We start from the raw sequence: 102,448 nt of genomic DNA, 5'->3' as shown, positions 1-102,448 counted from the left end.
CGGTCGGCCAGGCGCGGCACCGCTCGATCTCGGTGATCGAGTCGGGCTCCTCGCCACTCGGGAGGACCGCTCCGCCCAGAACGACTCGTCGTCGCTGGGCAGGATCACTGCACCGCTGTGCCTCCAGGTGGGGTCGCTCAACTGCCAGTACTCATGGCTGTCCAACGCCTCGATGATGAGCCCGATCTCGTCACTGGTCAGCGGAACCTCATGGCGGTCCGGGTGAGGCATGGCATGCTCTCGAGTCTCGGTCCATTGCGCCAGCGTTGGGCCAGAATCGGGGGATGGAGGGCCAGGGGGCGGACGAGCTACAGCCGGGGCTGTACGACACCCTCCTCAGCCAGGAGCTGATCGAACAGATTGGCGAGCTCGACGCGAGGCGGTTGCGGGCCAAGCTCGATGAGATCGAGCCGGCCGAGCTACCGGACCGCATCGCCGAGATCATCGCCGAGTGGGTCCGGGATGCGGTCCGCGCCGCATCGCCGGCGGACCGCCACGACACCGCAGTTGCGTTGGCCACCGAGGTGTTGGATCTCCTGATCGATCGCCACGGTGCGGATGACGGGTCAGGTTCGCGCCTCGGCCCGGAGCTGCAGCGCCTCCTCGCCGTCGAGCCGTTGGCACCAACCGGCGAGCCCTGACCATCCGCGCCCGCTCACGCCGCTGCGAGACACGGTGCTGATGACGAACGCCCGCGATCAGCCGACGGTCGGCCGGAGATCGTGGCGGAGATCGAGTCCGCCGATCGGATCGATCTCGTGCTGGCCTTCATCCGGTGGACCGGCGTGCGATCTGTTGCCTGCGCTCCGCCGGCACACCGATGCCGGCAAGCCGTTGCGGGTGATCACCACCACCTACACCGGGAGCACCGAGCTGCAAGCGTTGCAGGCCCTGGCCGACGTCGGCGCCGAGGTGAAGGTCTCGTACGACACGGCCAGTACTCGGCTCCATGCCAAGGCGTGGTGCTTTCACCGGGCCACCGGGTTCTCGACGGTGTACATCGGATCGTCCAACCTGACGTTCTCGGCGCAGGTCACGGGACGCGAGTGGAATGTCCGGGCATCCGAGCGCCGCAATCCCGACCTGATCGAGGGCTTCGACCGGGTCTTCGAGACCTACTGGGCCGATCCCCACTTCGAGCCCTTCGACGCCGCCCAGTTCGCCGACGCGACGGCGAGGGAAGTCGACGACTCCATCGCCACGCCGTTCACCATCGAGCCGTACCCCTTCCAGCGACAGATCCTCGAACAGCTCGAGGTCGAGCGCCGCCGAGGCCGACATCACAACCTGGTCGTCGCGGCGACCGGCACGGGCAAGACCGTGGTCGCCGCGCTCGACTACCGCCAGCTCCGCGGCCGGCTCGACCGGTCAAGGCTGTTGTTCGTCGCGCACCGCAAGGAGATCCTCGAGACGTCCCGAACCACGTTCCGCCACGTGCTCCAGGATGGAAGCCTCGGGGAGCTCTGGGTCGGTGGCGAGAAGCCGCAGCACTGGGAGCACGTCTTCGCCTCGATCCAGTCGCTGTCGGCCGGTGACCTGGAGGCGCTCGACCCCGAGCAGTTCGACGTGGTGATCGTCGACGAGTTCCACCACGCCGCCGCCACCACCTACACGACGCTCCTCGACCACCTCCGCCCGGCCCACCTTCTGGGGCTGACCGCAACACCGGAGCGCACGGACTCTCTCGACATCCTCCGGTGGTTCGACGGTCGCATGGCGGTCGAACTGCGGTTGTGGGATGCGCTGGAGCAGGACCTGCTGTCGCCGTTCCACTACTACGGCATCCATGACGGCACCGACCTCCGCCGCATCACCTGGCGACGAGGACGCGGCTACGACGCCACGGAGCTGACCAACGTGTACACCGGCGACGACCTGTGGGTTGGCAAGGTGCTCGCCGCGGTGCGCGAGAAGGTGGGCGACCCCCAGCGCATGCGGGCCCTCGGCTTCGGGGTGAGCATTGCCCACTGCGAGTTCCTCGCCAATCGCTTCAACCGAGCTGGCATCACGTCTCGTGCCGTGTCCGCCAACAGTCCCGCCAGCGAACGTGACGATGCCTTGCGGGCGCTGGCGTCGGGCGATGTTCAGATCCTGTTCTCGGTCGACCTGTTCAACGAGGGCATCGACGTTCCCGCTGTCGACGCGGTGCTCATGCTCCGGCCGACCGAGAGCGCGACGGTGTTCCTCCAACAGCTGGGTCGTGGCCTGCGGCGGAGCCACGGCAAGGACGTACTCACGGTCCTCGACTTCGTTGGCCACCAGACGAAGTCGTTCCGCTTCGACCTTCGCTACCGCCGGATGCTCGGCCGAACCCGTCGAGAAATCGAGCGCGATGTTGCCGAGGACTTCCCCTACCTCCCCGCCGGTTGCCAGGTGAAGCTCGATCCTGTCGCCAAGACGATCGTGCTCGACAACATCCGCACCGCCCTTCCCACCCGGTGGCCCGAGCGGGTGCGAGAGCTGCGAGAGCTCGGCGACGTATCGCTCCCCACCTATCTCCACGAGACGGGCCTCGAACGCGACGACGTCTACCAGGGCGGCCATTCCTTCACCGAGATGCGCCGAGCCGCCGGCGTCCTCGAGACCCCCTGCAGCGGATGGCGAAGATCGCCTCGGCCGTGGACTCGCACGCCTGCTGCACGTGGACGACCTCGACCGCATCGAGACCTACACCGCGCTTCTCGGCACGCACGAGCCGATCTCGGGACAGGACATCGAAGAGCGCCAAGCCCGCCAACTCCACGGCCTGCTGCTAACGCTGCTCGGTCCGAAGAAGGGCGAGTTCACCTCCGTCGACGAAGCCACCCGACACCTGTGGTCCCACGACGAACTGCGGGCCGAGCTGCGGGAGCTGCTGCCACTCCTCGAGGACCAGGTCACCCACCTCCACGCCCCGCTCGGCCTGCTGCAACCGGTGCCGCTCCAGGTCCATGCCACCTACACCCGCGAGGAGGTGCTCGCGGGATTCGGTGCCTCCACGGTGACGACGCCTCTCCCGCTCCAGACGGGCGTCTACTGGCACGAACCCAGCCAGACCGATCTGTTCTTCATCACCCTCCAGAAGACCGAGAAGCACTACTCCCCGACCACCCGCTACCGCGACTACGCCATCAGCGACCGCTTGTTCCACTGGGAGTCGCAGTCGACCACGGCGACGGCCAGCGCCATGGGCCAGCGGTACATCAACCACGAGGCGAGAGGCACCAACGTGGTGCTGTTGGTCCGGTCCAGCCGCACCGACGTCAGCGGCCGGACTCGCCCCTACTTCTGCGCGGGTCGAGGGCGCTACGTTGACCACCGCTCGGAGCGTCCCATGCAGATCACCTGGGAGCTGCACGAGCCCCTCCCGGGCGACATCTTCAGCGCCTTCCGTGCCGCCGTCGCCTGACGCTGCTCAGGCCCGGTCCGTGGTGACCTTGTGGGAGCCCATGTAGGCGTCGACGGCCAGGTCCAGGAGCAGGTCGGGGTGCTCCGTGTTCACCTGGTCGATGGCCGCCTCCACCACAGCGTTTCCGCAGGTGAGCCCTGGTGTCGGAGGGGGGACTTGAACCCCCACGCCCTTGCGGGCACTAGGCCCTCAACCTAGCGCGTCTGCCTATTCCGCCACTCCGACGTGGCCGTCCGGCCGGAGCCGGGGCGAGGGTGAACTGTAGCGCGCCGACCGCTGGCCACTGCCACCCGCGACGGCCCGCCACGGGGCCTCCGAGCTCACCTCTCCGCTGGCGGCGCCACCGCCACCGACCTGACGTCGAAGGTGCCGTCGATCGCCACGGCGAGACCCGACACCCGGTCGGACGCCACCCCGGCGAGGAGGAACTGGCCGAGGGGCAGCACCGGGAAGACCGCCATCACCTCGCGCTCCACGGCCGAGTACACACCCGCCCGCATGGCCGGATCGGCGGTCGCCCGGGCCCGCGCCAGGCCGTCGTCGACCGACGCCGACGAGAACGCCAGCACGTCGTCGGCCGACCTCGACGAGAACAGCGGCTCCAGGTACGCCTCGGCCGACGGGTAGGCGCCGATCCACCCCAGGCGGAACAGCCCGGCCTCGCCCGAGTCCAGGAACGCGGCGTACTCGTCGGCGGGCCGGGGTCGGAGCACCGCGGTGATCCCCACCGCGCGCAGGTCGTCGGCGATGGCGCCGGCCACAGCCTCCTGGGCCGGCTCGTCCTCGTAGTCGATCGGCACCTCCGGGATCCCTCCGTCCGGGAACGCCTCCGCGAGCAGCGCCTGCGCCCGATCGGGGTCGTAGGCGCACGAACCCCCGCACGGGTCGTCCTCGGAGCCCGGCAGGCCGAGCGGCACCACCCCGGTCATCGGTGCCATCCCGGGCCCGTACACGTCGGCGAGGATCGACTCCCGGTCGACCGCGGCCACGATCGCCTCGCGGAACCGCACGTCGGCGAAGCGGTCGGCGGCCAGGTTGAAGCCGTAGAACACCTCGGCCATCGACAGGGTGAGGATGCCGTCGCCGTAGCGGGCGACGGCGTCGGGCAGACGCTCCGAGCCGACCTGGGCCCAGTCGACCTGGCCGCCGACGAACCCCTCGTACGCCGCGTCGCGGCTCTCGTACTCGACCACGTCGACCTCGTCGACCGACAGGTCGGCGCCCGCCACCGGCGACAGCCGCACCACCCGGCCCGCCCGCTCGGCGACGGCGAGCGGCCCGCTGCCCACCGGCTGCTCGGCCCACGCCTCGGGATCCGCCGTGACCGCGGCCCGCGGCACCACGCCCAGGACCGGGCTGGCCAGCACGTCGGGCAGCTCGGCGAACGGCTCGGCGAGGCGGACGACGAGGGTCCGGTCGTCGGGCACCTCCAGCCCGGCGAGGGTGTCGGCCGAGCCGTCGGCGAACGCGTCGAAGCCGGCCACGGGAGCGAGCGCAGCCGCCACCGGCGAGCCGGGTCCCTGCCGGACGACCCGCTCGATGGTGAACCGGACGTCGTCGGCAGTGATCGGCGTGCCGTCGGAGAAGGTGACCCCCTCCCGCAGCTCGAAGCTGAAGGTGCGCTGGTCGTCCCCGACGTCCCACGCGCCCACCAGCTCCGGCTCGACGCGCCCGGGCGCAGGGGCGTCGAAGAGCCCGTCGAAGAGCAGGTCGGCCAGGATCAGCTCGGTCTGCGAGCCGGTGGACGCCTGCGCCGGATCGAGGGAGGCCGGCAGCTCCAGCCCCAGGCGGAGCACCCCGGCCGCCGGGGGCGGGAGGCCGGCCCCACCGAAGCCGAAGAGGCTCGTGGCTGGCGAGCACGACGAGGCCAGCAGCGCGAGCAGCACGACGAGGCTCGCGACGGCCCCCGGCGAGCCCTGCGTGCAGCGACGGCGGGCCACACCGGGACCGGTCGGCCGGGCGGGCAGCTACTTGAGCTGCAGGCCGAGGCCGATGGTGGCGAAGGAGAAGACGAGGGCCACCACGACCGTGATCCGGTCGAGGTTGCGCTCGACGACGGTGGAGCCGGCTGCCACCGAACCCATGCCGCCGAACATGTCGGACAGGCCGCCGCCCTTGCCGCTGTGGAGCAGCACGAGGACCATGAGCAGCAGCGCGGCGGGCACCTGGAAGATGACCAGGATCACGGTGAGCACGGGCGAACGCTCCCTGAGGGGTGGCAGCGGGTGACTCCGCAGCGTACCAGCACGCCCACGCGGGCTCAGATCACCTCGGCGATCTCCGGGAAGTGGCACGCCACGGCGTGCCCCTCGCCCCGATCCACGAGGACCGGCTCCTCGTCGGCGCACACGTCCTGCGCCTTCCAGCACCGCGTGCGGAAGCGGCAGCCCGAGGGCGGGTCGACCGGGCTGGGGACGTCGCCCGTGAGCACGATGCGACGCCGCTCGCGCTCCTTGCGGGGGTCGGGCACCGGCACCGCCGACAGCAGCGCCTGCGTGTAGGGGTGCTGGGGCTCGCGATACACCTGGTCCCTCGTCCCGATCTCGCCGATCTTGCCGAGGTACATCACCGCCACCCGGTCGGAGATGTGCCGCACCACCGACAGGTCGTGGGCCACGAACAGGTACGCCAGCTCGAGGCGCTCCTGCAGCTCCTCGAGCAGGTTCACCACGCCGGCCTGCACCGACACGTCCAGGGCCGACACCGGCTCGTCGAGCACGATCGCCTTGGGATCGAGGGCGAGGGCCCGGGCGATGCCGATGCGCTGGCGCTGGCCGCCCGAGAACTCGTGGGGGTAGCGGTTGCCGTGCTCGGGGTTCAGGCCGACCAGCCGGAGCAGCTCGGCCACCCGCTCCTTGCCCTCGCCACGGCGGCCGTAGGTGCCGTGGATGCGCATCGGCTCGCCGACGATCTCGTTGACGGGCAGGCGCGGGTTCAGGGAGGCGTACGGGTCCTGGAACACGATCTGCAGGTGCCGACGCACCTTGCGCATCTGGGGGCGCGGCAGGTCGACGAGCGACTGGCCCTCGAAGACCACGTCACCCGACGTGGGGCGGACCAGCTGCAGGATCGAGCGGCCGGCGGTGGACTTGCCGCACCCCGACTCCCCCACCAGGCCGAGCGTCTCCCCGGGGAAGAGCTCGAACGACACGCCGCACACCGCGTGCACGTCGCCGACCGACCGGTTGCCGAGGAAGCCGCCCCGGATCGGGAAGTGCTTCACCAGGTCGCGCACGACGAGGATCGGCTGGCCCCTCCCCTCGGCGTCGGGGGGGACGGACGGGGTGTCGGCGAGCGCAGGAGCGTCGCTCACCAGATCGGGCCCTGCTCGTTCTCGGACAGGGTGGCGCCCTCGGGGTCGGCGGTGATGAGCGGGATGTGCGTGGCCTCGAACTCGTCGACGGTGCCTTCGGGCAGGACGAGGTCGCTGCCGTCGCCACCGAAGAGCGGCTCGTCCCCCGTCTCGCCGGCCACGTCCTCCCACTTGTGGCACGCGGCCAGGTGCTCGTCCTCGTCGGTCGGCCGCAGGTGGGGCTCCACCTCCAGGCACGTGACGTCGGCCAGCGGGCACCGGGGCGAGAAGGGGCAGCCGGCCGGCAGGTTGATGAGCGAGGGCGGCGCGCCGGGGATGGGCGTGAGGCGCAGCCCCTCGGTGTCGAGCCGGGGCAGCGAGTCGAGCAGCCCGGCGGTGTAGGGCATCCGGGGCGAGTAGTACACGCTGTCGACGGTGCCCGACTCCACCAGCTTGCCCGCGTACATCACCAGCACCCGGTCGGCCATGCCGGCCACCACACCGAGGTCGTGGGTGATGAGCAGCACCGCCACGCCGGTGCGCTCCTTCACCTCGAGCAGCGTCTCCAGCACCTGGGCCTGCACGGTGACGTCGAGCGCCGTGGTGGGCTCGTCGGCGATGAGCACCTCGGGGTCGTTGGCCATCGCCATCGCGATCATGGCCCGCTGGCGCATGCCTCCCGAGAACTCGTGGGGGTACAGGCCGGCCCGCTTGGACGGCTCCGGGATGCCCACCGTGTCGAGCATCTGCACGGCCCGCTCCCACGCCTCGCCCTTGCTCACGGGGTTGTGGGCCCGGATGGCCTCGGCCACCTGAGCCCCCACCTTGTGCACGGGGTTCAGCGACGTCATGGGGTCCTGGAACACCATGGCGATGGTCTTGCCCCGATACGCGTTGAGGTCGTTGGGCTTCATGCCCACCAGGTCCTGGCCCTGGAGCCGTGCCGAGCCGCCGATGCGAGCCGAGCGAGGGAGCAACCCCATGAGGGCCAGGCACGAGACCGACTTGCCGGATCCCGACTCGCCGACGATGCCGACCACCTCGCCCTTGCCGAGGGTGTAGGAGACGCCGCGCACGGCCCGCACCAGGCCGTCGTCGGTCGGGAAGTCGACGGTGAGGTCACGCACGTCGAGCAGCGGGGCCGACGCCGGCTGCGGTGCGGCCAGGGCCGTCACGCCCGGACCCGTGTCTGCTTCGGGTCGAAGGCGTCGCGGAGCCCGTCACCGATGAAGTTGATGCACAGCACGATCATGATGATGAACAGGCCCGGGAAGTAGAAGAGCCACGGGCGTGTCTGCGCACTCGTCTGCCCCTCGGACACCAGCAGGCCGAGCGACGTGTCGGGTGCCTTGATGCCGAGCCCCAGGTAGGACAGCGCCGTCTCGATGAGGATCGCGGCCGCCATCGTCAGCGTGGCGGCCACGATGATCGAGCCGACCACGTTGGGGAGGATGTGCCGGAAGATGATCCGCCGGTCGCTGGCACCCGCGGCTCTGGCGGCCTCCACGAACTCCTTCTCGCGCAACGACAGGATCTCGGCTCGCACGATGCGCGCCAAGGTCGTCCACGACAGGACGGCGATCACGAGCGCGAGGCTGAACCAGTTGCCGCTCTGGGTCACCTTGTTGGAGAGCACGGCCAGGACCGCGAGGATCGGGATCGTCAGCACCAGGTCGATGAAGCGCATGAGGATCGAGTCGGTCTTGCCCCCGAAGTAGCCCGCGACGGCACCGAGCACCACGCCGATCACGGTGGAGAACAGCGCCACCAGCAGCATGATCTGCACCGACTTCTGGGCCCCCCGGAGCACCTGGGCGAACACGTCCTTGTTGGCGCTGGTGCCCATGGGGTGCTCCCACGACGGACCCTGGCTGATGTCCTCCACCGGGATGATGTCGTCGTAGCCGTACGTCCAGAACCGGCCGCCCACCAGCGACAGCAGCACGAGCAGGATCAGCACGACCAGGCTGGCGATGGCCAGGCGGTGGTGCAGGAAGCGGCGGAGCACCATCCGCCACTCGCTGCGCGCCTCGACCGTGAACTCGCGCTCGGGCCCGGCCGAATCGGCCGGAGCCGGGGCGGCGCCGCCGGTCGCTGCGAGCTCGGCACCCCCGTCGGCCGGCGGCGCCGGCGGCTCGTAGACGATCTCAGCCAAGGCGGATCCTCGGGTCGAGCCACGCGTAGGCGACGTCGGCGAGCAGGTTGAACACGACCACCACGAACGCGGTGATCAGCAGCCAGGCCAGCACCACGTTCACGTCGAACGAGAGCACGCCGTCGATGAGGAGCGTGCCCATGCCGTTCCAGCCGAACACGCGCTCGGTCACGATGGCTCCGCCGATCACGGCACCGAAGTCGAGGGCCACCACCGTCGTGACCGGGATGAGGGCGTTGCGGAGCCCGTGGCGGACGACGACCCGCCGACGGGGGATGCCCTTGGCCGCCGCGGTTCGCACGTAGTCGCTGTTCATCACGTCGAGCATGGAGGCCCGGGTGAAGCGGCTGTACGCGGCGAAGCTGATGAGGATCAGGGTGAGGGCCGGAAGGACCATGTGGCCGGCCACGTCCCAGAACCGTTCGATGCCGGAACCCTCGAAGTTGGGGGTCTCCTGGCCGATCGTGCCGATCCAGCGGCTGAAGCCGAGCCCCTCGAGCACGTTGTTGAGCCGGATGGCCACGAACTCCTTCAGCAGCGCCGCCAACCAGAACACCGGCAGGGAGAAGAAGAGGAACGACGCGAACGTGGCCGAGTAGTCGAACAGCGAGTACTGGCGCAGCGCGCTGATCACCCCCACGATCAGGGCGATCACCACGGCCACGAACAGCGAGAACACCACGAGCCGCAGCGTGACCCCGAGGCTGCGCACGAGCTGGGGGCCGACCTCCTGGCCCTTGTTGTCGACGCCCAGATCGCCGCGGACGACGTCACCCAGCCAGATGGCGTAGCGCGCCAGGACGGGCTCGTCGAGGTGCAGCTCGATCTCGCGCGCCCGGATCTGCTCGGGGCTGATGCGGGGGTTGACACGCAGGTCCTGCAGGGGATCGCCGCTGTTGGCCACCAGCAGGAACACGATGAAGGACGACACGAACAGGAGCGGGATCGCGCCGAGCAGACGCCGGAGTACGAACTTCGACACTGGGCCCTACCGCTCCTCTCGGGGCCGGGGTCGGGGTCGGGGTCGAGGTCGAGGTCGAGGTCGGTCCCGGGAGGGTGGAGCGCCCCCCCGGGACCGAGCCGACCTGACGGCTACTGGGCGATCGACCAGGTGAAGGAGTTCCAGCTCGGGCCGAGGTAGCCGTTGTACTCGACGTTCTCGACCGTCTCCCGCCAGGCCAGGAACTCGGGCACCTGGAACATGGCGATCGTGGGCACGTCATCCCAGAGGAGCTGGTCGACCTGGTTCATCAGGTCGGCGCGGGTCGCCTCGTCCAGCTCGGCATCAGCCTGCGCCAGCAGGGCGTCGACCTCCGGGTTGGAGTAGCTGCCGAAGTTCTGGCCGCCGTCGGTCACGTAGATCGACGTGTTGGCCGACAGCACGGTGCCGCCGGTCCAGCCGAACAGGGCCAGATCGAAGTTGCCCTCGTCGAGGAACAAGAAGTCGGGCTGCGGGGCGAACACGATCTCGATCCCGGCCTCCTTCAGCTGCGCCTGGATCAGCTCAGCCGTCTGCTGGCGGCGGGGGTTGGGATCGCGCCACGTGACGCGGAACGACGCCCGCTGGCCGTCCTTGGCGTACACGCCGTCGGCGCCCAGGGCGTAGCCGGCCTGCTCCATCAGGGCCTTGGCCGCCTCGATGTCCTGCTCGCCGTACTCGGCCTCGCCGTTGGGCTCGTAGTTCGCGCTCGACGGCATGAAGATCCGGTTGTTGAGCACCTGGGCGTCGGGGCTGAACTGCCCGGGCAGGCGCGTGACGATCTCCTGGCGGTTGATCGCCTTGGCGATGGCCTGGCGCACCTCGGTGACGGCCAGCTGCGGGTTCTCGAGGTTGAAGTCGACGTGCTCCCAGAAGGTGCCGAAGCCGACGGTGGAGGCCACGCCGGCGATGCCCTCGGTCTGCTGGACGAGGTCGATCTGGGCCTGCGGGAAGATCACGTCGGCCTCGCCGTTCTCCAGCGCTGCCGGCTGCTGGGCGGCGTCGGTGATCCACGGGACGACGATCTCGTCGACGACCGGCGTCTTCTCGCCCCAGTACTCCGTGTTGCGCTCGATGGTCATGCTCTCGCCGACCACGTAGTCGGTGACCGTGAACGGCCCGCCCGACACGAACGCCGACAGGTCGGGAAGCGCCTCGACCTTGAAGCCGGTGTTCCAGCCGACCGCCGGGTCGCCGCCACCCACCTCGGTGAAGTAGTGGGAGGGGAAGACGTAGTCGAACACCGCCTTCCAGTCGGCGAACGGCTCGGAGTACACGACGGTGACGGTCTTGCCGTCGTCGGAGCCGGTGACGCTCTCCATCAGCTCGTAGCCGGTGGACGACGCGAAGTCGTACAGCGGTAGGGGCTCACCCGTGTCGGGGTCGACCTCGGTCGACGTGGCCTGGCCGTTCATGGCCGTCCACATGAAGATGAAGTCGTCGGCCGTGATGGGCGTGCCGTCGGACCACGTGGCGTCGGGGTCGATGGTGTAGACGACGGTCTGCGGGTCCTCGCTGGTGAGCTCCACGCTCGTGACCAGGTCGTTGTTGGGTTCGAGGACGCCGTCGGGCTGGGCCCACACCACGCCGGGCCACACCCACTGCATCACGTACTGGGTCCACGCCGCGTTGTCGGCCGCCGTCAGCCAGTTGAGGCTGGTGGGCTCCTGCTCACCGCCGAACAGCACGGTGCCGCCGGCCGCCGCCTCGGACGTGGCGGTGGTCTCCTCGGTGCCCGACGTGGTGGTGCCGCCCTCACCCCCGTCGTCGTCGTCACCGCCGCACGCGGCGGCCACGAGGCTCAGGCCGAGGAGCACGGCGAGGAGCTGGACGAGCAGTCTGGACCTTGTTCTCACGTCGAGGACCTCCCGAGGGCTGGACGTGGCGTGATGCGCAACCCGCCGGTTACCCGGCGGTAACCCGCGGACCGTACCAGAGCCACCTGTCGGGGCCCCTCGACGCTCCGTCGGGACGGACGGCCTCACCGACGGTGGAGCCGGTACTGCACGATGTGGGCGAACTCGTCCGGATCGAGGCTGGCCCCGCCCACGAGGGCGCCGTCGATGTCGGGCTGGGCCATCAGGTCGGCGCTGTTGCCGCCCTTGACCGAACCTCCGTACTGGATGCGAACGGACTCGGCAGCGGCCTGCCCGGCCAGCTCCCCCACCAGCCGGCGGATCTGCGCGCACACCGTCTGGGCGTCGTCGGGCGTGGCGGTCCGGCCGGTGCCGATCGCCCAGATCGGCTCGTACGCGATGACCATCGAGCCGACCTGCTCGGTCGTGAGCCCGGCGAGCCCGGCCCGCACCTGACCGTCGACCTTGGCCTCGGTGCCGCCAGCCTCTCGCTCGGCGAGGGTCTCCCCGACGCACACGATCGGCGTCATGCCGGCGGCGAAGACCGCCTCGGCCTTCTTGTTCACCATCTCGTCGGTCTCACCGAACAGCTCGCGCCGCTCGGAGTGGCCCACGATCACGTAGACCACCCCCAGCTTGGCGAGCATGCCGGGGGCCACCTCGCCGGTGAAGGCGCCCTTCTCCTCCCAGTGGCAGTTCTGGGCGCCCAGCACGATGGGGATCCGATCTGCCTCGCGCACGGTCTGCACGGAGCGCAGGTCGGTGAACGGGGGGTGCACCGACACGTCGACGGCGGCGTAGTCGTCCTTGGTCAGCGCGTACGCCAGCTTCTGGACCGTCTGGATGGCCTCGAAGTGGTTGAGGTGCATCTTCCAGTTGCCGCTGATGAGCGGCTTGCGGCTAGCGGGCATTCGGTGCCTCCCGGAGGGCGGCCAGGCCGGGCAGGTCGCCCAGCTCGAGCAGCTCGAGCGAGGCTCCCCCGCCCGTGGAAACCCAGTCGACCTGGTCGGCCAGGCCGAAGTGGGCCAGGGCGGCGGCGCTGTCGCCGCCCCCCACGACCGTGAACGCCGAGGTCTCGGCCACTGCGTCGGCCACCGCTCGGGTGCCGGCCGCGAAGCGCGGGTCCTCGAACACGCCCATGGGGCCGTTCCAGAACACGGTGCGGGCCGCGGCGACCACGTCGGAGAAGGCCGCGGCCGAGCCGGGCCCGATGTCGAGGCCCCTCCAGCCGGCCGGCAGGTCGGTGCCGAACGTGCGGACCTCGCCGCCGGCGGCCGGGTCGCCGATCTCGCCGCCGGGCCCGAGGGCAACGATGTCCTCGGGCAGGTGGATCGGGGTGCCCGAGCCCAGGAAGCCCCTGCACGCCTCGACCTGGTCGGCCTCGAGCAGGGAGTCGCCGATGCTGTGGCCGCGCGCGGCCAGGAACGTGAAGCACATGCCGCCGCCGATGACCAGGGCGTCGGCCACGCCCAGCAGGGCCTCGATCACGCCCAGCTTGTCGCTCACCTTGGCCCCGCCCAGCACCACCACGAACGCGCGGCGCGGGTCGTTGCGCATGCCGAGCAGGACCTCGGCCTCGCGGGCCAGCAGCCGCCCGGCCGCACTGGGCAGGAACTGGGGTGGCCCCACGATCGAGGCGTGCGAGCGGTGCGACGACCCGAAGGCGTCGTTGACGTAGGCGTCCTGGCCGGCGATCAGCTCCTGCACGAACGCCGGGTCGTTGCCGGTCTCGCCGGGGTCGAAGCGCAGGTTCTCGAGCAGCTCGACGCCGGGTGCGAGCTCGGCGAGCCGAGCCCGCACCGGAGCCATCGAGTACTTCGGGTCGGGCGCGCCCTTGGGCCGGCCCAGGTGGCTGCACGCGGTGACCGTCGCACCCTGCTCCTGCAGCCACTGGATCGTGGGGAGGGCCGAGCGGATGCGGAGGTCGTCGGTGATGACGCCGTCCTTCAGCGGCACGTTGAAGTCGGCCCGGAGCAGCACGCGCCTGCCCGCCAGCGGCGGGAGGTCTTCGAGGGTGGGGACGCTCACTTGTTGGCGGCACCCACGATGAGGGACAGGTCGACGAGCCGGTTCGAGTAGCCCCACTCGTTGTCGTACCAGCCCAGCACCTTCACCAGGTTGCCGAGCGACATGGTGAGGTCGCTGTCGAAGGTGCACGACGCCGGCGAGCCGACGATGTCGGACGACACCAGCGGCTCCTCGGAGTACACCAGCACCTTGGCCAGCCGGCCCGACGAGGCCGCGGCCTTGAACGCGGCGTTGACCTCCTCGGCGCTGGCCTCGACCTTCAGCAGGCCCACGAAGTCGGTGATGGAGCCGTCGGCGACGGGCACCCGCAGGGCCGTGCCGTCGAGCTTGCCCTTCATGGCCTCCATGACGAGCCCCGTCGCCCTGGCCGCGCCCGTGGACGTGGGCGTGATGTTCAGCGCCGCGGCCCTTGCCCGGCGCAGGTCCGAGTGGGGCCCGTCGACCAGGCTCTGGTCGCCGGTGTAGGCGTGCACCGTGGTCATCAGGCCCTTCTCGACGCCGAAGGCGTCGTCGAGCACCTTGATCATCGGCACGAAGCAGTTGGTCGTGCAGGAGGCGTTCGACACGACCTTCTGGACGGCCGGGTCGAAGGTGTCCTCGTTCACCCCCACCACGAAGGTGGCGTCGGCGCCGGTGCAGGGAGCCGAGACGATCACGAACGGGGCGCCGGCCTCCAGGTGGGCAGCCGCCTTGTCACGGCTGGTGAAGATGCCGGTGGACTCGACCACCACGTCGACGCCCAGCTCGCCCCACGGGAGCTCCTTGGGGTCGCGGACGGCCGTGATCTTCAGCACGTCGTCGCCGATCTTGATGCCGCCGTCGACCACCTCGACCTCGTAGGGGAAGTCGCCCATCACGGAGTCACGCTTGAGCAGGTGGGCCATCACCTCCAGCGACCCGAGGTCGTTCGCCGCGACGAAGTCGATGTCGGCGCCCTGCTTCTTGGCTGCCCGAAGGAAGTTGCGGCCGATGCGGCCGAACCCGTTGATGCCCACGCGGATGCCCATGTCGCTGCCTGCCTCCTCAGATACGGCTGCACGGCGCCGGCCGGCCAGGCGTGGGGGCGGCCCCCACCCCTGCCGCGGCTCGCCGCTCGCCCCCATCCGATCAGACCGGGCCCGGCCGGTTCCAGTCCCGAGGGTCCCCTTCTGCGGGCCGAACGGCCCTACCCGGCCTACTTGTCGACGTCTCGGTGGATGACGACGGGGTCGACACCCGCTCGGCGGAGGCGGCGGGACACCTCCTCGGCGATCGCCACGCTGCGGTGGTGGCCGCCGGTGCACCCGAAGGCGATCGACAGGTACGTCTTGCCCTCCTTCACGAACTCGGGGAGGAGGGGCACGAGGAGCGCCTCGAGGTGGTCGAGGAAGTCGGAGGTGGCCGGCTGGCCGAGCACGAAGTCGCGCACCGGGGCGTCCAGGCCCGTGAGGGGGCGCAGCGCCTCCACCCAGTGCGGGTTGGGGAGGAACCGGCAGTCGAACACCAGGTCGACGTCGAGCGGGAGTCCGTGCTTGAACCCGAACGACGACACGGTCGTCTGCATCCCGGCCGCCGGCAGGCCGGACCCGAACAGCTCGACGATCCTGGTCCGCAGCTGGTGCACGTTGAGGTCGCTGGTGTCGACGACCACGTCGGCGACCTCCTTGACCGGCTCGAGCAGCAGCCGCTCGGCCTCGATGGCGTCGTGGAGGCTCTCGCCCTCGAGCAGCGGGTGCCGCCGCCGGGACGTGGTGTACCGGCGCACCAGGGTGTCGGTGGCGGCCTCGAGGAACAGGATCCGCAGGCTGGCGCCCGTGGCCCGGAGGGCCTCGAGGGCCGGCATCACCTCGTGGTGGTAGGGGCCGGTGCCCACCACCAGGGCGACCTGCTGCATGCTCGAGCCGGGGCCCCGAGCCAGCTCGGCCACCTTCGGGATGAGCGAGGGCGGCAGGTTGTCGACGACGAACCAGCCGAGGTCCTCGAGGTAGTCGGCGGCCAGGGACCGCCCCGCACCCGACAGGCCGGTGATCACGATGAACTCGCTCATCCGCTCACCGCCGCTCAGGCTACCCGTGACCCTCGCCGTGACCGGATCATCCGGGCAGCCGCTCGGCGCGCACGAACAGGAGCCTGGGGACCGTGGCCGCCAGCGGGTACTCCGGAGCCCGGGCCAGGAACCCGGGCGGTGGCGCCGGCTCCTCCATCCGCCGGATGACGAGTCCGGCGGCCGACATGGCGTTCACGTAACGGGACAGCGGCCGGTGGGTGAACGGGATCAGCACGCCCTTCTCGACCTCCTCCAGCGAGCGGTCCTCGACCAGGTAGGGGCCGATCCGCCAGTACTGCTCGGGCGGGTCGAGCACGTGGTCGTCGATCCAGCCGCTGTCGGGCGTCTGCAGCAGCGGGTGGTTCAGGAAGAGGAGGAAGCGCCCGCCCGGCCGGAGCACGCGGCCCACCTCCGACAGGGCCTGGTCGACGTCGTCGACGTGCTCGAACACCAGGCACGCCACCACCGCGTCGAAGGTGGCGCCGGGGAACGGGAGGGCGGCGGCCCCGGCCCGGGCGTAGGCGGGCCCGCCGCCCCGGCGAGCCGCCTCTCCCACCTGGGCCCAGGTGGGGTCGATGCCGATGACCCGGTGGGCCCCGCCGCGCACGGCCAGCCGGGCCACCTGGCCCTCGCCGGTGCCCACGTCGAGCACGTCGCCGGCCCCCGCGAGGTGCTCGACGGCCAGCGGGAGGATCTGCTCCTCGTACTCCGGGTCGGCGCCCTCGGTGAAGCCCTCCTGCCACCAGCGGGCGTTGTCCTCCCACAGGTCGTCAGCCATCGCCGGAGAGCGTGCCACGGCGCGTCCAGATCCTCGCGTCACCGGGCCCGCCGATGGGGCGCGACCCGCCGAACGCGGCATCGGCCGCGGCGACCAGGTCGGGGTCGAGCGCGGGGTGGACGACGACGAGGGTGTCGCACCGGCTGAGCTGCGACGGACGCGTGACCGCCTCGAAGCGATCCGTGTACGCGAGGAGCGGGGGGACGCTGAGGTCGAGAGCGCAGACCCGGAGACCGGCGTCGGCGTCAGCGTCGATGACCCCGGCAACCTCGGGGTAGGGGTGGGGAGAGGCGGCCCACTCCGGCGCCAACGACCACGACGACAACGCAGCCGCGACGACGACCGCGGCAGCCATGGCCGGCGCCCGCGCGACGCAGATGGCCACGAGCACGGCGACGGCAGGGACGAGCCAGACGAAGAACCTCGGGGCGAGATCGGTGTTCGCAGCCAGCCACGGAACGGCAACGGCGGCGACCAGCCACACGGTCATCCACCGGAACACCGACGACGGTGTGGCCCGGCGGACCAGAACCGCTCCCCACATCGCAGCGACGCCGACCAGGACGGCTGAGACGGTGGTCCCCCCGAGCAGCTCGCGTGCCAGGTCGAAGGGGAAGTCGGGCTGGAAGCGGCGACCGCGGCCGGCCATGGCGTCGACCATCCCCCCGAAGATGGCCAGGTACGCGACACCGCCGAGCACGATGGCGGCCGCCCACCGCCTCACCCACGCGGGACGCAGCCCTCCACGGGCGAGGACGAGGACCACGTGCCCGCTCAGGGGTACGAGCGCGTACAGGTGGGTGGCGATCGCGATCGCTGACGCAGCCACGTAGAGCAGCTCCGCGGACCGGCGCGAGCTCGCCTTCGGGTCGAGCAGCCGCTGGAGCGTCATGGTCGAGACCACGATCGCCAGGGTCATGAGGCTGTAGCCGCGCACGGCGCGCGACAGCTCGGCGAACACCGGGTTGGTGGCGACCACGGCCGCGGCGCACGCTCCGGCGAGCCCGCCCCACCTGCGGGCGCAGTGCGCTGCGATCAGGCCGACCGTCACGGCACCGAAGGCGATGGGGAGCGCCCGGAGGACCGCTTCCTCCGTCGTGCCGGTGAGCCGCACCACACCGTTCACGAGCAGCGAGAAGAGCGGGTGGTTGTTGAACGCTCGCTGCGTGCGAACGGCGTCGAGCAGCGAGCCCGTTCGTACGAAGAACCCGACGGTCTCCGCGCTGTCGTAGTCGAGCGCTCGACCGGCCCCGAGCACGTAGAAGGCCGCGGTGAGGACGCCGGAGGTCGCCCCGACGAGCCTCGGGTCGCGCCAACCCCGAGCCTGCGACGATCCGACCGCCTTCACGCGCGTGGCGCGTGGAGCTTCTCGTAGAGCGTGTCCGCGACAGCGTCGGGGAGCCAGGGGAGGGCCTGCAGCTCATCGAGCGAGGCCCGCTTCACGGCGTTCACGCCGCCGAGCTCCTTCACGAGCCGCTTCTTGCGGGCCGGGCCCAGGCCCGGCACGTCGTCGAGGGCGCTCCTCGTCATCCGCTTGCCGCGGAGCTCCCGGTGGAAGCCGATGGCGAAGCGGTGCGCCTCGTCGCGGATCCGCTGCAGCAGGTAGAGGGCCTCGGACTGCCTCGGGATCACCACCGGCTCGGACCGCCCCGGCACGAACAGCTCCTCGAAGCGCTTGGCCAGCGCCGCCACGGGGATCTCCCCGTCGAGGCCGAGCTCCTCCAGCACCCGAACGGCCACGCCCAGCTGGCCCCTGCCACCGTCGACGAGCAGCAGCTGCGGGGGGTACGAGAAGCGCCCCGGGCGTGCGTCCGCCGGTCGCTGGCGCTCGCTGAGGTAGGCGGTGAGGCGCCGGGTGAGCACCTCCTCCATGGCGGCGAAGTCGTCGTTGCCGGCCACGTCGCGCACCTTGAAGCGGCGGTAGTCGACCTTCTTCGGGAGCCCGTCCTCGACGACGACCATGGAGCCGACGTAGTCGGTGCCCTGCAGGTGGCTCATGTCGAAGCACTCGATCCGCAGCGGCGCCTCGGGCAGCCCCAGGTGATCCTGGAGCTCGTTGAGCGCCCGGGCCCGGCTGTTGTGGTCGGCCGCCCGGCGGAGCCGGTGCCGCACGAACTCCTCCTTGGCGTTGCGGGTGACGGTCTCGTGGAGCTCGCGCTTGTCGCCCCGCTGCGGCACGCGCACCTGGACCCGCGAGCCCCGCAGCATGCCGAGCCACTCCTCGTACAGCGCGGGATCGTCGGGCAGGTGCGGGACCAGCACCTGCTTGGGCACCCCCGACGCCGGTTCGTCGCCGTAGAGGCCCTCCAGCACGTTGGCCACGAGGCCGGCGGCGTCGAGGTCCTCCACCTTGTCCACCACGAACCCCTTGCGACCCACGACCCGGCCACGCCGAACGAAGAACACCTGCACCGCGGCCTCGAGCTCGTCGTCGGCGATGCCGATCACGTCGAGGTCCTCGCTGCGCTCGGCCACCATCTGCTGGCGCTCGATGGCCTTCTGCACCGCAGCCAGCCGGTCGCGGACCCGCGCCGCCCGCTCGTATTCGAGCTCGCCGGCCGCCTCGCTCATCTCGCGCTGGAGCCGCTGGACGACCTCGTCCGTCTCGCCGTCGAGGAAGTCGAGCAGCTGGGAGACCAGGGCGCCGTACTGCTCGGGGTCGACTTCGCCCACGCAGGGTCCCGAGCACTTCTCGATGTGGAACAGCAGGCAGGGCCGGCCCAGCCGCTGGTGCGACGCCAGCTTCGAGTCGGAGCAGGTGCGGATGGGGAACGTCCGCAGCAGCAGGTCGAGCGTGTCGCGGATCGCGTAGGCGTGGGCGAAGGGCCCGAAGTACCGGACGCCCTTGCGCTTGCGGCCCCGCATCACCATGGCCCGGGGCCACTCGTCGTCGAGGGTGACCGCCAGGAAGGGGTAGCTCTTGTCGTCCCGCAGCCGCACGTTGAAGCGGGGCCGGTGCTGCTTGATCAGGCTGTACTCGAGCATGAGGGCCTCGACGTCGTTGCGGACCTGGATCCACTCGACGGTCTCGGCCGACGCCACCATCTGGGCCGTGCGGGGGGGCAGGTGGCGGGGGTCCTGGAAGTAGCTCGACAGGCGCTGGCGCAGGCTCTTGGCCTTGCCCACGTAGACCACCCGGCCGGCGGCGTCCTTGAACTGGTACGAGCCGGGGGCGTCGGGGATGGTGCCGGCGGGCGGGCGCTGGATCACCGCGCCAGCCTAGGGAGGGCCCTGCCCCCGCGTTCCGGTGAACGGTGGGTTTACACTTGGGGTGACTGCCGGCCTGGCATCCGGCGACATATCAGCTCCGTGGCCGACATCCCCGTGGAGGGCGACCAGGCTGTCCCCACCGGCCGCGAGCGGAGCTTCCCTCGAGGGGGTCCACAACCCAATGCTGCGGCTGCAAGCCCTGCTGCCCGACGAGTACACCGTCGTGCCGCCCGAAGACCTCGCCACGCGCATCGGCGCGGCCAAGGAGGCGCTGCGCGACCGGCTCTTCGTCCTCGGGCACCACTACCAGCGCCACGAGGTGATGCGCTGGGCCGACGCCCGGGGCGACTCGTTCCGCCTCTCCGTGCTCGCCCAGCAGCACGCCGAGGCCGACTACATCGTGTTCTGCGGCGTGCACTTCATGGCCGAGTCGGCCGACATCCTCACCGGCGACCACCAGCAGGTGATCCTCCCCGACCTGAACGCCGGCTGCTCGATGGCCGACATGGCCGACGTCGACTCCGTCGAGGAGGCGTGGGACGCGCTGTCCGGCGTGGTCGACCTCGACCGGCTCGTGCCCATCACGTACATGAACTCGTCGGCGGCCCTGAAGGCTTTCGTGGGCCGCCACGGCGGGGCGGTGTGCACCAGCACCAACGCCCGGGCCGTGCTCGAGTGGGCGTTGGCCAGGGGCGACAAGGTGCTGTTCTTCCCGGACCAGCACCTGGGCCGCAACACCGCTCTGGCCATGGGCCACGGCCACGAGGCCATGCGCGTGTGGAACCCGAAGCTGGAGCTCGGCGGGCTCACCGAGGCCGACTGCAAGGACGCCACCTTCCTGCTGTGGAAGGGCCACTGCACGGTGCACCAGCGGTTCCGCCCCGAGCACGTCGAGGCCTTCCGGGCCGAGCACCCCGGCGGCATCGTGGTCGCCCACCCCGAGTGCTCCTACGAGGTGTGCCAGCTGGCCGACCAGGTGGGCTCCACCGACTTCATCATCAGGGCCGTCGAGGCCGCGCCGCCGGGCGCGGTGATCGGGGTGGGCACCGAGATCCACCTGGTGCAGCGCCTCGACGACGAGACGCCCGACAAGACGGTGGTGTCGCTCGACCCGCTGATCTGCCCCTGCTCGACGATGTTCCGGATCGACGCCGCCCACCTGTGCTGGGTGCTCGAGAACCTGGTGGAGGGCCGGGTGGTGAACCAGATCACGGTCGACCCGGACACCGCCGAGTGGGCCCGGGTGGCGCTGGAGCGGATGCTGGAGATCACCTGAGCCGCACACGGGCGGGTGCGCGGTGAGTGCCACCGTGATCACCGTCGCGTACCGCACGGACCACCTGGACACGGCCTGGATCCCGGACGACGCCGACGTGATCGTGGTGCACAACGACCGGTGCCTCGATCCGGCGACCGTCACCCACCCTCGCGCCCGGCACCTGGTCAACGCCGACAACGTCGGCTTCGGTGCGGCCGTCAACCGCGCCCTCCCCCTGGTCAGGACCGAGCGCGTGCTGCTGTGCAACCCCGACGCCACCCCCCGGCCGGAGCACTGGCGCGCCCTGGTCGACGAGGCCGGGCCCGGGGAGCTGGTGACCGTGCCCCTCGTCGATCCGACCGGTCGTCCGGAGGCGGTCGTGAGCCGCTACCCGACCCCGCTCTCGATCGTGCTGACGGCGTTCCGGGTCGGCCGGTGGCTCCCGCGCGGCAGCCCGCTCCGGGCGCGACTCGCCCCGCTTCTCGGACCGTGGGGTCGAGCACACGCCCAGGCGCTCAGGGATCCGAGCGGCTCCTGGGAGCTGACAGAGCGGTGGCCGTCGGCTGCCCTCTGCTCGTACCCGACGGACGCGCTGCGCGCCGTCGGCGGCTTCGACCCCGGGTACTTCCTCTACCTCGAGGACACCGACCTGGCCCGGCGGCTCGCCCGGTCCGGGCTGACCCTTTGCGTGCGCGTGGCCCACAGCCCGGCCGCGATCCACCTGGTGGGCGCCTCGAGCGCCGGCCGGCGCGAGCAGCGCCGCACCGCCGATCTGGCCTACGTCCGCTCCACCGAGCGGTACGCCTCGGCGAGCGTCGGGCCGCGGTGGCGAGCGGTCCGGCCGCTGCTCGCGCTGCGCCGGCGCTGGCTGTGCCGATGACCGGGCCGACCGCAGCGCTGCTCGTGCTCGGCCGGGCCAGGGGCCTCGGCGAGGCCGCCCGGGTGCGGTCGTGGGAGGCGATCCTCGGTGCCGCCGGGGTGATCCCCGTCGTCGTGCCCCTGCTGACCGACCATCGCACGCGGCTCCCCCACCTGCCGCTGTCCCAGCTCCGCGACGTCAGCGCCGGGCGCACCACCCCGGAGACCCTGGCATGGTCGCTCCCCTCGCTCCGCCGGCGGCTCGACCGTCTCCAGCCCGACCTGGTGGTCTCGGTGACGAACAGGGCCTTCCACCCCTCGATCGGGGCCTCGGCCCGGTGCGTGGTCCTCGACGCCGTCGATCCGTTGGCCGTGAGCTACGCCCAGCGCGCCCGCTCGGTCCGGAACCCGGCGAGGAAGGCGGTGTTCGGGCTGCTCGGGTGGGCCCACGCCCGCTTCGAGCAACACCCCCAGCCGCAGGTGGTGCGCACCCTGGCCGGCTGGTCCGATGCCGCGGCCGCCGGTGTGCAGTGGCTCCCGAACGTGGTGCAGGCCGAACCGGAGCACGCCGTGGCCGCGGACCACGACCTCGTCTTCTTCGGCAACCTCGGCTACGCGCCGAACGTCGAGGCCGTCGAGCGGCTGGATCGGGCCTGGCCGGCCATCGCCAGGGTGCGGCCCGGGACCACGCTGCTGCTGGCGGGCTCGCACGCGGCCGCCGCGGTGCGGCACGCGGCCCAGCGCCACGGTTGGACGCTGCTCGGCCCGTACGACGACGTCGCCGACGTCTGCGGAAGGGCCCGGATCGCCATCGCCCCGCTGACGTCGGCGGTCGGCATCCAGAACAAGGTCCTCGAGGCCGCCGCCCACGGGTTGGCGCAGATCGTGTCGCCGGCTGCGGCCGGGGGCTTCGCGCCCGGGTTCCCGTTCCACGTGGCGCCCGACGACGCCAGCCTGATCCGCGAGATCGTCGACCTGCTCGACGACGAGGCCGCCCGTGTCGATCTGGCCCAGCGGGCGCGCGCCGCCGTCCGCCAGACCTACACGCCGGAGGCCTGGGCACCCCTGATCACCATGCTCCTGGGCGACGGTCCCGGACCGCTCGGGGCGGCCTGAGCGGAGCCGGGCCTCGGGGACCGGGCCCCGAAGGCAGCACGATCGTCTCCACGGGCACGACGGGAGGGGAGAATAGGTGCCGTGCACCACGCCTCGACCCGTCGCGTCCGGAGCCGTTGAGCTCGGACCGGCCCCCCCTGGGATGGCGCCGGGTGGGGGTGCCGCTCGTCACGCTGCGGATCCTGGGTCAGGCAGCCGAGTTCCTGGCGTTCGTCATCTTCGCTCGAAGGCTCGGGACCACCGAGTTCGGACAGCTCTCCATGGCGTTCTTGGTGTGCCGGTATGCGGGGATGGTGGCCGACTGGGGTGCAGCCGTCAGAGGCGTCCGCGACGTCGCCGGCGACCGGTCCGCCGGCCAGATCGCTGCCCTCCTCAAGCGCCGGTACGCGGTGACGACCGTGCTCACGGGCGCGTACGTCGTCGGCTGCGTCGCTACCGGCTGGCTGAGCCTCGTGCCGGTCGCGATGGTGATCGTCTCCCGGGGCCTGAGCCGCGACTGGCTCGCTCTCGGCCGCCACCTCGGCGGGCGTGCTGGCATGCCAGCTGTGGCGCAAGGAGCAACCGCAGCGCTGCTGGCAACCACCGTCAACAGCCTCGGCTGGGCAGCCATCGTCCTGGCGCTCGCGTACGGGACCAGCACGATGATGTCGTTGGCACTGAACCGCGTGCCAGACCGTCCGCCGTCCGCCGGGGTGAAGGTGGACGCGTGGCTCGTTGTCTCCTTGCTCGCCGACCAGGTCACGCTGTCGAGCGACGTGCTGTTGCTCGGCTTCCTGGCGTCGGCCTCGGAGGCCGGGGTGTACGCCGCGGTCTACAGGATCCCGAACGCCTGGCTGAGCGTCATCGGCCTTGTGGTGCTCTCCCGGCTTCCTTCCGTCACGCACGCCCTCACGCGAGGAGAGGCGACGATCTCGCAGCTCTGGCGGCGGGCGTCACGGCTCGGCGCGCTCATCGCCGTGGTGATCGTTGCGACCATCCCCATCGCCGTCCTGCTCGTCGTGCCCCTGTTCGGCGAGGAGTACGCAGCAGGTCGGGCGCCTCTGGCCATCCTCCTCCTGGCGACGGCCGCCATCGCAGCGGGTTCGTCGCTGCACCCACTGGTCGTGGCCTTGAACGAAGACCGGCGCTTGGCTGCCGCCTCGGTCGGAGTGGCTCTACTGAACGTCAGCGGGAACGTGGCCGTGATCCCCGCTCACGGCATGGTGGGCGCCGCGGTCGTGACGCTCGTGAGCGAGGTCATCCTCGGCTTGGCCTTTGCGGTGATCGTGGGCCGCCGGGCCCGACAGGCCGTGCACCGGTGAGCAGGTTCCTGTTCGTCGGGCACAGCCCGAGAGTCGGTGGCGCCGAGCTCGCGCTGGAGGAGCTGGTCCGCGGGATCGTGGCGGAGGGGCACGAGTGCGTCGTGGCTCTACCAGCGATGGGCCCGATGACGGAGCGCTACCGTCGAGCAGGTGCCCGCGTTGTCACGGCCCGCTTCACCAGCTGGGCAACGCTCCGGCGGTCGATCGCCGCCAGGGCGGCACGGGCCGCCCTGCTTCCCATCGGCATCGCGCACCTCGCCTGGCTGATCCACCAGCTCTCACCCGACGTCATCGTGTCGAACACGGTCGTGACGGGCGCTGGCGCGCCGGCCGCCTGGCTGACCCGGCGACGTCATGTCTGGTTCCTCCACGAGTTCGGTGACCTCGATCACGGCTACCGCTTCGTCCTGGGCGCCCCCCTTTCGTTCGGCCTCATCGGCCGGCTCTCTCACGCCGTCGTCTGCTGCTCTCACGCCGTCGCCGACCGCTTCGCGCCCTACGTCCGCGGAGTCGGGCCAGCCGTCGCCTACTACGCGGTCGAGGGTTCGACAGCCTCGCCCTCGGCCCCACGACGCCGATCACCTGAAGAGCCCGTACGGCTCGTGCTGGTCGGAACGCTGAGCCCGGGCAAGGGCCAGCTCGATGCCATCCGGGCACTCGCCCGACTACGCCAGCACGGTCTGGCTGCGACACTCGACCTCGTCGGGCCCGACACGCCGCCCCACGGGACCGCTCTGCGCTCGGAGGTGCGGCAGCTCGGTCTCCTCGAGGCCGTGAGGTTCGTCGGGCCGGTCGAGGATCCGACGCCGTGGTACGACGGGGCGGATGTCGTGCTCGTCTGCTCGCGCAACGAGGCCTTCGGCCGGGTGACCGTCGAGGCGATGAAACGAGAGCGTCCTGTTGTCGGCGCCGCCTCTGGCGGCACCCTCGAGCTGATCGCCGCATCCGGCGGGGGCTTGGTCTACCCGGCCGGAGACGTCGCCGCCCTGGTGGAAGCCGTCGAAACGGTCGTTGACGACGCCGACCAGGCACTCGCACTCGGGTCCGACGGTCGATCGTGGGCTACGGCGCGCTGCACGCGAGAACGCTACGTCAAGGCCTTCATGGCCGCCGTCGAGGATCTCGGCCCGGGCCCGGAGCGGGCTCACCGGCCTTCACCGCCGAACACGCTGCGGAGGGTGCGGACGAGGATGCGCGCGTCGAACGACAGGCTCTGCCGCCGCAGGTAGAAGAACTCGTACTGCAGCTTCTCCAGCGCGTCGGCCTCGTTGCCGGCGTAGCCGTACTTCACCTGCGCCCACCCGGTGATCCCGGGCCTGACGAGGTGGCGGACCTCGTAGAAGGGCAGCTTCTCCCGCAGCTCGGCCACGTAGCCGGGCTGCTCGGGCCGGGGACCCACCAGCGAGAGGTCGCCCCGGAGCACGTTCACCACCTGGGGGAGCTCGTCGAGGTGCGTGCGGCGCAGGAGGTGCCCGAGACCGGTGATGCGGGGATCGTCCTCGGAGGTCCACTCGTCGACCGGGCCCCCGGCCGCGGGCGCCATCGTCCGGAACTTGACGATGGTGAAGACCCGACCGCCGCGACCCACTCGCTGCTGCCGATACAGGAGCGGGCCGCGGTTCGCGACCAGGTCGCCGACGAACACCAACGGGGTGAGCAGCACCAGGAACACCAGCCCCACCGCGGCGAGGAAGAGGTCGAAGATCCGCTTCACCCGGGCGTAGCGGAGCCGGTGGATCTCGCCGATGTCGAACATGAGCGACACGCGCTCGAGCTCGGACACCGGCAGCTTCCCGAGCCACTCCTCGTAGAACAGGGAGAGGGTGCGCACCCGCAGGCCGCCGGCGTGGAGCTGGGCGGCTTGGGCCACCACGCCCTCGTCGGCCTGGGCCGATCGGCTGAGCACCAACACCGTGGCGCGGGTGGCCTCCGCCCGCTCGGTGAGGGGGCCGACCGGTCCCGACGCCGAGGCCTCCTCGCTGGTCAGCGAGGCCACCAGGTGCGCGGGCCGCTCCGGCGCCAGGTCGAGATCGTCACCCAGGGTCGCGGTGTCGGCGGCGTCGCCGACGAGCAGCACCCGATCGCGCTCCTCGGCCCTCGCCCTCGCCTCGGACGCTGCCCGGGAGCAGAGCGCGAGCCACGGCACGAGCAGCACGGCCGACCCGAACACCACGAAGCGGGGCAGCAGGGCGTCGCCCGTGACCAGCTGGACCACCGAGATCCCGAGCGCGGCCGCGGCGGTGGCGGCCAGCGCGGAGACGAAGGCCGACCGGCCGCTGCGTGGCAGCTCGGGCAGGCCCACCGCGTACGCCGCGACTGCGATGAGCCCCATGTAGGCGATCGACCACGCGAACCGGAACGAGTCGACGTAGTCGTACGGCTCGTCGGCCACGAACCGGCTGTGGACCACGCTCAGCAGCAGGACCACGGCCACGATCCCGCCGACCTGCAGCACGGACGCGAAGCGACGCACGGCTACGGCCCGGCCTCGGGCACGCCCGGCCGGTCGGCCTGGTTCACCACGACCACAGTGTGCTCCCGATCGGCGGGACGGCCGGTGATCTGAGCCTTCCGCTCGCCGACCGCCTGCGCCAGGCAGGATGGAGGTCCCGATGTCCGTGGAGCGTGGCTGATGCCGGTCGAGCGCGATCCTGAGCGCAAGGCACGAGAGCGCGCCTTCCACGATCGGCGGTTCACCAGCGAGACCCGCGACCGCGCTGCCAAGTACTACGCAGTCGATGCCGCCGGTGCCCGGTACCGAGAGATCCTCGCGGCAGTCCCGCCCGGCGCCACGGTCCTCGAGTGCGGGTGCGGGATCGGCAGCATGGCCTTCGAGCTCGCTCGCCGGGGGGTGCGCGTGATCGCCATCGACCTCTCCCCGGTGGCCGTCGGGCAGGTCCGGGCGCGGGCCACGGAGGAGGGGCTCCACATCGACGCTCGGGTGATGGACGCCGAGGCGCTCTCCCTCCCGAGCGGCACGCTGGACGTGGTCATCGGATCCGGCATCCTGCACCACCTCGATCTGCGGAGCGCCTTCGGCGAGGTCGCTCGGGTCCTTCGGCCGACGGGGTGGGCGGTGTTCGTGGAGCCCCTGGGCCACAACCCGGCGATCACCGCCTACCGGCGGCTCACACCGTCGATGCGGACCCCGGACGAGCACCCTCTTCGCCGTGGCGACCTGGCCCTGGCCCAGGAGCGCTTCGGCGACGTGCAGCTCGAGGCGTTCGATCTGCTGGCACTGGCAGGGGTGCCCATCCGCCGGTACCGGGCCGGGCAGGCCGCCATCGCCCGGCTCCACGGTGCCGACCGCTGGCTGTTCGCCAGGTACCCGCGCTCCCGGTACCTGGCGTGGGTGGCGGTACTCGCTCTCCGGCGGCCGCGCCCGGCGTCAGCCTGACGAACCGGTCGGCTACCCGGCCAGGAGCGGACCGAGGAACCGCCCGGTGTGGCTCTCGGGCGTGGCCGCCACCAGCTCGGGCGGGCCCTCCACCACCACCTTGCCGCCCCCGGAGCCGCCCTCGGGCCCCAGGTCGATCAGCCAGTCGGCGGTCTTGACCACGTCGAGGTTGTGCTCGATCACGAGCACCGAGTTGCCCTGGTCGACCAGCCGCGACAGCACCGTGAGGAGCTTGCGGACGTCTTCGAAGTGCAGACCGGTGGTGGGCTCGTCGAGGATGTAGATGGTGTGGTTCGTGGGTCGCTTGGCCAGCTCGCTGGCCAGCTTCACCCGCTGCGCCTCGCCGCCCGACAGGGTGGGGGCCGGCTGGCCCAGGCGCACGTAGCCGAGCCCCACGTCGACCAGCGTCTGCATGTGGCGGGCGATGGGCGGCTGGTTGGAGAAGAACGCCAGCGCCTCCTCGCACGACAGGTCGAGCACCTCGGCGATGTTCTTCCCCTTGAACGCGATGTCGAGGGTGTCGCGGTTGTAGCGGTCGCCCTTGCAGACCTCGCAGGGCACGTACACGTCGGGCAGGAAGTGCATCTCGATCTTGATGGTGCCGTCGCCCGCGCAGGCCTCGCAGCGGCCGCCGCTCACGTTGAACGAGAACCGCCCCGGCAGGTAGCCGCGGATCCGCGCCTCCGGGGTCTGGCTGAAGAGCTTGCGGACGTGGTCGAAGACCCCCGTGTAGGTGGCCGGGTTGGAGCGGGGGGTGCGGCCGATCGGCGACTGGTCGATGTTGATGACCTTGTCGAGGAACTCGACCCCCTCGAGGGCCTTGTGGCGGCCGGGCACGTCCTTCGACCGGTAGATCCGCTGCATGAGGGCCCGGTGGAGGATGTCGGACACGAGGGTGGACTTGCCCGAGCCCGACACGCCGGTGACGCACACGAAGCACCCGAGGGGGATGGCCACGTCGATGTCGCGGAGGTTGTGCTCGCGCGCGCCCCGGACCCACAGCCACTCGTCGCCCGGCTCCCGTCGGGTGGCCGGCACGGGGATCCTGCGCCGCCCCGAGAGGTACTGGCCGGTGACCGAGGCCTTGGCCCGCAGCAGCCCCTTGACCGTGCCCGAGTAGACGACGTCACCGCCGTGCTCGCCGGCCCCGGGCCCGATGTCGACCACGTGATCCGACACCCTGATGGTCTCCTCGTCGTGCTCGACCACCAGCACCGTGTTGCCGAGGTCGCGCAGCCGCACGAGGGTGTCGATGAGGCGGCGGTTGTCGCGCTGGTGGAGGCCGATCGAGGGCTCGTCGAGCACGTACAGCACCCCCACCAGCCCGCTGCCGATCTGGCTGGCCAGGCGGATCCGCTGCGCCTCGCCCCCGGCCAGCGTGCCGGCCGACCGCCCCAGGCTCAGGTAGTCGAGGCCGACGTCGAGCAGGAAGCCCATGCGGGCGTTGATCTCCTTCACCACCCGCTCGGCGATCATGCGGTCGCGCTCGGAGAGGTCGAGGCCGGCCAGGAACTTGGCCGCCTCGCCGATGCTCATCGAGCTCACCTCGAACAGGTTCCTGCCCCCCACGAGCACCGCCAGCGACGCCGGCTTGAGCCGGGCGCCGTCGCAGGCGGGGCAGGGAACCTCCCGCATGTAGCCCTCGATCTGCTCCCGCTGGTGGTCGCTCTCGGCGTCGGCGTGCCGGCGCTGGAGGTACGGCAGGACGCCCTCGTACGAGGTGGAGTAGGTGCGGACCCGCCCGTAGCGGTTGCGGTAGCGGACGGTCACCGACTCCTTCCCCGCTCCGTGCAGGATCACCTGCTGCTGCTTCTTGCCGAGCCGGCCCCAGGGGGCGTCCGGGTCGATGCCGTGCTCCTCGGCCACGGCGGTGAGGAGCCGGGCGAACCACTGGGCGCGGGCTGTCGACCAGGGGGCGATCGCCCCCTCGTTGAGCGACAGGTCGGGGTTGGGCACCACCAGCTCGGGGTCGACCTCGAAGCGCGTGCCGAGGCCGTCGCAGCGCTCGCACGCCCCGTAGGGCGAGTTGAACGAGAAGTTCCGGGGGGCGAGCTCGTCGAAGCTCAGCCCGCAGGTGGGGCAGGCGAGGTGCTGGCTGAACGTGAGGGTCTCCGAGTCGCCGCCGTCGCGGCCCACGATCTCCACCTCGGCGATGCCGTCGGCCAGGCGCAGCGCCGTCTCCAGCGAGTCGGTCAGGCGGCGCTCGATGCCGTCGCGCCGGACCAGCCGGTCGACGACCACCTCCAGGGTGTGCTGCTCGTAGCGCGCCAGGTGGGCGCCGTCCTTGGCCACCTCGGCCAGGTCGCGCACCTCGCCGTCGATGCGGGCCCGGGCGAAGCCCTGCGAGGCGAGGTCGGCGAGGAGCGTGTCGTACTCGCCCTTGCGGCCGCGCACCACCGGCGCGAGCACCTGGAAGCGGGTGCCGTCGGGCAGCTCGAGCACGCGATCGACGATCTGCTGGGGTGTCTGGCGCTCGACCCGGGTGCCGTCGTTCGGGCAGTGGGGCACGCCGATGCGGGCGTAGAGAAGGCGCAGGTAGTCGTAGACCTCGGTGATGGTGCCCACCGTGGATCGGGGGTTGCGCGACGCCGACTTCTGGTCGATGGAGATGGCCGGCGACAGGCCCTCGATGAAGTCGACGTCGGGCTTGTCCATCTGGCCGAGGAACTGCCGGGCGTACGACGACAGCGACTCGACGTAGCGCCGCTGACCCTCGGCGTAGATCGTGTCGAACGCCAGGGACGACTTGCCCGAGCCCGAGAGCCCCGTGAACACGATGAGCTTGTCGCGGGGCAGCTCGATCGAGATGTTCTTCAGGTTGTGCTCGCGGGCGCCGCGGACGACCAGCCGATCCACGGACCGATCCTACCGGCGGCAGGTCGGCCGATGGGGGAACGCCTGTTCGATCAGGGGCGAGATCGGCCCCTCGGGCTCACCGCTCGTAGGTGACCACCAGCAGGTCGTCGCCCTGGTGGTCGACGGTGCGGACACCGCCGCTGCGCCGCCACTCCCCGATGGCGTCCGGGGCCTCGACGGCGTCACCTGCGAGCACCAGCTCGACGCTGGCCACCCCGGACCGTGCGGCCACCGCCAGGGCGTCGGGAAGGGCTTCCTCGCCGTCAGCCGTCAACCATCGCCGCTCGCCGTACCACCACCCCGCCTCCCGGCCCAGGTTGATGTCGGTGGCGACGACGACCCGCCCGTCCGCCACGTCGAGGAGCGCCTCGACGGTGCGGGCCACCTCGCGGGTGCGATCGACGTGCCACGCCAGCCCGTACCAGGTGACCGCGGCCGCCACGGCCAGCAGCGCCACCGCCGGAGCCCGTCGCATGCCGGCGCGGTCGATGGCGTTGGCGCCGACCACCACCAGCAGCGCGCCCGAGACCAGCAGGTAGCGGCCTCCCCACTGGGGGGCCTGCTCACCAGGCCACTGAAGCAGCCAGATGGCCGGCAGCGCGAGCAGACCTCCACCCAGCAGGAGGTGCTCGCGGCTCGTGCGGGCCCCGAACAGGCCGGCCGCCGCCACCGCCGACGCCGGGAGGAGCCCGGGCACGAAGCCCAGCCCCAGCGCGCCCCGCACCACCAGCAGGGCGATCGCCACCCCACCGCCGAGCCAGACGAGGAGGGGGCTGGTGCCCGGGCGGACGGCCCCGAGGGCGAGGCAGAGGATCCCCACCGCGACGACGGCCCCGAGCAGGAGCGAGAGGGGGTGCTCGTTCTGGAAGATGCCGAAGCCCGTCAGCACCGCGTCGCGGAGGCGGGTGGCCACCACCGAGCCGGCCCCCTCCACCAGCCCGCTCGAGCGGGCCGCCCGGCTCCCACCGGGGCCGAGCAGCGACCGCTCGACCAGCTGGCTGGCGGCCAACACGGCCACGCCTCCGGCCACCGCAGCGACCAGCAGGGCCGGCCGGCGCGTCCACCGGCGCCGCTCCTCCGGGATGAAGGCCGCCACGACCACGAGGGAGGCCAGCACCAGCGCCACCTCGGAGCGCAGCACCACGCCGAGCGCGGCGGTGGCCCCGGCGAGCGCGGCGACAGGCACACGGTCCGCCGACAGGGCCAGGGCGACGGCCAGCAGCGCGACCCCGACCGCTGGCGCGTGCTCCCAGAAGTCGGTCGCGTAGAACGCCACCGGCGACGCGAGGCCCGTGACCCAGAAGGCCAGCCGCCCGTCCGACGCAGGGTCGACGAGGCGGGCCAGCCAGCCTGCCGCCACGGCGGCGAGCACCGCTCCCAGGGCCGGCAGCAGGAGGATGGCGCGCGCGCCTCCGATCGCCCACAGGGGACGGGCTGCCTCGACGAGCGGCAGCGACGTGATCTGCACGTAGCGGTCACCCCGGGGCACGGTGTGGCGCAGCGGGTGGTGCACCGCCTCCGGGTCGGCGGCGGCGGCCCAGTAGCCGACGTCCGGTTCCCACGAGTCGCGCTCGCCCATGACGCGCAGCGTGGCCACCTTGCCGCCCACGTCGGAGAACGACGCGGCGCGGGCGTCGCCGAGCCAGCCCACGCCGAGGTACACGGCCAGAAGGACCAGGGGCCCGACCAGCCGCTTCCAGCGCATGCCGTGATCCTCTCGCGGTTCCCGGGCGCGGCTGGGGGACGGGGCTACCCTCCGGCGATGCCACCGCTCCCCTGGCGACGCCTGGTCGTGTGGAGCGTCCTGGGCACGCTCGTCGTCGTGGCCGCCGTGCTGGTCGACCTCCAGCGGACGGGGAGCAACCCGCTCGGCCTGGTGCAGCCGGGCGCGCGGGGGCCTGCGGCCCAGGTCTTCCGAGAGGACTTCCCCGGCACCGAGCTGCTGCGCGGCACCGGCCACGACGGTCAGCAGCTGTACGCCATCGCCCGGTCGCCCATGCACCTCGACGAGGTCAGCGAGCACCTCGACCGGCCGCGCTACCGGCTCCAGCGGCCGCTGTTCCCGCTGCTCGCCTGGGCCCTGCACCCCCAGGGTGGCGGCACCGGGCTGGTGATCGCCCTCTTCGTGGTCGGAACGGCGGCGGTGCTCATCGGTGGTGTGGCCACCGGCGCGCTGGCCGTCACCGTCGGCGGTGGGCCGTGGGCCGCTCTGCTGTTCGCGCTGGTTCCCGGGACCTACGTCGCCCTGCGGATCAGCACCGCCGACGGCCTCGCCCTGGCCCTGGCGATCGCCGCGACCGCGCTGTTCCTGCGCGGTCGCCAGGCCGCGGCCGTGGCGTGCGGTGTGGCCGCGGTGCTCACCAAGGAGTCCGTGCTGGTGGTGCTCGTGGGCGTGGCCCTCGGCCGGCGCGACCGCCGGAGCCTGGCGCTCGTGGCCGTGCCCGCCGCGGTGGCGTGTGCGTGGTGGCTCGCCGTCCGCCTGCTCGTCGAGGCCACCGGTCGCCAGGTGGTGGAGCTCTCCGCGCCGTTCACCGGCCTGTGGGACGCCGTCGTCGGCGGGTGGACGGCGGACGACGCGGCCTTCGCCGCCGCCTTCGCGCTGCTCACGGTCACCGCGGCCGTCGCCGCCCTCGCGACGCGCCGGCCCCGCCACCCCCTGTGGTGGGCCGTCGCCCTGAACGGAGCATTCCTCGTGGTCCTGGGCCCGGACGTCCTCGCCCTGAACCTGAACGGCAGCAGGGCCACCGCGCCGGCCCTGCTGCTGGCGCTGCTGATGCTGGTGACCCCGAGGAACCCGCAGCGACGAACGCTCAGCCCGCCGCCCGCAGCTCTCGCTTCAGGTCCTTGATCTCGTCGCGGAGGCGGGCGGCGTACTCGAAGCGGAGGTCGGCCGCGGCCTGGTGCATCTCCTCCTCGAGGGTCTGCACCAGCCGCACGAGCTCGCCGTGGGGCAGCTCGGCCAGGTCGCTGCGAGCCCTGTCGCGCCGGCGCGAACGCCGGTCCCGGCCCGGCACCGGCGCGGTCTCCGCCGGACGCAGGGTGGCCAGGATGTCGGTGACGGCCTTGCGGATGGTCTGCGGGTCGATGCCGTGCAGGGCGTTGTAGGCCTGCTGCAGCCCGCGCCGGCGATTCGTCTCGGAGATGGCCCGCTGCATCGAATCGGTCACGGCGTCGGCGTACATGATCACCTGACCGTCGACGTTGCGGGCGGCCCGGCCGATGGTCTGGATCAGGGACGTCTCGCTGCGGAGGAAGCCCTCCTTGTCGGCGTCGAGGATGGCGACCAGCGACACCTCGGGCAGGTCCAGCCCCTCTCGGAGCAGGTTGATGCCCACCAGCACGTCGAACTCGCCGAGGCGCAGGTCGCGGAGGATCTCGATGCGTTGGATGGTGTCGACCTCGGAGTGCAGGTACCGCACCCGCACCCCCAGCTCGAGCAGGTAGTCGGTGAGGTCCTCGGCCATCTTCTTGGTGAGGGTGGTGACGAGGACCCGGTCGCCCTTGGCTACCCGCTGGCTGATCTGCTCCAGCAGGTCGTCGATCTGGCCCTTGGTCGGCCTCACCATCACCTCGGGATCGATCAGCCCGGTGGGCCGCACGATCTGCTCGACCACCTGGGCCGAGTGGTCGAGCTCCCACGGGCCGGGGGTGGCCGACAGCAGCACGCACTGGTTCACCCGCTCCAGGAACTCATCGAAGCGCAGCGGGCGGTTGTCGGCCGCCGACGGCAGGCGGAACCCGTGCTCGACGAGAGCGGCCTTGCGGGAGCGATCGCCCTCGTACTGGCCGTGGAGCTGGGGGATCGTGACGTGGCTCTCGTCGACCACGATCAGGAAGTCGTCGGGGAAGTAGTCGAGCAGGGCGTAGGGCGCCTGGCCGGGCTCCCGGCCGTCGATGTGGCGGCTGTAGTTCTCGATGCCGTTGCAGTAGCCGACCTCCTGCATCATCTCGAGGTCGTACTGGGTGCGCATGCGGAGCCGCTGGGCCTCGAGCAGCTTGCCCTGCGCCTCGAACTCGGCGAGGCGCTCCTGCAGCTCGGCCTCGATGCCGACGATGGCCTCGCGCATGCGCTGGTCGCTGGCCACGTAGTGGGTGGCCGGGAAGATGACCACCTCGTCGAGCTCGCGGAGGTGCTCGCCGGTGAGCGGATCGACCACCGAGATGCGCTCGACCTCGTCGCCGAACAGCTCGATCCGCGTGGCGACCTCCTCGTAGGAGGGGTGCACCTCGATGGTGTCGCCCCGCACGCGGAACCGGCCCCGCACCAGGTTGGCGTCGTTGCGCTCGTACTGCAGGTCGACCAGGGAGCGCAGGATCGAGCGCTGGTCGTGCTCGTCCCCCGCCCGCACGACGAGCATCTTGCCCTGGTACTCCTCGGGCGACCCCAGGCCGTAGATGCACGACACCGAGGCCACCACGATCACGTCGCGCCGGGTGAGGAGGGCCGAGGTGGCCGCGTGGCGGAGGCGGTCGATCTCGTCGTTCACCGAGGAGTCCTTCTCGATGTAGGTGTCGCTCGACGGGATGTACGCCTCGGGCTGGTAGTAGTCGTAGTAGGAGACGAAGTACTCCACCCGGTTGTCGGGGAACAGCTCCCGGAACTCGTTGGCGAGCTGCGCGGCCAGCGACTTGTTGGGTGCGATCACGAGGGTGGGCCGCTGGACCCGCTCGATCGTCCAGGCGATGGTGGCGCTCTTGCCGCTGCCGGTGATGCCGAGCAGGGTCTGGAACCGGTCGCCCCGCTCGACCCCGGCGGCGAGAGCCTCGATGGCCTTGGGCTGGTCACCGGCTGGAGCGAACTCGGAGACGACCCGGAACGGAGGCACGGCCCGAGGCTACCGACGGGGTGTGTCACCCACGGGATCAGGGGCGCCGGACGCTGGGTCCGGCCGGGCACGGCGCCACCGGTGCCGCCGGCGGGTCGTCGACCGCCTCGGGCGGCTCGTCGAAGCGGTACAGCAGGATCGAGCCGCCGATCGTCCCGACCGGGCAGTAGGCCCGCAGCCAGGCCAGGTCGTCCCGCAGGTACGCGGTGAGCGCCGAGGCCGACACCGCCAGCCAGCCCTCGACCAGGTCGGGCCGGGCCGGATCGAGCTCGGTGGCTCCCGGGATGTCCTCGATGCCGACGCCGCGAGGCCCGACGAAGGCCACCGTCGGCCGGCGGGTCGCCGACCACTCGGCCAGCCGGCCGAGGTCCTGGCCCCAGTCGAGGTCGGAGTCGGAGATCGCTCGGTAGCCGGGCCGGAAGAGGGGCGAGGTCCAGGCCAGGGCGTGCGGCGACGCGGTCAGGAACAGCGCGGCCTGGCCAACGAGCAGGGCGGCCAGGGCAGCCTGGCCGGCGCGCCAGCGGGCCAGGCGCACCCCGGGGCCGGCGGCCACCAGGGCCAGGGCGAGAACGGGGAGCAGGTACCGGGTCCCGATCGGGCGGGGCTGAGCCACGGTCGCCAGGAGCAGGGCGCCTGCGGGCACGCCGAGGACGAGGGCGGCCCGGCGACGGCGCTCGGGCGGCACGAGGGCCCAGGACCCCAGGCCCGCCGCCAACACCAGCACCGTGGTCGGCGGCAGCTTCACCGCCATCGCGCCGGCCCAGTAGCCGGCCGAGCGGCCCTCGGAGGCGCGGCCGAGCACGTACGACGGCCGCTCGGTCGCGGTGAGCTCGAGGTAGGCGAGCCCGGCGCGGTACTCGAGGGGCCAGGGCACCGACGTGCCGACCCGAGCCAGCAGCGACGCGTCGCGGCCGTCGCGCACGAACCCCTCGAGGACGTCACGGGCCTCGCCCCCGGGTGGAGCCGGCGCCACGACCCGCACCCCCACCCACACCGTCGCCCAGGCCACCCCCAGCACGACCGCCACGGTCAGCGCGGCCCGACGCAGGTCGCGCCGGCCGGCGACCACCACCACCGCCACGACGGCTCCGGCCAGGACGAGGCCGGTGTAGCGCACGAGCAGCGCCGCGCCGACGGCGGCCCCCAGCGACAGGGCCCGCCCCCGGCCGGGGCGCTCGAGCAGCCACGTCAGCGCGAGCACGGCGAGCACGGTGGCGAGAGCGAAGGGCACGTCGGTCGTCGCCAGGTGGCCGTGCCCGAGCACCAGGGGGAGGGTGAGCCACAGCCCGGCCGCGAGCAGCCCCTCCCACCCGCCGAACAGGCGGGCGCCCAGCAGGTAGAGGCTGACGGACGTGCCCGCGGCGAGGAGCACCGGCACGAGACGTGCGAGGAACGTCACCCGGTCGAGCCGGCCCACCTCCTGCTGGGCGTCGACGAAGTCCTCCGTGTACCCGAACCAGTCCGCCTCGTCCCACGACGGCGAGTCGGGCACGACGGGTCGGCCGAGGAGCGCGGGCACGGCCGCCAGGACCTTGGCCGCCGGCGGCTGCTCGGGCACCAGCCGGAGATCGTGACGGGTCAGCGCGGTCACCCCCGAGGCGATGTAGACGGCCTCGTCCACCGTCACCCGGTCGTCGGCCGCCTGCCGCAGCGCGAGGAGCGTGAACGGCACGAGCAGCCCTGCGAGCACCGCGATCACCGCCCGGCGCGTCGGCCCTGTGCACCCGCCCGGCGCGGTCGCCTCCTGGGGCGCGTTCACCCAGGGAGCCGCTGGATCCAGGCCCACACCTCGTCGACGCGTCGGGCGAGCTCGTCGCGGTCTCCTGAGTTGTCGATCACCACGTCGGCCCGGGCCACCCGCTCCTCCCGGCTCGCCTGGTTCGCGATCCGGGCCCGGGCGTCGGCCTCGTCGAAGCCCCGCTGCCCCACCAGCCGGGCGACCGCGACCTCGGGCGCCACGTCGACCACGATCACCCCCGCCATCCCGCTGCGGCCCGACTCCACCAGCAGGGGGATGTCGAGCACGACCACGTGGTCGGTGACGCGCTCGGCCTCGATGCGGCGGGCGATCTCCGCACCGACGGCCGGGTGCACGATGGCGTTCAGATCCGCCAGCGCGGCCGGGTCGCTGAACACGATCGCGGCCAGGGCCGGACGGTCGAGGAGTCCGTCCGGCGCCACCACGCCCGTGCCGAAGCGCTCCACGATGGCCGCGAACACGGGCTCGCCGGGAGCCTGCAGCTGGCGGGTGATGGCGTCGGCGTCGACGATCACCGCGCCCCGCTCGGCCAGCAGGGCCGAGACGGTGCTCTTGCCCGCTCCGATCCCCCCGGTGAGGCCGACCAGCTTCACGATCAGCGGACCGTAGCAGCGAGGGCCGACCACCCCGGATACCCCATCCGAGTGCCCGTCCTCCCCTAGCCTGGTCCCGTCGACCCGGCGCCGCCGGCGTCGCCCGAGATCGAGCACCGGACGTGCACGCCGACCTGAGCTCCCCTGCCACCTCCGAGTCAGGCGCCGCCGGCGCCCCTCTCACGGCCGCGACGGCACCGCCACCAGCGCTCGAGCGGCCGTCGGTCGACCCGTTCCGGCAGCTGGCCGTGGCCATCCGGTGGGGAGCGGTCGCGGTCGGGCTCACGCTGGCCGCCCAGGAGATCTCCGACCAGGAGTGGCCGGTCATCGCCTCCGGCCTGGTGCTGATCGCCTACACGACGTACCGCACCCTCCGCCCCATCCACGCCGTGGGCACGCGCGGGCTGGTCGATGTCCTCCTCGAGGTGGCGATCACCGTCGGCGTCGTCGTCGCGACGGGCTACTGGAGCTCCCCCTTCACCCCCTCGCTCGTCACCGCCGTGATCATCGCGGGGTTCGCCCGCGGCTTCACGCTGGCCGTGGCGATCAGCCTGGTGTCGGCGTTGGCCGTGGCCGTACCCGAGGTGCTGCGGGCCCCCACCGGGGCCGGCGACGTCGCCAGAGAGGCCGCCCAGTGGTCGGTCGTGCTCCTGCTGGTGGCCCTGGTGGCCGGCTGGGCCCGCCGGATCTCGACCGAGTCGGCCCAGCAGCAGTCGCTGGCCATGGATCGCCTCGGTCGGCTCACCGAGGCCAACGCCCTGCTCTACTCGCTCCACCGGGTCGCCCAGACCCTCCCCGCCTCGCTCGACCTCGAGGACGCGCTGGCATCGACCATCAGCAGGCTCCGCGAGCTGTTCGACTTCGACAGCGCGCTGCTCCTCCTCCACGACGACACCGACGACTCGTGGCAGCCGGCCGCCAAGCACAACGTGCGCATCCAGGAGCCCTACCGGGCGGGCACGCTGCCCCCGCCGCTGCAGCGGGCCGTGAGCTCCCCCGGCGCGCTGGCCGAGGCGAACCTGCTGGCACGCGGCGGCCCTGGTGCCGCACCTCGCGCCGAATCGGGCATCTACGCCGCCCTCCGCGCCCGCGGCACGCTGGTGGGCGCGCTCGCGGTGGAGTGCCGCGAACCCGACCGGTTCACCCCGCGCGACCTGGAGCTGCTCGACGGCTTCGTGGCGCCGGCCGCGCTCGCCATCGACAATGCCCGCTGGTTCTCCCGGCTGCGCACGGTCGCGGCCGACGAGGAGCGCTCCCGCATCGCCCGGGATCTCCACGACCGGATCGGGCAGTCGCTCGCCTACCTCGCCTTCGAGCTCGACCGCATCGTGAAGCTGGCCGGCAAGGGGAGCGACGTCGACCAGCCGCTCGGGCGGCTCCGCGAGGACATGCGCGGCGTGATCGGCGAGGTGCGCGACACCCTGTACGACCTCCGGACCGAGGTGTCCGACGAGCAGAGCATGACCGCCACCCTGGAGGCCTATCTGGCCCGCGTGCAGGAGCGCTCCGGCCTCGGGGTGACCTTCCGCTCCGACGAGCAGGCCCGGCTGCCGCTGCTCCAGGAGAAGGAGTTCTGGCGGGTCGCCCAGGAAGCGATCACGAACGTGGAGCGTCACGCCCGCGCCCGGCAGCTGGCCGTCACCTGGGTGTGCGACGGTGACGAGGCCGAGCTGGTGGTGAGCGACGACGGCATCGGCTTCGATCGCCGCACCGCCGGCCGCCTCGACTCCTACGGCCTCCTGGGCATGCGCGAGCGGGCCGCCAGCCTCGGCGCCCGCCTCGACGTCGAGTCGAACCGCGGGTTCGGGACCACCGTGCGATGCCGCCTCGTTTCCCAACGAAGGGACAACCGTTGACGATCAGACTGCTGCTGGCCGACGACCACCGCATGCTCCGGGAGGCCCTGCGGCGCTCGATGGAGGACGAGGGCTTCGAGGTGGTCGGCGAGGCGGGCGACGGCGAAGAGGCGCTGCACCTGGTCGACGAGCTCGGGCCCGACGTGGTGCTGATGGACATCAGCATGCCGGAGCTGAACGGCATCGAGGCCACACGAGACGTCCACGCCCGCCATCCCGGCGTGAAGGTCGTGATGCTGACGATGCACGCCGACCAGGAGCTGCTGGCGCAGGCCATCCGCGCCGGTGCCGTCGGCTACCTCGTGAAGGACTGCTCGGTCGAGGACATCGCGTCGACGATCCGCAGCGCCGCCGCCGGCGAGACCGCGCTGTCACCCGAGCTGGCCGCTTCGATGCTCGACGAGGTCCGCCGCCTCGACCCGCCCGCCGTGCCCGACGAGGAACGGGTGGTCACCAAGCGCGAGGAAGAGGTGCTGCAGCTCATCGCCGACGGGTGCTCGCCCCCGGAGGTGGCCAGCAAGCTCTACATCTCGCAGAAGACCGTGAAGAACCACCTCGCCTCCATCTACGAGAAGCTCGACGCCCGCGACCGGACCCAGGCCGTGCTCCGGGCGGTGCGGATGGGGATCGTGCACCTCGATTGAGCACCCGGGTTGACGAAATGGTCCGAACGTCCTATGGAGTCGCCATCCCTGCCCTCCGATACTGATCGTGCAAGCCCCCGACGGGGGTCCACGCAAGAGTCAGAGACAGGGAGATCCCCGATGCTTACCTCCTTCGATTTCATCGCCACCTGGATGCGGGCCCGCTTCGGCGACACCGAGCGGGGCGCCTCCCTCGTGGAGTACGCGCTGCTGGTCGCCCTCATCGCCGTGGTGTGCATCGCCGCCATCGCACTGCTGGGCAACAACGCCTCCAGCAAGTTCAACTCGGTCGGCAGCTCCATCGGCGGCGCCAGCTGATCCCAGGCTCACCAGAGCGCGACGAGGGAGCGGGTCCCAGGCCCGCTCCCTCGTCGCGTGAATGGGCCGAACGGCCCATGCGGACCGGCGACCGACGTGCCGACACACACGGTGACGCCTGCGGGTTGCAGGCACATCGACGAGGGAGCGATTCGATGATCACATGGGACTTCCTGAGCACATGGGTCCGGGCCCGCTTCGGCGACACCGAGCGGGGCGCCTCCCTCGTGGAGTACGCGCTGCTGGTCGCCCTCATCGCCGTGGTGTGCATCGCCGCCATCGCACTGCTGGGCAACAACGCCTCCAGCAAGTTCGACTCGGTCGGCAGCTCCATCGGTGGCGCCAGCTGATCCCCGCGCCACCACAGCGCGACGAGGGAGCGGACCCCCGGGCCCGCTCCCTCGTCGCGTGAATGAGCCGAATGGCCCATGCGGACGGGGGGCCGACGTGCCGACACCACCCTCGGCGGGACGGGTCGTCGAGGATGGGAGCGGTTCGATGATCACATGGGCGTTCCTGAGCACGTGGGTCCGGGCCCGCTTCGGCGACACCGAGCGGGGCGCCTCCCTCGTGGAGTACGCGTTCCTCGCCGCCCTGATCGCCGTGGTGTGCATCGCCGCGATGGCGCTCCTCGGAGGCGCGACGTCCAGCACGCTCGATGGGGTCGGCAGCTCCGTGGGCAGCGCCAGCTGAGCCACGGCTCAGCGACAGCGCGGCCACACCGGGCGAGCCGATCCGCCGTCGGGCTCGCCCGGTGCGCGTCAGCGCCCTGACGGCACCGCCACGACCCAGTCGTCGTCGGCGTAGGCGATCCGCCACGCCGGGCTCGTCTCGAGGATCGTGGACAGGGGCAGGTCGGCCGGCCACACGACCGCCGTGGTGTCCCAGTCGTCGAGCACCTCCTGCCACCGCTCCCCCCCCTGGTGCAGCACCACCAGGTCGTCGACGACCTCACGCGGGTACATGTCGTAGCGGTCGTCCACGAACACGTTGGCGTCGGCGCCGCGCCGGTACTCGAGGTAGTTGCCCACCAGATCGGGGGTGACCACTCGCTGGTCGGGACCCAGGAGGCCCTCGCCATCGGCCCACGCCAGCGCGGCCACCGGGTACCCGTCGAACCGGAAGGCGGGCGACGACAGGGCAGCCGCCACCGCGACCGCTCCACCTGCCACCAGCGCTACGGCCCCGAGCGTGACCGCGAGGGATCGCCGGGCGGTGCCGATGGTGCCGAGGCCCTTCGCCTGCGGCGCCATCGCCGCCACCAGCACCAGGCTCGCCACCGCGACGTTCCGAGAGCTGATGAGCGCCAGCGGGAGGAACGACGCCAGGACCAGCCCGAGGCACCACGACGGCCGTCGCGTCAGCACCAGCACCGCCGCCGCGACCTGCACGAGGAAGAGGCGCTGCCACCAGCCCGTGAACGTCGGCGCCTGCCACTCGACGACGAACTGCAGGACGTCGCTGCGGCCGAGGAGCTCCACGGGGAACACCAGCAGCCGCGGGCCGAGTGGGTTGACCGCGCCCAGCAACGTGCCCGCGACGGCCCAGCCCAGCGCCCGGGTCCCCCGGGTCTGGCGGAGCGCGTCGAGCCGAAGCAGGTCGCGGGCGGGCCGGCGCGCATCGAACCACCGGCCGAGCGCGACCACCACGATGGCGACAAGCCCGAGGGGGAACGAACCGTGCACGTTGACCCACAGCCAGAACACCGGAACGAGCACCCAGGGCGGCGGGCCGTCGTCGCCGAGCACCACCAGGGTGAGGGCCAGCAGGACGAGCCCGACCAGCAGCGGCCGCTCCGACCACGCGCCCGTGCCCACGGCCAGCACCACGCCGGCCAGAGCGATGCGGCCGAGCAGCTGCTCCGCCGGCCGGGTGAGCCGCCACACCAGCAGGGCCAGCGCCGCCGTGAGGGCACCGGTGAGCAGCTGCAGACCGTGCCCGCCCCACCACCGATCGACCAGCCCGTACACCAGCGACGCCAGCCAGCTCTGCACCACCCACGTCAACCCGGACGCGGTGAACGAGTAGGGGTCGGCGCGCGGGATGCCGCCGTCGAGGATCAGCCGGCCCGTGGCCAGGTGCGTGAGGAAGCTGTTGTCACCCAGGGGCTGCAACCCGATGACGAGGCCCCAGAGGGCGAACGCCAGGCCGACGACCGCTCCGAGGCTCGGATGGACGAGGCGGCGCACGCCCCTGAACCTAGGCCTAGAAGTTCTCCATGATGTTGATCATCGCGGGGCCGAGGGTGATGACGAACAGCGCCGGGAAGATGCAGAACACCATCGGGATCAGCATCTTCACGGGCGCCTTCATGGCCCGCTCCTGCGCCAGCTGGCGGCGCTTGATCCGCATCTCGTCGGCCTGGGTCCGCAGGACCCGGCCGATCGACACGCCGAAGGTGTCGGCCTGCAGGATCGCCAGCACGAACGAGCGCAGCTCGGGCACGTCGACGCGCTGCTCCAGCGCCCGCATGGCGTCTGCCCGGCTGGCGCCTGCCCGCACCTGGCCCAGCATCCGGCGGAACTCGTCGGAGAGCGGCCCCGGCACCGCCGCCACCGTGCGGTCGAGCGCCTGCTCGAAGCCGAGGCCGGCCTCGACGCTGATCACCAGCAGGTCGAGCAGGTCGGGCAGGGCGATGCGGATCGCCATCTGGCGCTCCTCGACGCGCCGGTTCAGGATCGCATCCGGCCCCAGCAGCAGGGCCAGCCCCACGAGCCCGAGCACCGCGAGTCGCAGCATCCCCTCGACCGGCAGGAAGGCCACGATCAGCACGAAGGCCACGGGGATCGCGACCACGGTGAGCACGCGCACCGCGAGGTAGCGGTCGATGTCGTCCTCGCTCACGTGGCCGAGCGACGCGAACTTCTGGCGCACGTTGTCGAGGTAGCCGGTGGGCGTGAAGCGCCGGCCGAAGCTGCCGAGGCCCTTGACCACCGGCACCACCGCCCGCTGACCGATCGGGTCGAGCAGCTCCTGGTCGCGGATGTTCTCGACGTCGTTGGCCGACAGGTTCCGCAGCGAGCTGCGGACCACCGCCTTCTCCTCGGCCTGCGAGAGCAGCATGAACGCGACGAGGGCGATGGCGACCGCGATCCCGATCAGCGCCAGGAGCAGCATCTCAGACCTCGATCTCGATCGTCTTCTTCATCCACCAGAACCCGAAGAACGCGAGCAACACCGAGCCGGCGAGCATCAGCTGACCCAGACGGTTGTCGAACAGCACTTCGATGTACTCGGGGTTGATCACCCACATCACGATGCCGAGGATGACGGGGAGGGCACCGAGGACGATGGCACTGATCCTGCCCTCGGCGGTGAGCGACTTCACGTCGCGACGCAGCCGCTCGCGCTGCACCATCGTGTCGGCCACGGTGAGCAGCAGCTCCGACAGGTTGCCGCCGACCTCGCGCTGGATGCGGATCGCCATCACGGCCCAGGAGAAGTCGGGGCTCTGCATCCGGTCGGCGGCGTCCTCCATGGCGTCCTCGGCGGGGCGGCCGAGCCGGGACTCCACGACGACCCGACGCAGCTCGCGACCCATCGGATCCTCCACCTGCTGCGCCACGGCCTCGATGCCCTGCATCAGGGAGTACCCGGCGCGCAAGGAGCCCGACAGCAGCTGCAGGGTGTCGGGGAGCTGGGACACGAACTTCTTCTGCCGGCGGTTGGCCAGGTAGCCGAGGATCGCGGGTGGGACGAGGGCGAACAGCGCCAGCGCCCCGAGGCCGATCAGCAGGTTGCGGCTGATGACGAGGGCCAGGAGCGTGAGCACCACCACCATGGCCACGTAGAAGAACAGCGCCTCGCCGGCGCGGAGCGGGAGGTCGGCCTTCTCCAGCATCCGCTCGACACGGGTGAGCATCCCCTGCTTCTGGGCGAACTTGGTGGTCAGGTCGACGGCCCGCTTCATGACCGTGGTCTGGGCCAGCGAACCGTCGCCGTCGCCCTCCTCGTCGGGGGCGGTGAAGCCGCCGGCGTAGGGCCGCAGGACGGCCTCGAGGCTCGAGTCGTCGCTGACGACGACCCGCCCGATCACGTAGGCGAGCATCGTGACCGCGATCAGGGCGAGCAGGGCGCCGATCACCTTGCCGGCGGTGCCGCTCAGGAAGCCACCCGCCCCTGGCGCCTTCTCGGCCACCTGCGGGTTGAGGCCGGGGCCCTCGGTGTACGTGCCGGGGTTGACCGAGGCCGACGCCTCGAGATCACCGGCCGACACGAGGAGGTCGAGCCTGCCGGCCGCCGGGTCGCCGGTGTAGACGAGGCGGTACTGGCCCTCGATGGCCGCCTGGAACGTGCGCAGCGCGGGCCCGACGCCGTCGGGGTCGTCGGCCTGGACGTACAGGCCGTTCGAGGCCGACGCCAGGCCGGACAGGGAGCCGCCGTCGAAGCCCGGCAGCGCGATCCCCACGACGAACACGGCGGCCGCCTGCTCGAGCACGCCGCCGCGCACAGAATCGAACGAGAGGGTCGAGCCGTTGTCGGCCGAGCCGGACACGACGACCAGGTTCGGCTGGAGGTCGGGCCGATCGTCGTAGAGGTTCAGGCCCACCTGCACGCCGTCGACCATGGGGCTCGTGCCGGCCGCGACCAGCCCGTCGAGCCCGTCGAGGACGAGGCCGATGTCGTCGGTGAACTCGACCACCACGCGGGGCTCCCCCGACACCGCGACGAGGGCGAACCGCTCGTTCGGCTGGGCGTTGCGCACGTACTCCTCGACCGCGACCTTGGTCGTGTCGAGCGCGGCGTCCTCCTTCATGCCCTCCGAGCTGTCGATCACGAACACGGTGCCCACCGGGGCGCCCAGCTCGGTGAGGCTCGACGCGGACAGATCGGAGGCCTGCACGCCGTTCTGGGACACCTCGAAGTCGCCGGGGCCGGGCGTCGCGTCGATGGCCATCACGTCGATGCCGACCGTGGGGTACTCGCGCGAATCGACGGCGCGGATGACCAGCCGGGCGTCGGCTTGCGCGCCGGCCGGGCGGGCGGCGCCCACCACGGCGCCCAGACACACGGCCAGCGCGACCAGCGCGACCAGGGCGCGGCTGGCGCGGCCGCGCTCCATCACCCGCTCCCCGTCGAGCGGCGGGCGAAGCCCTCGGGCTGGAACACCTCGGGGCCCAGCCGGATGCCGAGGTCGGAGAGCTTCTCGGTGAACTTGGGGCGCACGCCGGTGGCCTTGAGGTGACCCCGGAAGCGACCCTGCTCGTCGACGCCCATGCCGTAGTCGAACAGGAAGATGTCCTGGAGGGTGATGACGTCGCCCTCCATGCCCTGCACCTCGGTGACGTGCGTGATGCGGCGGGTGCCGTCACGGAGCCGCGACAGGTGCACGATCAGGTCGAGGGCCGACGCCATCTGCTCCCGGATGGCCCGAACCGGCAGGTCGAACCCGGCCATCAGCGTCATGGTCTCGATGCGGGCCAGGGTGTCACGCGGGCTGTTGGAGTGGATGGTGGTGATCGAGCCGTCGTGGCCCGTGTTCATCGCCTGGAGCATGTCGAGGGCCTCACCGGCGCGGCACTCGCCGACCACGATGCGGTCGGGGCGCATCCGGAGGGTGTTCCGCACGAGATCGCGGATCGTGACCTCTCCCCTGCCCTCGATGTTCGGCGGGCGGGCCTCGAGCGCCAGCACGTGCTCCTGGTGCAGCTGGAGCTCCTTCGAGTCCTCGACCGTGATGATGCGCTCGTCGGCAGGGATGAACGACGAGAGGACGTTGAGCATCGTGGTCTTGCCGGTGCCCGTACCGCCCGAGACGATGACGTTGAGCCGACCGACCACGCAGGCCTGCAAGAAGCGGGCCGCGTGGGCGTTGATGGTGCCGAACCGGATGAGGTCGTCGATCTGGAACGGATCGCGGGAGAACTTCCGGATCGTGAGGAACGGGCCGCCGATCGCCAGCGGGTGCACCACCGCGTTGACACGGGAGCCGTCGGGGAGGCGGGCGTCCACCATCGGCGTGGACTCGTCGATGCGCCGGCCCACCTGGCCGACGATCTTGTCGATGATGCGGCGGAGGTGCGACTCGTCGATGAAGGAGGCCTCCTCCCTCTCGAGCCGCCCGTGGCGCTCCGTGTACACCGCGTGCGGCCCGTTGACCATCACCTCGGTGATCTCGTCCTCCTTGAGGAGGCGGTCGATCGGGCCGTAGCCGAGGATGTCGTCGGAGACGTCCTGGATGAGCTGGGCCTTGTCGGCGGCCGAGAGGGGCGCCCGCTCCTGGACGAGGGCCGCCTGGAGCTGCTCGTGGACCCTGCGGCGCAGCTCGTCCTCGGACAGGCGGCGGTCGTAGAGGATCGGCCCGAGGGACTCGATGAGATGGTGGTGGATCTTCTGGCGGAGCTCGTCCAGGATCGGGTCACGCCGGCCCGGCCCGGTCGCCCCTGCGCCGGGCTGCGCCTCCTGGAGCCGCTTGTAGAGTGACATGCCGCCCGTCCCTCCCCGGCCTCGGTCAGGCCTTCCGACGCTTCGCGTCGGCAGTCACGAACTGGTCAGCGAGCTGGTCGATGGCCCGGGCGACGCCCGAGCGTGGCGAGTCGAGCACCACCGGCACCCCCTTGTTCACCGACTGCGGCACGGCGACGTCACTGGGGATCAGGCAGTCGATCCGCACGCCCAGCGTCCGTTCGACCTCCCCGACCTCGAGCCGGACCTTCGAGTTGGCCCGGTTGAGGATGGTGGTGAGCTTCGACAGGGGGATGCTGAGCAGCCGCAGGATCCCCAGCCCGATCTTGGAGTTCTTGATGCTCGGGATGTCCATGCCGGTGACGTAGAGGATGTCGTCGCTCACCTCGATGAGGCCGAGGACGATGTCGTCGAGACGAGCCGGGGTGTCGATCACCACGAAGCCCGCCTGCTGGCGCAGCATCGAGACGATCTCCACCATCTGGGCCGCGCTGATCTGATCGGCGAAGGCCGGCTCGAGGGGGGCCGCGAGCACCTGGAGCCCCGACGGATCGTGCTTGGTGAACAGGCTCTGCAGCAGGGCGGGGTCGAGGCGATCGACGGCGTTCACCGCGTCGACGATCGTGTGCTCGGGCGCCAGCTTCAGCATCACGGCGACGTCGCCGAACTGGAGGTCGGCGTCGACCAGCACGACCGGGCGGTCGCTCTTGCGGGCCAGGGCCACGGCCAGGTTCGTGGCGATCACCGTCTTGCCGGTGCCGCCCTTCGTGGACGACACGATGAGCACCCGGCCCTGGCCCTCGGCCGGCTCGGTCGACGCGGGCTGCTCGCCCCGTGGGCCGTACACCGACGGCAGCGTCTGCAGCACCCGTTCGACCGCCGTGGCCAGCTGGATCGGATCGACCGGCGCGGCCAGCACGTCGCGGACACCGGCCCGCAGCGCCTGCTGGAGCAGGTCGGTGGAGAGCTGCGGCGACACGAGGATCGCGCCGATCTCCGGGCGGGCCCGGGTGAGGCGGGAGATCTCGTCGAGGCCCCGAGCGTCGGCGAAGGTCGGGCCGAACACGACGACGAGGGGAGTGCCGGGCGGCAGCCGGTCCTCGAGGGCCTCGATCGAGGCGAACGAGGCGGCCCGGGCCCGCTCCCCCAGCTGCACGGCGAGGCTCGTGCGGAACCGCTGGTCGGCGTCGACGACGGCGACCGAGAAGTCAGCCTGTTCGGTGATGGGAGGAACGGGGTACATCAGCGTCGCCGGCCCCGGGTCACCCGGCGTTGGGGTAGGGCGTGAGCACACCCGGCTGGAACAGGTTGTCACCGTTCACCGGGGGCAGGTCGAGTGGGACGTAGTTCTTGGGCGCGAGGGTCAGGTACAGCAGGCTGCCGGTCACCGCGATGCGCTGTGCCGCGTCGGGGGGCACCGAGAACGTGATGAGGTCGCTGCCGGCGCTCGACTCCTCGGTGCCGGTGCCGAGATCGCCGGTGGTGGTCTGGCCGATGGCCAGGATGTCGACGTTCTGGTACAGGAACTGCGCCGAACCGATCCCACCGGCGGCGCCCTCGGCCGGCGGGCTGACCACGAGCAGGTTCACCTTGTCGCCCGGCACCAGCAGCCCAGCGACACCGCGCACCTGGTCGATCGACACGGTGATGGCGACCTGGTCGACCGGGATGCGCTCGGCGAAGGTCACGAAGGCCGACTGCTGGTCGACGAACATGCCGTCCACGACCACCTGGCCCGGAGAGAGGTCGTACAGCGCCACCTTGCCGCTGAGCACCGCGGTGTCGGTGATGGCGTTGGCCGGGCGGAACTCCTGGGGGATCTCCCCCACGCCGATCAGCTTGTCGGCGACCGCCTGGTCACCCGAGGTGCCCTTCACGATGGGCTCGTCGACGACGAACACCTGCACGCGCCGTGCGTTGTCGTAGGCACGATCCTCGACGCCGTTCACGTAGCTGTAGAGGGCGTAGGCCGCGATCGCCCCGATCAGGACGGCTGCGATCAGAATGAGGGTCCGTCGCGATCCCACTCGCTACCTCGCTCCTCGTGACGCTCCGGTGGCCCGGCACCGCCGACGAGCGTGTCGCGGCGGATCCGGTCGCATCACGGGATCAGCATGGCACCCGTGACGCACGAACCTCCTGTCGGCCGGAGGGCTTCCGACCTGAAGCGTTCCGAGGGCGAAAGCGCGGGTGGGACCGGCGTCAGCCGGCCTCGGGGCCGGCCTCGGCCACCTCGACCTCGGCCGCCACGACCTCCGCCTCGGCAACCTCCGCCTCGGCAACGGCTTCCGCCTCGGCGACGACCTCGGCAACGGCTTCGGCCACGACCTCCGCCTCGGGAACGACCTCCGCCTCGGCAGCGGCTCGCGCCTCGGCCGGGGGACCGCTCGGGGGCTGGCCCTCGGGGAGGCCGCCCTCGCCCGGCTGCTCGCCGTACTGGGCGTAGTACTCGGCCCAGGCCTCGGCCCGCTCTGCATCGTCGGCCACGGCCCCGCCGATGTAGTTGCCCTCGGCGTCGTAGGCGTGCTCGCCGAAGTGCTCCTGGTACTCGGCGGCCACCACGCCGCCCTCGGCCGCCTGCTTGATCGACAGGCTGATGCGCCGGCGCTGCAGGTCGAGGTCGATGATCTTCACCCACAGCTCCTCACCGGGGGTGACCACCTGCTCGGGCAGGTCGACGTGGTGCGCTGACATCTCCGAGATGTGCACGAGCCCCTCGATGCCGTCGCCGACCTGCACGAACGCACCGAACGGGACGAGCTTGGTGACCCGCCCGTACACGAGCTCCCCCACCCGGTGGTTGGTGGCGAACTCCTGCCAGGGGTCCTGCTGGGTGGCCTTCAGCGACAGGCTGATGCGCTCGCGGTCGTGGTCGACCTCGAGCACCTGCACCGTGACCTCGTCGCCCACCTGGACCACGTCGCTCGGGTGGTTGACGTGCTTCCAGGACAGCTCCGACACGTGGACGAGGCCGTCCATGCCGCCGAGATCGACGAAGGCGCCGAAGTTGACGACCGACGACACCACGCCCGTGCGGGTCTCGCCCGGCTTGAGGTTGGCCAGGAAGTCCTCGCGCTGCTCCTTCTGCGTCTCCTCCAGCCACGCCCGGCGCGACAGCACCACGTTGTTGCGGTTCTTGTCGAGCTCGATGATCTTGGCCTGCAGCGTGCGACCCACGTAGGGCTGCAGGTCGCGCACGCGCCGAAGCTCGACCAGCGAGGCGGGCAGGAAGCCCCGGAGACCGATGTCGAGGATCAGGCCACCCTTGACGACCTCGATGACCGGCCCCTCGACGACGCCCTCCTCATCCTTGATCCGCTCGATCGTGCCCCAGGCCCGCTCGTACTGGGCCCGCTTCTTGGACAGGATCAGCCGGCCCTCCTTGTCCTCCTTCTGCAGGACAAGGGCCTCGACGTGGTCGCCGAGCGACACGATCTCACCGGGGTCGACGTCGTTGCGGATCGAGAGCTCGCGCGACGGGATGACCCCCTCCGACTTGTAGCCGATGTCGAGGAGGACCTCGTCCTTGTCGACCTTGACCACGGTGCCTTCGACGATCTGGCCGTCCTCCACGTCGACGAGCGTCTGCTCGACGGCGTCGGCGAAGGACATCTCGAGATCGTCGGCGACGACCTCGCGGAGCACGTAGTCGTCCACGGTGGCCACGGCCGGCACGGCCGCGTCGTCGGTGGGAGTGGTCGGTGAGGCCTGGTCGGACAAGATGAGATCGCCTTTGCTGGGGACGCTGGGTCGTGGGAGGGGTGGCGCCGCTGCTCGTGCCGCCCCGGGCGGGCGTTCCCGACGGGACGAGCCGAACGAGCGGGCATCCACCGACCGCTCGTGGGGCGGTCAGCCGCCCAGGTTACCACCGGGCCTGGTCGCGACGAGCAGGAACTCGGGATGGTCGAGGTCGGGGGGCCGGGGCGCGAAGTCGCCGGGTGCCACCGCCCAGACGGCGTCCACCGCGAGCCCGGCGCGCCGGGCCAGCAACCGCAGCTCCCGGGGGGTGAAGCAGGTGGTCCACAGCTCGCACGGCGCCTCCCGGCCGTCCTCGTCGCGGATCGTGGTCTGCTCGCGGTTCACGCCCGTCGCGGCGTCGAACTCGGAGTCCTCCAGGTACCGCACCTGGAAGTAGGCCGAGAACGCGCTCACGGCCAGCCGGCCGCCGGGCCGCAGGGCCGCCGCCATGGCGTCGAGGGCGACCCCGTCGGCGGTGCCTGCTGCCGGGTCGGCCCCCACCGGGTCGCCAGGGCCACCGAGCAGACCGAACCCCCCCTGGCAGAGCGAGATCACGGCATCGAAGGCGGGGCGCACGGGGAGCGAGACCGCATCGGCACGGACGAAGGCGCAGCCGGCGGGGGCCCCGGCGCACGCGAGGGCCAGGAACCGGTGCGAGATGTCGGCGCCGACGACCCGGATGCCCCGCTCGGCCAGCGCACGTGCATGCCGGCCGGGGCCGCAGCCGACGTCGAGGACGCGGTCGCCCGGCCGGAGCTGCAGGAGCTCGACCAGGGCGTCGACCTCCTGGGCGGTGCCGTACGTGAACGAGTAGCGCAGGTAGGCCCGGCCGAGGTGGTCGGCCAGCGGCTCGAACCAGCGGCGCCGGGCGCCGGGCGCCGCCGCCCCGCCGCCTCCGCCTGTCACGGCTTGGCGTCGGCCCAGTTGGGCCCGAAGGCCAGGTTCACGGCCAGCGGCACGCGCAGGTCGCCGGCACCCTCCATCGTGGCCCGGGTCAGCTCGGCCACGTGGTCGTGCTCGTCGGGCGCCACCTCGACCAGCACCTCGTCGTGCACCTGGAGGATCAGCCGGCTGCGGAGGGCCTCGGCCTCCAGCGCCCGGTCGAGGCGGACGAGCGCCACCTTGAACAGGTCGGCGGCCAGGCCCTGGATCCCCGCGTTCATGGCCTGGCGCTCGCCGGCCTGCCGCACGCGGTGGTTCGACGACTGGAGCTCGGGGATGGGGCGGCGGCGCCCGAAGAGGGTCTCGGTGTAGCCGCGCTGGCGAGCCTCGGCCACGGTGGCGTCCATGTACGCCCGCACCGCCGGGAACGCGACGAAATAGGCATCGAGGATCTCGGCGGCCTCCTCGGTGGGGATGGAGAGGCGCTGGCCCAGGCCGTACGCCTCCATGCCGTATGCGAGCCCGTACGACACCATCTTCGCCTTCGACCGCATGTCGACCGTGACGTCGGCCGGCGCGACGCCGAACACCCGCGACGCGGTGGCCGTGTGGATGTCGGTGCCCGCCTCGAACGCGGCGATGAGCCCGGGGTCCTCGGCCAGGTGGGCGATGCAGCGCAGCTCGATCTGGTTGTAGTCGGCGACGAGGAGCTCGAAGCCGGGCGCCGGCACGAAGGCGCGGCGGAACAGACGCCCCTCCTCGCGGCGGACGGGGATGTTGTGCAGGTTCGGCGCATCGGAGCTCAGCCGCCCCGTGCGGGCCACCGTCTGGTTGAAGGTGGCGTGGATGCGGCCGTCGGGTCCGACCTCGGCGAGGAGCCCCTCGCCGTACGTGGAGCGCAGCTTCTCGACCTCGCGGTAGTCGAGCAGCAGCTGCACGATCGGGTGCTGGTCGCGGAGCCGCTCGAGCGAGGCCGCATCGGTGGAGTACCCCGTCTTCGTCTTCTTCTGCGGCGCCAGGCCCAGACGGTCGAACAGCACCTCCCGCAGCTGCGGTGTGGAGTTCACGTTGAACACCACGCCCGCGGCGTCGTGGATCTCGGCCGTGAGCCGGGCGCACTCGGCGGACAGGCGCTGGCTCAACGCGCGCAGCTCGGCCACGTCGACGCCGACGCCCACCTCCTCCATCCGGGCCAGCACCCGCACCAGCGGGTTCTCGATCCGGTCGTAGAGCCCGCGGACGCCCTGGGCGTCGAGGGCGCCGGTGAGCACCGGCGCCAGGCGGCAGACAGCCAACGCGTCGCGCGCCGCCTCGAGGGCCGCCGACGCGCCGGTGCCCGCCAGGTCGAGCTGGCCCTCCGGAGCCCCGCCCGCCGGCCTGACCATGCCCGTGTAGCGGGGCAGGAGGTCGGCGAGGTCGTAGCGGGCCTCGGCAGGGTCGAGGAGGTAGGCGGCGATGGCGGTGTCGAGGACCAGGCCGGTGACGTCGACCCCGGCGGCGAACAGGCTGCGCATGAGGGGCTTGGCCTGGTGCGCCTCGACGCCCGGGCCGTCCGCCCCCAGGAGCGCCCCCAGGGCTCGGGCCGCCCCACCGAGCACCGCCGAGGGGATCCACGCGACCTCGGCGACCGCGTCGTCGACCACCACGGCGACGCCCTCGAGCGGTGACCGCCCGGGCGGGCCGGCCCACGCCCCGGCCACGGCCACGTGCGGCCCCGTCGCGAGCCGGTCGAGGAGCGCGGCGGCCTCCTCGACCGTCGCCACCTCGACGACCTCCGCCTCGAGCACCTCCCCCCCGCCGGAGGGCGCCACCCCCTCGTCGCCCAGCACCTCCAGCAGGCGGTCGAAGAGGGTCCGGAACTCGAGGAAGTCGAACAGCCGCCGCACCTCGTCGAGGTCGGGCCGGGGCAGCCGCAGCTCGCCGGGCTCGATGTCGAGGGGCACGTCACGCACCAGCACCATCACCCGGGCGTTCTGGCGGACCTCGGCCTCGTGTGCGGCGAGGTTCTGACGGAGCTTGGGTGACAGCTCGTCGAGGTGCTCGAAGACCCCGTCGATCCCGCCGTACTCCCGGATGAGCTTGGCCGCGGTCTTCTCACCCACCCCGGGGACCCCGGGGAGGTTGTCGGACGGGTCGCCCCGCAGCGCCGCGTACTCCGGGTACTGCGCGGGGGTGACACCGGTGCGCTCGGCGATCCCGGCCTCGTCGTAGAGCGCGTAGTCGGAGACCCCGCGACGGTTGTAGAGCACGCGTACGTGCGGATCGCGCACCAGCTGGTAGGTGTCGCGGTCGCCGGTGACGATCAGCACGTCGTCGCCGGCAGCGTCGGCCCGGGTCGCGAGAGTGGCGATGATGTCGTCGGCCTCGAAGCCGGCCACCTCGAGCTGAGGGATGCCGAGGGTCTCGACCACCCGGCGTACGAGCCCCATCTGCTGGCGGAGGATGTCGGGCGCGGCCTCGCGCTGGGCCTTGTACGTGGGCACCGCCTCGTGGCGGAACGTGGGCTCGGGCCGGTCGAACGCGACCACCACGCCGTCGGGCCGGTGGTCGCGGAGCAGGTTCACGAGCATCGACGTGAACCCGAACACCGCGTTGGTCACCTGTCCCGACGCGGTGGCCAGGTCGGCGGGCAGGGCGAAGAAGGCCCGGTAGGTGAGCGAGTTGCCGTCGAGCACGAGGATCGTCGCCACCGCTCAGCCCTCGGGGCCGAGGTCGCCGGCGATGATCTGCTCGGCGACCGACCTCATCGTGACCCGCTGGCGCATCGCCGTCTTCTGGACGAACGAGAAGGCACCGGACTCGTCGAGGCCGTGACGATCCATCAGCAGCCCCTTGGCCCGGTCGACGAGCTTGCGGGTCTCGAGGCGGTCCTCCAGGTCGGCCACCTCACCGGCGAGGGCGACGATCTCGCGGAAGCGCCCCAGCGCGACCTCGATCGCCGGCACGAGCTCGGCCCGCTGGAAGGGCTTCACCAGGTACGCCAGGGCGCCCGCGTCGCGCGCCTGCTCGATCAGGTCGCGCTGGCTGAACGCGGTGAGCACCAGCACGGCGGCGAGGCGCTCGCCCGCGATCTCGCGCGCCGCCGTCAGCCCGTCGACGCCCGGCATCTTCAGGTCGAGGATGACCAGATCGGGCCGGAGGTCGCGGACCAGCCGCACGGCCTCGTCACCCCGGCCCGTCTCCCCCACGACCTCGTAGCCCTCCTCCTCGAGGGTCTCCTTGAGGTCGAGCCGGATGATGGCCTCGTCCTCGGCGATCACGACGCGCACGCTCACTGCGGGACCCCTCGCCGCTCAGCGCCGCTCGGTGACGAGGCGATCGAGCAGCTCGTCCTGGACCCGCTCGAGGCGGGCGAGCGAATCGGCCACCTCGGCCCGCCGGCGGGCCATCGCGTCGGCGTGGCGCTGCGCCTCCTGGTGCTCACGGTCGGCCAGCGGCGTCTCCGAGACCAGCGCCCGCAGCCGGGTGTCGCCGGCGGTGTCGGCCAGCAGGTCGAGCTGCTCCCCGACCACCTCCAGCTCGTCGCGGAGGCGCCGGAGCCGACGGGCGACGTCGGTGAGACGCCGTTCGAGCAGCCATCGGGACACGCGCGCAGTCTAGGACCAGGGCCCCACCCGGCCCCGATACGGTGATTCGGTGACGGCCGACCGCTGGGGCATCGAGGACGGCTACTGGGACGCCGGGGGGACGTGGCACGACGCCGATCCGGCCACCACCGCCGCGCTGCGCGAGGCCGTGGGGTGGGATCCCGCGGCCGAGGGCCCTCCCGAGCCGGAGGAGCCCTGCTGGTTCGTGCGGGCCGGCCACGCCGCTCCGCTCCACGGCCGCGTGCGGCTCGAGCTCGAGGACGGGACCGACCTCACCGCCGCCGGGGACCTCCCCCCCGACCTTCCCCTCGGCTACCACCGGCTCGTGCCACTCGACGGTGCGCCACCGACCCGCCTGGTCGTGACGCCCGGCCGCTGCCACCTGCCCCCCGACCTGCGGGCCTGGGGCTGGGCGGTGCAGCTCTACGCGGCACGGTCCCGCCGGAGCTGGGGGATCGGGGACCTGGCCGACCTGGCCGAGCTCGGGCGGTGGTCGCGCGACCTCGGTGCCCAGGTGCTGATCCTCAACCCGCTGCACGCCGATGCACCGGTGCACCCGCAACAACCCAGCCCGTACTACCCCACGAGCCGGCGCTTCCGGAACGTGCAGTACCTCCGCATCGAGGACGTGCCGGGGGCCGGGGAGGCGGCCGTCGACCTGGACGCGCTGGCGGCCGCCGGCCGGGCCCTGCTCGCCGACCGCCACATCGACCGCGACGCGATCTACCGCCTGAAGCGCACGGCCCTCGACCGCATCTGGGAGACCGCCGGCCCTCGCCGGGGCCGGTCCGAGCCCCGGGCGTTCCGCTCCTACCGGGCCGCCCAGGGCACCGCCCTGCGGCAGTACACGACCTTCTGCGCCATCGCCGAGGTGCACGGCGGCGGGTACCACGGCTGGCCGGCCGAGCTGCAGCGCCCCGACTCGCCGGCCGTCGCCCGCTTCGCACGCGCCCGCGCCGACCGGGTGCGCTTCCACGCGTGGTGCCAGTGGCTCCTCGACGAGCAGCTGGCCCGGGCATCGGCCCACGTGGGCGTGGTGCAGGACCTGGCGGTCGGGTTCGACCCCGGCGGCGCCGATGCCTGGGCCTGGCAGGACCTGCTGGCTCCCGGCGTGTCCGTGGGTGCACCACCGGACGAGTTCAACACCAGGGGGCAGGACTGGGGCCTCCCACCCTTCGTGCCGTGGCGCCTGCGGAACGCCGGCTACCTGCCCTTCATCGAGACCGTCCGGGCCGTGCTCCGCCACGCCGGCGGCATGCGGGTCGACCACGTGATGGGCCTGTTCCGCCTGTACTGGATCCCACCGGGTGGCCGGCCCGCCGACGGCACGTACGTGCGCTACCCGGCCGGCGACCTGCTCGACCTCCTCGCCCTCGAGAGCGAGCGCGCCGGGGCCGTCGTGGTGGGCGAGGATCTCGGGACCGTCGAGGACGAGGTGCGGGCCGAGCTGGCCGGCCGGCACCTCCTCTCGTACCGGCTGGTGTGGTTCGAGCCGGGCCCGCCGGCCACGTACCCCGGCCGAGCCCTGGCCGCCGTCACCACCCACGACCTCCCCACGGTGGCCGGGCTGGTGAGCGGCAGCGACCTGGCCGTGCAGCTCGAGCTCGGCCTCGAACCCAACGTGACCGGCACGACCGCCATGCAGGCCGCCCTGCGGTCGGCGGCCGCGGTGCCCGACGACCGGCCGCTCGACCACGACCTCGACGCCGTCGTGGTGTCGGTGCACCGGCAGCTGGCCGAGAGCCCGCCGGCCATCGTGACCGCCACGCTCGAGGACGTGCTCCGGGTGGAGGAGCGACCGAACCTACCGGGCACGATCGACGAGTGGCCGAACTGGCGCCTGGCCCTCCCCGACGCCATCGAGGACGTGATGGCCGACCCCTTCGTGCTCGAGGTCGCCAGGGCCCTGGACGAGGGGCGGCGCGACCGCTCCGGCGACGGGGCCTGAGCGTCCGATCGGCCCCCGCGTGCGGCTACGGTCGTGCTCGCGAGCGGCGGTGCTGGAACCGGTAGACAGGGCAGGCTCAAACCCTGCTGCCCGCAAGGGCGTGTGGGTTCGAGTCCCACCCGCCGCACCGCGCGCGGGGGGTGCCGTCGCATCGGCGCCGGCACCCCCCGCCACCACGTATCGTCACGGCCGTGGCCGCGGGAGGACGTCACTGGGTCGTGCGCTGGCTCACCCGCATCGCGGTCGTGGCGGCGCTGGCCGGCGCTCTGGCCCAGTACCGCAGGCGGCGCCTGGCCGAGCACGAGCGACGGCTGGGCCTGGGCGGTGGGGAGGCGTCCCCGCGCTGAACCGACGCCGAGGCCTCGAGGGCCGACGGGGCCGTGAAACCTCGCCGCCGGCCGGCGGGTCGGAGGCCCAACGGGTGGAGGAGGTCGTCTGACATGCTGGCGTTCACGTTCCCGGGGCAGGGCTCGCAGCGGCCGGGCATGGGCCTCCCCTGGACCGACCTCGAGTCGTGGGAGCTCGTGGGCGAGGCCTCCGAGGCCGCCGGGCGCGACGTCGCCCAGCTCCTGCTGTCGGCCGACGCCGAGCAGCTCCGCGACACCCGCAACGCCCAGCTGGCCACCTTCGTCCTCAGCCTGGTCGTGCTCGACGCGGTGGAGCGCACGGGTCTGCTCCCCTCCTCGTGCGCGGGGCACAGCCTCGGCGAGTACTCGGCGCTCACCGCCGCCGGTGCGCTCGCGTTCGACGAGGGCGTCCGCCTCGTCGTCGAGCGGGCCGACGCCATGCACGCCGCCGGCGAGGAGCGGCCCGGCACCATGGCCGCCGTGCTCGGCCTCGACGACGACCTGGTCGACGTGGCGTGCCGCCGCGCCGACGGCGAGGTGTGGGTCGCGAACTTCAACGGTCCCGGCCAGGTCGTGATCGCCGGCGACCACGACGACGTGACCCGGGCGGGCGAGGAGGCGCGGGCGCTCGGCGCCAAGCGGGTGATGGCCCTGCCGGTCGCGGGCGCCTTCCACACCCCGTTCATGGCGCCCGCTCGCGACCGGCTGCGCAAGGCGATCGCCGAGACCCGGCCACGCGACACCGAGGTGCCGGTGGTCGCCAACGTCGACGGGCTCGTGCACTCGCTGGGCGCCGAGTGGTGCGGCCTGCTCTCGGCCCAGCTCTGCAGCCCCGTCCGGTGGCGGCAGACCCTCCAGACGCTGGCCGCCATCGGTGCCACCACCTTCGTCGAGCTGGGGCCGGGCGGGGTGCTGACCGGCCTGGCCAAGCGGACCATCCCCGATGCCCTCGCGGTGGCCGTCGCCGGCCCCGACGATCTGGACGCCCTGCTGGAGACCCTCTCGCGCGGCGAACCGGTCCACCTGGCACCGGTCGAGGGCGAGCACCTGTTCACCCTCGAGCGGCTCGTCGTCAGCAGCGCGGCCGGGCTGTTCCGCCCGGTCGACGGGCTCGGCGAGGGGGCCGTGGTGGCGGTGGGCGACCTCGTCGGCCGGGTCGGCGAGCACGAGGTGCGATCGCCCTTCGCGGGCAGGATGCAGGCGCTGGTGGCGGCGGACGGCGAGCGGGTCACGGCCAGCCAGCCGGTGGCCTGGCTGCGCACGGTCCAGGGTTAGCGGTGCGCGGCTGGCACATCACCGGGTGGGGAGCGGCGCTGCCCGACGAGACGGTGACCAACGCCGACCTCGAGGCCCGGCTGGACACCAGCGACGCCTGGATCACCGAGCGGACCGGGATCAGGGAACGGCGGATCGGGGGCACCACCGCCGGCCTGGCGGCCGAGGCCGGACGGGCAGCCATGGCGAGAGCCGGCGTCGGGCCCGGGGACCTCGGGCTGATCGTGCTCTCCACCACCACCCCCGACCAGGCGGTGCCGGCCACGTCGGCCGAGGTGCAGGAGCTGCTGGGCGCCTCGTGCGCGGCGTTCGACATCAACGCCGCCTGCTCCGGCTTCGTCTACGGGCTGGTGGCCGCCCACGGCCTGATCGGCGCCGGCTCCGACCGCGTGCTCCTCATCGGCGCCGATACTCTCAGCCGGATCACCGACTGGGAGGACCGCTCCACGGCCGTGCTGTTCGCCGACGGGGCCGGGGCCGTCGTGCTCGAGGCCGTCGACGGCCCGGGGCAGCTGCTCAGCTGGGACCTCGGTGCCGACGGCACCTGCCGGAGCCTGCTCCAGGCCGACGTGGGCGGCTACATCCAGATGGAGGGCCGCGAGGTGTACCGCCGAGCGGTGACGGTGATGGTCGACTCGGCCCGCCGGTCGATGGAGACGGCCGGGATCGAGGCCGACGACCTCGCCCTCGTCGTGCCCCACCAGGCCAACCAGCGCATCATCGACGCGGCCTGTCAGCGGCTGGGCGTGCCCGCCGATCGAACCGCGTCGGTGCTGCACCGCACCGGCAACACGTCGTCGGCGTCCATCCCGCTGGCCCTCGTCGACGCACTCGACCACGACCGGCTCCACGACGGTGACCTGATCCTGCTGGTGGGCTTCGGGGCCGGCATGACCTGGGCCAGCGCCGTCCTGCGGTGGGGCCGGTGAGCACGCCGACCGCCGGCGGGGGCCGAGTGGTGCTGATCACGGGTGGCTCGCGCGGGATCGGCCTGGCCTGCGCCCGCCGCTTCGCCGCGCAGGGCGACCAGGTGGCGGTCACCTACGTGTCCTCGCCGCCGCCGGCAGACCTCGACGCCCTGGCCCTGCGCTGCGACGTGACCGACCCGGCCCAGGTCGATGCCGCCTTCGGCGCCGTCGAGGAGGAGCTCGGCAAGGTGCAGGTGCTGGTGGCCAACGCCGGTGTCACCCGCGACGGGCTGCTCCTGCGCATGTCCGAGGACGACTTCTCGACCGTGCTCGACACCAACCTGTCCGGCGCCTACCGGGTCGCCCGGCGGGCGGCCTCCGGCATGGTGCGGGCCCGGTGGGGCCGGATGATCTTCGTCTCGTCCGTGGTCGGCATGCTCGGCTCGGCCGGCCAGGTCAACTACGCCGCGGCCAAGGCCGGGTTGGTCGGCCTGGCTCGGTCGATCGCCCGCGAGCTGGCGTCGCGTGGCATCACCGCCAACGTGGTCGCGCCGGGCCCCGTCGAGACCGACATGACCGCCGCCCTCGACGAGCAGCGGCGCGCCGAGCTGGCGGCGGTCGTGCCTCTCGGGCGCTTCGCCCAGCCCCACGAGATCGCCGCCGTCGTCACGTTCCTCGCCTCCGACGAGGCCGGCTACGTGACGGGGGCGCTGTTGCCCGTCGACGGTGGTCTCGGCATGGGACACTGACGGGCCGAGAGCAGAAAGGACGCCCCATGAGCGACAACGCCGTCTTCGAGCGCTTCCGGAAGTGCGCCGTCGAGGTGCTGAACGTCCAGCCCGACCAGATCACCGTCGACGCCCGCTTCGGCGACGATCTCGACGCCGACAGCCTCGACCTGGTCGAGCTGATGATGGCGCTCGAGGAGGAGTTCGGGATCGAGCAGATCCCCGAGGAGGAGCTGGCCGACGTCGGCACGGTCGGCCAGGCCCTCGAGCTCATCCAGTCGAAGCTCTGATGCGACGAGTCGCCATCACCGGCCTCGGCGTGGTGGCGCCCTGTGGCATCGGCACCGGGCCGTTCTGGCACGGCCTGTGCGGGCCGGCGCCCGACGGCGAGCGTCGGGTCTGGGACTTCGACCCCGGGCCGTGGTTCGACCCCAAGGCGGCGCGGCGCACCGACCGCTTCGCCCAGTTCGCGGTGGCCGCCGCCCAGATGGCGATCGACGACGCCGGTGACCCCGGCGCCGACCCGCAGCGAGCCGGGGTCGTCATCGCCACCGGCGTCGGTGGGCTCCACACCATCGAGGAGCAGGTCCTCGTGTACCACCACAAGGGTCCCCGGAGGGTCTCGCCGTTCCTCGTGCCGATGATGATGGCCAACTCCGGCGCGGCCGCCGTCTCCATGCGCTTCGGCTGGCAGGGGCCCTGCGAGACGGTCAGCACGGCCTGCGCGGCCAGCACCCACGCCCTCGGCCACGCCTACCGGCTGATCGCGTACGGCCGGTGCGACGCCATGCTCGCCGGCGGTGCCGAAGCGGCCATGACACCGGTGGGCATCCAGGGGTTCGTGAACATGACCGCCATCTCCACCAGCGGTGTCTCGCGCCCGTTCGACGCACGCCGCGACGGCTTCGTCATCGCCGAGGGCGCCGGCGTCCTCGTGCTCGAGGAGCTCGAGCGGGCGCGCGCCCGCGGCGCCCGCGTCTACGCCGAGCTCCTGGGCGCGGCGAGCAACGCCGACGCCCACCACATCACCGCACCAGCGCCGGGGGGCAGCGGCGCCCTGGCGTGCATGGAGCTGGCGCTGGCCGACGCCGACGTCGCTCCGGGTGAGATCGCGCACGTGAACGCCCACGGCACGTCGACACCGCTCAACGACGCGGCCGAGGCCGAGGCCATCGCCAAGCTGTTCGGGGTGCCCGGCCCGCCGGTCACGTCGATCAAGGGCGTCACCGGACACTCGCTCGGCGCCGCCGGAGCCCTGGAGGCGGTGGCCCTCACCCTGTCGATCGAGCACGGGCTGATCCCGCCCACCGCCGGGTTCGAGGAGCCCGACCCCGAGCTGCGGATCGACGTCGTGCGCGGCGCTCCCCGACCGTGGACGCCCGGCCCGTCGCTGTCGAACTCCTTCGGGTTCGGGGGGCACAACGGGTGCCTGGTGATCGGCCCGGAGGGGCCCTGAGCAGGCGGGCCCCCCGGCGAGGCCGTGGGGCCGGGCTGGCAGGGCTGCTGGCAGCCACCGTCCTGCTTGCCGCGTGCACCGACGGATCCCCCCTGGGGACCGCCGACGCTGCTCCCGCGCCGACCGCGGGCACGGCGGTGCGCGTCCTGGTCATCGGCGACGACCTGGCCGCGGCCACGGGACCGGTCCTCGCCGAGCGCCTCGAGGCCACGGGGCGCGCCCAGGTCCACGTGGAGGCCCGGCCCGGAACCGGCCTGGCGTCCAGCGTCGACTGGCCCGCCCGGCTGGCCCCCACCGTCGACGCCGTGGATCCCGACGTGGTGGTGGCGCAGTTCGGCGGGACCGACTCGCCCCCGTACGCCACCGGCATCGACGGCCTCCCGGCCCCGCCCGGTTCACCGGGCTGGTTCGACCGGTGGGGGCGCGCCACGCGCGCGATCACCGACGTGCTCGCCGAGCGCGGGGTGCTCACGTACTGGGTGACCACCCCGCCGGTCGCCGACCCGGCCGGTGACGAGCGGGCCCAGGCCGTCGACCTCGCCGTCCAGTCCCTCGCGGCCCGCCAGCCCCGCGACGTGCGCACGATCGACGTGCGGGCGGCGGTGGCCGGGCCGGACGGCGGCTTCGCGGCCACCGGCACGAACGCGGACGGCCGGCCCATCGCCCTCCGCGCCGCCGACGGGTACGGCCTCGGCGCCGACGGCGCCGGGCTCGTCGCCGACGTGGTGGCGGCCCGCCTCACCGCGGACTGGTGCCTCGACCCGGCCGTGCCTACCTGCACCCCGCACGTCGGGGACCCGGCCGGCGACCCGTGGGTGGGTGGCCCTCCGGCGGCGGCCGACCCCGTGCACGTGCTGGTGGTGGGCGACTCGATCCTGTGGCAGGCCGCGCCCCGGATCCGGGCGCTGCTGCTCGGCACCGGACGGGCCACGGCCGCCCTCGACGCCCGCCCGGCGACGGGGCTGCTCGGCGACGTCGACTGGCCCTCCCACCTGCAGTCGCTGGTGGACACCCTCGACCCGGACGTGACCGTGGTCCAGTTCATGGGCCAGAACTCCCGGCCCGACCTCACCGGCCCCGACGGCTCGCTGCTCGACCCCACGACGTCGGCGTACGTGGCCGCCTTCGTCGACGAGGCGGCGCGGGTCGTCGACGTGCTGACGAGCCGCGGCGGCCGGGTGGCCTGGGTGCTCGGCCCACCGCTCGGCGTCCCGGCGGTCGACGCCACGCTGCGCGGCATCGGTCTCGGCGTGCTCGGGCTGCCGGCGACGGTCGACGGCCGCCTGGTGCCCGTCGACCTCTACCGGGCCCTCGGCACCGCCGACGGCGCGTTCACCCAGGAGGTGCCCGACGGCTTCGGCGGTCAAGAGGCGATCCGCCTGTACGACGGCGTCCACCTCACCGGCGCCGGCGCGGCCCGAAACGCCCGCGCCGTCGTGGCCGCCCTCGACCGGGCGGGCTGCCTCCGCAGCGGCACGGCCTGCCGCGAGGGAGCCGGCTGACCCGGCCGCCGCATCGCCGGGGCGGTGGCCCGTCAGGGCCCGGCCGGTAGGTCGACCACCACGAACAGCAGGTCGGCCTCGCACGCGGTCTGCCCGCCCACCGAGGCCCGTCCGTGCCCCTTTCCGGCCCGGGCCGAGAGGCGGCCCATGGTGACCTCGAGCTCGAGGGTCTCCCCCGGCACGACCTGGCGGCGGAAGCGGGCCCCGTCGACCCCGCCGAACAGCGGGAGGCGGCCCGCGTAGCGGGGGTCGGCCAGCACGGCCACGCCCCCGAGCTGGGCCATGGCCTCGAGCATGAGCACGCCGGGCAGCGTGGGCCGACCGGGGAAGTGCCCGGCGAAGAAGGGCTCGTCGCCGGTGAGGTGCCACCGCCCTCGGGCCGAGACGCCCGGCTCGAGCTCGGTGACCTCGTCGACGAAGAGGAAGGGCGGGCGGTGGGGCAGGACCGCGCCGGGCCGGGGCAGGCCGGCGGCGCTCACGCCCCCAGCGCCTTCAGCAGCTTCGTCGGCGTGTCCTTGGGGCTGATCTTGGGCCAGGCCTGCTCGACGGCGCCCTCCTCGTCCACCAGGAACGCCGAGCGGATGACCCCCTGGTACGCCTTGCCGTAGAGCTTCTTCTCGCCCCAGGCCCCGTAGGCCTCGGCGACGGCGTGGTCGGGGTCGGACAGCAGCGTGAACCCCAGCCCGTACTTCTCGTCGAAGCGCTTCTGGGCCGCCGGCGGGTCGGGGCTGATGCCGACCACGGCCGTCGTGCCGATGTCCCCCAGCACGTCCCGCAGCCCGCACGCCTGGGTGGTGCACCCGGGCGTGTCGGCCTTCGGATAGAAGTACACCAGCACCTTGCGGCCGGCGAACCCTTCCAGCGACACGGTGTCGCCGTCCTGGTCGGGCAACGAGAACGACGGTGCCTGGTCTCCCACGGCGAGCATGGGCTCGACGCTACCAAGGCCGCCTCGCCGGCTGTCCGGTCAGTCGGCCGGGGCCGGGGGGCGAGGGTGACGGCGCGCCCGGCTGACCAGGGCCACGACCAGCCAGGCCAGGAGCCCCAGCAGGGCGAGGGGGACGGCGTAGCCGAGCACGACGAGGGTGCCGGCGAGCACGGCCAGGGTGCCCCCGACACCCCGCTCGAGGCCGCGGGCGAGCACGCCCGGCTCGTCGTCGACGGGCGGCGGGAGCACCTCCGCACCCGGCTCCACCACCACCACCCGGATGGTGGACAGGTCGGCCGCAGCGCCGAGGGAGGCCTCCTGCGCCTGCAGCTGCTCGATCTCCGTCCGGACCGCAAACAGCTGGTCCTGGATGGTGATGATGTCGCCGACCGAACGGGCCTGCGCGAGGAGGACGCGGTACGCCTCCTCCTCGGCCTGCAGGCTGCGGATCCGGGCACCGAGGTCGACGAGCTGGGCGGTCACGTCGTCACCGCGGACGACGGCCTGCTCGACCGTGCCCAGCGCGGCCAGCTCCCGGCGGGCGGCGTCGAACTCCGACACCGGGACGCGGATCGTCACCTCGCCGGAGGCGCCGCCGGAGGCGCCGTCGGCGATCGCCGTGCTCGACGAGGTGACGAAACCGCCATGACGGGCGGCCACGTCGGCCGCCCGGTCGACCGCGCGCACCGCCTCGCCGTCATCCACCGAGATCCGCAGGTCGGCGGTACGGACCACCCGGGGTCCCTCGACCGGCACGTCGGCCACGCCCGGCCCGGGCGACGTGCTCTCGGCCCCCCCGGCGGCGTCGCCGGCGCCCTCCGGCGAGGGCGGCCCCGGCGCGATCGTGGTGGCGGGGCCCTCGGCGAGGCCCACGTCGCCGGTCGTTCCGCCCTCGGCCGGGACGATCGACCGATCGGCCACCTCGGGGCCGGGATCGTCGGCCAGGGCGACCAGGCCACCGGCCACAACGAGGGCCACGGCCACCAGCGCGACCACCAGCCCGGCGCGCCGGCGGCGGTGCGGTGGGGGCGAGGGCGAGGGCGAGGGCGGCGGCATCGGCGGCCGTGAGGGTGAGCCCGCATCGGGCGCGGGCGGGCCGATGGTCGGCGTGAGCGTGGCGGCAGGCATGCTGGCCCCCTCGGGTGCGTGGGCTGTGCGCTCTGGAGCGCGGACACCCATGCGACGAGCAGCGTGGTCGTCGAGTTCCCGAGCCGCGCCGGGCTGCGCCTCGATGGCCGCGCCGACGTCGGCGCTCAGGGGCGCGGCGGCGCCGGTGGGGCCAGGCCGAGAACCCCTGCCAGCTCGCTGCGGCGCACCTTGCCCATCGAGCTCCTCGGGATCTCGTCGACCTCGACGATGCGCTTGGGGCGCTTGTACGGCGCCAGGCAGCCCACCAGGAAGTCGGCCAGCCCGGTGGTGCCTGCGGGCGCCACCACCGCGGCGCACACCATCTGGCCCCACCGCTCGTCGGGCACGGGGAACACAGCCGCCTCCTGCACGCCGGGGTGCCGGAGCAGCGCCTGCTCCACCTCCAGCGGGTACACGTTGACACCGCCGGTGATGATCAGGTCGTCGCGCCGACCGTCGAGGTAGCAGTAGCCGTCGTCGTCGAGGCGCCCGAGGTCTCCCACGGTGAAGGCGCCGGCGCAGCCCGGGTCGCGGCACCGGCGCCAGGCGCGCGCCGTCTTCTCCGGGTCACGCCAGTACTCGAAGCGGGCGTGCGACGGGGCGTGGCACCAGATCACCCGGTCGGCCCCGATCTCGAGCCGGCGCCCGGGCCGGGCACGGCCGACGGTGCCCGGCCGCTCGAGCCACTCCGACGCCGAGCAGGCCGTGAACTGCCCCTCGGTCGAGCCGTAGAACTCCCACACCACCCCGTCGGGGAACGCGGCCAGCGTCCGGCGCTTGAGCGCCTCCGGGCACGGCGCCCCGGCGTGGGCCAGCAACCGGAACGACCCGAGGGGCGGCACCGCTCCCGGCCCGGCCGCGAACAGGCGCTGCAGGTGCGCCGGCACCACGAAGGCGCTGGTGGGCCGATGCTCGGTGATGGCCTCCGCCAGGTGCGCCACCCCGCCCGACAGGACCACCGCGCCACCCGCCAGCAACGTGCCCGCCGCGAACCTGAGGGGAGCCGAGTGGTGGAGGGGCGACACCACGAGGTGGACGTCGCCGGCTGCGAAGCCCCACAGGTCGCGCTCCTCGGCCAGCAGGGCCGCGGCCTCGTGATCGGCGAGCACGCCGGACCACACGCCCTTGGGCCGGCCGGTGGTGCCCGACGTGAAGAACATCGGGCGGGCGAGCGGCCACGGCGCCAGCTCGGCGTCGCCGTCGTTGGCGGCGACGCGCACCAGGTCGTCGTCGTGGAGCACCAGGGCCGGCTCGGCGTCGTCGAGCAGCGCCGCGACCTCGGGTGCGGTGAGCGACACGTTCACGAGCACGGGCACGATGCCGACGCGCAGCGCCCCGACCGCCACCGCCAGGTACGCGGGGGACCCGTCGGCCACGATGGCGACCCGGTCACCAGGCCCGAGCCCCGCCCGGCGGAGCCCGGCTGCGGCCCGCCGCTGGGCCGCCTCGGAGGCCGCGGCGGTGACGAGCGCGGGCGAGGCCATCCGGGCGGCGCTCAGCCGGGGCGTCGGAGGCCGTGGCCGAAGAAGCCACCCCGGGGCCGAGCGTGGGCGTGGTAGTGGTCGGGGATGTTGCGCATGTTGTCGTCGACGTAGTGCTCGAACGAGAAGTGCTCGGCCACCACCGAGGCGAGCCGCAGGTGGAGCGACGCCTTCACGTCGTCGGGCGGGACGGCATCGTGGTGCCGCCACACCACCATGGGCACCGCGCAGATCTCGCACTCCGCGATCCAGCAGAGCTCGTCCTCGTAGAACCAGGGCGTGATGCGCGCTTCCTCGCAGAGATCGCAGCCGTCGACCCGAACCCGATCCACCCGATCCAGCGTACGGGAAGGCGATGACCTCACCGCCGACCTGCCCTGTGCTGCACTGGTGGCGTGCACAGGACGGTGGCGGCGCGGCTGCTCTTGGCGTGCGCGCTGGCGGCGGCCGTCCCGGCGGTGCTGCTGGCATCGGGCGACGGCGCGGGGCTGGGCATCGTCGCGGCACCGCCGACCGAACCCTCGCACCTCCCCCCCGACGACGCCGGCGGCGAGCCCCTCCACCCCGACGACGTGCTCACCTCGATGGTGCCGGTGAGCGCCACCGACCCCGGGTCCGCCCCCGCCCCGGTCGACCCGTCCGCGACCACGCCGCCGCCCGACGCGGCCACGCCGTCCACGACAGCCGTCACACCCGTCAGCCTGCCCGTCGGCCCCGAGGCGCCCGTGGTCAGCCGGGTGCCCACCACCGATCGGGTCGTGTTCGTGACCATCGACGACGGCCTCGAGCGGGACCCGGCGGTCGTCGAGTTCTTCCGCGAGCACCCGATGCCGTCCTCGCTGTTCCTGGTGCAGAGCGCCGCCGCCGCCGGCGAGGACTTCTTCCGGCAGCTGCAGGACGCGGGCGCCACCATCCACACCCACACCTACACCCATCCCGACCTCACCACGGTCGACACCGCGACCCGCACCAACGAGGTGTGCGGGCCCCTGGACGACTTCGAGGCCCGGTTCGGCCGCCGGCCCACGCTGTTCCGACCGCCGTACGGGGCCGTGGACGACACCGTCCAGGTGACCGCCAAGGGGTGCGGCTATCGCGCCGTGGTGCTGTGGAAGGCGGCCACGAACGCCGGTCAGCTCCAGGTCCAGGAGGAGGAGCTGCAGCCCGGCGACGTGATCCTCCTGCACTTCCGCCCCGACCTGCTGCAGAACCTCGAGATGCTGGTCGACGCCCTCGACGCCCAGGGCTTCACCGTGGGCCGCCTCGAGGACTACCTGGGGGCCTGACGCGGCGGCGGGGGCCCGAAGGGCTCCCGCCGCCGCGCTCGGTCCGGGGGGATCAGCCGGCCAGATCGGGCGGCAGGAGCACGGCGTCGATCACGTGGATGACCCCGTTGGACGCCACGATGTCGGTCGCCACGATGTTGGCGTCGTTGATGGTGGCGCCGTCGGCCCCGACCGTGATGGTGACATCGGAGCCCTCGACGGTGGCCACCGTCTGCTCGGGCTGCAGGTCGGTCGACATGATCATCCCGGGCACCACGTGGTACGTGAGGATCTGGGCCAGCGCCGGGTCGGCGAGCAGCTCCTCGGCCGTGACACCCAGGGCCGCCAGGGCGGCGTCGAAGGCCTCGTTGGTGGGAGCGAACACGGTGAAGGGGCCGTCACCGCTCAGGGTCTCGGCCAGTCCGGCGGCCTCCACGGCCGCCACCAGGGTCGAGAAGTCCGGGTTGCCGGCGGCGATGTCGACGATGGTCTCCTCGGCCGCCATCGAGTCGTCGGCCGCCGTGTCCTCGGTCGTCGTGTCGTCGGTCGACGCCGTGGTGTCCTCGCTGGCTGCAGCAGTGGTGGTGGAGGTGTCGCCGGAGGCGTCGTCGTCGTCGCCACCACACGCGGCGAGGAACAGCCCGGCGACAGCCACGGGGGCCAGGAGGCGGAGCTTCGTGCGAGTGCGCATGCAGAGTCCTTCGGGTCGGTGGGTCGATCGCGGGCCTTTCCCGGCCCAGCTCCTCTTCGGAGTCACGGCAATTTAGGATTAAACAACTGGCTGTGACATCGGTCACCTGCCGTCGAGGCCGGCTCGCAGCTCGGCCACGAAGGCGTGCGCCGCCTCCGGCCCGCCCCCCTCCAGCACCCGACGCACCAGCGCCGAGCCCACCACCACCCCGTCGGCCTCCCGCGACACGGCCGCGGCCTGGGCGGCGTTCGACACGCCGATCCCGACGAGCACCGGCAGATCGGTGAGCCCCTTGAGGCGCCGGGCGATGGTGGTGGCCGTGGCGGCCAGGTCGGCACGCTCACCGGTGACCCCGAGCAGGCCCACGCCGTAGACGAAGCCGCGGGAGCGCCGGCAGATCCGCCGGAGGCGCTCGTCGGAGCCGGTGGGCGCGGCCAGCAGCACCGTCTCGACCCCCCCGGCGTCGGCCGCCACGCACCACGGGCCGGCCTCGTCGAGGGGCAGGTCGGGGAGGATCGCAGCCGACACCCCTGCGGCCGCCAACGACTCGGCGAAGCGCTGGTGGCCGGCTCGGAAGACCAGGTTGTAGTACGTCATCACCGCGAGCGGCACCCCTGCGTCGAGGCTCGCCAGCTGGTCCAGGATCGCCACCGGCGTGGCGCCCTGCGCGAGCGCGCGCTCCGACGCCGCCTGGATCGTGGGCCCGTCCATCACCGGGTCGGAGAACGGGATGCCGATCTCGATGGCGTCGGCACCGGCGGCGGCGACGGCGCGGACCACGTCGGGCCAGTCGGCACCGAGGCCACCCGTCACGTACGGCACCAGGAGGTTGCGGCCGGCGGCTCTCGCCCCGCGCAGCGTCCGCTCGAGCGTCCCTGCCTCGGCCGGGCGCTCCGGGGGGGGCGCCGGGTCGCTCACCCGAGGCGCTCCATCATCTGGGCCACGTCCTTGTCGCCCCGGCCCGACAGGTTCACCAGCACCGTCCGGCCCTGGATGCCCGGCGCGGCACGGAGGAGCCAGGCGATCGCGTGGGCCGGCTCGAGGGCCGGGATGATGCCCTCCAGCCGGGAGAGCACCTGGAACGCCGCCACGACCTCGTCGTCGGTGACGGCCTCGTAGCGGGCCCGACCGATCGAGGCCAGGTGGGCGTGCTCCGGGCCCACGCCCGGGTAGTCGAGCCCGGCGGAGATGGAGTGGGCCTCGAGCACCTGGCCGTACTCGTCCTGGAGGAGGAACGACTTCGAGCCGTGGACGACCCCCGGGATGCCGCGCCCGATGGCGGCGCCACCGGCGGGCTCCACCCCCACCAGCTCGGCACCCGTGCCCACGAAGCCACTGAAGATCCCGGCCGCGTTGGAGCCGCCACCGACGCAGGCGGCGACCACGTCCGGGTCGCGACCCAGCACGGCCAGGCACTGCGCCCGCGCCTCGTCACCGATGACCCGTTGGAACTCGCGCACCATCCACGGGTACGGGTGCGGCCCCATCACCGAGCCCAGGCAGTAGTGGGTGGTCTCCACCGTGGCGACCCAGTCGCGCATGGCCTCGTTCACGGCGTCCTTCAGGGTCCGGCTGCCCGAGACCACCGGCTCCACCTCGGCTCCCAGGAGGCGCATCCGGAACACGTTCAGGGCCTGGCGGGCCACGTCGACCTCGCCCATGTACACCTTGCACTCCAGCCCGAACAGCGCGCAGGCGGTGGCCGTGGCCACCCCGTGCTGGCCGGCACCGGTCTCGGCCACGATCCGGGTCTTTCCCATGCGCCGCGCCAGCAGCGTCTGACCGATCACGTTGTTGATCTTGTGCGAGCCGGTGTGGTTCAGGTCCTCACGCTTGAGGAGGACGCGCACCCCCAGGCGGTCCGAGAGCCGATGGCACTCGGTGACCGGCGACGGGCGGCCGCCGTAGTCGCGGAGGATGCCGTCGAGCTCGGCCCGGAAGGCCGGGTCGCCCCACGCCGCTCGGAACTCGGCCTCGAGGTCCTCGCACGCCGGCACCAGCGTCTCGGGCACGAAGCGCCCCCCGAACTGGCCGAAGCGCCCGGCAGGCGACGGCTCACCCATCGCCTCGGCACCCGGAGCGGCCAGCGGTGCAGGGTCGGGCATGGTCAGCGATCCTCCGGGCGGCGGCGGGACAGGGGCGGGGATGGGGCCGGGGGGCGGGACGGGTGCACGCTCTCAGGCGTCCTCGGCCCAGTCGTACGGCGCATCGTCCGAACCCTCGTAGGGCTCGGGCGCGGCCGCTCGGGCAGCCTCGATGAAGGCCCGCAGCTTGCGGGGGTCCTTGCGGCCCGGGCCGGACTCCACGCCGGTGGCCACGTCGACGCCCCACGGCCGGACGCGCTCGATGGCCGCGGCCACGTTGTCGGCGTCGAGCCCGCCCGCAAGGATGAGCCGACGGCCCGAGGGTGCGCCCTCGGCCAGCCGCCAGTCGAACACCTCGCCCGAGCCGGGGCTGGCCGAATCGATGAGGATGGCGTCGGCGGCATAGTCCGCCGCCCGGGCCAGGGCCGGGTCGCCGGCGGCGAAGCCCTGGATCACGAACGGCACCCGCTCGCGGACGTAGCGCGTCATCTCGGGCGTCTCGTGACCGTGGAGCTGCGCGGCCTGGAGGCCGGCCTCGTTCACGATCTCGACGACCCTCGACGGGACCTGGTCGCGGAAGACGCCGACGGTGCGCACCTCACCGGGGAGCCGCCGGGCGATGTCGCGGGCCACGACCGGCGACAGCTGGCGCGGCGAGGGCGCGAAGACGAAGCCCACGGCATCGGCCCCGAGCGCGACGGCGAGGAGGGCGTCGTCCTCGCTCGTGATCCCGCAGATCTTCACCCACACGGAGAGAGGACGGTACCCGACCGGCCGAGCCTGCCCCCACCCGGAGGCGGCGCCGCCCGCACCGCGGCTACTCGTCGAGCAGGCGCCCGTGCAGGAAGTCGTCGTAGGCCGACAGGTCGAGCAGGCCGTGGCCGCAGTAGTTGAACAGGATCACCCGCTCGTCGCCCTCCTCCTTGGCCGCCAGGGCCTCGTCGATGGCGGCCCGGATGCCGTGGCCGGCCTCGGGGGCCGGGAGGCGACCCTCGGTGTTGGCGAACAGGCGAGCCGCCTCGAACACCTTGCCCTGCGGGTACGCCACCGCCTCCATCCGACCGGTGCGCACCAGGTGGGAGATGATCGGCGAGTCGCCGTGGTAGCGCAGGCCACCGGCGTGGATGGCCGGCGGGATGAACTCGTGGCCGAGCGTGTACATGGGGAGCAGCGGCGTGAGCCCCGCAGCGTCGCCGAAGTCGTAGTCGAAGGTGCCCTCGGTGAGCGTGGGGCACGACGCCGGCTCGACGGCCACCAGGCGCACCCCTTCGTCGGGCACGAACGGGAACGAGATCCCGCCGAGGTTCGACCCGCCGCCACACGGTGCGATCACCACGTCGGGGAGATCCTCGCCGGCGGCGCGCAGCTGCTCCCTGGCCTCGAGGCCGATCACAGTCTGGTGGAGCAGCACGTGGTTGAGCACCGACCCCAGCGCGTAGTGCGTGTCTGCCCGGCCGGCCGCGTCACGCACGGCATCGGTGATGGCCAGCCCCAGCGAGCCCGGGCTGTCGGGGTCGTCGACCGGCGAGGGCACGACCTCGCTGCCCCAGACCTCCATCATGATCTTGCGGTACGGCTTCTGGTCGTACGAGGCCCGCACCATGTACACCTTGCACTCCAGGTCGAACTGGGTGCAGGCGAACGACAGCGCCGTGCCCCACTGCCCGGCACCCGTCTCCGTGGTGAGGCGGGCGATGCCCTCCTGCTTGTTGTAGAAGGCCTGCGGCACGGCCGTGTTGGGCTTGTGCGAGCCGGCCGGCGACACCGACTCGTCCTTGAAGTAGATGCGAGCGGGCGTCCCGAGCGCCTCCTCGAGGCGGCGAGCCCTCACCAGGGGCGTGGGCCGCCACAGCCGCAGGATGTCGAGCACCTCGCCGGGGATGTCGATCCACGGCTCCGGCGACATCTCCTGCTCGATCAGGGCCATGGGGAACAGCGGGGAGAGGTCACCGGGGCCGACCGGCTCCCGGGTGGCCGGGTGCAGCGGCGGATCCATGGGCTCCGCCAACCGGGGCAACACGTTGAACCAGGCGGTCGGCACCTGGTCGGGGCTGAGCGTCCAGCGCAAGGGGGGCTCCTCCGGGTAGACGGTGATCGAGGCGCCGGGAGCCTACAAGCGCCGGTGGCGGGGTGAGCGGGACGCCCGGAGAGCCGCCACGGCTGCGGAGGGGTCGGCCGCGGTGACGAGCGACTCCCCCACCAGCACCGCGTCGTAGCCGGCGGCGGCCAGCCGCTCGGCGTCGACCGGCCCCCGCACGCCCGACTCGGCCACCCTCACCACCCCCGGGGGGATGGCACCGGCCAGGCGCTCGGCCCGGACGGGGTCGACCTCGAAGGTGAACAGGTCGCGCTGGTTCACCCCGACCAGCGAGGCCCCGATGGCCAGCGCCTGCGCCAGCTCGGACTCGTCGTGCACCTCCACCAGCACGTCGAGGCCCAGCGACACGGCCAAGCCGTGCAGCCCGGCCAGCTCGGCGTGGTCGAGGGCGGCGACGATCAGGAGCACCGCGTCAGCGCCCATCAGGCGCGCGTCGCACACGTCGCGCCCGTCGACCGTGAAGTCCTTGCGGAGGACGGGGAGACCCACCGCGGCGCGGGCCTCGGCCAGGTCGGCCGGGGACCCGCCGAAGAACTCGGCGTCGGTGAGGACCGACAGGCAGGCCGCGCCGCCGGCCTCGTACGAGCGGGCCATCGGGGCCGGCTGCAGCTCGGCGAGCCGCCCCTTCGAGGGCGACCGGCGCTTCACCTCGGCGATCACGGCCAGCCGCTCGGTCGACGCCGCCTCCAGGGCCTGCCGGAAGCCCCGCACCGGCGGGGACCGCCGGGCCGCCGCCCGCAGCTCGTCGAGCGGGCGGGCGTCCTGGGCCGCCGAGGCCCGGTGGGCGACCAGGATGCGGTCGAGGTACGTCGCCATGGCGGGCCGCGGGTCTCGCGCGCCGGCCGCGGCCCGGGTCAGAGGCCCTTGCCGGCGACGGGTGCGCCGAAGTGCAGCTCGGGCGCCCCCGCCACCAGGCCGGCCAGACTCGCTCCGGCCTGCTTCATCGCGGGCGACGAGGAGTGGGCATCGAAGGCGGCCTGGTCGGCGTACTGCTCGTAGATCCAGAGCACATCCGGGTCCTGGGCGTCGGTGTTGAACAGGTAGAGGAGGGTGCCCGGCTCCCCGGCCGCGCCGTCGATGAGCGGCTGCAGCGCGGCGAGCAGCTCGTCTCGCTTGCCGGCCTGGGCGGTGAGGCGAGCGACGACCGAGATCTTCGACATGGGACCCCCTGGGGACGGACGGCGGCGGGATCATGGCACGGCCGGGCCGAGGTGGCCCGACGCGGGTCAGCGGTCCGCGCCCCGTCGAGCGGCCACCATCACCAGGAACGGCGCCAGCACGAAGAGGGCGAGCGCCCCCACGGCGGCGAGCCCGGCCAGGGCCAGCAGCGCCGGCGAGCGGAACACCAGGCTCCCCCCGAGGGCAAGCGCGGCCGCAACCAGCATGGTCGCGGGCGCCATCACCAGCGCCCTCCCCGGCCGAGCCCCGGACACGGGCTCGGCGTCGAGCAGCTCGCCGTCGTCGAGCCGCTCGTCGAGGGGCTCGGCGGCGGGCTCGTGCACATCCGGCCGTCGGTCGTAGGCGGCTCGGCGAACGGGGTCGCCGAGCACCGCCCACGCCTGCGTCACGAGACGCATCTGCTGCTCGTGCCAGCGGCGCGTGGCGGGATCGGCACCGGCGTGGACGTCGGGGTGGTGGCGGCGCGCCGACCGCAGGTACGCGGCGCGCACCTCGGCTGGTTCTGCGCCCCGCGCCAGGCCCAGGACCTCGTAGTGGGTCACCGGCTGCCACCGGCCGGGTCGATCAGGCGGCCCACTCCGGCTCGTTGCCCGGCCGCCACTTGATCGAGCAGCCCAGGCTGGGGCGCTGGGGCTCGGGGACCGGCCCCCCGGCCAGGACGGCGTCGACGGCCGCGACCAGGTCGCCCCCGGTCACGGGGATGTCCTTCCCCGGGCGGCTGTCGTCGAACTGACCGCGGTACACGAGGCGGCGGTCGGCGTCGAAGAGGAAGAAGTCGGGCGTGCAGGCGGCGCGGTAGGCACGGGCGACCACCTGGTCCTCGTCGAACAGGTACGGGAACGTGTACCCGAACCGGTCGATCTCCTCGGCCATCCTCTCGGGAGCGTCCTCGGGATACTGGTCCGGGTCGTTGCTGTTGACCGCCACCACCGCCACCCCACGCGCTTGCAGCTCGGCGGCCACGACGGCCAGGCGCTCGCGCACGTGCTGGACGTAGGGGCAGTGGTTGCAGATGAACATGACGAGCAACGCCGGCGCTCCGGCCGAGTCGTCCCGGCGGTGCACCACGCCCGAGGGGTCCGGAAGCTTGAAATCGGGCGCCGGAGTGCCGATGGGGAGCATCGTGGACGACACGGCCATGGCGGTGCCTCCTTCCCTCATGGTCGCCGGCGGCACCCTACCGCCGGTCCGGAGGGGGCACCTACGCTGGTCGGCGAGGACAGGGCGGTGGAGGCCGGCATGACGACGGACACGGCGAGCACGGGCTGGGCACCAGACCCCCTCGGCCGCCACGAAGAGCGCTACCTCATCCTGGGAGAGCCCACCAGCCTGGTGCGCGACGGCGGGGTGGAGGACGCCGATCCACCCGAGGCACCGGCCGCCACTGCGGCGAGCCCGCCGCCCGGAGCCGGGCCGGCATCCGAGGCCCTCGGCGAGACGGGCCCACCTCCGCCCGAGGCGCCTCCCGCCGAGGTCCCCGCGGCGCCGGTCGAGCCCCCCGCCGGGGTCGCCGGCCCGCCGCCGGTCGAGCCCGCCGCGCCGCCGGTCGAGCCCCCGCCGCCGGTCGAGCCCCCGCCGCCGGTCGAACCCCCCGCGCCCGAAGAGCCCTCGGCGCCGGTCGAACCCCCGCCGCCGGTCGAACCCCCGCGCCCGAGGAGCCCTCGGCCGCCTGGGCCCCGCCACCGGTCCCGGAGGAGCCCCCGGCCGCCTGGACCCCGCCACCGGCCGGGGCCGGCCCCGCCTGGACCGCTCCCGAGCGCTCGGAGGAGCTGGTCGCCTCGTGGGCCGTCCCACCCGCCGCCGAGGCGTCGACCTGGCCCCCTGCCTCGGCCGGCGGCGAGGCCGCGCCGGCGCCGCCCCCGCCCGACGAGGTCCCCGAGCAGGCGGTCGAGATCGAGGTTCGCCTCGACGGCTGGACCCTGTCCGAGCGGGGCGAGCTGGCCCGCCAGCTCGTCGCGCAGAACGTGCCGTTCACGTGGCTCGGGGCCCTGGTGGTGGTCGACCGGCGCGACGTCGACACCCTGCAGCGCGCCCAGCGGGTCGTGCGCCCGCACGGCGGGCCGATGACCCCGCCCCCGGCGCCGGGTCCGGCGCCCTCCAGCCCTCCACCCGCCTTCCCACCCCCGCTGGGGTTCGCCGAGCCCGGCGTCCCGCCGCCGCCCCCCGACGGCCTGCCCCCGGAGTGGTGAGCCCGCTCCGGTCGGCGACCCGTCAACCCCGGCCGGCGAGCGGCAGCTCCTCCACGCTGGCCGGCGCCGCGCCACCGCCCCAGACCACCTCGCCCTCGGCGGGGGGCACCACCGCCCGGGCGACGTAGGCCAGCGCCACCGGCGCCTGGCGCTCGGGAGACGTCGCCACGCTCGTGAGCCGCCCGACCTCGGCCCCGCCCACCACGACCGCGGCGCCCACCGGCGGGACGCCACCGGCCCCGATCACCACCCCCCGGAGGTGCCGAGGGACGTTGCCGCCCCGGCTGTCGATGCGCGCCACCAGCTCCTGGCCCGTGAAGCACCCCTTGGTGAAGCTCACCGCCCGGTCGATCAGGCCGGTCTCGGCGGGGATCGTGGCCTCCGTGAGCTCGGCCCCCATCGTCGGGACGCCGGCCTCGACCCGGACCACCTCGTAGGCGCCGAGGGGGCACACGGCCACGCCGTCCGGAACGGCCGGCGACGGGCCCAGCAGGTCGACACCCGGGAGCCCGGGCCAATCGGCGGGCACCACGACGCGGCCCTCGGCGGGACGCGCCACCGCGTGGGCGCGCGGCCCGCGGATCGCCAGGCAGCGCCACTCGATCGGGGCCAGCTCCACCTGCACCCGGAGCAGGAACCGGCGGAGCCTGGCCAGCAGCGCCTCCCCCCAGCCCCCGTCGATGTCGAGGACGTAGGCGTGGTCGCCGCTGCGCAGCACCCGGACGAAGGCGTCCACCTTGCCCTGGGGCTGGAGCACGAAGGACCACCCCGACGCCCCCACGTCCAGGCCGAGCACGTCCTGGCTCAGCTGACCCTGGAGGAACGCGGCTGCGTCCGGCCCCTGCACCATCACCACGTCACGGGCCAGCCACACCGCCCCGACGTCGCGGCGGAGGGTGGCGTAGCCGCCCTCGACGGCGCTCACGACGGGCCGCCTGCGGCCGCCCGCCGGGCTGTCATCCGCCGGGCCGCCGGCACGGCGGCCAGCAGGGCGCGCGCCTTGCTCTCGCACTCCTCGTGCTCGGCCACCGGATCGCTGTCGGCCACGATCCCGGCGCCGGCCTGCACCGACGCCCCCCGGGGCCCGATCACCATCGTGCGGATCGCGATGGCGGTGTCGAGGCTGCCCGAGAAGTCGATGTAGCCCACCACGCCGGCGTAGGGCCCGCGCTTGGTGGGCTCGAGCTGGTCGATGATCTCCATCGCCCGCACCTTGGGGGCGCCCGACACGGTTCCCGCCGGGAGCGTCGCGCGCAGCACGTCGATGGGCCCCTTGCCGGCGGCCAGCTCGCCCGACACCTGGGAGGTCAGGTGCATCACGTGGCTGTACCGCTCCAGGGTCATCAGCTCGTCGACCCGCTCCGTGCCGTACCGCACCACCCGGCCCACGTCGTTGCGGGCCAGGTCGACGAGCATCACGTGCTCGGCGACCTCCTTCGGGTGCTCCCTCAGCTCGGCCGCCAGGCGCCGGTCGTCCTCGTCGGTGCGGCCACGACGGCGGGTGCCGGCGATCGGCCGCGAGATCACCCGCCCGCCGAGCAGCTGGACCATGGGCTCGGGCGACGAGCCCACCAGCGTCACCTCGGCGTGGCGCACGAAGTACATGTAGGGGCTGGGGTTCACCTGACGGAGCACCCGGTAGACGTCGAAGGGATCGGCGTCGAGGTCGAGGTCGAACCGCTGCGACAGCACCACTTGGAAGACGTCGCCGGCCAGGATGTGCTCCTTGGCCACCTCGACCGCCCGGCAGTAGCCCTCGCGGCCGACGGTGGACACCACGTGCGGGAGCGCGTCGTCGGGATCGGGGGGCTCCACCGGCACGTAGGCCAGAGGGCGACCGAGGTCGGACACGGCCGTGGCCAGCCGCTCCACCGCGGCGTCGTAGGCGGCGTCGGGGTCTGCGCCGCCGCCCACGGGCACGCTCTCGACCAGCGTCACGCGCTGGCGCCAGTGGTCGAACGCCGCCAGGCTGCCGATCACCGACAGCACGGCCTCGGGCAGGTGCTGGTCGTCCGGGGGCACGTCGGGAAGGTGCTCGACCTCGCGGACCACGTCGTAGCCCAAGTAGCCGACCACCCCGCCGTGCAGGGGCGGGAGGTCGGGCAGGTCGGGCGACCGGGAGACGCCGAGCAGGGCCTCGAGGGCGGCCAGGACACCCCGGTCGAGGGGCACCGAGGCCGGCACCTCGCCGGTCACCTCGACGCGGCCGCCCCGCGCCACGAGGGTGGCGCTCGGGTCTCGACCCACGAACGACCACCGGCTCCACCGTTCGCCGTGCTCGACCGACTCGAGCAGGAAGCCGGGCCCGTCGCCCACCAGCTTCTGGAAGGCGGCGACCGGCGTCTCGAGGTCGCCGAGCAGCTCGCACCACACCGGCACCACGGTGTGCGCCCGGGCCAGCGCCCGAAACTCCTCCCGGTCGGGGCGGACCCGCACCGCTAGACCCGGTCGCCGGGCCCGAAGGCCCGGTAGAAGCACGACCGCTCACCCGTGTGGCAGGCCCCCCGGCCCTCCTGGTCGACCACGAAGAGCAGCGTGTCGCCGTCGCAGTCGTAGCGCGCGCTGCGCACCAACTGGCGATCGCCCGAGGTCTCGCCCTTCATCCACTCCTCCTGGCGGGAACGGCTCCAGAACACCGTTCGGCCGGTGGCCAGGGTCTTGCGCAGGGTCGCCTCGGTCATCCAGGCCATCATCAGCACCTGGCCCGTGCCCTCCTCCTGCACGATGGCGGGCACCAGGCCGTCGGCGTCGTAGCGGACGAGGGCGAGCTGCTCCTCGGAGGCGTCGATCGGGGTGGGGACCGGCATGGCCCCATGGTAGGGGCGCGGTCGGGGCTCGCCCCCCGGCTACAGGTACAGCCCGGTGCTGCCGGCCTCGAGGCGCGGCGACGCCACCGCGTGGATGTCGCGCTCGCGGAGGATCAGGAAGTCGTCGCCACGCACCTCGACCTCGTAGCGGTCGTCCGGGCTGAAGAGCACCTGGTCCCCGGGCTCGATGGTGCGCACGTTGGCCCCCACCGCAACCACCTCGGCCCACGCCAGCCGCCTGGCCACCTGGGCCGTGGCCGGGATGAGGATGCCGGCCGACGAGCGGCGCTCACCCTCCTGCTTGGGCAGCTGCACCAGGATGCGGTCGTTCAGCATCTTGATGGGGAGCTTGCCGTCTCCGGGCTGCAGGTGGTCGGCGACCTCGCTCCGCGTCACGGGCACCGACGGTACCGTCTCGGCGTGCCGGTCGACACCGTCAGCCTCGCCACCGCCGACGGCGAGCGGCTGGAGGGCGAGCTGGCCCGGCCCGCCGGCCCGGTCCGGGGCGCTGCGGTCCTGGCTCATCCGCACCCGTTGCACGGTGGCGACATGCACGCCGGGCTGATCGGCTCGCTGTTCGAGCTGCTCCCGCCGGCGGGCCTGACCACCCTGCGCTTCGACTTCCGGGGGGTCGGCCGCTCCAGCGGCGAGCACGACGGGGGCCGGGCCGAGCGCCTCGACGTGGCCGCCGCGATCGACCACCTGGTCGCGGCCGAGCCCGGGACGCCGCTCCTGGTGGTGGGGTGGTCGTTCGGCGCGGTGGTGGCGCTGCTCGTGGACCACCCGGCGCTGGCCGGCTGGGTGGCGGTGGCGCCCCCGCTCGGGCTCCTGGCCGGGGCCGTCCCCGTCGCCGGCACCGATGGCCGCCCGCTGCTGGTGCTGGTACCCGAGCACGACCAGCTGTGCCCGCCCGACGTGGCCGGGCCCATCGTGGCCGGGTGGGCCGCCACGGGGCTCGAGGTGCTGCCGGGCGCCGACCACGGCTGCCGGGGCGCGGCCGCCACGGTGGCGGCCCACGTCGTCGCCCGGGCCACGGCGACGGCGACGCCCACCTGACGGCTCGTGGTGGGCGGCAACCCCGTGGCGTTTCGCGGCACCCCGACCACCCAGGCGGTGGCCAACCCGCCGGAGAACGCTGGTTGCCGTTCAGGCGGGGCGGACGGCCACCCCGGCCGCGGCGAGCACGGCCTTGGCCTGGGCGATGGTGTGCTCGCCGAAGTGGAAGATCGAGGCGGCCAGGACTGCGTCGGCGTGGCCGTCGAGCACGCCCTCGACGAGGTGCGCGAGGGTGCCCACGCCACCCGACGCGATCACCGGGATGCCGACGGCGTCGGACACCGCCCGCGTGAGCGCCACGTCGAAGCCGTCGCGGGTGCCGTCGCGATCCATGGAGGTGAGCAGGATCTCGCCGGCGCCGAGCCGCTCCACCCGCTGCGCCCAGGCCACGGCGTCGAGACCCACGGGTGTGCGCCCACCGTGGGTGACCACCTCGAACCCGCTGGCCAGCCCGGGCGTGGCGGTGCGGCGGGCGTCGATCGCGACCACGACGCACTGGGCGCCGAACTCCTCGGCCAGCTCCGACACCAGCTCCGGGCGGTTGACGGCGGCCGTGTTCACCGAGACCTTGTCGGCGCCGGCCCGCAGCAGCCGCCGGGCGTCGTCGACCGACCGGATGCCACCGCCGATCGTGAAGGGGATGAACACCTCCTCAGCGGTGTGGCGGGCCACCTCCACGATGGTGTCGCGGGCGTCGGACGAGGCCGTGATGTCGAGGAAGACGAGCTCGTCGGCGCCCTCGGCGTCGTAGCGGGCGGCCAGCTCCACGGGATCGCCGGCGTCGCGGAGCCCCACGAAGTTCACGCCCTTGACCACCCGGCCCCGGTCGACGTCGAGACACGGGATGACCCGCACGGTGCGCATCAGCCGGCCGCCTCCACCGCGGCCAGTGCGTCGGCCACGCCCACCCGCCCCTCGTAGATCGCCTTGCCCACGATCGCCCCGGCCAAGCGGCGGCCACCGGCCTCGAGGGCGGCGAGGGCCCGGAGGTCGTCGAGGGAGCCCACGCCCCCCGACGCCACCACGGCCACGTCGGTGCGGGCGAGGACGGCCGCCAGGCCGTCGAGGTCGGGGCCGGTGAGGGTGCCGTCGCGGCCGATCTCGGTGACCACGAGGGCGGCGACCCCGGCGTCAGCGAAGCGGGGCAGCACGTCGAGCACCGTGGCGCCGGCGTCGTCGAGCCAGCCGCGCACCGCCAGCCGCCCGCCCCGCCCGTCGAGCCCGACGGCGACCGGCTGGCGGCCCGCGATGCGGCGCACCAGCTCGGGGTCCTCCAGGGCCGCGGTGCCCAGCACCACGCGGGCCACCCCGGCCTCGGCCAGGGCCGCGGCGGCCGCCTCGGAGCGCACCCCCCCGCCGCTCTGCACCCGGGCCCGGCCGGCCACGGCCTCGGCCACCGCGCCCACCACCGAACGGTTCACCGGCTCGCCGGTGCGGGCCGCGTCGAGGTCGACCACGTGGATCCACCGGGCGCCGGCCCCGACGAAGTCGGTGGCCACCGCGACCGGGTCGGCGCCGTAGACCGTCTCCCGGGCGTAGTCACCCTGGTGGAGGCGCACGCACCGCCCGCCGCGAAGGTCGATGGCCGGGTAGAGATCCACGGCGCCCCTCAGGCCGCGGCCGCGGCCGACCGGGCCGCCGCCGCGAACCCCCGCAGCAGCGCCAGGCCGGCCGGCCCCGACTTCTCGGGGTGGAACTGGGTGGCCCACAGCGGGCCCCGCTCCACCGCGGCGACCACCGCGCCGCCGTAGTCGCAGGTGGCCACCACGTCGGCCGAGGGCTCGGCCGCGTAGGAGTGGACGAAGTAGACCCAGGCCGGATCCGGGAGGGTGGCCAGCAGCGCCGACGGCCGCACCGCGTCGAGCACGTTCCACTGCATCTGGGGCCGCTTCACCCCGGGGGGCAGCAGGCGCACCACGCCGGGCAGCACGCCGAGGCCGGCCACGCCCGGGCTCTCGTCGGACCCCTCGTAGAGCAGCTGCATCCCCACGCAGATGCCGAGGAACGGCCGGCCCGAGGCCACCGCGTCGAGGGCGACCCGGTCGAGACCGGACGCCTGCAGGGCCTCCATGCAGCGACCGAAGGCGCCCACACCGGGCAGGACGACGGCCGCGGCCCGGGCCACGAGGTCTGGGTCGTCGGTGAGCCGGGCGTCGGCCCCCACGCGCTCGAGCGCCTTCTGGGCCGAGCGCAGGTTGCCGATGCCGTAGTCGAGGACGGCGACCAGGGGCCGACCCGGGTCCTCGACGCTCACAGCGAACCCTTGGTGGACGGCACCCCGCCGCCCTCCAGGCGCACGGCGTCGCGCAGGCACCGGGCCACGCCCTTGAACGTGGCCTCGATGATGTGGTGGGCGTTGCGGCCGGCCCGCTCGGTGACGTGCAGGGTGATGGCCGCGCTGGTCGCGAACGAGTGGAAGAAGTGCTCGGCGAGCTGCGGATCGAACGGCGGCGTGCCCAGCGGGATCACCTCGGGGATGGGCACGTCCCAGGCGACGAAGGGCCGGCCCGACAGGTCGAGGGCCACCTCGATCAGCGCCTCGTCGAGGGGGTAGAGGCCACTGGCGAACCGGCGGACGCCGGCCTTGTCGCCGAGCGCCTCACGCAGGAGCTCGCCCAGCACGATGGCGACGTCTTCGACCGTGTGATGGCTGTCGACGTCGAGGTCGCCGGTCGCCCGGACGGTGAGGTCGAACCCGCCGTGGCGACCCAGCTGGGCGAGCATGTGGTCGAAGAACGGCAGGCCGGTGCCGACCACCGCCTGGCCGGTGCCGTCGAGCTCGAGGGCGGCGGTGATCGCGGTCTCCGCGGTGGTGCGCGTGCGGCTGGCCGAGCGGCTCATGTGGGGGCCTCCAGGATCTCGGCGAGGGCCGCCAGGAAGGCGTCGTCCTCGGCGGTGGTGCCGACGGTGACGCGCAGGCAACCCTCGAGCCGCGGCCACCCCGAGGTGTTGCGCACCAGCACCGAACGGTCGAGCAGGGCCTGCCACACCTCGGCGCCGGGGCGGGTCGTCGGCCGGAACAGCACGAAGTTGGCACCGGAGGGCCACACGTCGACGGGCAGCTCGGCGAGCCGCGCCACCAGCCGCTGCCGCTCGGCGACCAGGGCGCCGACCCGGGCGTCCATCTCGGCGCGATAGCGGAGGGCGAGCCGCCCGGCGATCTGCTTGGCCGCGTCGAGGTGGTACGGCAGGGCGACCTTGTCGAGCTCGGCCACCAGCCACGACGGGCCCACGAGGTAGCCCAGCCGGGCCGCCGCCATCGACCACGTCTTGGAGTAGGTGCGGGTGACGACCAGGGGCACGTCGTCGCTCACCAGCTCGTCCGCCGACCACCGGGCGAACTGGCCGTAGGCCTCGTCGACGGCCACCAGCCCGGGGGCCAGCCCGAGCACCTCCTCGACCACCGCCCGGGGCTCGACCATGCCCGTGGGGTTGTTGGGCGAGCAGAGGAAGGTGATCACCGGCTGGGCTGCGGCCAGCACCCGCCGGACCTCGCCCAGGTCGAGGGAGAGGTCGCCGGCCCGCTCGCCCTCGACGACCCGTGTGCCCGTGAGCCGGGCGATGTGGGCGTGGAGGGCGTAGGTGGGCTCGAAGGTGGCCACGACCCGGCCGGCTCCCCCGTAGGCGAGGCAGAGGGTCTGGAGGACCTCGTTGGAGCCGTTGGCCGCGAACACCTGCCCGGGGGCCACGCCGTGCAGCTCGGCGATCGCCGCACGCAGCCGGCGCGCCCCGCGGTCGGGGTAGCGGTGCCACTCCACGGTGGCGAGCTCGCGCAGGTAGGCCTCGCGCCAGCCCGGCGGTGGCGGGAACGGCGACTCGTTGGTGTTCAGCCGCACCTTCACGTCGACCTGAGGCGAGTGGTACCCCTCGAGCCCCACCAGGTCGGGCCGCACCTGGGGCCGCCTGTCGACGCCGGCGGCGCTCACCCGGCACCCCGCAGCCGGATCGACTCGGCGTGGGCCGGCAGGCCCTCAGCCTCGGCCAGGACCACGACGTGCGGCCCCAGCTCGGCGAGCGCGGCGCGGTCGACGTCGATCACGTGCATGGCCTTGGTGAAGTCGTTGGCGGTCAGCGCCCCGGCGAAGCGGGCGGTGCCGAAGGTGGGCAGGACGTGGCTCGGGCCGGCGACGTAGTCGCCCACCGACGCCGGCGCCCACGGCCCGCAGAAGACGGCTCCGGCGTGACGCACCTGCGCCACCAGCGCGTCGGCGCCCTCGCAGAGCAGCTCGAGGTGCTCGGGGGCGATGTGGTTGACGACGTCGATGGCCTGCTTCGGGCCGTCGACGACGACGGCGAACCCGGAGCGGGTGAGGTTGGCCACGATGTCGGCCCGGCGAGGGGCCAGGGCCGTGAGCCGCTCGACCTCGGCGGTGACGGCGTCGGCGACCTCCGGCGACCAGGTGACCAGCCAGGCCAGGCCGTCGGGGCCGTGCTCGGCCTGGACGAGCACGTCGATGGCGGCGTGCTCAGGGCTCACGGTGGCATCGGCCACCACGACCACCTCGGACGGGCCGGCGAAGGCCGACGGCACGGCCACGACGCCCGCGACCTCGCGCTTGGCCACCGCCACGAAGACGTTGCCCGGCCCCACGATCACGTCGACCGGGCGGATGCTCTCGGTGCCGTACGCCAGCGCGGCCACGGCCTGGGCCCCGCCCACCCGGTACACGGCGTCGACGCCGGCCACGGCCGCGGCCGCCAGCGTGGGGGCGGGGATGCGCCCGTCGGGCCCGGGCGGGCTGCACAGCACCACCTCGGCGACGCCCGCAGCGCGCGCCGGGATCGCGGTCATCAGCACCGTCGACGGGTAGATCGCCCGGCCACCGGGCACGTAGCAGCCGGCGCGATCCACGGGACGGTGGAGGGTGCGCACCCGCACGCCGGCTCGCTCCCACACCACGTCGGGCGCCCGCTCGGCGGCCTGGAAGGCCTCCACGTTCGCGGCCGCCGCCTCGAGGGCGGCCCGCAGCGGGGCGGGAACCTGCCCGAGGGCCGCGGCCACGTCGGCCGGCGGCACCCGGACCGACTCCAGCTGCACCCCGTCGAACCGGCCGGTGAGGTCGACCAGCGCAGCGTCGCCGCGCTCCCGCACGTCGGCCAGGATGGCCCGGACGGCGTCGACGGGCTGCTCCTCGCGTCCGACCTCCGGCCTGGGCAGGAGCGACCGCAGGTCGGCCACGCCACGGAGGTCGAGGCGGGTCAGCACGGTGGTGCAGGCTACCCGGCCCCCCCGATCGCCCGGCTCCGGTTCCGCTCCGGGCCCCGGCTCGGCTCCCACCCCCGGCCCCCGGCCCCGGCGCGCCGGTGCGGCCCCGTTGCGGTCCCGGGGCAGACTGGGTCGGTGAGCACCAGCGACGGCGCCGCCCTGTCCTCGATGGTGACCGCGCTCGAGGATCTGACCGAGCGGGTCGTGAGCCTTGCCGACCGCTACGAGGGCTCCGACCGCGAGGACGTGCTCGCCGACCTGCACGAGGCCGAGCGCTCGTTGCGGCTGGCCTCGAGGCGCCTCACCCGGGCCGCGGCCTCGCTGACGCGCAGCTGACGCCGAGCGCGGCGACGGCGCCCCGAAGGGCGCCGTCGACCGCAGCGACGCCAGGCGGCGGATCCCGGCGTCGCCCGTCACCAGGTGGCGGGAACCTGGTTCGCCGATCACCGTACACCGTCGCCTCGCGCCGTCCAACCACCCTCGGTGCGCAGGTCTCCGACCCGGGGTCGCGTCGCCGTCGGCCGGCCGACCGGTGTGACCTCGTGGCCGCGGTCAGTCGGCCCGCCGACCCTGCGCCGCCCGCGGCGGCCCCACCACCGTCGACGATGGACAGAAGTCGTTCAGCACGCAGTCGGCGCAACGGGGCCTCCGGGCGTCGCACACCCGCCGGCCGTGGAGGATCAGGCGGAGGCTGAACGCGCCCCGTTCGGCCGCCGGCACGATGGCGCCGAGCTCGTGCTCGACCTTCACCGGGTCGGTCTCGACCGTGAGGCCGAGCCGGCGGGCCAGCCGCCCCACGTGGGTGTCGACGGGCAGGCCGGGCAGGCCGAGGGCCACGCTCCGCACCACGTTGGCGGTCTTGCGGCCCACCCCTGGCAGGGTCGTCAGCTCCTCCATGCGTCCCGGCACCTCGCCGCCGAACCGCTCGACGAGCGCCGCGGCCATCCCAGTCAGGCTCGTGGCCTTCGAGCGGAAGAAGCCGGTGGGGCGGATCAGCTGCTCCAGCTCCTCCGGGTCGGCACCGGCCAGGTCCTCGGGGGTCGGGTACCGGGCGAACAGGGCCGGCGTCACCTGGTTCACCCGCGCGTCGGTGCACTGGGCCGAGAGGATCGTGGCGACCAGCAGCTGGAAGGGCCCGTCGTGGTCGAGCTCGCAGTGCGCCTCGGGGTACACCTCGGCCAGGCGCCGCCTCGTCTCCCGGGCCCGGCCGGCGGGGGTGCGGGGGCGTGCCACGACCCCGGAGGGTAGGCGTCCCGGACCCGCTCGGGATCGCACCGGTAGCCTGCGACGCGGTGCGCCGGTTGGAGATCAAGCGTCGGATGGAGCCCGCCGACGTGGCCGCCGTCGCCGAGCTGCTCGAGCTGGTCGAGGACGCCGACGAGCACCAGGCCCTCGCCGACCACCAGTGGGTCGACCTGGTCCAGGGCGGGCGGGCCGGCTTCGCGGGGCTCGTGGCGTGGGAGCCCGGTCACGAGCACCCGGTCGCTTATGCGCAGCTCTCCCGGGGGAACGACTCGTGGGCGCTGGAGCTGGTGATCGCCCCCCACCACCGCCCCGAGACCGCACAGATCGCCGACGAGCTGCTCGGCAGCGCGCTCGACGTGGTGCGGGCCGAGGGCGGCGGTCACGTGCACCTGTGGGCCTACCGGCCGGCGGCCGACCTGTACGCGGTCACCGCCGCCCACGGCCTGCGGCCCGGGCGCGAGCTCCTGCAGCTCCGGCGGCCCCTGCCCCTCGACGAGCCGGCCACGCTCCCGTGCCGCCCCTTCGTGCCGGGGCACGACGAGGAGGCCTGGCTGGCCGTCAACAACCGCGCCTTCGCGGCGCACCCCGAGCAGGGAGGATGGGACCTGGCGACCCTGCGGGCCCGCGAGCAGGAGCCCTGGTTCGACCCGGCCGGCTTCCTCCTCCACGAGCGCGAGGGCCGCCTCGCCGGCTTCTGCTGGACGAAGGTGCACGGCGACGCCCACCCCCCGCTGGGGGAGATCTACGTGATCGCCGTCGACCCCTCGTTCCAGGGCCTCGGCCTGGGCCGTGGCCTGGTCCTGGCCGGCCTCGACAGCCTGGCCGGGCGGGGCCTCGACATGGGCATGCTGTACGTCGACGCCGACAACGACACCGCCATGGCGCTGTACGCCGACCTCGGGTTCGAGCGCCACCATGCCGACCGGGCGTTCGTGGCCGACCTGCCCCCTGCCTGACCGGGTCGTCCACCTAGCCTGGGAGGCGTGGGCAGCCGCTACGACATCTCGCGCGACGACCTCGCCGCGCTCCTCGCCGGGGAGCCGGCGTACCGGGTGCGGCAGGTGTGGGACGGGCTCCACCGTCGCTTCGCCGACCCCGAGGCCATGACCGACCTGCCCCGCGGCCTGCGGGAGCGGCTCGCCGCCGCCCTCCCGGCCGCGCTCACGCCCGTCGCCGAGTCGACGAGCGGCGACGACACCGTGAAGTGGCTGTGGTCGCTGCCCGACGGTGCCCGCATCGAGACGGTGCTGATGCGCTACGCGGACCGGGCGACCGTGTGCGTGTCGACCCAGGCCGGTTGCGCCATGGCCTGCGGCTTCTGTGCCACCGGCCAGGCCGGCTTCGAGCGCCACCTCACCGCCGGCGAGATCGTCGAGCAGGTCATCGAGGCGGCCCGGCGCGCCGCCCCGCGGCGCGTCTCGAACGTCGTGTTCATGGGGATGGGCGAGCCCCTCGCGAACTACGAGCGCACCTGGCTCGCGATCGAGCGGCTCCACGACGACGTGGGCATCTCGGCCCGGCACCTCACCGTCTCCACGGTCGGCGTCGCCCCGGGCATCCGGCGGTTGGCCGGGGAGCGGCTCCCGGTGAACCTCGCGGTCTCCCTCCACGCCGCCAACGACGAGCTCCGCGACCACTTGGTCCCGCTCAACCGGCGCTACCCCCTCGCCGAGCTCGTGGCCGCCTGCCGGGCCTACCTCTCGGCCCGGAACCGGCGGCTCTCGCTCGAGTGGGCGCTGATCGACGGCGTCAACGACCGCCCCACCGACGCGGTGGAGCTGGCGGCCCTGGCCCGGGCCCTGCGCGCCCACGTCAACCTGATCCCCCTGAACCCCACACCCGGCTACCCGGCGCGGGGCACGCCCCCCGACGGCGTCGCCAGCTTCGCCGAGCGACTCCGGGCCCTCGGCGTCAACGCCACCGTCCGCCGCAACCGCGGCACCGACATCGACGCCGCATGTGGGCAGCTGCGCGCCGGTCACGCCGCGACCCCGGTGGCGTTGGGCCGCGGCGCGGCTCCGCCACCGTGAGCCTGCGTCGACGCGGGGCGCTGGCGGCGACGCTGGTGGGGATCGGCCTCGCGGCGCCCGCGTGCGCCGATCGCGAGCTGCCGGCCGGCACGGTCCTGTCGGCCGAGGCGCAGGCCGGCCGGCGGGTGGTGCAGCTCCGCGGCTGCCTGGCCTGCCACCAGGAGACGCCGAGCGACACCCCCGGGGTGTCGTTCGCCCGCGTCTGGGGCCGCCCCGTCGAGCTGACCGACGGGACGGTGGTCACCTTCGACCGGGCATACCTGGAGCAGTCGCTCTCCGACCCGGGGGCCGCGACCCGCGCCGGCGCCGGCGCCGGCAGTGCGATGGCCGCCTTCGACCTCGACCCGGCCGAACTGGACGCGGTGGTCGCCTACCTCGAGGCCCTCGCGGGCGCCCCGCCGGACACCGGCGGCTGATTCCGACCCCACCCCGCCACCCGCTCGCCCCGCCACCCGCTCGCCCCGCCGCCCCCCTCCGCCGCTCCACGTACGGTCCCGCGCGCGCCCGCCGCACCCCAGACGGCGCCAGCGCGACGGAGAACCCGGCTCCCCCACCAACGGCGCGCTCGCCACGCCTGGCACGTCGTCAGCGCGATGAAGACCCGGGGGGGTCGGGGGTCCGGGGGGACCGCTAGGCGCCCGCGGGGCGGCGGACGAGCACGGTGAGGCCGCGGTCGGCACGGATCGCGTCCACGAGCACCTCGGCCGGCCCCACCGTGCACCCGGGCCACACCACCGACCGCACCAGCCGGCCGGCCACCACGGCGCCCTCGCCCACGACGGAGCCGCCTCCCGAGACCGCCAGGTTCGCCTGGAGATAGCCCGCAGGCGTCCCGCAGTCGACGAACGGCCCGCCGTAGGTCAGCACCTCGAGTCGGCCGTTCTCCGCCGCCGGTCGCCACACCTCGCCGTACAGACCTGCGGGTCGCTCACCCAGGCCGGCCACGATCGGCCAGGGCAGCACGCAGCCGACGACCCGGCTCGTGGGACGGAGGCCGGCCCCGGCCGGCTCGGCCAGCAGCAGCCGCACCCGCTCGCCGTCCCAATCGCCGACGAGGGCGGCCAGATCGGCCCGGTGCCAGGCGTCGGCGTTGACGACCAGGGCGGCCCGTCCGTCCAGCCACCCCCGCAGCCGGCCCAGCGCGCCGGCCGTCCCGAGCGGTGCGGCCCGCTCGATCGACAGGTGGGCCCGCCCGCCCACGTGCTCGGCCACCTGATCGGCACCGTGGTGGGCGTTGACCGCGATCGCGGACACGGCCGCGCCGACCCCCGCGAGCGCGAGGTCGACGAGGGCGTCGCCGCCGACCGGGCACAGCGCCTTCGGGCGAAGCAGCGTGAGCGGCCGGAGGCGGGTGCCCAGGCCGGCGGCCAGCACCACGCCCGCGACCGCGGCGGGGGACGTCGCGTCGGGAGGAACGCCTGCCAGACTAGGGGAATGGAGACGCGCCGGTTCTTCAACCCGTACCAGCCCCAGACGCTCCAGATCGCCGTGTTCCTCCTCTACATCAACGCCTTCTTCCTCGCGATCGCCGGCGGGATCTTCAACGTGATCGGCCTCGTCCTCGTGGGCGGTGGGGTGGCCGCCGGGTTCGGCATCGCCAACGAGAAGAAGTGGGGCTACGGCCTCGGCGTGGCCATGGCGCTGTTCCCCTTCGTGTGGCGGCTGTGGTTCTTCGGCTTCGGCGGCATGCTCGGCGTCGGGATCCTCAACCTGATGTTCGAGATCGCGCTGGTCGCCCTGCTCCTGCACCCGATGAGCCGCGACTACCAGCGCATCTGGTTCAAGTAGCCGGCGCCCGCCGCCGACTCGCCGGGCCAGGGCCGGGCCGGGCATGATCCTGGCCATGGCAACGACCGTGCACGGCATCGACGGGCTCAAGGCCGAGGTGGGCCAGCACCTCGGCTACAGCGACTGGCGCGACGTCACCCAGGAGCAGGTGAACCTCTTCGCCGACGCCACCGGCGACCACCAGTGGATCCACGTCGACCCTGAGCGGGCCAAGGCCGGGCCCTTCGGCGGCCCCATCGCCCACGGCTACCTCACCCTCTCCCTGGCGCCCGCCCTGCTCCCGGAGATCCTCCGGGTCGAGGGCATCTCCATGGGCGTGAACTACGGCTGCAACAAGGTGCGCTTCCCGTCACCGGTGCCCGTCGGCGCCCGCGTGCGCCTCGGCGCCACGCTGGCAGGGGTGGACGACGTCGCCGGCGGTGCGCAGGTGACGATGGATCTCACCTTCGAGGTCGAGGGCGCCCCCAAGCCCAGCTGCGTCGCCCAGGTCGTGTACCGCTACTACGCCTGACCCACCCGGGGGAACTCGGGCATCACCCGCTCGGCGAAGAGCCGCAGGGTGGTGTCGTCGGGGTAGTCGGCGCACCAGGGCACGAAGCCGGTGCAGCCCAGCTCGACGTAGGCCTGCACCTTCTCGCACACCTGCTCGGGCGTGCCCACCAGGTTGCCGGCCCGCCACGAGTCGGCCGCTTCGCCCCACAGCGACCTCGACCCGGCGGCGCGCACCTCGGCCTCCGTCTCCCGGACGAACACCTCGGGTGACCAGGTCATGCGGATCTCGTCGGCGTCCCGGCCGACGGCCCGGCAGTGCTCCCGCAGCACGTCGCGCTTGTGGGCCCACTCCTCGGGCTTCCCCCCGAAGTTGGAGCAGTCGGCGTGGCGGGCCACGACCCGGAGGGTGAGCTGCTCGCCGCCACCACCGATCCAGACCGGGGGCCGGGGCTGCTGCAGCGGCTTCGGATCACAGTTCGCCCGCCGCAGGGTGTAGTAGCGCCCGTCGTAGGTGGTCTCCGGGAGGCTCCACATGCTGGTGACGATCTCCACCGTCTCACGGAGCATCCCGATCCGGACCTTGGCCTCCGGGAACTCGTAGCCGTACCCGACGTACTCGTTCTGGTACCAGCCGGCGCCGATCCCCCAGTCGAGGCGGCCGCCGCTCAGGACGTCGACCGTGGACGTGATCTTGGCCAACAGCGCCGGGTTGCGGTACCCGGTGCAGCCGACCATCTGGCCCAGCCGGATCCTGCTGGTGCGCTGGCTGAGCGCAGCCATCACCGTCCAGCACTCGAACACGGCCTCGCCGGCAGGCCGAGGCACGTTGTGCACGTGGTCGTAGACCCAGATCGAGTCGTACCCGAGGGCTTCGGCCTGCACGGCGATCGCGAGGCTCGTGGCCCACTTGGCCTCGGCGCCCTCGACGCCCGCCAGCTCCATCTTCCACCCCTGGGGGACGAACGCCCCGAAGACCACTTCGTCGTGCATGGTGCTCGACGGTAGCCGTGCAGACAGCCATCGGCCCGGGGGTACGTTTCGCACCGTGGAGTTCAACCTGGCCGACCTGTTCGAGGGGGTCGTCGACGCGGTGCCCGACCGCGAGGCGATCGTGTGCGGGCACGTGCGACTCACGTACCGAGAGCTGGACGAGCGGGCGAACCGCCTGGCCCACGCCATGGCCGAGCGCGGGGTGGGCGCCGGCGACTGGATCGGCCTGCACCTCTACAACTCCAACGAGTACCTCGAGGGCATGCTCGCGGCCTACAAGCTGCGGGCCGTGCCCGTGAACGTGAACTACCGCTACGTCGAGGACGAGCTGCGGTACCTGTTCGACGACGCCGACCTCGCGATGGTGATCCACGAGGAGGACTTCGGCCCCAAGATCGACGCCGTGCGAGGCGGGCTGCCGCGGCTGCGGGCCACCCTCGCCAAGGGCACCGAGTACGAGTCGGCGCTGGCCGCCGCGTCGCCGGCCCGCGACTTCGGGCCGCGATCGGCCGACGACCTCTACGTGCTGTACACGGGCGGCACGACGGGCCTGCCCAAGGGCGTCACGTGGCGCCACGAGGACATCTTCTTCGGCGCGTTCGGCGGCGGGAACCCGGGCGGACCCCCCATCGAGCGGCCCGAGGAGGTGCTGGAGCGAGCCCCCTCCGGGACCACGCGGTGCCTGCCCGCCAGCCCGTTCATGCACGGGTCGGCCCACTGGATGGCGTTCTCCACGTTCTTCACCGGAGGCGCCGTGGTCATCTCGCCCGAGCGGCACTTCGACACCCGCCACCTCTGGACGATGGTCGAGCACGAGCGCGTGTCGTTCCTGGTGATCGTCGGGGACGCCTTCGCCCGGCCGCTGGTGGAGGCGCTGGACGCCGAGCCCCGTCGGTGGGACCTGTCCTGCCTCACGGTGCTCCTCTCGGGGGGCGCGATCCTCTCCCCGGCGGTGAAGGAGCTGCTGACGAGGCTGCTCCCCTCCACCATCGTCGTCGACGGGTTCGGCGCGTCGGAGACCGGCGGCCAGGGCCAGATGGTGGCCGCCCGCGGCCAGAGCGGACCGCCCCGCTTCGCGGTCAACGAGCAGACGACGGTGCTCTCCGACGACTTCCGACCGTTGCAGCCCGGTGACGGCACGGTCGGCTGGCTGGCCCGCCGGGGCCACATCCCGCTCGGCTACCACAAGGACCCCGAGAAGACCGCGCGCACGTTCCCGGTGGTCGACGGCGTGCGCTGGGCCGTGCCCGGGGACCGGGCCACCATCGAGGCCGACGGCACGATCACCGTGTTCGGGCGGGGCTCGGTGTCCATCAACTCGGGCGGCGAGAAGATCTTCCCCGAAGAGGTGGAGGCCGCCCTCAAGGCCTGCCCGGGGGTGTTCGACGCCGTCGTGGTCGGCATACCCGACGAGCGGTGGGGCGAGCGGGTCGTGGCGGTGGTGAAGGTGCGCGACCCGGAGCACCCGCCGGCACTGGACGAGGTCCGCGCGCAGTGCGAGGAGCACCTCGCCCGCTACAAGCTTCCCCGCGAGCTCGTGGTGGTGGATGACGTGGTGCGCTCGCCCTCGGGCAAGCCCGACTACCGCTGGGCCAAGGCCACCGCCCTGGAGGCCCTGGGCCGGGCGTGACCGGATCGCTCAGGGTTCGCCGCTGAGCCGGCGGAGCGCGACGGCGGCGTAGAGCGCGGCGCCGGCCGCCATCGGCCCCTCGTCGATCACCATCCGGTTCGAGTGGTTGGGGGCCACGGTGCCGCGGCCGCCCGGGTGCATGCCCAGGAACACCATCGCCCCCGGCACCCGCTGGAGCACGTAGGAGAAGTCCTCGGCACCCATCACCGGGGTGGGCTGGATGACCACCGCGCGGTCGCCGAGCAGGTCGCGGGCCACGCCGGCCGCGAACACGGCCGCGCCGTCGTCGTTCACCGTGACCGGATACCCCTCGTTCACCACCACGTCGGCCTGCGCGTCGTGGGCGGCCGCCACGTTCTCGGCGACCCGTCGCACCCCGTCGAGCACCCGGCGGCGGGCCCCCTCGGACACGGTGCGCACGGTGCCCTGCAGCACGGCGGTCTCCGGGATCACGTTGGTGGTGGTGCCGGCGCGGATCGAGCCGATGGTCACGACGGCCGGGTCGAACACGTCGACCCGGCGGGTGACCATGGTCTGGAGCGCCTGGACGATCTCGCAGGCCACGGGCACCGGGTCGAGGGCCAGGTGGGGCATGGACGCGTGGCCCCCGCGGCCCCGCACGACGATCTGCAGCTCGTCGGCGGACGCCATCATGGGACCGCCCTTGGTGCTCACCATCCCCGCCGGGATCGAGGGCGTGACGTGGATCGCGAAGGCGTACGACGGCGGTGCGTCGCCGTCGAGCAGGCCCTCGTCGAGCATCACGCGGGCTCCGTGGTGGCCCTCCTCGCCCGGCTGGAACATGAACACGACCCGTCCCGGCAGGTCGTCACGCCGGGCCGCGAGCAGGCGGACGGCGGTGACCAGCATCGACGTGTGGGCGTCGTGGCCGCAGGCGTGCATGGCCCCGTCGACCTCGGAGGCGAACTCGAGGCCGGTGTCCTCCGGCATCGGCAGGGCGTCCATGTCGGCCCGCAGGAGCACCGTGGGCCCGGGCCGTCCCCCGTCGAGGGTGGCCACGACCGACGTCGTGGCCTCTCCGGTGGCCAGCGCCAGCCCGAGGCCGTCGAGCGATTCGAGCACGGCCGCCTGGGTGCGGGGGAGGTCGAGGCCCAGCTCGGGATGGCGGTGGATCCGCCGCCGGAGGGCGACGGCGTCGGCCTGCAGGTCGGCGGCCTCGTCGAGCAGCGTGTCGATCACCATGGGGCTCTCCCTAGAGGGGCAGGTCGCCGGTGGCCGTGGCCGTGGACCCGTGGTCCTTCCAGGCCGCGATGGTGCGCTGGGCGATGCGCATCTGGTGGATCTCGTCGGCACCGTCCGCGAACCGGGCCCAGCGCGCCTGCTTCAGCATGTCGGCCAGGGGCGTGTCGGTCGAGTAGCCGAGCGCGCCGTGCACCTGGATCGCTCGGTCGATGATCCGCCACAGGCTGTTGGCCACGAAGTGCTTGGCCATCGAGACCTCGGAGGTGAAGTCGAGCTTGTTCTCGATCTTGTAGGCCGCGTGCAGCACCATCAGCTTGCACTGGTAGAGCTCCATCGCCGAGTCGGCGATCAGCCACTGGATGCCCTGCTTCTCGGCCAGCAGCGAGCCGTGGCTGAACCGGTTCAGGGAGCGGTCGACCATCATGTCGAGGGCGGTCTCCGCCTGGCCGATCCAGCGCATGCAGTGGGCCAGCCGGGCGGGTCCGAGGCGGTACTGCCCGAGCAGGTGCCCCTGGCCCCGGCCGCCCAGCATGTTCGCCGCCGGCACCCGCAGGTCCTCGAGGAGGATCTCGCAGTGGTTGTGCCCTCCCGACATGGTCTCCACGTCACGGACGACGTTCCAGCCCTCGCTCGGCAGGTCGACGAGGAACGCCGAGTTCGCTGCCTGCGGGAGGTCGGGGTCCTCCTCGGTGCGGGCGATCAGGATCGCGAACTGCGCGCCGCGCGCCCCCGAGATGAACCACTTGTGGCCGTTGACCACCCACTCGTCGCCGTCGGGGTAGGCGAAGGTCCGGATGAGGGTCGGGTCGGAGCCGGCGACCTCGGGCTCGGTCATGGCGAAGCACGACCGAGCCGTGCCGTCGCAGAGCGGGCGGAGGTAGCGCTCTTTCTGCTCGGGCGTCCCCCAGTGCAGGATCGTGTGCTGGTTCCCCTCGTCGGGCGCCTGGGCGTTGAGCACGAACGGGCCGATGCGGGTCCTGGCCGCCTCCGCCGACACCGCCGCCATGGCCGTGGGCCCGAGGCCGAGGCCGCCCCACTCGGGCGGCATGTGCGGCAGCCAGAGGTTCCGGTCCTTGGCCTGCTGGCGCAGGTCGACGATGGCGCGGATCCAGGCGCCGCGGTCCCACGACTCGGCGTCCGCCTGCTTCTCCGCGGGGCGCACGGCCGAGTCCATGAAGTCGCGGACCTCGAGGCGGATCTCTTCGACGTCGGGCGGGAAGGTGAAGTCGATCACGGCTCGGGAGTCTGCCAGAGGACGTCGCGCTCGGCCCGGGAAGGCCGCTGGTTGGGGAGAGCTGCACCCACGGCGGCACACTGGAGCGGTGAACAACGCCGTCCGCGACGTGCTGGAGGTCGCGATCCTCGTCGCCATCGGCGGCATGCTCTGGCAGGTGGCGGTCCGGCTGCGCCGCGGCGAGATCGCCGTGGTCCGCTGCGCGGCGTGCGGCCGGCCGACGTCGCGGGCGTACCCGCGCTGCAAGCACTGCGGCGCGGCGCGGCCCGAGGACGCCTGATCGTGGGCGGGCCGCTCCCCGCGCCCGACGCGCCACTCCCCCAGGGAGAGGAGAAGGTCCGCGCGGTCCGGGCCATGTTCGACGCCATCGCCCCCCGCTACGACCTCGTCAACCGGGTGATGACGTTCGGGATGGACGTGGGGTGGCGGCGCCGGTCGGTGGCGGCGCTGGGCCTCGCGCCGGGGTCGAGGGTGGTCGACCTGGCCTCGGGGACGGGTGACTTCTGCGTGGAGCTGGCCAGGAGCGGGCTGCGGCCCGTGAGCGTCGACCTCTCGGCGGGGATGCTGGGAGCCGACCGCAGCGGCGCCCCCCGGGTGCAGGCCGACATCCTGCGCCTCCCGCTCCCCGACGGTTCCGTCGACGGGGCGACGTGCGGGTTCGCCCTCCGGAACCTGGTGGCGCTGGGGCCCTTCTTCGCCGAGCTCCACCGGGTGGTGCGGCCGGGCGGGCGGATCGCGCTGCTCGACGTGAGCCGGCCCCGGCAGCCCCTCGTGCGCTGGGGGCACGGCGTGTACTTCGGGAAGGTGGTGCCGAGGATCGGCGGGTGGCTCTCCGACCCGGCCGCGTACCGGTACCTGCCCCGCTCCGTCGCCTACCTGCCCGCACCGGCCGAGCTGGTCCGCCTGCTCGGCGCGGCCGGGTTCGCCGACGCCGAGCGACGTCCGCTGTCAGGGGGGATCGTGCAGCTCCTCGTGGGCACGCGGAGCCACCGGTGACCGGCCAGCTCGCCACCAGGCGGCTCCCCGTGGGCCTGGTCGCGGTCACGCGCCGCCTCGACCGCGACGTCGACCTGCTCGCGGTGGCCGGCGAGCACGGCCCGCTGCTCGAGCAGGAGGGCATGGGCCTGGCCGGCCAGGGCGAGGTGGCCCGCCTCTCGCTGGCCGGTGTCACCGAGGCGCTGGCGGCGCTGCCCACCGACGACGAGGTCCGCGTGCCCGGCACCGGCCCGGTGGCGTTCGCCGCCATCCCGTTCGACCCGCGCTCGCCGGCCGAGGCCGTCGTCCCCCGGGTGGTGGTGGGCCGCAGCCCCGAGGGCACGCGGTGGGTCACCACGATCGGCCCCGCCGGCGGCGAGCCACCCACCCTGGGCGCCGTCGACGACGTCGCGCCGCCCGAGCCGAGCGCCTTCCGCGTGGCCGCCGGCCGCCCGCCCGCGGAGTGGTGCCGGGCCGTGGCCACGGCCCGCGATCGGATCCGGGCCGGGTCCCTCGACAAGGTGGTGCTGGCCCGCGAGGTGCTCGTCGACGCCGACCGGCCCTTCGCCCGCGCTGCCGTGCTCGGCCGGTTGCGCCGCACGTTCCCGTCGTGTCTCACCTACGCCGTCGGCGGCTTCGTGGGAGCGAGTCCCGAGCTGCTCGTGGCCCGCGCCGGCGATGTGGTGCGCTCCCACCCGCTGGCGGGCACGGCCCCCCGCAGCGGGGACCCGACCACCGACGCCCGCCTGGCGGCCGGCCTGCTGGCGTCGGTGAAGGACGGCCTCGAGCACCGGATCACCATCGATGCGGTGCTCGACGCCCTGCTCCCGTTCTGCTCGTTCGTCGACGCCGAGGCCGAGCCGTCCGTGGTGGCGGTCGCCAACGTCCAGCACCTCGGCACCCTGGTCGAGGGGCGGCTCTCGCACCCGCTCTCGTCCGCGCTCGAGCTGGTCGCGGCGCTCCATCCGACGCCGGCCGTGGGCGGCCACCCGCGACCCGAGGCGCTGGCGCTGATCGCCGAGCTCGAGGGCGTCGACCGGGGCCGGTTCGCGGGCGCCGTCGGGTGGGTGGACGGGGCCGGCAACGGCCGGTTCGCGGTGGCGATCCGGTGTGCCGAACTCGAGGGGACGCGGGCACGGCTGTTCGCCGGGGTGGGCGTCGTGGCCGACTCGGATCCCGACGCCGAGCTGGCCGAGACCCGCGCCAAGCTCCAGGCGATGCTCCCCGCCCTCGTGCGCCCGTAGGCACCCCGCACCATCGCCGGCCCCTGGGCACGGACCGCCGGGGAGCGCCGGGCGGGTGGGGTCAGCGCCCGCCGAGCGCCGCCCCCACCGCCGCGTGCAGCCGGTCGTGCACGGCCACGTTGTCGGCGCGATCGGTGCGCACCCGCACCAGGCGCACGCTGCCCGCCCCGATGGCGTCGGCGACCGCGGGTCCGACGTCGGCGGCCCTGTCGACCGTCACCGACGCCACCCCGTGGGCGGCCGCCACCAGGCAGGGATCGACGCCGTGGGGCGTCCCGAACAGCCGCTCGAACCGATCGGGCGGCACCGCCGTGGCCTGGGGCAGGAACGAGAAGATCCCGCCGCCGTCGTTGTCGACCACCACCAGCGCGAGGTCGATGCCGCGCGACACGGCTCCGAGGAGACCGTTGGCGTCGTGGAGGAACGCGACGTCGCCGACCAGCGCCAGCGTGGGCGCAGGCCCGGCCAGGGCGACGCCGACGGCGGTGGAGGTGACGCCGTCGATCCCGTTGGCACCCCGGTTGGCCACGACGCGCAGGTCGGGGTGGGGACGGCCGTACCACTCGACGTCGCGCACCGGCATCGACGACGACACCACCAGGGTCGCCCCACCGGGCAGCACGTCCACCACGGCGCGCGCGCACGCGGGCTCGGTGGCCTCGGCGTGGTGCCCCATCGCGGCGTCGAGGGCCTCCTGGGCGAGGCGCTCGGCCCGCGACCAGCGGGCCGGCCACGGCGTGCCGGCCGCTCCCTCCACCCGGCCGGCCAGCGCCCGGCACACCGCCCCGGGATCCGCCCGCACCACCAGCGCTGCGGTGCGCTCGGGGTCCCACCACCGCCCGTCCGCCGAGATCGCCACCTGGCGGGCACCCGAGGCGGCGAGCCACTGGGCCAGCACCTTCGAGGCGGGCGGCGCTCCCAGCCGCAGGACCACGTCCGGCCGGTGGTCGGCGGCGAACGGCTCGTGGCGGAGCAGGGCGTCGAACGCCGCGACCGTGCTCGGCCCGGGCACCCGGCAGCCCGAACGCGGGTCGGCCAGCACGGGCCAGCCGGCGGCGGAGGCCAGGGCGTGGACCGCGACGGGCTCGCCCGCACCGGCCCCGGCCACGATCACGCCGCGCACCCCGTCGACGGTCGCGGCGACCGCGTCGAGCAGGGCGGGATCGACGGCCGCCTCCACCACGCGCTCGTGCCACGGCCGCCCCGCGGGGCGGCCTTCGGGGAGCGGGCCGGGCTCACCCACGAGGGGGTCGCAGAACGGCAGGTTCAGGTGGACCGGGCCCGCCGGCGGGCCGCAGGCCTCCGCCACCGCCCGTGCCGCCATCGAGCGCCACGCACCCGACGCCGCGGCGACGGGTACCCCCGGGTCGGCGAACCACCGGACCGCTCGGCCGAACAGGTGCACCTGGTCGACCGTCTGGGGCCCGCCGACGTCGTGCAGCTCGGGTGGCCGGTCGGCGGTGCAGGCCAGCATCGGCACGCCGGCCTGGTCGGCCTCGACCACGGCCGGGTGCAGCTCGACGGCGGCGGTGCCGCTGGTGGTGAGCACCACCGCCGGCCGGCCCGAGGCCGCGCCCAACCCGACCGCGACGAAGGCGGCCGAGCGCTCGTCGTGGTGCACGTGGAGCCGCAGACGCCCATCGGCGGCCAGCGCCAGGGCCAGCGGCGTGGACCGCGAGCCCGGCGAGACGACGGCCTCGGTGACGCCGGCGCGCAACCACTCGTCGACGAGGGTGGCGCAGAAGGTGGCGGCCGCGGTCGTGCCCATCGGGCGTCCATGCAACCATGCCTCTCCGGTGGACCTGCACTCCGAGCGATCAGGCACGGGCCCGAGGCTGGTCCTCGCCCATGGCTTCACCCAGAACCGGCGCTGCTGGGGAGCGCTCGCCGACGAGCTGACCACCGACCACGAGGTGATCCGCGTCGACCTCCCCGGCCACGGCCGGTCGGGCGTGACGGCGGCCGACCTCCCCACCACCGCCGCGCTCCTGGGCGAGGCGGGTGGACCCGCGACGTACCTCGGCTACTCGCTCGGCGGCCGGGTGGCCCTGCACCTCGCCCTGGCCCGACCCGACCTGGTCCGGGGGCTGGTGCTGATCGGCGCCACCGCCGGCATCGACGATCCGGCCGAGCGGGCCGCCCGCCGGCGGGCCGACGCGGCCCTGGCCGACGAGCTGGAGCGGACCGGGCTCGACGCCTTCCTCCAGCGGTGGCTCGCGGGCCCGCTCTTCGAGACCCTGCCTCCGGACGCCGCCTTCGTCGAGGCCCGCCGCGAGAGCTCGGCCGAGGGGCTGGCCTCGAGCCTCCGGCTGGCCGGCGCCGGCCGCCAGGAACCCCTCTGGGAGCGCCTCGCGAGCCTGCGGATGCCGGTGCTGGTGCTCGCCGGCGCGCTCGACGACCGCTTCTGCGCCCTCGGCCGGCGGCTGGCCTCGGCCATCGGCACCAACGCCACGTTCGCAGCCGTGCCCGGGGCCGGGCATGCCGCGCACCTCGAGCGGCCGGCCGAGGTCCTGGCCCTCGTGCGGCCCTGGCTCCGGATGACGGAGCGAGGCCCTACGGGTTGAGGTAGATGAACCCGTAGCCCTCGTCGCGGAACGGCACGCCCGCCCGGCGCAGCGCCACGTCCCAGTCCCCGGTGACACCGGGGTCGGTGAGCTCCATGCCGTGGTCGGCGACGAGGAAGAACGCGGTGTCGCCGAAGGTGCCCTCGGCGTCCATCACATCGAGGATGTCGCCGATGCGCCCGTCGGTGTCGCGGATGGACGCCTCGGCGATCTCCGAGTGCGGGCCGCCCTCGTGGAAGGCGGTGTCGGTGAGCGTGAAGTTGACCCACAGGAACCGGGGTCGCGGGTAGGCGACGTCGAGGTAGGAGCCCCGCCACAGCCCTGCGGCCTGCTGCACCGCGTTGTGGTCGACCCGGCTGTACCAGGCGTAGTCCTTGAAGGGCCGCACGAACCGCTCGGTCGCGTGGGGCAGGTCGTCGGGAGAGCGGGGGAAGTCGCTGCGCACGCCGCGCCGGAGCAGGTCGAAGGTGGAGAAGTCGGCGCCGTGGTCGGCCGGCTCGTTCACCGAGGCGGTGAAGGCACCGGGCTCGGCCCGCCTGGCCGCCAGGTGCAGCGAGTCGGTGCCCGGCGCGAGCAGGCTCATCGCGGTCGCCCAGGTGGTCGGCGAGTTGGTGACGACCTGCTCACGGCGGTCCCGATCCCACCACGCGTTGTGGAGGATGCCGTGGTGGCCGGGGTGGAGGCCGGTGATGATCGACGTGTGGTTCGCCAGGGTCACGGTGGGCAACGACGAGACCGCGCCGTGCTCGAAGGTGGTGCCGAGGGCCATCAGGCGGGCGATGCTCGGCGCCTCGCCCCGGTCGGCCATGGCGTACAGCACGTTGGGGTTGCAGCCGTCGAGCAGGAAGCCCACGACGTGACGCGGGCGATCACCGTCGAGCAGGTCGGTGAGCGGATCGCCGTCCTGGCGGGCCAGCACGGCGTCGGGGCGCTCGGCGCCGTTGAGGCCGGTGCCCGGCCCCGGGCGGGCCCCGAGCAGCACCGCGACCGTCGCCGTCACGTCGACCAACCGGGCCGAGCGGGGCACCCGGCCGAGCGGGCGCACGCCGGCCCCGGCGATCACGAACGGCGCCCGGGCCTGGATCGCCCCCATCGAGCCGTGCTCGCCCAGGTGCCCGCCCTGGTCGGCCCAGTTGTGGGCGGCGGTGTGCAGCACGCACAGGTCGGGGGCGTGCGGTGCGTCGAACAGCTGGGCGACCTGCTCGTAGGCATGCGGGTAGGCGTTGCCGGTGCGATGGGGGTGCAGGTTGGAGCGCTCGGCCTCGAGGCCGGCGAAGCGGTCGGTGGCCTGGTCGGCCAGCGGGTTGCGGCCCTCGACCGACTCGACCTCGAAGCCCCAACCGGCACCCTGCGGCGTGCAGCGGAACCGGGCGTGCCCGTCGACGGCGTGGGCCTCGTAGCCGCCGTCTCGCCGCTCGACGACCAGCTCGACGATGGGCTCGAGATCGGGGTCGAGGAGCACGTCGAGGGCCTGGCGGCGGGCGGTCTCGGCAGAGGTCTGGGCCATGCGCCCGAGGCTACGGGGCGACACGGCCGACCGCTCACCGGCCCCCGACCGTTTGCCCACCCTTCACCGGTGCTGCACCCACCCCGCACCTTCTCGGTCCCGATCGTCCCGCTTCCCGGGCGATCTCGGACGCGGGACCGCCGGTGGGGCGGGCTCACGCCGAC

The 102,448-nt window shown here is 73.4% G+C and carries 96 protein-coding genes, 2 tRNA genes and 1 pseudogene (1 of these 99 running past the window's edge); 35 read left to right on the top strand and 64 right to left on the bottom strand.

Going from position 1 to position 102,448, the window contains the following annotated elements; translation table 11 throughout:
• The first annotated feature begins 284 nt into the window (after nt 1-284).
• A pseudogene (locus IPM45_17620) lies at nt 285-3,388 on the top strand (DUF3427 domain-containing protein).
• A gap of 138 nt (nt 3,389-3,526) precedes the next feature.
• Here the strand turns inward: IPM45_17620 and IPM45_17615 are convergent.
• From IPM45_17615 to uvrC, 15 genes are all read right to left on the bottom strand, one after another.
• Nucleotides 3,527-3,613, bottom strand: a tRNA-Leu gene (locus IPM45_17615).
• Nucleotides 3,614-3,708: 95 nt separating this feature from the next.
• Nucleotides 3,709-5,328, bottom strand: coding sequence for an ABC transporter substrate-binding protein (locus IPM45_17610; GenBank protein ID MBK9181347.1), 1,620 nt, complete (start codon nt 5,326-5,328; stop codon nt 3,709-3,711).
• Nucleotides 5,329-5,355: 27 nt separating this feature from the next.
• The gene (secG, locus tag IPM45_17605) at nt 5,356-5,571 is read right to left on the bottom strand and encodes a preprotein translocase subunit SecG (protein ID MBK9181346.1); all 216 of its coding nucleotides are present in this window, start codon (nt 5,569-5,571) and stop codon (nt 5,356-5,358) included.
• 77 nt (nt 5,572-5,648) lie between these two features.
• Nucleotides 5,649-6,701: an ATP-binding cassette domain-containing protein gene (locus IPM45_17600; protein ID MBK9181345.1), complete on the bottom strand. Its 1,053-nt coding sequence runs from the start codon at nt 6,699-6,701 to the stop codon at nt 5,649-5,651.
• Nucleotides 6,698-7,855, bottom strand: coding sequence for an ABC transporter ATP-binding protein (locus IPM45_17595; GenBank protein MBK9181344.1), 1,158 nt, complete (start codon nt 7,853-7,855; stop codon nt 6,698-6,700). The genes IPM45_17600 and IPM45_17595 overlap by 4 nt, the downstream gene beginning before the upstream one ends.
• Nucleotides 7,852-8,691, bottom strand: coding sequence for an ABC transporter permease (locus IPM45_17590; protein ID MBK9181343.1), 840 nt, complete (start codon nt 8,689-8,691; stop codon nt 7,852-7,854). The genes IPM45_17595 and IPM45_17590 overlap by 4 nt, the downstream gene beginning before the upstream one ends.
• Before the next feature lie 136 nt (nt 8,692-8,827).
• Entirely contained in the window at nt 8,828-9,817 is a 990-nt protein-coding gene (locus IPM45_17585; GenBank protein MBK9181342.1) for an ABC transporter permease, read from the bottom strand.
• Nucleotides 9,818-9,927: 110 nt separating this feature from the next.
• The gene (locus tag IPM45_17580) at nt 9,928-11,670 is read right to left on the bottom strand and encodes an ABC transporter family substrate-binding protein (GenBank protein MBK9181341.1); all 1,743 of its coding nucleotides are present in this window, start codon (nt 11,668-11,670) and stop codon (nt 9,928-9,930) included.
• Nucleotides 11,671-11,795: 125 nt separating this feature from the next.
• Nucleotides 11,796-12,581: a triose-phosphate isomerase gene (locus tag IPM45_17575; protein MBK9181340.1), complete on the bottom strand. Its 786-nt coding sequence runs from the start codon at nt 12,579-12,581 to the stop codon at nt 11,796-11,798.
• On the bottom strand, nt 12,571-13,698 hold the full coding sequence (locus IPM45_17570; protein ID MBK9181339.1) for a phosphoglycerate kinase: 1,128 nt from the start codon (nt 13,696-13,698) through the stop codon (nt 12,571-12,573). Before IPM45_17570 ends, IPM45_17575 begins: the two co-directional genes overlap by 11 nt.
• Nucleotides 13,695-14,705 (bottom strand): type I glyceraldehyde-3-phosphate dehydrogenase, encoded by a 1,011-nt coding sequence (gene gap, locus IPM45_17565; GenBank protein ID MBK9181338.1) that lies wholly within the window; start codon nt 14,703-14,705, stop codon nt 13,695-13,697. Before gap ends, IPM45_17570 begins: the two co-directional genes overlap by 4 nt.
• 167 nt (nt 14,706-14,872) lie before the next feature.
• Entirely contained in the window at nt 14,873-15,724 is an 852-nt protein-coding gene (gene rapZ / locus IPM45_17560) for an RNase adapter RapZ (protein ID MBK9181337.1), read from the bottom strand.
• Nucleotides 15,725-15,770: 46 nt separating this feature from the next.
• Nucleotides 15,771-16,502, bottom strand: coding sequence for a class I SAM-dependent methyltransferase (locus IPM45_17555; GenBank protein MBK9181336.1), 732 nt, complete (start codon nt 16,500-16,502; stop codon nt 15,771-15,773).
• The gene (locus IPM45_17550; GenBank protein MBK9181335.1) at nt 16,495-17,850 is read right to left on the bottom strand and encodes a hypothetical protein; all 1,356 of its coding nucleotides are present in this window, start codon (nt 17,848-17,850) and stop codon (nt 16,495-16,497) included. The genes IPM45_17555 and IPM45_17550 overlap by 8 nt, the downstream gene beginning before the upstream one ends.
• Entirely contained in the window at nt 17,847-19,709 is a 1,863-nt protein-coding gene (uvrC, locus tag IPM45_17545) for an excinuclease ABC subunit UvrC (GenBank protein MBK9181334.1), read from the bottom strand. The genes IPM45_17550 and uvrC overlap by 4 nt, the downstream gene beginning before the upstream one ends.
• A 184-nt stretch (nt 19,710-19,893) precedes the next feature.
• Here uvrC and nadA point away from each other — a divergent pair, with 184 nt between their 5' ends.
• From nadA to IPM45_17520, 5 genes are all read left to right on the top strand, one after another.
• Nucleotides 19,894-20,988, top strand: a complete 1,095-nt coding sequence (gene nadA / locus IPM45_17540; protein ID MBK9181333.1) for a quinolinate synthase NadA — start codon at nt 19,894-19,896, stop codon at nt 20,986-20,988.
• A gap of 22 nt (nt 20,989-21,010) precedes the next feature.
• Entirely contained in the window at nt 21,011-21,850 is an 840-nt protein-coding gene (locus IPM45_17535) for a glycosyltransferase family 2 protein (GenBank protein MBK9181332.1), read from the top strand.
• On the top strand, nt 21,847-22,944 hold the full coding sequence (locus tag IPM45_17530) for a glycosyltransferase (GenBank protein MBK9181331.1): 1,098 nt from the start codon (nt 21,847-21,849) through the stop codon (nt 22,942-22,944). Before IPM45_17535 ends, IPM45_17530 begins: the two co-directional genes overlap by 4 nt.
• 152 nt (nt 22,945-23,096) lie before the next feature.
• Nucleotides 23,097-24,245, top strand: coding sequence for a hypothetical protein (locus IPM45_17525; protein MBK9181330.1), 1,149 nt, complete (start codon nt 23,097-23,099; stop codon nt 24,243-24,245).
• Entirely contained in the window at nt 24,242-25,474 is a 1,233-nt protein-coding gene (locus tag IPM45_17520; protein ID MBK9181329.1) for a glycosyltransferase family 4 protein, read from the top strand. Before IPM45_17525 ends, IPM45_17520 begins: the two co-directional genes overlap by 4 nt.
• Here IPM45_17520 and IPM45_17515 read toward each other — a convergent pair.
• Nucleotides 25,390-26,700 carry a sugar transferase gene (locus IPM45_17515; GenBank protein ID MBK9181328.1) on the bottom strand — a complete coding sequence of 437 codons (1,311 nt, stop codon included), beginning with the start codon at nt 26,698-26,700 and terminating at the stop codon, nt 25,390-25,392. The genes IPM45_17520 and IPM45_17515 overlap by 85 nt on opposite strands.
• Before the next feature lie 177 nt (nt 26,701-26,877).
• Here IPM45_17515 and IPM45_17510 point away from each other — a divergent pair, with 177 nt between their 5' ends.
• Nucleotides 26,878-27,642: a class I SAM-dependent methyltransferase gene (locus IPM45_17510; GenBank protein MBK9181327.1), complete on the top strand. Its 765-nt coding sequence runs from the start codon at nt 26,878-26,880 to the stop codon at nt 27,640-27,642.
• A gap of 12 nt (nt 27,643-27,654) precedes the next feature.
• Here the strand turns inward: IPM45_17510 and uvrA are convergent, their stop codons facing one another.
• Nucleotides 27,655-30,498 carry an excinuclease ABC subunit UvrA gene (gene uvrA / locus IPM45_17505; GenBank protein MBK9181326.1) on the bottom strand — a complete coding sequence of 948 codons (2,844 nt, stop codon included), beginning with the start codon at nt 30,496-30,498 and terminating at the stop codon, nt 27,655-27,657.
• Between the two features lie 76 nt (nt 30,499-30,574).
• On the bottom strand, nt 30,575-32,203 hold the full coding sequence (locus tag IPM45_17500; protein ID MBK9181325.1) for a hypothetical protein: 1,629 nt from the start codon (nt 32,201-32,203) through the stop codon (nt 30,575-30,577).
• Nucleotides 32,204-32,260: 57 nt separating this feature from the next.
• Here IPM45_17500 and IPM45_17495 point away from each other — a divergent pair, with 57 nt between their 5' ends.
• A complete protein-coding gene (locus IPM45_17495) occupies nt 32,261-33,346 on the top strand; it encodes a hypothetical protein (GenBank protein ID MBK9181324.1) in 1,086 nt (361 codons plus the stop codon).
• On the opposite strand, the gene uvrB is transcribed toward IPM45_17495, so the two are convergent.
• The 3 genes from uvrB to IPM45_17480 are packed head-to-tail and all read right to left on the bottom strand — an operon-like array spanning nt 33,309 to nt 37,676.
• A complete protein-coding gene (gene uvrB / locus IPM45_17490) occupies nt 33,309-35,324 on the bottom strand; it encodes an excinuclease ABC subunit UvrB (GenBank protein ID MBK9181323.1) in 2,016 nt (671 codons plus the stop codon). The genes IPM45_17495 and uvrB overlap by 38 nt on opposite strands.
• Nucleotides 35,325-35,361: 37 nt before the next feature.
• Nucleotides 35,362-37,023, bottom strand: a complete 1,662-nt coding sequence (locus tag IPM45_17485) for a glycosyltransferase family 39 protein (GenBank protein MBK9181322.1) — start codon at nt 37,021-37,023, stop codon at nt 35,362-35,364.
• Nucleotides 37,024-37,079: 56 nt separating this feature from the next.
• Entirely contained in the window at nt 37,080-37,676 is a 597-nt protein-coding gene (locus tag IPM45_17480) for a dephospho-CoA kinase (GenBank protein MBK9181321.1), read from the bottom strand.
• A 122-nt stretch (nt 37,677-37,798) separates the two neighbouring features.
• Here IPM45_17480 and IPM45_17475 point away from each other — a divergent pair, with 122 nt between their 5' ends.
• From IPM45_17475 to IPM45_17455, 5 genes are all read left to right on the top strand, one after another.
• Nucleotides 37,799-39,532, top strand: a complete 1,734-nt coding sequence (locus IPM45_17475; protein MBK9181320.1) for a GAF domain-containing protein — start codon at nt 37,799-37,801, stop codon at nt 39,530-39,532.
• A complete protein-coding gene (locus tag IPM45_17470) occupies nt 39,529-40,176 on the top strand; it encodes a response regulator transcription factor (protein ID MBK9181319.1) in 648 nt (215 codons plus the stop codon). The genes IPM45_17475 and IPM45_17470 overlap by 4 nt, the downstream gene beginning before the upstream one ends.
• Before the next feature lie 153 nt (nt 40,177-40,329).
• Nucleotides 40,330-40,494: a Flp family type IVb pilin gene (locus IPM45_17465; protein ID MBK9181318.1), complete on the top strand. Its 165-nt coding sequence runs from the start codon at nt 40,330-40,332 to the stop codon at nt 40,492-40,494.
• A 155-nt stretch (nt 40,495-40,649) separates the two neighbouring features.
• Entirely contained in the window at nt 40,650-40,844 is a 195-nt protein-coding gene (locus tag IPM45_17460; GenBank protein ID MBK9181317.1) for a Flp family type IVb pilin, read from the top strand.
• Nucleotides 40,845-40,992: 148 nt separating this feature from the next.
• Entirely contained in the window at nt 40,993-41,187 is a 195-nt protein-coding gene (locus IPM45_17455) for a Flp family type IVb pilin (protein ID MBK9181316.1), read from the top strand.
• 68 nt (nt 41,188-41,255) lie between these two features.
• Here IPM45_17455 and IPM45_17450 read toward each other — a convergent pair whose 3' ends face one another.
• From IPM45_17450 to IPM45_17400, 11 genes are all read right to left on the bottom strand, one after another.
• Nucleotides 41,256-42,683, bottom strand: coding sequence for a hypothetical protein (locus tag IPM45_17450; GenBank protein ID MBK9181315.1), 1,428 nt, complete (start codon nt 42,681-42,683; stop codon nt 41,256-41,258).
• 16 nt (nt 42,684-42,699) lie between these two features.
• On the bottom strand, nt 42,700-43,611 hold the full coding sequence (locus IPM45_17445) for a type II secretion system F family protein (GenBank protein MBK9181314.1): 912 nt from the start codon (nt 43,609-43,611) through the stop codon (nt 42,700-42,702).
• Nucleotide 43,612: 1 nt separating this feature from the next.
• Nucleotides 43,613-45,556: a type II secretion system F family protein gene (locus IPM45_17440; GenBank protein ID MBK9181313.1), complete on the bottom strand. Its 1,944-nt coding sequence runs from the start codon at nt 45,554-45,556 to the stop codon at nt 43,613-43,615.
• Nucleotides 45,556-46,920, bottom strand: coding sequence for a CpaF family protein (locus IPM45_17435; protein ID MBK9181312.1), 1,365 nt, complete (start codon nt 46,918-46,920; stop codon nt 45,556-45,558). The genes IPM45_17440 and IPM45_17435 overlap by 1 nt, the downstream gene beginning before the upstream one ends.
• A gap of 25 nt (nt 46,921-46,945) precedes the next feature.
• Nucleotides 46,946-48,142 (bottom strand): P-loop NTPase, encoded by a 1,197-nt coding sequence (locus IPM45_17430; GenBank protein MBK9181311.1) that lies wholly within the window; start codon nt 48,140-48,142, stop codon nt 46,946-46,948.
• A gap of 19 nt (nt 48,143-48,161) precedes the next feature.
• A complete protein-coding gene (cpaB, locus tag IPM45_17425) occupies nt 48,162-48,926 on the bottom strand; it encodes a Flp pilus assembly protein CpaB (protein MBK9181310.1) in 765 nt (254 codons plus the stop codon).
• 175 nt (nt 48,927-49,101) lie between these two features.
• Complete coding sequence (rpsA, locus tag IPM45_17420) at nt 49,102-50,511, bottom strand: 30S ribosomal protein S1 (protein MBK9181309.1); 1,410 nt, start codon at nt 50,509-50,511, stop codon at nt 49,102-49,104.
• A 237-nt stretch (nt 50,512-50,748) separates the two neighbouring features.
• Nucleotides 50,749-51,543: a methyltransferase domain-containing protein gene (locus IPM45_17415; GenBank protein MBK9181308.1), complete on the bottom strand. Its 795-nt coding sequence runs from the start codon at nt 51,541-51,543 to the stop codon at nt 50,749-50,751.
• Entirely contained in the window at nt 51,540-54,209 is a 2,670-nt protein-coding gene (polA, locus tag IPM45_17410) for a DNA polymerase I (protein MBK9181307.1), read from the bottom strand. The genes IPM45_17415 and polA overlap by 4 nt, the downstream gene beginning before the upstream one ends.
• Nucleotides 54,210-54,212: 3 nt before the next feature.
• Nucleotides 54,213-54,794 (bottom strand): response regulator, encoded by a 582-nt coding sequence (locus IPM45_17405; protein MBK9181306.1) that lies wholly within the window; start codon nt 54,792-54,794, stop codon nt 54,213-54,215.
• A gap of 18 nt (nt 54,795-54,812) precedes the next feature.
• On the bottom strand, nt 54,813-55,106 hold the full coding sequence (locus IPM45_17400; GenBank protein MBK9181305.1) for a hypothetical protein: 294 nt from the start codon (nt 55,104-55,106) through the stop codon (nt 54,813-54,815).
• A 49-nt stretch (nt 55,107-55,155) separates the two neighbouring features.
• On the opposite strand from IPM45_17400, the gene malQ reads away from it, so the two are divergent.
• From malQ to IPM45_17355, 9 genes are all read left to right on the top strand, one after another.
• Nucleotides 55,156-57,054, top strand: a complete 1,899-nt coding sequence (malQ, locus tag IPM45_17395; protein MBK9181304.1) for a 4-alpha-glucanotransferase — start codon at nt 55,156-55,158, stop codon at nt 57,052-57,054.
• Between the two features lie 43 nt (nt 57,055-57,097).
• A tRNA-Leu gene (locus IPM45_17390) sits at nt 57,098-57,181 on the top strand.
• Between the two features lie 64 nt (nt 57,182-57,245).
• Complete coding sequence (locus IPM45_17385; protein MBK9181303.1) at nt 57,246-57,401, top strand: hypothetical protein; 156 nt, start codon at nt 57,246-57,248, stop codon at nt 57,399-57,401.
• A 93-nt stretch (nt 57,402-57,494) separates the two neighbouring features.
• Complete coding sequence (gene fabD / locus IPM45_17380) at nt 57,495-58,676, top strand: ACP S-malonyltransferase (protein ID MBK9181302.1); 1,182 nt, start codon at nt 57,495-57,497, stop codon at nt 58,674-58,676.
• The gene (locus IPM45_17375; GenBank protein MBK9181301.1) at nt 58,652-59,605 is read left to right on the top strand and encodes a ketoacyl-ACP synthase III; all 954 of its coding nucleotides are present in this window, start codon (nt 58,652-58,654) and stop codon (nt 59,603-59,605) included. The genes fabD and IPM45_17375 overlap by 25 nt, the downstream gene beginning before the upstream one ends.
• Nucleotides 59,606-59,634: 29 nt before the next feature.
• A complete protein-coding gene (gene fabG, locus IPM45_17370; protein MBK9181300.1) occupies nt 59,635-60,333 on the top strand; it encodes a 3-oxoacyl-ACP reductase FabG in 699 nt (232 codons plus the stop codon).
• Nucleotides 60,334-60,359: 26 nt separating this feature from the next.
• Nucleotides 60,360-60,602, top strand: coding sequence for an acyl carrier protein (acpP, locus tag IPM45_17365; GenBank protein MBK9181299.1), 243 nt, complete (start codon nt 60,360-60,362; stop codon nt 60,600-60,602).
• Complete coding sequence (locus IPM45_17360) at nt 60,602-61,768, top strand: beta-ketoacyl-[acyl-carrier-protein] synthase family protein (GenBank protein ID MBK9181298.1); 1,167 nt, start codon at nt 60,602-60,604, stop codon at nt 61,766-61,768. The genes acpP and IPM45_17360 overlap by 1 nt, the downstream gene beginning before the upstream one ends.
• Before the next feature lie 137 nt (nt 61,769-61,905).
• Nucleotides 61,906-63,270, top strand: a complete 1,365-nt coding sequence (locus IPM45_17355; GenBank protein ID MBK9181297.1) for a DUF459 domain-containing protein — start codon at nt 61,906-61,908, stop codon at nt 63,268-63,270.
• 32 nt (nt 63,271-63,302) lie between these two features.
• Here IPM45_17355 and fabZ read toward each other — a convergent pair whose 3' ends face one another.
• The 5 genes from fabZ to IPM45_17330 all read right to left on the bottom strand — a co-directional run bounded on the left by fabZ (nt 63,303) and on the right by IPM45_17330 (nt 67,139).
• A complete protein-coding gene (gene fabZ, locus IPM45_17350; GenBank protein MBK9181296.1) occupies nt 63,303-63,734 on the bottom strand; it encodes a 3-hydroxyacyl-ACP dehydratase FabZ in 432 nt (143 codons plus the stop codon).
• Between the two features lie 11 nt (nt 63,735-63,745).
• The gene (bcp, locus tag IPM45_17345; GenBank protein ID MBK9181295.1) at nt 63,746-64,198 is read right to left on the bottom strand and encodes a thioredoxin-dependent thiol peroxidase; all 453 of its coding nucleotides are present in this window, start codon (nt 64,196-64,198) and stop codon (nt 63,746-63,748) included.
• Between the two features lie 39 nt (nt 64,199-64,237).
• Nucleotides 64,238-65,326, bottom strand: a complete 1,089-nt coding sequence (locus IPM45_17340) for a DUF4349 domain-containing protein (GenBank protein MBK9181294.1) — start codon at nt 65,324-65,326, stop codon at nt 64,238-64,240.
• A 125-nt stretch (nt 65,327-65,451) separates the two neighbouring features.
• Nucleotides 65,452-66,810, bottom strand: a complete 1,359-nt coding sequence (locus tag IPM45_17335) for an acyl--CoA ligase (protein MBK9181293.1) — start codon at nt 66,808-66,810, stop codon at nt 65,452-65,454.
• An 11-nt stretch (nt 66,811-66,821) separates the two neighbouring features.
• The gene (locus tag IPM45_17330) at nt 66,822-67,139 is read right to left on the bottom strand and encodes a hypothetical protein (GenBank protein ID MBK9181292.1); all 318 of its coding nucleotides are present in this window, start codon (nt 67,137-67,139) and stop codon (nt 66,822-66,824) included.
• A 63-nt stretch (nt 67,140-67,202) separates the two neighbouring features.
• On the opposite strand from IPM45_17330, the gene IPM45_17325 reads away from it, so the two are divergent.
• Nucleotides 67,203-68,093, top strand: coding sequence for a polysaccharide deacetylase family protein (locus tag IPM45_17325; protein ID MBK9181291.1), 891 nt, complete (start codon nt 67,203-67,205; stop codon nt 68,091-68,093).
• Between the two features lie 52 nt (nt 68,094-68,145).
• Here the strand turns inward: IPM45_17325 and IPM45_17320 are convergent, their stop codons facing one another.
• From IPM45_17320 to IPM45_17280, 9 genes are all read right to left on the bottom strand, one after another.
• Nucleotides 68,146-68,763, bottom strand: a complete 618-nt coding sequence (locus tag IPM45_17320; protein ID MBK9181290.1) for a fasciclin domain-containing protein — start codon at nt 68,761-68,763, stop codon at nt 68,146-68,148.
• 102 nt (nt 68,764-68,865) lie between these two features.
• Entirely contained in the window at nt 68,866-69,681 is an 816-nt protein-coding gene (gene trpA, locus IPM45_17315; GenBank protein ID MBK9181289.1) for a tryptophan synthase subunit alpha, read from the bottom strand.
• Nucleotides 69,678-70,826 carry a tryptophan synthase subunit beta gene (trpB, locus tag IPM45_17310; protein MBK9181288.1) on the bottom strand — a complete coding sequence of 383 codons (1,149 nt, stop codon included), beginning with the start codon at nt 70,824-70,826 and terminating at the stop codon, nt 69,678-69,680. Before trpB ends, trpA begins: the two co-directional genes overlap by 4 nt.
• A 114-nt stretch (nt 70,827-70,940) precedes the next feature.
• Complete coding sequence (locus IPM45_17305) at nt 70,941-71,597, bottom strand: phosphoribosylanthranilate isomerase (GenBank protein MBK9181287.1); 657 nt, start codon at nt 71,595-71,597, stop codon at nt 70,941-70,943.
• A gap of 67 nt (nt 71,598-71,664) precedes the next feature.
• Nucleotides 71,665-72,915: a TrpB-like pyridoxal phosphate-dependent enzyme gene (locus IPM45_17300; GenBank protein MBK9181286.1), complete on the bottom strand. Its 1,251-nt coding sequence runs from the start codon at nt 72,913-72,915 to the stop codon at nt 71,665-71,667.
• A gap of 42 nt (nt 72,916-72,957) precedes the next feature.
• Nucleotides 72,958-73,761: an indole-3-glycerol phosphate synthase TrpC gene (trpC, locus tag IPM45_17295; protein ID MBK9181285.1), complete on the bottom strand. Its 804-nt coding sequence runs from the start codon at nt 73,759-73,761 to the stop codon at nt 72,958-72,960.
• A 38-nt stretch (nt 73,762-73,799) separates the two neighbouring features.
• Nucleotides 73,800-74,105, bottom strand: coding sequence for an antibiotic biosynthesis monooxygenase (locus tag IPM45_17290; protein MBK9181284.1), 306 nt, complete (start codon nt 74,103-74,105; stop codon nt 73,800-73,802).
• Between the two features lie 66 nt (nt 74,106-74,171).
• Nucleotides 74,172-74,666 carry a J domain-containing protein gene (locus IPM45_17285; protein ID MBK9181283.1) on the bottom strand — a complete coding sequence of 165 codons (495 nt, stop codon included), beginning with the start codon at nt 74,664-74,666 and terminating at the stop codon, nt 74,172-74,174.
• A 22-nt stretch (nt 74,667-74,688) separates the two neighbouring features.
• Nucleotides 74,689-75,264 (bottom strand): thioredoxin family protein, encoded by a 576-nt coding sequence (locus IPM45_17280; protein MBK9181282.1) that lies wholly within the window; start codon nt 75,262-75,264, stop codon nt 74,689-74,691.
• An 824-nt stretch (nt 75,265-76,088) separates the two neighbouring features.
• On the opposite strand from IPM45_17280, the gene IPM45_17275 reads away from it, so the two are divergent.
• Nucleotides 76,089-76,313, top strand: a complete 225-nt coding sequence (locus IPM45_17275; GenBank protein MBK9181281.1) for a hypothetical protein — start codon at nt 76,089-76,091, stop codon at nt 76,311-76,313.
• 22 nt (nt 76,314-76,335) lie between these two features.
• On the opposite strand, the gene IPM45_17270 is transcribed toward IPM45_17275, so the two are convergent.
• From IPM45_17270 to IPM45_17255, 4 genes are read right to left on the bottom strand one after another with little or no spacing between them, the layout of a single operon-like run.
• Entirely contained in the window at nt 76,336-77,238 is a 903-nt protein-coding gene (locus IPM45_17270; protein MBK9181280.1) for a hypothetical protein, read from the bottom strand.
• A complete protein-coding gene (trpE, locus tag IPM45_17265) occupies nt 77,235-78,749 on the bottom strand; it encodes an anthranilate synthase component I (protein ID MBK9181279.1) in 1,515 nt (504 codons plus the stop codon). The genes IPM45_17270 and trpE overlap by 4 nt, the downstream gene beginning before the upstream one ends.
• Before the next feature lie 2 nt (nt 78,750-78,751).
• Nucleotides 78,752-79,120 carry a phosphoribosyl-AMP cyclohydrolase gene (hisI, locus tag IPM45_17260; GenBank protein MBK9181278.1) on the bottom strand — a complete coding sequence of 123 codons (369 nt, stop codon included), beginning with the start codon at nt 79,118-79,120 and terminating at the stop codon, nt 78,752-78,754.
• Between the two features lie 39 nt (nt 79,121-79,159).
• Nucleotides 79,160-79,456 (bottom strand): co-chaperone GroES, encoded by a 297-nt coding sequence (locus IPM45_17255; GenBank protein MBK9181277.1) that lies wholly within the window; start codon nt 79,454-79,456, stop codon nt 79,160-79,162.
• A gap of 84 nt (nt 79,457-79,540) precedes the next feature.
• Between IPM45_17255 and IPM45_17250 the strand changes: the two genes are divergently transcribed.
• Entirely contained in the window at nt 79,541-80,176 is a 636-nt protein-coding gene (locus IPM45_17250; protein MBK9181276.1) for an alpha/beta fold hydrolase, read from the top strand.
• A 90-nt stretch (nt 80,177-80,266) separates the two neighbouring features.
• On the opposite strand, the gene hisF is transcribed toward IPM45_17250, so the two are convergent.
• Genes hisF through hisD form a run of 6 tightly spaced genes read right to left on the bottom strand, consistent with a single transcriptional unit; the run spans nt 80,267 to nt 85,382 of the window.
• A complete protein-coding gene (gene hisF / locus IPM45_17245) occupies nt 80,267-81,040 on the bottom strand; it encodes an imidazole glycerol phosphate synthase subunit HisF (protein MBK9181275.1) in 774 nt (257 codons plus the stop codon).
• The gene (locus IPM45_17240; GenBank protein MBK9181274.1) at nt 81,040-81,777 is read right to left on the bottom strand and encodes a 1-(5-phosphoribosyl)-5-((5-phosphoribosylamino)methylideneamino)imidazole-4-carboxamide isomerase; all 738 of its coding nucleotides are present in this window, start codon (nt 81,775-81,777) and stop codon (nt 81,040-81,042) included. The genes hisF and IPM45_17240 overlap by 1 nt, the downstream gene beginning before the upstream one ends.
• 8 nt (nt 81,778-81,785) lie before the next feature.
• Entirely contained in the window at nt 81,786-82,403 is a 618-nt protein-coding gene (gene hisH, locus IPM45_17235; GenBank protein MBK9181273.1) for an imidazole glycerol phosphate synthase subunit HisH, read from the bottom strand.
• A 23-nt stretch (nt 82,404-82,426) separates the two neighbouring features.
• Nucleotides 82,427-83,017, bottom strand: coding sequence for an imidazoleglycerol-phosphate dehydratase HisB (gene hisB, locus IPM45_17230; GenBank protein ID MBK9181272.1), 591 nt, complete (start codon nt 83,015-83,017; stop codon nt 82,427-82,429).
• Nucleotides 83,014-84,102: an aminotransferase class I/II-fold pyridoxal phosphate-dependent enzyme gene (locus IPM45_17225; GenBank protein ID MBK9181271.1), complete on the bottom strand. Its 1,089-nt coding sequence runs from the start codon at nt 84,100-84,102 to the stop codon at nt 83,014-83,016. The genes hisB and IPM45_17225 overlap by 4 nt, the downstream gene beginning before the upstream one ends.
• Nucleotides 84,099-85,382 carry a histidinol dehydrogenase gene (gene hisD, locus IPM45_17220; protein ID MBK9181270.1) on the bottom strand — a complete coding sequence of 428 codons (1,284 nt, stop codon included), beginning with the start codon at nt 85,380-85,382 and terminating at the stop codon, nt 84,099-84,101. The genes IPM45_17225 and hisD overlap by 4 nt, the downstream gene beginning before the upstream one ends.
• 135 nt (nt 85,383-85,517) lie before the next feature.
• Here hisD and IPM45_17215 point away from each other — a divergent pair, with 135 nt between their 5' ends.
• Entirely contained in the window at nt 85,518-85,718 is a 201-nt protein-coding gene (locus tag IPM45_17215) for a hypothetical protein (protein MBK9181269.1), read from the top strand.
• Nucleotides 85,719-85,934: 216 nt separating this feature from the next.
• Here IPM45_17215 and nth read toward each other — a convergent pair whose 3' ends face one another.
• Nucleotides 85,935-86,657 (bottom strand): endonuclease III, encoded by a 723-nt coding sequence (gene nth, locus IPM45_17210; protein ID MBK9181268.1) that lies wholly within the window; start codon nt 86,655-86,657, stop codon nt 85,935-85,937.
• A 44-nt stretch (nt 86,658-86,701) separates the two neighbouring features.
• Here nth and mshD point away from each other — a divergent pair, with 44 nt between their 5' ends.
• The 3 genes from mshD to IPM45_17195 are packed head-to-tail and all read left to right on the top strand — an operon-like array spanning nt 86,702 to nt 89,073.
• Nucleotides 86,702-87,583 (top strand): mycothiol synthase, encoded by an 882-nt coding sequence (gene mshD / locus IPM45_17205; protein MBK9181267.1) that lies wholly within the window; start codon nt 86,702-86,704, stop codon nt 87,581-87,583.
• 18 nt (nt 87,584-87,601) lie between these two features.
• Complete coding sequence (gene rlmN, locus IPM45_17200) at nt 87,602-88,657, top strand: 23S rRNA (adenine(2503)-C(2))-methyltransferase RlmN (protein MBK9181266.1); 1,056 nt, start codon at nt 87,602-87,604, stop codon at nt 88,655-88,657.
• Nucleotides 88,654-89,073: a c-type cytochrome gene (locus IPM45_17195; GenBank protein MBK9181265.1), complete on the top strand. Its 420-nt coding sequence runs from the start codon at nt 88,654-88,656 to the stop codon at nt 89,071-89,073. The genes rlmN and IPM45_17195 overlap by 4 nt, the downstream gene beginning before the upstream one ends.
• Before the next feature lie 214 nt (nt 89,074-89,287).
• Here the strand turns inward: IPM45_17195 and IPM45_17190 are convergent, their stop codons facing one another.
• The gene (locus tag IPM45_17190; GenBank protein MBK9181264.1) at nt 89,288-90,490 is read right to left on the bottom strand and encodes a hypothetical protein; all 1,203 of its coding nucleotides are present in this window, start codon (nt 90,488-90,490) and stop codon (nt 89,288-89,290) included.
• Nucleotides 90,491-90,500: 10 nt separating this feature from the next.
• Here IPM45_17190 and IPM45_17185 point away from each other — a divergent pair, with 10 nt between their 5' ends.
• Complete coding sequence (locus tag IPM45_17185) at nt 90,501-90,956, top strand: MaoC family dehydratase (GenBank protein MBK9181263.1); 456 nt, start codon at nt 90,501-90,503, stop codon at nt 90,954-90,956.
• Here IPM45_17185 and IPM45_17180 read toward each other — a convergent pair.
• Entirely contained in the window at nt 90,947-91,915 is a 969-nt protein-coding gene (locus tag IPM45_17180; protein ID MBK9181262.1) for an LLM class F420-dependent oxidoreductase, read from the bottom strand. The genes IPM45_17185 and IPM45_17180 overlap by 10 nt on opposite strands.
• Before the next feature lie 67 nt (nt 91,916-91,982).
• Between IPM45_17180 and IPM45_17175 the strand changes: the two genes are divergently transcribed.
• Nucleotides 91,983-93,557 (top strand): acyl-CoA synthetase, encoded by a 1,575-nt coding sequence (locus IPM45_17175; GenBank protein MBK9181261.1) that lies wholly within the window; start codon nt 91,983-91,985, stop codon nt 93,555-93,557.
• A gap of 9 nt (nt 93,558-93,566) precedes the next feature.
• Here the strand turns inward: IPM45_17175 and IPM45_17170 are convergent, their stop codons facing one another.
• Together IPM45_17170 and IPM45_17165 are read right to left on the bottom strand one after the other, a co-directional pair.
• Nucleotides 93,567-94,760 (bottom strand): amidohydrolase, encoded by a 1,194-nt coding sequence (locus IPM45_17170; protein MBK9181260.1) that lies wholly within the window; start codon nt 94,758-94,760, stop codon nt 93,567-93,569.
• 10 nt (nt 94,761-94,770) lie between these two features.
• On the bottom strand, nt 94,771-96,132 hold the full coding sequence (locus IPM45_17165; GenBank protein MBK9181259.1) for an acyl-CoA dehydrogenase family protein: 1,362 nt from the start codon (nt 96,130-96,132) through the stop codon (nt 94,771-94,773).
• On the opposite strand from IPM45_17165, the gene IPM45_17160 reads away from it, so the two are divergent.
• From IPM45_17160 to IPM45_17150, 3 genes are all read left to right on the top strand, one after another.
• Complete coding sequence (locus tag IPM45_17160; GenBank protein MBK9181258.1) at nt 96,083-96,274, top strand: hypothetical protein; 192 nt, start codon at nt 96,083-96,085, stop codon at nt 96,272-96,274. The two genes, IPM45_17165 and IPM45_17160, sit on opposite strands and share 50 nt — an antisense overlap.
• A 74-nt stretch (nt 96,275-96,348) precedes the next feature.
• The gene (locus IPM45_17155; GenBank protein MBK9181257.1) at nt 96,349-96,990 is read left to right on the top strand and encodes a ubiquinone/menaquinone biosynthesis methyltransferase; all 642 of its coding nucleotides are present in this window, start codon (nt 96,349-96,351) and stop codon (nt 96,988-96,990) included.
• A complete protein-coding gene (locus IPM45_17150) occupies nt 96,987-98,213 on the top strand; it encodes an isochorismate synthase (GenBank protein ID MBK9181256.1) in 1,227 nt (408 codons plus the stop codon). The genes IPM45_17155 and IPM45_17150 overlap by 4 nt, the downstream gene beginning before the upstream one ends.
• Before the next feature lie 61 nt (nt 98,214-98,274).
• Here IPM45_17150 and menD read toward each other — a convergent pair whose 3' ends face one another.
• Nucleotides 98,275-99,981, bottom strand: coding sequence for a 2-succinyl-5-enolpyruvyl-6-hydroxy-3-cyclohexene-1-carboxylic-acid synthase (gene menD, locus IPM45_17145; protein ID MBK9181255.1), 1,707 nt, complete (start codon nt 99,979-99,981; stop codon nt 98,275-98,277).
• A gap of 28 nt (nt 99,982-100,009) precedes the next feature.
• Between menD and IPM45_17140 the strand changes: the two genes are divergently transcribed.
• Nucleotides 100,010-100,777 (top strand): alpha/beta fold hydrolase, encoded by a 768-nt coding sequence (locus IPM45_17140; GenBank protein MBK9181254.1) that lies wholly within the window; start codon nt 100,010-100,012, stop codon nt 100,775-100,777.
• Here the strand turns inward: IPM45_17140 and IPM45_17135 are convergent.
• Together IPM45_17135 and IPM45_17130 are read right to left on the bottom strand one after the other, a co-directional pair.
• Complete coding sequence (locus IPM45_17135) at nt 100,767-102,284, bottom strand: alkaline phosphatase family protein (protein ID MBK9181253.1); 1,518 nt, start codon at nt 102,282-102,284, stop codon at nt 100,767-100,769. The two genes, IPM45_17140 and IPM45_17135, sit on opposite strands and share 11 nt — an antisense overlap.
• A gap of 154 nt (nt 102,285-102,438) precedes the next feature.
• Nucleotides 102,439-102,448 carry the final stretch of a 1,4-dihydroxy-2-naphthoate polyprenyltransferase gene (locus IPM45_17130; GenBank protein ID MBK9181252.1) on the bottom strand. 953 nt of this gene lie beyond the right edge of the window, so 10 of the gene's 963 nt are visible here — the last part of the coding sequence; its start codon lies off the right edge, out of view; the stop codon is at nt 102,439-102,441.

Source organism: Acidimicrobiales bacterium (genome assembly GCA_016716005.1).
Classification (GTDB): domain Bacteria; phylum Actinomycetota; class Acidimicrobiia; order Acidimicrobiales; family JADJXE01; genus JADJXE01.
Note: the sequence above shows the minus strand (reverse complement) of the source record. Positions and strands in the feature narration are given on the sequence as shown.

Coding starts and splice junctions, on each gene's coding strand:
- IPM45_17360 (MBK9181298.1), top strand. CDS start 60,602: ATGCGACGAGTCGCCATCACCGGCCTCGGCGTGGTGGCGCCCTGTGGC.
- IPM45_17440 (MBK9181313.1), bottom strand. CDS start 45,556: ATGGAGCGCGGCCGCGCCAGCCGCGCCCTGGTCGCGCTGGTCGCGCTG.
- IPM45_17575 (MBK9181340.1), bottom strand. CDS start 12,581: ATGCCCGCTAGCCGCAAGCCGCTCATCAGCGGCAACTGGAAGATGCAC.
- rpsA (MBK9181309.1), bottom strand. CDS start 50,511: ATGTCCTTCGCCGACGCCGTCGAGCAGACGCTCGTCGACGTGGAGGAC.
- IPM45_17590 (MBK9181343.1), bottom strand. CDS start 8,691: ATGGTGCTCCGCCGCTTCCTGCACCACCGCCTGGCCATCGCCAGCCTG.
- IPM45_17320 (MBK9181290.1), bottom strand. CDS start 68,763: ATGCGCACTCGCACGAAGCTCCGCCTCCTGGCCCCCGTGGCTGTCGCC.
- trpB (MBK9181288.1), bottom strand. CDS start 70,826: ATGGGTGAGCCGTCGCCTGCCGGGCGCTTCGGCCAGTTCGGGGGGCGC.
- IPM45_17555 (MBK9181336.1), bottom strand. CDS start 16,502: ATGGCTGACGACCTGTGGGAGGACAACGCCCGCTGGTGGCAGGAGGGC.
- IPM45_17335 (MBK9181293.1), bottom strand. CDS start 66,810: ATGGCCTCGCCCGCGCTCGTCACCGCCGCGGCCTCCGAGGCGGCCCAG.
- IPM45_17280 (MBK9181282.1), bottom strand. CDS start 75,264: ATGGCCGTGTCGTCCACGATGCTCCCCATCGGCACTCCGGCGCCCGAT.
- IPM45_17170 (MBK9181260.1), bottom strand. CDS start 94,760: ATGGTGATCGACACGCTGCTCGACGAGGCCGCCGACCTGCAGGCCGAC.
- gap (MBK9181338.1), bottom strand. CDS start 14,705: ATGGGCATCCGCGTGGGCATCAACGGGTTCGGCCGCATCGGCCGCAAC.
- IPM45_17500 (MBK9181325.1), bottom strand. CDS start 32,203: ATGCGCTGGAAGCGGCTGGTCGGGCCCCTGGTCCTTCTGGCCGTGTAC.
- hisI (MBK9181278.1), bottom strand. CDS start 79,120: ATGCCGGTCCCCACCCCGATCGACGCCTCCGAGGAGCAGCTCGCCCTC.
- fabD (MBK9181302.1), top strand. CDS start 57,495: ATGCTGGCGTTCACGTTCCCGGGGCAGGGCTCGCAGCGGCCGGGCATG.
- IPM45_17290 (MBK9181284.1), bottom strand. CDS start 74,105: ATGTCGAAGATCTCGGTCGTCGCTCGCCTCACCGCCCAGGCCGGCAAG.
- IPM45_17445 (MBK9181314.1), bottom strand. CDS start 43,611: ATGCTGCTCCTGGCGCTGATCGGGATCGCGGTCGCCATCGCCCTCGTC.
- IPM45_17155 (MBK9181257.1), top strand. CDS start 96,349: ATGTTCGACGCCATCGCCCCCCGCTACGACCTCGTCAACCGGGTGATG.
- IPM45_17340 (MBK9181294.1), bottom strand. CDS start 65,326: ATGCCTGCCGCCACGCTCACGCCGACCATCGGCCCGCCCGCGCCCGAT.
- mshD (MBK9181267.1), top strand. CDS start 86,702: ATGGAGCCCGCCGACGTGGCCGCCGTCGCCGAGCTGCTCGAGCTGGTC.
- IPM45_17495 (MBK9181324.1), top strand. CDS start 32,261: ATGCCACCGCTCCCCTGGCGACGCCTGGTCGTGTGGAGCGTCCTGGGC.
- hisB (MBK9181272.1), bottom strand. CDS start 83,017: ATGAGCCGCTCGGCCAGCCGCACGCGCACCACCGCGGAGACCGCGATC.
- IPM45_17530 (MBK9181331.1), top strand. CDS start 21,847: ATGACCGGGCCGACCGCAGCGCTGCTCGTGCTCGGCCGGGCCAGGGGC.
- menD (MBK9181255.1), bottom strand. CDS start 99,981: ATGGGCACGACCGCGGCCGCCACCTTCTGCGCCACCCTCGTCGACGAG.
- IPM45_17135 (MBK9181253.1), bottom strand. CDS start 102,284: ATGGCCCAGACCTCTGCCGAGACCGCCCGCCGCCAGGCCCTCGACGTG.
- trpC (MBK9181285.1), bottom strand. CDS start 73,761: ATGGCGACGTACCTCGACCGCATCCTGGTCGCCCACCGGGCCTCGGCG.
- IPM45_17510 (MBK9181327.1), top strand. CDS start 26,878: ATGCCGGTCGAGCGCGATCCTGAGCGCAAGGCACGAGAGCGCGCCTTC.
- IPM45_17185 (MBK9181263.1), top strand. CDS start 90,501: ATGGCAACGACCGTGCACGGCATCGACGGGCTCAAGGCCGAGGTGGGC.
- IPM45_17165 (MBK9181259.1), bottom strand. CDS start 96,132: ATGGCGACGAGGATCGCGACCTCCAGCACGTCGCGGACGGCGTTGTTC.
- IPM45_17435 (MBK9181312.1), bottom strand. CDS start 46,920: ATGTCACTCTACAAGCGGCTCCAGGAGGCGCAGCCCGGCGCAGGGGCG.
- nadA (MBK9181333.1), top strand. CDS start 19,894: ATGCTGCGGCTGCAAGCCCTGCTGCCCGACGAGTACACCGTCGTGCCG.
- rapZ (MBK9181337.1), bottom strand. CDS start 15,724: ATGAGCGAGTTCATCGTGATCACCGGCCTGTCGGGTGCGGGGCGGTCC.
- IPM45_17430 (MBK9181311.1), bottom strand. CDS start 48,142: ATGTACCCCGTTCCTCCCATCACCGAACAGGCTGACTTCTCGGTCGCC.
- acpP (MBK9181299.1), top strand. CDS start 60,360: ATGAGCGACAACGCCGTCTTCGAGCGCTTCCGGAAGTGCGCCGTCGAG.
- IPM45_17460 (MBK9181317.1), top strand. CDS start 40,650: ATGATCACATGGGACTTCCTGAGCACATGGGTCCGGGCCCGCTTCGGC.
- IPM45_17455 (MBK9181316.1), top strand. CDS start 40,993: ATGATCACATGGGCGTTCCTGAGCACGTGGGTCCGGGCCCGCTTCGGC.
- IPM45_17465 (MBK9181318.1), top strand. CDS start 40,330: ATGCGGGCCCGCTTCGGCGACACCGAGCGGGGCGCCTCCCTCGTGGAG.
- IPM45_17190 (MBK9181264.1), bottom strand. CDS start 90,490: ATGCCCGGCCCGGCCCTGGCCCGGCGAGTCGGCGGCGGGCGCCGGCTA.
- hisF (MBK9181275.1), bottom strand. CDS start 81,040: ATGCGCACCGTGCGGGTCATCCCGTGTCTCGACGTCGACCGGGGCCGG.
- IPM45_17255 (MBK9181277.1), bottom strand. CDS start 79,456: ATGCTGAACGACCGCATCCTGGTGCAGCTGCCCAAGCAGGAGGGTGAG.
- bcp (MBK9181295.1), bottom strand. CDS start 64,198: ATGCTCGCCGTGGGAGACCAGGCACCGTCGTTCTCGTTGCCCGACCAG.